Below are 115,343 nucleotides of genomic sequence, written 5' to 3'. Positions count from 1 at the left end.
CCCGGCCCGGGCGGCCCACCGAGATCCCCGCCGCCGACTACGAGGTCGCCGTCTTCGAGAATCGTTTCCCCTCCCTGGCCGGCGACGCCGGCCGCTGCGAGGTCGTCTGCTTCACCGACGACCACCACACCCGCTTCGCGGACCTCGACGAGGACCGGGCCGCGCTCGTCCTCGCCGCCCTGACCGACCGGACCGCCGAACTGGGCGAGCTGCACGGCGTCGAACAGGTCTTCTGCTTCGAGAACCGCGGCCCGGAGACGGGCGTGACCCTCGGCCACCCGCACGGCCAGATCTACGCCTACCCCTTCGTCACCCCGCGCACCGAGCGCGTCCTCGCCTCGGTCGCCGCCCACCACGCCCGCACCGGCGGGCGGAACCTCTTCGACGACACCGTGGCCGGCGAGCTCGCCGACGGCCGCCGCGTCGTCCTCGCCGGCGAGCACTGGACGGCCTTCGTGCCCTACGCCGCCCGCTGGCCCTACGAGGTCCACCTCCACCCACGCCGCCGGGTGCCCGACCTGCCCGCCCTCGACGACGCGGCGCGCGCCGAGCTCCCCCGGATCCAGCTGGAGCTGCTGCGCCGCTTCGACCGGATCTTCGGCCCCGGAGAGCCCCCCACGCCGTACATCGGCGCCTGGCACCAGGCGCCGTTCCACCACCCCCACAGGAGTGAATTCGCCCTTCACCTCGAGCTTTTCACCATTCGCCGCGCTCCCGGAAAGCTGAAGTTCCTCGCGGGTTCGGAATCCGGCATGAACGTGTTCATCAACGATGTGCCGCCCGAGGCCGCGGCGCTGCGACTGCGAGAGGTAGCGAGCGAATGAACGGCATGAACTGCCTGGTCACGGGTGGTGCGGGCTATATCGGCGGCGTCGTCGCGGCGCGTCTGCTGGAGGCCGGTCACACCGTGACGGTGCTCGACGACCTCTCCACCGGCCACCGGGCCGCCGTTCCCGAGGGCGCGCGCTTCATCGAGGGGCGCGTCCAGGACGCCGCACGCCATCTGGACGGCTCCTACGACGCCGTCCTGCACTTCGCCGCGTTCTCGCAGGTGGGGGAGTCCGTGGCGCGGCCCGAGGAGTACTGGCGCAACAACGTCGGCGGCACGCTCGAGCTGCTCGCCGCCATGCGGGAGGCCGGCGTGCGGGCGCTCGTCTTCTCCTCCACGGCCGCCACCTACGGCGAGCCGGATGCCGTCCCCCTCACCGAGGACGCCCCCGCCCGCCCCACCAACCCCTACGGCGCCACCAAGCTCGCCGTCGACCACATGATCGGCGACCAGTGCGCGGCCCACGGCCTGGCCGCCGTCTCGCTGCGCTACTTCAACGTCGCGGGCGCCTACGGCCGGCACGGCGAGCGGCACGACCCCGAGTCGCACCTGATCCCGATCGTCCTGCAGGTCGCCCTCGGCGAGCGGGAGGCGGTCTCCGTCTACGGCGACGACTACCCCACCCCCGACGGCACCTGCGTACGCGACTACATCCACGTCGCCGACCTCGCCGAGGCCCACCTGCTCGCCCTCGGCGCCGCCCGCCCCGGCGACCACCTGATCTGCAACCTCGGCAACGGCGACGGCTTCTCCGTCCGCGAGGTCATCCGGACCGCCCGCGCGGTCACCGGCCACCCCATCCCCGAGACCCCCGCCCCGCGCCGGGCCGGCGACCCGGCCGTGCTGGTCGCCTCCGCCGAACGGGCCCACACACTCCTGGGCTGGCGGCCCGAGCGCCGGGACCTGTCCGGGATCGTCGCGGACGCCTGGGAGTTCGCCCGGCGGACCCGGGGAGGCCGGTGAGCGCCCGGCGGGCCGCCGAGGCCTTCAGGGCGGTCCACGGCGCCCCGTGCGAGGGCGTGTGGGCGGCGCCCGGCCGGGTCAACCTCATCGGCGAGTACACCGACGTCAGCGACGGCTTCGTGCTGCCCTTCGCGCTGCCGCACCTGACCTGGGTGGCCGCCCGCCGGCGCCGGGACGGCCTGCTGCGGCTGCACTCGGCGGCCGTCGGCGGCGGGGTCGTCGAGCTGCGCGCGGACCGGCTCGCGCCCGGCACGGTGGGCGGCTGGGCCGCCTACCCGGCCGGCGTCCTGTGGGCGCTGCGCGCGGCGGGGCATCCGGCCCGGGGCGCGGACCTGCACGTGGAGAGCGACGTGCCGGCCGGGGCCGGGCTGTCGTCCTCGGCGGCGCTGGAGGTCGCCACGGCCCTCGCGCTGGACGGGCTGTACGGGCCCTTCACGGACCCGCCCGGGCTCGCCCGGCTGGCGCGGCACGCGGAGAACGCCTTCGTGGGCGTCCCCTGCGGCGCCATGGACCAGACGGCCGCCGCGTGCTGCGTCGCGGGCCACGCGCTGCACCTCGACATCCGCCACCTGACATGGCGGCAGATCCCCTTCGACCCGACGGCCCACGGCCTGCGGCTGCTGGTCGTCGACACACGGGTCGCCCACGCCCTCGGCGACGGCGAGTACGCGCGGCGGCGTGCGGGCTGCGAGGCGGCCGCGCGGGCGCTCGGCGTGCGCGCCCTGCGCGATGTGCCGTACGCGCATCTGCCCGCCGCCCTCGACGCGCTGCGCGACGATCCGGGCCTGCGGCCTCTCGTGCGGCACGTGGTGGGCGAGAACCACCGCGTCGGCGCGGTGGCGGCGCTGCTGGAGGCGGGCGACCCGAGGGCGGCCGGGCCGCTGCTGACCGCGGGTCACGCGTCGCTGCGCGACGACTTCGGCGTCTCGTGCCCGGAGCTGGACCTGGTGGTCGCGGCGGCGTGCGGGGCGGGCGCGGTGGGGGCCCGGATGACCGGGGCGGGCTTCGGGGGCTCGGCGCTCGTGCTGGCCGAGGAGGCGGACGACCGGGCGGTCCGGCGGGCCGTCACCGACGCCTTCGCGGCCGCCGGCCACCGCCCGCCGCGGATCTTCGCGGTGGTGCCGGGGAGGGCGCCCGACGGGTGGGCTGATGTTCGACATGCCGTCGTTCCGAGTCGTTCACCGCCCCAATACTGAACATAAAGCTCACGATAAACACCGGGGTCAAGCAGTTTTGCCAATCGCCTTCCGTCGCCGGAACCCGGCCGTACCCTGATGCACAGCGTCGGTGGGGGCCGACGCTGATCAGGGGGCGAGACAGGCAGGTACGACGCCCGGGGCGGGGTGGTTGTCAGGGCACGGCGGCGGCCGTGCGCGCGTTGGCGGCGGCTCCGGATCGGGCGCCGTACCCGCACTGCCCTCGCTTTCCGGGATATGGGGGTGGTTGTGGCACGTATTCGGGTACTGGTGGTCGACGACCACCGCATCTTCGCCGAGTCGCTCGCCGCCGCCCTCGCGGCCGAGCAGGATGTGGACGTCTCGGCGGCCGGCAGCGGGCCGGCGGCCCTGCGCGCGCTCGAGCGCGCGGCGGGCGAAGGGCGGCGCTTCGACGTCCTGCTGATCGACGCCGACCTCGGCACCGTGGGCCCGGACGGCGCACAGCCGCCGGGTCAGCTGAGGGCGCCGGGTGCGGTGGACGGCCCCGGGCAGGCCGAAGGTGTGGTGGACGGCATCTCGCTGGTGGCGCGGGTGCGCTCGGGTCACCCGGGCGTACGCACGGTGGTGCTGGCCGAGCGCGACGACCCCCGCCGCGCGGCGGGAGCGCTGCAGGCGGGCGCCGGGGGCTGGGTCGCGAAGGACTGCTCGCTCTCGCGGCTGCTCGCGGTGATACGGGGCGTGCTGCGGGACGAGACGCATCTGCCGCCCGCCCTGCTGACGGGCGTCCTGCGGGAGCTGACGGCCGCGCGCAAGCACCGCACCGAGAGCGAGCGGCTGGTGGAGTCGCTGACCCCGCGCGAGCGCGAGGTGCTGCGCTGCATGGTGGCGGGCCTGGGCCGCAAGGCCGTCGCCGAGCGTCTCTACCTCTCCCCGCACACCGTGCGTACGCACATGCAGAACGTGCTGGGGAAGCTCGGGGTGCACTCCACGCTGGCCGCCGTCGCGCTGGCGCGGCGGGCCGGGGTGGGGCCGGTGGACCTAGCCGGGGACGTTGTCGAACGGGGCGGTCAACTGGCGTAGCAGACCGGCCAGTTCGCCGCGCTGGGCGGAGGACAGCTCGGCGAGGATCGCCCGCTCCTGGGCGAGCAGCCCGGCGAGCGCCTGATCGGCGCGGTCCTGGCCCTCGGTGGTCAGCCGGACGAGCACGCCGCGCCGGTCGCTGGGGTCGGGCTCGCGCTGGACCAGGCCCTTCTTGGCGAGCCGGTCGATGCGGTTGGTCATGGTGCCGGAGGTGACCAGGGTCTGGGTCAGCAGCTGCCCGGGGGAGAGCTGGTAGGGCGCCCCGGCGCGGCGGAGCGCGGTGAGCACGTCGAACTCCCACGGCTCCAGTTCGTGCTCGGCGAACGCCAGCCGCCGGGCCCGGTCGAGGTGGCGGGCGAGCCTGCTGACCCGGCTGAGCACCTCGAGTGGTTCCACGTCGAGGTCGGGGCGCTCTCGGCGCCACGCCGCGACCAGCCGATCGACCTCGTCCTCCATGGGATCAGTGTAGTTGGTCTGTCGACATGAAGTCTCTTGACGTCAAGACACTGGAGGGGCCGGTGTCATCGCCGAGGCGAGCGCGCGCCCCTGAAGGGCGCGGTGCGCCCTGTCGCGCGCACCGCCCACCTGCGTGACCGCCGTCAGTTCTTGCGGTGTCCCACCAGCCGTGGCTTGGCCTCCAGGCCGTCCAGGCCGTGCCAGGCCAGGTTCACCAGGTGGGCCGCGACCTCCGCCTTCTTCGGCTTGCGGACGTCCAGCCACCACTGGCCCGTCAGCGCCACCATGCCCACCAGCGCCTGCGCGTACAGCGGGGCCAGCTTCGGGTCGAAGCCGCGGGCCTTGAACTCCAGGCCCAGGATGTCCTCGACCTGGGTGGCGATGTCGCTGATCAGGGACGCGAACGTGCCCGTCGACTGCGCCACCGGCGAATCGCGGACCAGGATGCGGAAGCCGTCCGTGGACTTCTCGATGTAGTCCAGCAGCGCGAACGCCGCCTGCTCCAGCAGTTCCCGGGGGTGGCCCGCGGTCAGCGCCCCCGTCACCATGTCGAGCAGCTGCCGCATCTCGCGGTCCACGACCACCGCGTACAGCCCCTCCTTGCCGCCGAAGTGTTCGTAGACCACCGGCTTGGAGACCCCGGCCTTCGCCGCGATCTCCTCCACCGACGTCCCCTCGAACCCCCGCTCGGCGAAGAGCGTGCGACCGATGTCCAGCAGTTGCTCACGGCGCTCCGCGCCGGTCATCCGCACCCGGCGGGGCCGGGCGCGCCGGGGCGCCGGAGCCGCGGGCAGGTCCTTGTCACTGGTGGTATTGCTGTCGATCGCCACGCTGTCAATCATGCCGCGTGAACGGCATCTTCCTTCCCCTGGGAATTCCGCTTCGACTCGATACGGCCCGCGTCCGGCCAGCGCACGTCGTACGCCCAGCCCGCCTTCTCGAACCAGCGGATGATGCGGGCGCTGGAATCCAGCTGCCCCTTGAGCACACCGTGCCGCGCCGACGTGGGGTCGGCGTGGTGCAGGTTGTGCCAGGACTCGCCGCACGAGAGCACGGCCAGCCACCAGACGTTGCCCGAGCGGTCCCGCGACTTGAACGGGCGCTTGCCCACCGCGTGGCAGATCGAGTTGATCGACCACGTCACATGGTGCAGCAGCGCCACCCGGACCAGCGAACCCCAGAAGAACGCCGTCAGCGCCCCCTGCCACGACCAGGTGACCAGGCCGCCCACCAGCGGCGGGGTCAGCAGCGAGACCGTCGTCCACAGCACGAACTGCCGCGAGATCGTCCGAACGACCGGATCCTTGATCAGGTCCGGGGCGTACTTCTGCTGCGGGGTCTGCTCCTGGTCGAACATCCAGCCGACGTGCGCCCACCACAGGCCCTTCATCAGCGCCGGCACGGTCTCGCCGTAGCGCCAGGGGGAGTGCGGGTCGCCCTCGGCGTCGGAGAACTTGTGGTGCCTGCGGTGATCGGCCACCCAGCGCACCACCGGTCCCTCGACCGCCAGCGAGCCCATGACCGCCAGGGCGATCCGCAGCGGCCGCTTCGCCTTGAAGGAGCCGTGGGTGAAGTAGCGGTGGAAGCCGATCGTGATGCCGTGGCAGCCGATGTAGTACATCGCCACCATCAGCCCCAGGTCCAGCCAGCTCACCCCCCAGCCCCAGGCCAGCGGCACTGCGGCGAGCAACGCGACGAACGGAACGACGATGAACGCCAGCAGGGTGATCTGTTCGACCGACCGGCGTTGCTCACCTCCGAGCGTGGCGGACGGCAGTGGACTCTCCTGGGCCTGCGGCGCGTTCTCGATCACGTCGGGGCTTGCAGTCATGGGTTCCCTCAGGGGGTCGGGGCTTGGCCACGGTCTCCGACCGCGATCTCTGACCGCGATCTCTGGCTACGGTTCCGTAACCTACGGCTTCGTAAGTATGGCAGGGCTCGGCGCCGGGGCAAGAGGCCGTGGCCAACCGCGCGTCGTGCGGAGACCTATGCTGGGGGCGTCGGACAGCGCGGTCCGCCACCCCTCCAGACGTGCTCGGAAACACCGCAAGGAGCCGCACCTGTGAGCAGTGCCGACAACACCAACGCCGCCCTGCGCGCCGACATCCGCCGCCTCGGGGATCTTCTGGGCGAAACGCTGGTCCGCCAGGAGGGTGACGAGCTTCTCAACCTCGTCGAACGCGTGCGCGCCCTGACCCGTACGGACGGCGAGTCCGCCGCCGAGCTCCTGAGCGCCACCGACCCGGAGACCGCCGCCAAGCTCGTGCGGGCCTTCTCCACCTACTTCCATCTGGCCAACGTCACCGAGCAGGTGCACCGAGGCCGCGAGCTGCGCGCCCGCCGCGAGGCCGAGGGCTCGATCCTCGCCCGCACCGCCGACCAGCTCAAGGACGCCGACCCCGACCACCTGCGGGCCACCGTCGAGCACCTCGGGGTACGTCCGGTCTTCACCGCACACCCCACCGAGGCCGCCCGGCGCAGCGTCCTCAACAAGCTCCGTCGTATCGCCGAGCTCCTCGACGCCACCGACGCCGGCACCGGCGAGAAGCGCCGCACCGACCTCCGCCTGGCCGAGAACATCGACCTGCTCTGGCAGACCGACGAGCTGCGCGTGGCCCGCCCCGAGCCCACGGACGAGGCCCGCAACGCCATCTACTACCTCGACGAGCTCCACGCGAGCGCCGTCGGCGACGTCCTGGAGGACCTCGCCGCCGAGCTCGACCGGGCCGGCGTCGCCCTGCCCGCCACCACCCGCCCGCTCACCTTCGGCACCTGGATCGGCGGCGACCGCGACGGCAACCCCAACGTCACCCCCGACGTCACCTGGGACGTGCTGATACTGCAGCACGAGCACGGCATCACCGACGCCATCGAGCTCGTCGACGACCTGCGCGGCGCCCTCTCCAACTCCATCCGCAACAGCGGCGCCACCGAGGAGCTCCTCACCTCCCTGCAGCGCGACCTCGAGCTGCTCCCCGAGATCAGCCCCCGCTACAAGCGGCTGAACGCCGAGGAGCCCTACCGGCTCAAGGCCACCTGCGTCCGGCAGAAGCTCGTCAACACCCGCGAGCGCCTCGCCCGCAACACCCCCCACCAGGAGGGCCGCGACTACCTCGGCACCGGCGAGCTCCTCGCCGACCTCCAGCTCATCCAGGGCTCCCTGCGCGCCCACCGCGGCCGGCTCATCGCCGACGGTCGCCTCGAGCGCGCCATCCGCACCCTGGCCGCCTTCGGCCTCCACCTGGCCACCATGGACGTCCGCGAGCACGCCGACGCCCACCACCACGCCCTCGGCCAGCTCTTCGACCGCCTCGGCGAGGAGTCCTGGCGCTACGCCGACATGCCCCGCGACTACCGCCGCAAGCTGCTGGCCAAGGAGCTGCGCTCACGGCGCCCCCTCGCCCCCAGCCCGGCCCCCTCGACGCGGCCGGCGCCAAGACCCTCGGGGTCTTCCACACGGTGCACGAGGCGCTGCAGACGTTCGGCCCCGAGGTCGTCGAGTCGTACATCATCTCGATGTGCCAGGGCGCCGACGACGTCTTCGCCGCCGCCGTCCTGGCCCGCGAGGCCGGACTCGTCGACCTGCACGCCGGCTGGGCGAAGATCGGCATCGTGCCGCTGCTGGAGACCACCGACGAGCTCAAGGAAGCCGACCGCATCCTCGACGAGATGCTCGCCGACCCCTCCTACCGGCGCCTGGTGGCCCTGCGCGGCGACGTGCAGGAGGTCATGCTCGGCTATTCGGACTCCTCCAAGTTCGGCGGCATCACCACCTCCCAGTGGGAGATCCACCGCGCCCAGCGCCGGCTGCGCGACGTCGCCCACCGCTACGGCGTGCGCCTGCGCCTCTTCCACGGCCGCGGCGGCACCGTCGGCCGCGGCGGCGGCCCCACCCACGACGCGATCCTCGCCCAGCCCTGGGGCACCCTCGAGGGCGAGATCAAGGTGACCGAGCAGGGCGAGGTCATCTCCGACAAGTACCTCCTGCCGGCCCTCGCCCGGGAGAACCTCGAGCTGACCGTCGCCGCGACCCTGCAGGCCTCCGCCCTGCACACCGCGCCCCGCCAGTCCGACGAGGCCCTCGCCCGCTGGGACGCGGCCATGGACACCGTCTCCGACGCCGCCCACCGCGCCTACCGGCGCCTGGTCGAGGACCCGGACCTGCCGGCCTACTTCTTCGCCTCCACCCCCGTCGACCAGCTCGCCGAGCTGCACCTGGGCTCCCGCCCCTCCCGCCGCCCCGACTCCGGCGCCGGCCTCGACGGGCTGCGCGCCATCCCGTGGGTCTTCGGCTGGACCCAGTCCCGGCAGATCGTCCCCGGCTGGTTCGGCGTCGGCTCCGGCCTCAAGGCCGCCCGCGAGGCCGGCCTGGACACCGTCCTGGACGAGATGCACGACCACTGGCACTTCTTCCAGAACTTCCTGTCCAACGTCGAGATGACGCTGGCCAAGACGGACCTGCGGGTGGCACAGCACTACGTGGACACGCTGGTGCCGGACGAGCTGAAGCCCGTCTTCGACGTGATCAAGGCCGAGCACGAGCTGACCGTGCGGGAGGTGCTGCGCATCACGGGCGAGGACGAGCTGCTGGCCGCGAGCCCCGTACTGCGCCAGACGTTCCACATCCGCGACGCCTACCTCGACCCCATCTCGTACCTGCAGGTCACCCTCCTCGACCGGCAGCGCCGGGCCGCCGAACGCGGCGAGAGCCCCGACCCGCTCCTCGCCCGGGCCCTGCTGCTGACCGTCAACGGCGTCGCCGCCGGCCTGCGCAACACCGGCTGACCCGGCGGACCCCCGGACACACCGGTGCCCCCCTCGCCGTATGGCGAGGGGGGCACCGGCATCCGGAGTGAGGAGTCGCCCGGGTCAGGAGTTGTACGTGCCCTGCGCGCGCTCCAGACCGTCCACGATCAGCGTCTCCACCGCGTCCGCCGCCCGGTCCACCTCGAACGCCAGCTCCTTGCGCTCGGTGGAGGAGAAGTCCTTCAGCACGAAGTCCGCGACCTGCATACGGCCCGGCGGGCGGCCGATGCCGAACCGCACCCGGCAGTAGTCCGGCCCCATCGTCTTCGTGATCGACTTCAGGCCGTTGTGGCCGTTGTCGCCACCGCCCAGCTTCAGCCGCAGCTGCCCGAAGTCGATGTCCAGCTCGTCGTGCACGGCGACGATCCGCTCCACCGGCACCTTGTAGAAGTCCCGCAGCGCGGCCGTCGGGCCACCCGACAGATTCATGAACGACATCGGCTTGGCGACCACCACCCGGCGGCTCGACGGACCCGGCGCGCCCAGCCGGCCCTCGACCACCTGCGCCCGCGCCTTGTGCGCCTTGAACTTCGCCCCCAGCCGCTCGGCGAGCAGGTCGGCGACCATGAAGCCGACGTTGTGGCGGTTGCCGGCGTACTCCCCGCCGGGGTTGCCCAGGCCCACGATCAGCCAGGGACTCGAGTCGTCCGTCATCTGCATGTCTCCTTCATAGCCAACCGCCGCCCCGCTCCGGTGGAGCGGGACGGCGGTCGAAGAGAAAAATCCCGCGAGCCCGAGGATCAGGCCTTGACGACCAGCAGGTCGACGTGCTCGAGGAAGCCCTTCAGCGGGTCGCGCTGGACCTGCTTGGGGACGACGCGCTCGGTGCGGCCCTCGATGTCCAGGGTCAGCTCGACGCCGGCGTTCTTGAGCGCCATCATCAGCTCGTGGCCCGGCAGGGAGACGTGGACCGGCTCGGCGCCGTGGCCGTAGACGACGGCGGGAACCTGGTCGGCGCGGCGGATACGGCGGGCGGCGCCCTTGCCGAAGTCGGTGCGGACGGCGGCGGTGAGCTGGATCTCAGCCATGGTGCACTCCTCGTGAGCAGTGGTGGTGGACGGTTACCCGGCCCACGAAAGGCCTGCTACGAAGAGCGCGTCGATAACGGACCGCCGGCACCGTGAAAACGGTGCGGCCTCCCTCGCCGAGCAACTCGAGGAGTCTACCCGGCGGGGGAGGCCGTCCAGAAATCGATCAGTGAAAGATCGTTACTCCGCTCAGCCCAGCTCGTCGAAGAGGCTGGTGACCGAGCCGTCCTCGAACACCTCGCGCACCGCGCGGGCGATCGTCGGCGCGATGGAGAGCACCGTGATCTTGTCGAGCTCGAGCTCGTTCGGGGTCGGCAGCGTGTTGGTGAAGACGAACTCGCTCACCTTCGAGTTCTTCAGACGGTCCGCGGCCGGACCCGAGAGCACACCGTGCGTCGCCGTGACGATGACGTCCGCCGCGCCATGGGCGAACAGCGCGTCGGCGGCGGCGCAGATCGTGCCACCGGTGTCGATCATGTCGTCGACGAGCACGCAGACGCGGCCCTTGACGTCACCGACGACCTCGTGGACGGTGACCTGGTTCGCCACGTCCTTGTCGCGCCGCTTGTGCACGATCGCCAGCGGCGCGCCCAGACGGTCGCACCAGCGGTCGGCCACCCGCACACGGCCGGCGTCGGGGGAGACGACGGTCAGCTTGTCGCGGTCGACCTTGGCGCCGACGTAGTCGGCGAGGATCGGCAGCGCGAACAGGTGGTCCACCGGGCCGTCGAAGAAGCCCTGGATCTGGTCGGTGTGGAGGTCGACCGTCAGGATGCGGTCGGCACCGGCCGTCTTCATCAGGTCCGCGATCAGGCGGGCGGAGATGGGCTCGCGACCGCGGTGCTTCTTGTCCTGACGGGCGTAGCCGTAGAAGGGGAGGATCACGGTGATGCTCCGGGCGGAGGCCCGCTTCAGAGCATCGATCATGATCAGCTGCTCCATGACCCACTTGTTGATCGGAGCAGTGTGGCTCTGCATCAGGAAGCAGTCGGCGCCACGAGCCGACTCCTGGAAGCGAACGTAGATCTCGCCGTTGGCGAAGTCGAATGCCTTGGTCGGGACGAGAGAGACGCCCAGCTGGTGCGCGACCTCCTCGGCAAGCTCGGGGTGGGCGCGGCCGGAGAAGAGCATCAGCTTCTTCTCGCCGGTCGTCTTGAACCCGGTCACAGCACATTCTCCTTGGATGTCGCTTTGTGTGCGCTTATCACGGTACGCCCCGCACGGCGTGCCGGTGTCACGGTCACTGCTCGCCGTCGGTCTCCCGGCGAGCTGCGGAAGCGGCCTGAGCGGCTGCGCTTCCCGGGCGCTTACGGGCCACCCAACCCTCGATATTCCGCTGCTGGCCACGTGCGACAGCGAGCGAACCCGGGGGCACATCCTTGGTGATGACGGAGCCGGCGGCGGTGTACGCGCCGTCCCCGATCGTGACCGGAGCCACAAACATGTTGTCCGATCCGGTGCGGCAGTGCGAGCCGATCGTCGTGTGGTGCTTGTTGACACCGTCGTAGTTCACGAAGACGCTCGCCGCGCCGATGTTGCTGTACTCGCCGATCGTGGCGTCACCCACGTACGACAGGTGCGGCACCTTCGTGCCCTCACCGATCTCGGCGTTCTTCATCTCGACGTAGGCGCCGGCCTTCGACTTCGCGCCCAGGCGCGTGCCCGGCCGCAGGTAGGCGAACGGGCCCACGGTGGCGCTCTCGCCGATCACGGCCGAGTCCGCCACGGTGTTGTCCACGCGGGCGCCCGCTCCGACGGTGGTGTCCGTCAGCCTGGTGTTCGGGCCCACCTCGGCGCCGGTCGCCACGTGGGTGGCGCCCAGCAGCTGGGTGCCCGGCTGCACCAGCGCGTCCGGCTCGAACGTCACCGTCACGTCCACCCAGGTCGTCGCCGGGTCCACCACCGTCACACCGCTCATCATCGCGGCGTGCAGCAGTCGGTCGTTGAGCAGCCGGCGGGCTTCCGCCAGCTGGACCCGGTTGTTGATGCCCAGGATCTCCCGGTGGTCGGCGGCCACGGCCGCGCCCACCCGGTGACCCGCCTCGCGCAGGATCCCCAGTACGTCGGTGAGGTACTCCTCGCCCTGGCTGTTGTCCGTACGCACCTTGCCCAGCGCGTCCGCCAGCAGCTGGGCGTCGAACGCGAACACCCCGGAGTTGATCTCGCGGATCGCGCGCTGCGCGTCCGTGGCGTCCTTGTGCTCGACGATCGCGGTCACCGCGCCCGTCGCCTCGTCCCGCACGATGCGCCCGTAGCCGGTGGAGTCCGGCACCTCGGCGGTGAGCACGGTCACGGCGTTGCCGTCGGCGGCGTGGGTGTCCGACAGGCGCCGCAGGGTCTCCCCGGTCAGCAGCGGGGTGTCGCCGCAGACGACGACCACGGTGCCGTCGAGGACGATGCCGTTGCCGGACAGCTCCTCCAGGCCCATGCGCACGGCGTGGCCGGTGCCGTTCTGCTCGTACTGCACGGCGGTGCGGACGTCCGGGTCGATCTCGGCCAGGTGCGCCGAGACCTGCTCGCGGGCGTGCCCGACGATGACGACGAGGTGCTGGGGGTCCAGCTCCCGGGCGGCGGCCACGACGTGCCCGACGAGGGAGCGGCCGCTGATCGCGTGCAGGACCTTGGGGGTCGCCGACTTCATGCGGGTGCCCTCACCCGCTGCGAGGACGACGACGGCTGCCGGGCGGTTGGCGCTCACGGGTGTGCCCTTCGGCTTCGAGGGGGTGGACACCCGCAGGATACCGGGGCGTAAGAGGGGGGAAACGCGCGCGGGTCCTGACCTGCGAGGTCAGGACCCGATATTCGAACTTTGAGCTCCCCCGCCAGGACTCGAACCTGGAAAGACGGCACCAAAAACCGTAGTGTTGCCAATTACACCACAGGGGATGGCAAAGATTGCCAAACCGGACAGATCGTCTAGATCGCCGAGCTGGCCCCCACCACTATGCCGTACCACCAGCCCTCAATGCGACGGTACGGCTCGGCGCTTCTCGGCACGCCGGCGACGAGGCGGCCGCGAGAGCCGCGGCCCCTGTTCCCGCGCCCCCTTTCCGGGACCTCGTCCGGCGCGTCGCATGCCGCCGGATGCCGTGGCACGCCCCGGAAATCCGGTGGCGCCCGCCCGTAGTCTGGGTGGTATGACCACAACGGGGGCAATCGCGGAGGCGGGCGCGCGAGGCGCGCCCGTCGGGCCGTGGTGGTGGGTGCGCCGGCGGAGCCTGGTGCTGGATGCGGTGCTGGCCGTGGTGTCGGCCCTGGAGTGCGCGCTGGAAGGGGTGAGCTTCGCCCAGGAGGCGGGGCTGCCGGGGGTGCTCGGGGGCTGGTCGGGCTGCCGGCGGGGCCACGCTGCTGTTGCGGCGGCGGTGGCCGGTCGCGGTGGTGCTGGTGTCGATAGCGATCCTGCCCGCCGAGATGGGCGTGCTGCTGGGCATCGTGTCGATGTACACGCTGGCGGCCTCCGAGGTGCCGCGGCGGATCATCGCGGTGCTGGCCGGGGCGTCCCTGGTGGGGACGCTGATCGTGACCTTCGCGCGGTTCCACCGGGACATGGCCCAGGACGGTTACCAGCCGGGTTACTGGCTGACGTTGGTGTTCTCACTGGTGATGGCGCTGGGGCTGACGGCGCCGCCGGTGCTGCTGGGGCTGTATGTGGGGGCCAGACGCCGGCTGGTGGAGAGCCTGCGGGAGCGCGCGGACGGGCTGGAGCGGGAGCTGTCGCTGCTGGCGGAGCGGGCCGAGGAACGCGCGGTGTGGGCCCGCAACGAGGAGCGGACGCGGATCGCGCGCGAGATGCACGACGTGGTGGCGCACCGGGTTTCGCTGATGGTGGTGCACGCGGCGGCGCTGCAGGCGGTGGCGCTCAAGGACCCGGAGAAGGCGTCGCGGAACGCGGCGCTGGTCGGGGACATGGGCCGGCAGGCGCTGACGGAGCTGCGCGAGATGCTGGGCGTGCTGCGTTCGGGTTCGGACGGGGCGGCGCGGCCGCAGGGCGCGGTGGACTCGGAGCGGCTGGCCGCGGTGGCCACGGCGGCGTCGGCCCGGGTGCGGGTCGCGGCGGGTGCCGCGGCCGGCGACGCGGGGGACGCCGGGGACGGCGGGCCGTGCCTGGACGGGCTGGAGGACCTGGTCGGGCAGTCGCGGGACGCCGGCATGGCCGTGGAGCTGTCGGTGATGGGGGACGAGCGCGCGTACGCGCCGCGGGTGGAGCAGACGGCGTACCGGGTGGTGCAGGAGGCGCTGACGAACGTCCACAAGCACGCTCCGGGCGCCAAGGCGCTGGTGCGGCTGGCGCACCGGGAGGCCGAGGTGGCGCTGCAGGTGGAGAACGGCCCCTCGGACGCCGGCGCCGACGCCGGCCCGGGGCTGCCGAGCGGCGGGAACGGGCTGGTCGGGATGCGGGAGCGGGTGGTCGCGCTCGGCGGTGTGTTCGTGTCGGGCCCGACGGACGCGGGGGGCTTCCGGGTCTCCGCGGTGATACCGGACACTCCCTAGCCGGGCGGGGCCGGCCGGGGTCTAGGCGGGGCCGGGGGCGGTGAGGCGGGAGGGCCGGGTTCCGGTGACCAGGGCGCCGATGGCGTGGTCGATGTCGGAACCGAGGTACCAGTCCCCGGTGTGGTCCAGGCTGTAGACGCGGCCGTGCGCGTCGATGGCGAGGAGGGCCTGGCCGTCCATCTCCTGGCCGAGGGGGCACATCTCGGTGCCCAGCGCGCGGCCGAGGTCGGCGACGGTACGGGCGAGGTGGAGGCCGTGCAGGGGGTCGATGTGGAACGGCGTGGGGCGATGTGCCGGCCCGGTCCGGGCGGGGTGATGTGGAGCCCGCCGAACTCGGCCCAGGCCTCGACGGCGGCGGGGAAGACGGTGTGCCGGTGGCCTGCGGGGCTGGTGTGGGCGCGCAGGGCGTCGGCCCAGCGTTCGGCGGCCTTGATGTCCCAGCGGCCGGGTTGCCAGCCGGCCTCGCGCAGGGCGGCGTCGACGGCGACGGGGAAACGGGTGGCGGCGGTGCGGTCGAATGCGCGCATCGGTGGTCGTCAGTTCCTGCCGTGGGACGGGGCGCCGGGGTCGACGGGCCGTACGCCGAAGTGGTCGAGGAGGGCCGTACAGGAGCGGCAGGGCGGGGCGTACGCGCCGTGGCGGGGTCGCCGTCCTCGCGGATGTGGCGGGCGGTCAGTTTGGATCCCTTGAGGGCGCGGCGGGCGTCGCCGTGGGTGAGGGGTTTGCGGGCGGCGCGTTTGCTGCGGGCGGGTTCGTGGGCGGTCAGGTAGCGGGTGAGGAGGACGGCTTCGGGGCAGCGGCCGGTGAAGCGTTCGCGCCGTTCGATGGTGAGGGTGTCCAGGAAGTCCTGGACGAGGGGATGCAGTCTGGGGGGCTGGCCGGACTTGCCGGCGGTGCAGGTGAGCGTCTCGCCGCGGACGGACAGGGCGGCGGCGACGGTCGGCAGGATGCCGTCGCGGCGGCGCAGCAGGGCGGGCGGCCGGTCGGCCTCGTCGGCGGAGCTCCAGGTGAGCCGGGGGTCGCCGGGTGTGCCGCTGTCGGTGTGCCGGTCCTGAGTGGTGTGCATGACGCTTCTTCCCTCCCGTGCAATCCCCCTGTTGCGGGGATCAGACTGCCAAATGGGGTGGCCACTGTGAAAGCCAGGTCTGTTTTGCGTGGTGCTCCTGCGGTGAATGATCACTGTGGGGTTACGAGTTGTCGCGGGGCGGCGCGTGACAGGGCAGGGGCTGGTGGGGGTTCGTACGCATCTGCAAGCGTGTGCACGGGCTGTGCGGAGGCGGGGCCGGGCGGCGGCCGGGACCCTCGCCCGCGACACCGCATAGGCTGTCGCCCACGAGTGTTCCCGGCGTCCGCCGCATGTCCGGGTCTTCAGTAGTCCTGTAGGAGACACAGTCAGCAGGGGGCTTCCGCCATGACGACAGGTCGGCTCGGGCAGCAAGCCGCGCCACCGAACGCGGCCTATGCCGGGCAGGTCGTGCACTTCCCGGACCCGGTCCGGCGCGGCCGTTATCCCAAGGGCGTGCGCGTGGACGACCGGGGTTTCCCGGACTTCTCGCCGTACGCCCGGGCGGCCGCGGAGATCGCGGAGCCGCCGGAGGGCTTCGGCGTCGACGAGCTGCGGCTGACCGACTACGTGTCGGCCAACGCGGCCCAGCACGCGGCCGGCCACGAGCTGTGGGCGAGCCTGTCGCCGGTGGCGACGCCGCACGGCTGGACCTGGCACCACGTCGCGGGGACGCGCCGGCTGGAGCTGGTCCCGGCCGAGGTGAAGGCGCTGCTGCGGCACCACGGCGGCCTGGCGACCGCCGCCGTCGACCAGGACAAGCGCGGCACGCGCCCGCTGCAGGAGACCCGTCCGGTGCACTTCGCGCTGCCGCACCGGGACCTGCCGGTGACGGAGGAGCAGGTGCAGGGCGTCGAGGAGGACCTCGGCTACCGCCTGCCGGGCGCCTACCGCGCGTTCCTGAAGGCGGCCGGCGGCTGCGCTCCGGTGGGCGCCGCGCTGGACGCGGACCTGGGGCTGCTGCTCGACCAGCCGTTCTTCACGGTGCGCGACGACGCCGCGGTCAACGACCTCGTCTACATCAACAAGTGCCTGCGCGACCACTTCACCAAGGACTATCTGGGCGTGGCCTTCGTGCAGGGCGGCGTCCTGGCGGTGAAGGTCAAGGGCGAGGCGATCGGCTCGGTGTGGTTCTGCCCCTACGACGACGCCCGGGACCGTGACGGCTGGGCCGTGCAGGAGCGGGTGGAGCGGCTGCTGCTGCCCTGCGGCGAGGACTTCGACGCGTTCCTGTCGCGTCTGGCGGGTGGACCGCCGGAGCTGGAGACGGTGGCCAACCTGATGGTGGACGGCGGTTTCGCGTACGCCGTCCCGGTGGAGGAGTGAGCGGCGCCATGGTGACATTCGCGCAGGCGCAGGAGCGAGCGGAGCGCTGGGTCAACGGAGACGTGCCGGCCTATCTCCAGCGTGAGGTGTGCGTAAGGGAGTTCGACCTGGGCTTCGTGGTCTGGGCCGAGGACCGCGAGGACGGCCCGACGGGCGACGGCGGCCGGCTGCGGCTGGTCATCGCGCGCGACAGCGGCGAGACCACGCTGTGGCCCGCCCTGCCGGTCGGCGAGGTGATCCGGCGGTACGAGGAGGAGTACGGGGCGGTGGAGGAACCGGTGAACGAGACGCCGGAGCCGCCGAAGCGGGTGGACCTGAACGCGACGTCGTTCCTGCTGAGCCCGCCGGAGTGGCTGCAGGAGGCGGCGGACGCGATGGGCATCCCGGACCGGCGGTCCTCGTCCGGGTCCTCGTCGTCCGGGTCCTCGTCCGGCTCTTCCCCGGCCGAGGCCCCGGCGGATGCCGCCGCGGCGTCCGGTGCGGACGACGCGGCTGCCGGTCCGGCGGCTGCGCCTGAGCCCGAGCCTGTGCTTGTGCCCGAGCCCGCGCCGGTTTCCGAGGTGTCGGAGCGGGAGGCGTCCGCCGTCGCGACCGACGCGGACCACGCGGAATCGTCGGACGATCCGGCCGGCACGCCTGACGACGTGCTGGAAGCCGGGGCGCCCGCCGACGCGGTGGTCCCGGACCCGCAGGAGCCTGCCGATATGTTCGCCAAGCCGTCTGCCGACGTGTCGGCCGACGCACCGGCGAGCCCGGAAGCCGCGCAGGCCCCGGTGGAGTGGCCCTCGGGCGGTGACGCGTCGGAGGCGCCGGCCGGTGCCGAGCCGTGGGCGGGTGCCGACGTGTCCGGGGACGACGGCGACGACCACGTGGTGGGGCTGCCCGCCACGGTTCTGACGCCCGCGCTGTCGGGCGTGGACGTCGACGACACCCCGCCGCCGAGCGTCCGGCCGGAGGCGAAGACGGCGCTGATGCCGCAGGGCAGCGCCCTGCCGCGCACGACGATCGCCCCGGCGGTCGGCGGCCCGGCCGCTCCGGCGACCCCGCCCGTGGCCCCCGCCGCTCCGGTCGCTCCTGCGACGCCTGCCGCTCCCGCCGCACCGAACGCCGTACCGAACGCCGCTCCGGCCGCCGCGCCCGGCGCTCCGGCCGGTGGGTACGTACGGACGCAGATGGTCGCGCAGCTGGACGAGTCGGGTCAGCCCGTCATGGCCGCCCCGGCGGCTCCCGCGACCCCGCAGGCGCCCCCGCGCCGCCCGCGACCGGTGGCGCGCACGCCGCGGCCACCATGCTGGCGAGCCCCGGCGGTCCCGTGCCGCCCGGCGCACCCGCGGCTCCGGGCCGGCCTCCGGCCGCCCCGCACGCCCCGCATGCCCCTCAGGCCCCGGGCGTACCCGGTGTCCCGGCCGCGCCGCAGGGCGCCCGCCCCGTGCACGCGGCGGCGACGATGCTCGCGAGCCCCGGCGGCCCGGGTGCCCCGCAGGCCCCCGGCGTGCCCGCCGCACCCCAGGTCCCGCAGCCGCCGCAGGCCCCGGCACCCGCGTACGGCTACCCCCAGGCCCCCACGGGCCTGCCCACCGTGGGGCCCGGCTACATGGCCGTGCTGCGCTACCGCGCCCACGACGGGTCCGAGCAGCAGATCATCCGCCGCAGCGCGCCCGGCACCCCGCACCCCGAGTGGCAGATCCTGCACGAGCTGCGGGCGATGAACGTGCCGCCGCAGCAGGTGCTGGAGCTGCACACCGAGCTGGAGTCGTGCGACCTGCCCGGCGGCTACTGCGCGCGGATGATCCGCGAGACGTGGCCGCAGGTGAGGATCAGTCACACGGCCGCCTACGGGCGCGACCACGCCACCCGCCAGCAGGGTGTGCGTCACCTCGTGGAGCACCAGGGCGAGCTGCACCAGGTGGCGGACGGGCCCGCGCGGCCCGCGCCGAACCGGGTGCCGCTGCCGCACCCGCAGCAGATCCAGATGGCGCCGCCGGTGGGGCCGGACGTGATCGGGCGGGAGCTCGCCGAGGCCTTCGGGCCGCAGGTGTTCCGCTTCGACCAGCGGGCCGTCTCCCGTCAGGGCGTGCCGGACATCGTCGCGCAGACGCTGGTCTGGGCGGGGCTTCCCGCCGACTTCGGACCGTTCTTCTGGGGCCAGGCCCAGCCCGGCCGCCCGGTGCCGACGCTGGCGGAGCTCGCGGCCGAGCGCGGGGTGCGGGCGGCGGCGGACGCCGGTTCGTACCTCGTCATGGGCAGCGACTACGGCCGTCAGCTGTGCGTCCAGTACGGGACGGCCCACATCGTGGCCGTGCCGATGGAGTCGCCCGACGGTCAGCCGGCGCCGCCGCAGTTCGTCAACACGAGCCTTCCTCAGTTCGTGCGCTCTTTGGCGCTGCTCGGCAAGATGTGGCGGTGGCGCTACGGGCTGACGCCGGAGCAGGCCGGGCGCTGGACCGTGGACTTTCAGGACCAGCTGGCCGCGCTGGACCCGGCGGCGCTGTCGTCGCCGGAGAACTGGTGGGCGGTGCTGCTGGAGCAGATGTGGGACGGTCTCTTCTAGCGGCCGGCCGAGACGTGCGCGGACGGCGCGGGGCGCCCACCCCGGGACGGGGGGCGGGCACCCCGCGCCGCGGAGTGTCGCGGCAAGGGCACTTCGCTCGTACGGGAATGATGTACGCCGGACCTGTCGCATACCGGATTTCCGGATATAAGGGGCTACAAGGATGAGTTCATCGCTGTCTCCTGACGGTTTCGCTGTCGTACGAGGCCGCGGTTACCGGCCTGAGCAGGTCGACCGCACGCTGGCGGAGTTCGCCCGTCAGCGCGACTCCGCCTGGGAGCGGGCGGCGCGGCTGACCGTCCTCGCCCGCGAGATGGAGGACGAGGTCCGGCGCCTGGAGCAGGTCGTCGCGAAGATGCCTCCGCAGACGTACGAGTCCCTCGGCCCGCGCGCCCAGGGCCTGGTGACGACGGCCGAACTGGAGGCCGCGGGCCTGCGGGAGCGTGCGGAGGCCGAGGCGGCGGAGGTGCAGGAGAGCTCCCAGGCCCACGCCCGGAGCCTGCGCGACGCGGCGCACGAGTACGCCGTGGCGGTACGGGCGGAGGCGGAGGAGTGGGCGCGGCAGGCGCTGCTCGCCGCGGAGACCGTCGCCGACGACGTGTGCACGACCGTGACCCAGGAGGTCACGAAGCGCCGTGAGGAGTCGCTGGCGGCGCTGACGGAGATGCGGCAGCGCACGACGCACGTCCTGGCCGAGCAGGAGAAGGAGCACACCGAGCGCTGGGACGCGGCGGGCCGTGAGATCGCCGAGCGCGAGGCGGCGATGGACGCGCGCGTGGCGGCGCTCGAGGAGTACGCGCGTACGGCGCTGGGCGACGCGCGCCGCCGGTACGCCGACACCGAGGAGGCGGCGCGGCACGGGCAGGAGGACGCCGAGGCGCAGGCTGCCGCGGTGATCGCGCAGGCCCGGGTGCGGGAGGAGCGGATCGCGCGGGACACCGAGCGGGTGCTGCGCGAGCACGAGGAGCGGCGCGAGGAGCTGAAGTCGCACATGGCGCATGTGCGGCACAGCCTGGCGGCGCTGACGGGCAAGCCGGTGGTCGAGGACGCGGGCGCCGCGGACTGACCCGGCTGATCCGGAAGCCGCCGGGAGACACGTGGTCCCGCCCGCCGGGGGCGGGCGGGACGTCCGTGACCTACTGGGCCGGCGTGGGCGTGCCCGCCGGCTTCGACGGCTCGGGCTTCTCCGGCGCGGGGGCCGCGACGGTCAGCTCCAGCACGAGGACCGTTCCGTCGCCGGTGGCCAGGCGCAGGGTGTAGGTGCCGGTCCGCTCGTCGGTGAACAGCTCCGGCAGCGTGACCAGACCGTCCTTGTCCGTCTTGGGCAGGGCGAGCGTGCGGGTGGGCTTGCCGTCCTTGTCCTTGAAGTAGGGGCCGGCCTTCGTGAGGGGCTTGCCGTCGGCGTCGAGCACGGTGGCCGTGATCGCGGTGTCGGACACCGGCTTGTCCTTGCCGAGCGCCTTGACCTGGATCTTCTGCGTGAACGTGGCCTTCGGCGCGGCCTTGAGGTCTCCCTCGCCGACGCGCTGGAGCTTGTCGGCACGCGGCGCGGGGGCGTTCTTGACGGTCGCGTCGAAGTCGACGGGGGCGACGTCGCGGCCCACGACGGTGGCGCGGACGGTGAACTGCCCGGGCCAGTCGCCGGCGTGGAGCGTCGGCGCGGTGGCGGTGCCGTCCGCCTTGGCGCGGACGGTGGCCTCCTTGGTCTTGCCGGGGAAGCGGGCCTCGGTGCTGCCGATGATCTCGAAGCGGACGCGGGTGCCGTCCGGGGCGGCCTTTCCGGCGCCGGTCAGGGCCCGTACGCGCGGCTGCGCGGTGAAGTCCTCGCCCGCCGTGGCCTCCAGCTTGCGCTCGCTCACCCGGTCGAGGCGGGTGACCGGGGCGGGCGCGGGCGGGGTGGGCTTGTCGGTGCCGCCACCGCCGGGCTTCTCGCCGCCGCCACCGGGCTTCTCGGGAGCCGGCTTGTCGCTGCCGCCGTTGTTACCGGTGCTGCCGCCCGGCTTGTGGGGCGTGGTGGAACCGCCGCCGGGGGTGGCGGGCGGGGACGGGGGACGACGGGGACGAGGGGGCGGGCTGGGTGCCCGAGGGGGAGGGCGGCAGGCCGGGGCCGTCCGGCATCACGCCGACCTGGCCGTCGGAGTACTTCCGCATCCAGGCGAGGACCGCGTTCACGTACTCGCGGGAGTTGTTGTAGCTCAGCACCGCCTTGTCGAGGTCGGCGGCGCGGGTCATGTCCTTGTTGCCGGAGCACAGGTAGCGCGCTGTCGCGGCGGCGGCGTCGAAGATGTTGTTGGGGTCCTGGACGCCGTCGTTGTTGCCGTCGGCGCCGAAGTCGGTCCACGTGGAGGGGATGAACTGGGTCGGGCCGACGGCCCGGTCGTAGAGCTTGTCGCCGTCCCAGCGGCCGCCGTCGGTGTCGGTGATCTTCGCGAACTCGCCGCCCGTCAGCCGGGGGCCCAGGATCGGTCTCTCCGTCGTCCCGTCCGCGTTCAGCCGGCCGCCCATGGCCGCGTGCTGCGACTCCACCTTGCCGATGCCCGCGACGAGCTGCCAGGGGATGTGGCAGCTCGGGTACTTCTCCTTGGCGATGGCCTCGGCGTTCTTGTAGGCGGCCAGCGCGGTCGCCGGGATGCCGGAGTTCTCGCCGCCGGACGGCAGCGCGGACTCGCCGGGCTTGCCCGTGGCGCCGGGCTTCGGACGGAGGTCGGGGAGGGTGAGGTTGGGGGTGCCGTGCGGGCGGCTCTGCGGGCTGTCGTTGCCGGGGGAGGGGTCGCCGTCGGCGGCGTTGTGCGGAGTGGCTCCGACGGCGGCCGTGGTAAGGCTGGCGACGAGCAGAGCAGCGCACAGTCCCTGACGGGAGACGCTGGCAGCGCGTGTACCACGTATCTTCACGGAGACTGCTTCCTCGGGAGACCGGCGGCCGTTCCCAGCAGGGGGTCGCACGTCAGCCCCCCACGGCCATAGACCCGAACACTAATTCTCTCCGGCCCCAATTGTCTTGTCAGGGGACCGGCTTCACGGTTTCTTCGCCGTTCGTTACCCCTCAAGGGTCGGTTTCTCCATCGATGTACGTACCCGACCCTGAGAAGTCATCGTGCTGAGGGAGGTCTTCCCCTAGGGGACGCTCCTTACGTTCTCCTCCTCGCGGTTCGTACCGCAGCAGGACGAGTGGCCGGAAAGCAGCGTCTAGATTCATGGGGGCGGCCGGGGGGCGCCGGGTGGGGCTGGCCCCACCCCCAGAACACGGACGAGCACCATCGCGTCCGCCACCAGGTCTGCCACAGGCTTGGACCCGTTCCCGCCACTGAGGCGGACCTCGCACGATCACTAGGAGAAAACCCACCGTGACAACGGCTGTATCGATTCCCAGGACCGGGGGCAGTGGAGGGCATGCGGCCGTCGCGGCGAGGGCCCGTCAGGTCCTGAAGGCGTACGGGTCCGGGGAGACCCGCGTCGTCGCGCTCGACCACGTGGACGTGGACATCGCCCGTGGGCAGTTCACGGCCATCATGGGCCCCTCCGGCTCCGGCAAGTCGACCCTGATGCACTGCCTGGCCGGCCTCGACAGCGTCTCCTCGGGGCAGATATTCATCGACGAGACCGAGATCACCGGGCTCAAGGACAAGCACCTGACCCGGCTGCGCCGGGACCGCATCGGCTTCATCTTCCAGGCGTTCAACCTGCTGCCGACGCTCAACGCCCTGGAGAACATCACGCTCCCCATGGACATCGCCGGCCGCAAGCCCGACAAGCAGTGGCTGGACCAGGTCGTGGAGACCGTGGGCCTGGCCGGGCGTCTGAAGCACCGCCCCAACCAGCTCTCCGGCGGCCAGCAGCAGCGCGTGGCCGTCGCCCGCGCCCTGGCCGCCCGCCCCGAGATCATCTTCGGTGACGAGCCGACCGGAAACCTGGACTCGCGGGCCGGCGCCGAGGTGCTCGGCTTCCTGCGGCGCTCGGTGGACGAACTGGGGCAGACCATCGTCATGGTGACGCATGACGCGGTCGCCGCCTCCTACGCGGACCGCGTGCTCTACCTCGCGGACGGCCGGATCGTCGACGAGATGCACTCCCCGACCGCCGAGGCCGTCTTCGAGCGGATGAAGAACTTCGACGCCCGGGGCCGGGTGTCGTGACCGTTCTCAAGACCTCGTTGCGCAACTTCCTCGCGCACAAGGGCCGCATGGCGCTGTCCGCCACCGCGGTCCTGCTGTCGGTGGCGTTCGTCTGCGGCACGCTCGTCTTCACCGACACCATGAACGCCACGTTCGACAAGCTCTTCGCCAACGTCGCGTCGGACGTCTCCGTCGGCCCGAAGGAGAACGACGACGCGCAGCAGACCGGCAGGCCGGCGACGGTTCCGGCCTCGCTGCGGGAGAAGCTCGCCAGGATCGACGGCGTCGCCAAGGTCGAGCCGTCGGCCGACAGCCGGCAACTGACCGTCGTCGACGGCAGGAAGAAGAGCCTCAGCCCCACCTCCGGCGCGCCCACCGTGGGCGCCAACTGGGACGAGGGTGCGAAGAAGTCCGTCGAGATCACCAGCGGCCACGAGCCGCACGGCCCGGCCGAGGTCGTCCTCGACTCCGACACCGCCGACAAGCACGGCGTGAAGACGGGCGACACCCTCCGGGTGATCGCCGCCCCAGGCGACTTCACCGTCAAGGTCGTCGGCATCGCCACGTACAAGACCACCAACCCCGGCGCGGCCGTCTTCTACTTCGACACCCCGACCGCCCAGGCCAAGCTCCTCGGCAGCACCGACGAGTTCAGCGGCTACGGGCTGACCGCCGCCTCCGGTGTCAGCGACGAGCAGCTCAAGGAGCGGGTCTCCGCCGCGCTCGGCTCCTCCGCCGGCGACTACGCCCTGCGGACCGCCGCCGAGAGCAAGGAGGAGAACAAGAAGGACATCGGCTCCTTCCTGGACGTCATGAAGTACGCGTTGCTCGGCTTCGCCGGCATCGCCGTCCTCGTGGGCATCTTCCTCATCGTCAACACCTTCTCCATGCTGGTCGCCCAGCGCACCCGTGAGATCGGCCTGATGCGGGCCATCGGCTCCAGCCGCCGGCAGATCCTGCGCTCGGTGCTGGTGGAGGCCGTGCTGCTCGGCGTCGTCGGCTCGGTGCTGGGCATCGGCGGCGGCGTGGCACTGGCCGTCGGGCTGATGGAGCTCATGGGCTCCATGGGCATGAAGCTCGACACCTCCGAGCTGACCATCAAGGCCGCGACGCCGATCGTGGGCCTGGCCATCGGCGTGCTCGTCACCGTGCTCGCCGCCTTCCTGCCGGCCTTCAAGGCCACCAAGATCTCCCCGATGGCCGCCCTGCGCGACGCGGGCACCCCGGCCGACGGCAAGGCCGGCAAGGTGCGCGCCGCCATCGGCCTGGTGCTGACCGCCGCGGGCGGGCTGGCGCTGGCCGCCGCCGCCCGGTCCGACGACGCCGCGGCGGGCTCGGGGATGCTCGGGCTCGGCGTCTTCCTCACGCTCGTCGGCTTCGTGGTCGTCGGCCCGCTGCTCGCCGGGTTCGTCGTCCGCGTGATCAGCGCGGTCGTGCTGCGGGTCTTCGGGCCCGTCGGCCGGCTCGCCGAGCGCAACGCGCTGCGCAACCCGCGCCGCACGGGCGCCACGGCCTCGGCGCTGATGATCGGCCTCGCGCTGGTCGCCGCCCTGTCGGTGGTGGGCTCCTCCATGGTCGCCTCGGCCACCGAGCAGCTCGACAAGTCGGTGGGCGCGGACTTCATCGTCCAGTCCGAGAACCAGCAGCCGCTGAGCCCGGCCGTGGTCAAGGCGCTCAAGTCCGCCGGTCACGTCGAGCACGTCACGGAATACACGGTCGTCAACGCGAAGATCACCACCCCGGACGGCAGGAGCGGCACCCAGCGGCTGTCCGCGGTGACGCCCACCTACGCCGACGACGTGCGCGCCGAGACGGTCGAGGGCGATCTCAAGGACGCCTACGCCAAGGACGCCATGTCCGTGCCGGAGGGCTTCGCCAAGGACCACGGCGTCAAGCTCGGCGACCGGCTGACGGTCGCCATGGTCGACGGCCGGACGGCCAAGCTGACGGTCAAGGCCGTCACCTCGGACGACACCAGCATCGACAAGGGCGCGATGTACACCGACATCGCCACCGCGCGCAGCTACCTCCCGGCCGGGAAGATGCCGCTGGACCTCATGGTCCTGGCCAAGGCCGCCGACGGGCAGACGAAGCAGGCCGCCGCCGCGCTCAAGGCGTCGGTCGAGGACTACCCGCAGGTCAAGGTCCGTGACCAGTCCGACTACAAGAAGCTCATCCAGGACCAGGTCGGCCAGCTGCTCAACATGATCTACGGCCTGCTGGCCCTTGCGATCATCGTCGCGGTCCTGGGCGTGGTGAACACGCTCGCCCTGTCGGTGGTCGAGCGCACCCGGGAGATCGGCCTGCTGCGGGCGATCGGCCTCTCGCGCCGCCAGATGCGCCGCATGATCCGCCTGGAATCGGTGGTCATCGCCCTCTTCGGCGCCCTGCTGGGCCTCGGCCTCGGCATGGCCTGGGGCACCACGGCCCAGAAGCTGCTGGCCCTCCAGGGCCTCGGCGTCCTGGACATCCCCTGGCCGACGATCATCGCGGTCTTCGTCGGCTCCGCGGTGGTGGGCCTGCTCGCCGCCCTGATCCCGGCGTTCCGGGCGGGCCGGATGAACGTCCTGAACGCCATCGCGACCGACTAGCGGGGCCGCCGCCCGAAGGCTCGGACGGCCCGGACGCGACACGGGGGTGCGCGTCCGGGCCGTCCGGCGTTTCCCGGGCCCGCCCCACGTGACCGACGGTGGCGAACGGAGCCCGCCCCGCTACGCACCGGCGGGCGTCAGCCCACCGTCGTAGTCTGGAGACCCCCGGCTCGGCCCGTACGGCACGCGCCGGGCCGTTCGCGTTGTCCACCCCCGGGACGGGAAAGCCTTCATGAGCCTGCACGGTCTGCTCGACGCCGTCGTCAATGATCCGGCGCTCGCCGAAGCGGTGAAGGCCGCGGGCGACGGCGATCGGCCGCACATCGACCTCGTGGGGCCGGCCGCCGCACGGCCCTTCGCCGTCGCCGCGCTCGCGCGCGACGCCAAGCGGCCCGTGCTCGCCGTGACCGCCACCGGCCGGGAGGCGGAGGACCTGGCCGCCGCCCTGCGCTCCCTGCTGCCCGCCGACCGCGTCGTCGAGTACCCCTCCTGGGAGACGCTGCCGCACGAGCGGCTCTCCCCGCGCTCGGACACCGTCGGCCGCCGCCTGGCCGTGCTGCGCCGGCTGGCGCACCCCAGCACGGACGACCCCGCGGCGGGCCCGGTCAGCGTCGTCGTCGCGCCCGTACGGTCCGTGCTGCAGCCCCAGGTCAAGGGCCTGGGCGACCTGGAGCCGGTGAGCCTGCGCAGCGGGCGGAGCGCGGACCTCGGCGAGGTCACCGAGGCGCTGGCCGCGGCCGCCTACGCCCGGGTCGAACTGGTCGAGAAGCGCGGCGAGTTCGCGGTGCGCGGCGGCATTCTCGACGTCTTCCCGCCGACCGAGGAACACCCGCTGCGGGTCGAGTTCTGGGGCGACGACGTCGAGGAGATCCGCTACTTCAAGGTGGCCGACCAGCGGTCGCTGGAGATCGCCGAGCACGGCCTGTGGGCGCCGCCGTGCCGTGAGCTGCTGCTGACCGACGCGGTCCGGGAGCGGGCCGCGGCGCTGGCCGAGGAGCACCCCGAGCTCGGCGAGCTGCTCGGGAAGATCGCCGAGGGCATCGCGGTGGAGGGCATGGAGTCCCTCGCCCCGGTCCTGGTGGACGACATGGAGCTGCTGCTGGACGTGCTGCCGGCCGGGGCGATGGCCGTGGTCTGCGACCCGGAGCGGGTCCGTACCCGGGCCGCCGACCTGGTGGCGACCTCGCAGGAGTTCCTGCAGGCGTCCTGGGCCGCCACGGCCGGCGGCGGCGAGGCGCCCATCGACGTGGACGCCGCCTCCCTGCGGGGCATCGCCGACGTCCGCGACCGCGCCCGCGAGCTGGGCATGATGTGGTGGTCCATCAGCCCCTTCGCGGCGGACGAGGAGACGGACGGCGACACCCTCAAGCTCGGCATGCACGCCCCGGAGACGTACCGCGGCGACACCGCCCGCGCGCTGGCCGACACCAAGGGCTGGGTCTCCGGCGGCTGGCGCACGGTCTTCCTCACCGAGGGCCACGGCCCGGCCGCCCGTACCGTCGAGGTGCTCGGCGGCGAGGGCATCCCGGCCCGCCTCGACGCGGACCTGGCGGAGCTGTCCCCGTCCCTCGTGCACGTCTCGTGCGCCGGGATCGACACCGGCTTCGTCGACCCGGGCCTGAGGATCGCCGTGCTGACGGAGGCCGACCTGACCGGTCAGAAGTCCGCCAGCAAGGACCTGGGCCGGATGCCGGTGCGCCGCCGCAAGACCATCGACCCGCTGACCCTGCAGGCCGGCGACTACATCGTCCACGAGCAGCACGGCGTCGGCCGCTACCTCGAGATGATCCAGCGCACGGTCCAGGGCGCCACCCGCGAGTACCTCCTCGTCGAGTACGCGCCCGCCAAGCGCGGCCAGCCCGGCGACCGCCTCTACATCCCCACCGACCAGCTCGAGCAGGTCACCAAGTACGTCGGCGGCGAGGCGCCCACCCTGCACCGGCTCGGCGGCGCGGACTGGACGAAGACCAAGGCGCGCGCCAAGAAGGCCGTCAAGGAGATCGCCGCCGACCTGATCAAGCTCTACTCCGCCCGCATGGCCGCCCCCGGCCATGTCTTCGGCCCCGACACCCCCTGGCAGCGGGAGCTGGAGGACGCCTTCCCCTACGCGGAGACGCCCGACCAGCTCACCACCATCGCCGAGGTCAAGGAGGACATGGAGAAGTCCGTCCCCATGGACCGCCTGGTGTGCGGCGACGTCGGCTACGGCAAGACGGAGATCGCGGTCCGCGCGGCCTTCAAGGCGGTGCAGGACGGCAAGCAGGTGGCGGTGCTGGTGCCCACCACGCTGCTGGTGCAGCAGCACTTCGGTACGTTCTCCGAGCGGTACTCGCAGTTCCCGGTCGTGGTGAAGGCCCTGTCGCGCTTCCAGACGGACGCCGAGGCGAAGGCCGTCCTGGAGGGGCTGCGCGAGGGCTCGGTCGACGTCGTCATCGGCACCCACCGCCTCTTCTCCTCCGAGACGAAGTTCAAGGACCTGGGCCTGGTCATCGTCGACGAGGAGCAGCGCTTCGGCGTCGAGCACAAGGAGCAGCTGAAGAAGCTGCGCGCCAACGTGGACGTGCTGACGATGTCGGCCACGCCCATTCCGCGCACCCTGGAGATGGCGGTGACCGGCATCCGCGAGATGTCGACGATCACCACCCCGCCGGAGGAGCGGCACCCGGTGCTGACCTTCGTGGGCCCCTACGAGCAGAAGCAGATCGGCGCGGCCATCCGCCGCGAGCTGCTGCGCGAGGGCCAGGTCTTCTACATCCACAACCGGGTCGAGTCCATCGACCGGGCGGCCGCCAAGCTGCGCGAGATCGTGCCCGAGGCGCGCATCGCCACGGCGCACGGCCAGATGTCGGAGTCGGCCCTGGAGCAGGTCGTGGTCGACTTCTGGGAGAAGAAGTTCGACGTGCTGGTCTCGACGACGATCGTCGAGTCCGGCATCGACATCTCCAACGCCAACACCCTGATCGTCGAGCGCGGCGACAACTTCGGCCTCTCCCAGCTGCACCAGCTGCGCGGCCGCGTGGGCCGCAGCCGCGAGCGCGGCTACGCCTACTTCCTCTACCCGCCGGAGAAGCCGCTGACCGAGACCGCCCACGAGCGGCTGGCCACCATCGCCCAGCACACGGAGATGGGCGCGGGCATGTACGTGGCGATGAAGGACCTGGAGATCCGCGGCGCGGGCAATCTGCTGGGCGGCGAGCAGTCCGGGCACATCGCGGGCGTCGGCTTCGACCTCTACATCCGCATGGTGGGCGAGGCGGTGGCGGACTACCGGGCCTCGCTGGAGGGCGGCGTGGAGGAGGAGCCGCCGCTCGAGGTCAAGATCGAGCTGCCGGTCGACGCGCACGTCCCGCACGACTACGCCCCCGGCGAGCGGCTGCGCCTGCAGGCCTACCGCGCCATCGCCTCGGCGACCAGCGAGGAAGACATCAAGGCCGTCCGCGAGGAGCTCACCGACCGCTACGGCAAGCTGCCCGAGCCGGTGGAGAACCTCCTGCTGGTGGCCGGCCTGCGGATGCTCGCCCGCTCCTGCGGGGTCTCCGACATCACGCTGCAGGGCGCCAACGTGCGCTTCGGCCCGGTGGACCTGCGCGAGTCGCAGGAGCTGCGGCTCAAGCGGCTCCACCCGCGTACGGTCATGAAGCCGGCCACCCAGCAGATCCTGGTGCCGCGCCCGGCGACCCGCCCCATCGGCGGCAAGCCGCTGGTCGGCCGGGAGCTGCTGGCGTGGACGGGCGAGTTCCTGACCACGATCCTGGGCTGAGCCACCTCCCTCCCGGGGGCCGGCGGCGGCTAGGCCGTGCGCTGGAGCACGACGATGCCGCCGTCGCCGCCCAGGAGGGCGTAGCGGGCGCCGGGGTGCATCCGCTGCGCGTCGGCGACGAGGTCCTGCGGGCTCCTGCCGTCGGCGACGCGCAGGGCGACGTAGTCGGGGTCGATGCCGCGGGTGTCGCCTATCCAGAAGACCCGGCAGCGGCTGACGAGCCGGCTTATCGGGGCGACGTCGGCCTCGACGGTGGCGTCGTCGGGGATGCGGGCGAGGAGGCGTTCGGCGTCCTTGACGCTCTGCGGCACGCGGTAGGTGTCGGGCTGGGTGAGGCTGTAGACGGGCAGCGAGGCGCTCAGCGCGAGGGCGGCGGCGACCACGGCGGCCGGCAGCTGGTGGGCGTAGCGGCGCAGCCAGGGGCGCCGGCTGTGCCGGGCGGTGGCGAGCGCGTCGGTGAGAGCGATGAGGACGACGGGCATGAGGACCGCGCTGTAGTGCCAGTCGGTGCCCCAGTAGTGCTCCTCGTGGGAGGCGAACCGCCAGCCGAGGGTGGGCAGGGCGACGATCAGCACCGGTGAGCGCAGGGCCAGCAGGCCGGTGGTGGGCAGCAGCACCCACAGCAGGGTGCGGACGGCGGTCTCGGCCGGGATGACGGGGGCGGGCCCGTCCCCGCCGCCGATCTTGTTCCAGTAGTCGTAGGAGCCGCCGCTGTTGAAGCCGGGGATGATCAGGCCGAGGGCGATCGCGGTGGCGGCGAACCCGAAGACGACCAGCGCGGCGGCGAGCGCCGTGGCCCCCTTCTCGCGGCGGCCCCCGCGCAGGCGGATCAGCATCAGCACGCCGATGGCGGCGACCGTGACCCCGAGGTCCTCCTTGACCAGCACCAGCGGAGCCGCCCACAGCGCGGCGGCGCGCCAGCGGCGGGTCACCACGGCCTCCAGCGAGAAGGCCAGCAGCGGCATGGCGAAGGCGATCTCGTGGAAGTCGAAGTCGACCGCCCGCTGCACTCCCCACGACAGCCCGTAGGCGACGCCGATCGCGAGGCCGCGGCCCCGGCCGAGGAGGCGGGCGGCGAGGCGGGTGACGGGCACGGCGGACAGGGCGAACAGCGCGGCCTGGACGACGAGCAGCGTCACCGGGCCGGGGAAGAGCCGGTAGAACGGAGCTATCAGCGCGGTGACGGGGCTGAAGTGGTCGCCGAGGATGTTGGTGCCGGGCCCCTTGAGGTCGGCCATGGGCGCCCGGAGCCGGGAGTAGGCCTGTATCGCCTGCTCGAAGATGCCCAGGTCCCAGGACATGGTGAGCATCCGCAGATGGCGGCTGAGGGACAGCGCGGTATAGAGGACGAACAGGACGCCGCCCACCCAGTACGGGTCGAGCCCCGGCGCACGCAGGCGCGAGCGGCGGGTGGGCCTCTCGGGCGTGGCCTCGTCCGTGCCGCGGCCGGGAGCCGGAGCGGCGGCGGTGGCCGAGTCCATGATCGGTGTCCTCCGGTGTGGTGCGGGTCCGCGGCCCCTGTCGGGCCGGCGAGACGAACGATATGCGGAGGCCGGTGCGGGTTCGGCCTCCCCTTCGAAGACGAGCGGCCGGACCGTCCGGTTCAGCCGCTTTTCTTCCCGCCCGGCGCGTCGGCCGGTCTTGCAGTATGCGGCGTCGCCGGGCCGTGGCCGGCGGTCGGCACGGTGGCCGGCCCGGGGAGCGAGTGGGCCACGTGCCCCGACATCCGCGGGCTCGTTGGCCGAATCAGTGGCCCGGGTCACGTCGAGTGCCTAACATCGATCACCGCCCCGCCCCTGTTTGTTCGTGATCTCTGCCGGGAGGCTTCATGATCCGCCGCAGGACAGCGCTCTCCGTATCCGCCGCCGCTCTGCTCGCCGCGGCCCCGCTGCTCACCGCGTGCGGGTCGGCACCGCACCCGGGGGCCGCGGCCGTCGTGGGCAAGGACCGCATCACCGTCTCCCAGCTGCAGCGGGAGGTCGAGGACGTGCGCGAGGCGCAGCGCTCCTCGCCGCAGGGCCCGCAGCTGCTGGCCGCCGGCGCCCGGCTCGGCCAGGACACCCTCGTCCGCCTGGTGCAGTACCGGATCGTGGAGCGGGCCGGGCAGGACAACGGCGTGGACGTCACCCGCCGGGAGCTGCAGGAACGCCGCCAGCAGGTCGAGCGGATGCTCGGCGGCCCCGAGGCGGTCGAGGGCCGCTTCCTCGCGGTCGGCATCGCCCCCGGCCAGGTCGACCAGGAGCTGCGGACCGGTCTGGTCCGCTCCAAGCTGGAGCGCAAGCTGGGCCAGGCCCGCACCAACGAGGTCCTGAGGCGGACCTCCGACGCCCTGCGGGTGGACGTCAACCCCCGCTACGGCACCTGGGACTCCCGGCGCGGCACCGCCCGGTCCGCGCTCGAGCCCTGGCTGCGCCCGGCGGAGCCGCCCGCCCCGGGGCAGCCGGCGTGAGCTGCCGCCCGGCCTCTCGCCTAGGCTCGGCCGTGTGAACGACCTGAACGACTCCCGCGGCCGCATCGTCCTGCTCACCACCAGCCACCGGGTCGCCCCCGGAATGCTGTCGTGGCCCGCCTGGCGGACGCTGCGCGAGGCCGACCGGGTCCTGTGCGCCGACGCCGGCCACCCGCAGCTGCCGTATCTGCGGGAGGCCGGCGTGACGGTCGAGCACACGGCCGCCACCGCCCGCGAGCTGGTCGACTACTGCGCGGACGGCCGGCGCACGGCCGTGGTCCTCACCTCCGCCGAGGGCGAGTCGGCGCTCACCGACGGCCTGGCCCGGCTGGCCGGCTCCGGCCGGGAGTCGATGCCGGCGCTGGAGCTGCTGCCCGGCTCCTACGACCTGCCCGGCGCCCGGCTGCTGGACCTGGTCCAGGTCATGGACCAGGTCCGCCTCTCCTGCCCGTGGACCGGCATCCGCACCCACGAGGACCTGGCGAAGTACGGCCTGGAGGAGATGTACGAGCTCCTGGAGGCCATCGAGACCGGCGACCGCGAGGCGCTGCGCGAGGAACTGGGCGACGTGCTGCTCCAGGTCGTCTTCCACGCCCGCATCGCCCAGGACGACCCGGACGAGCCGTTCTCCGTCGACGACGTCGCGGGCGGCATCGTCGACAAGCTCATCCACCGCCACCCGCACGTCTTCGGCGACGAGAGCGCCGAGACGCCCGAGGACGTTCACGAGCACTGGACGCGGACCAAGGCGGCGGAGAAGGGCCGCGAGTCCGTCACCGAGGGCGTGCCGCTGGGCCAGCCCGCCCTGGCCCTCGCCGCCAAGCTCGCCTCCCGGGTGCGCTCGGAGGGCCTGCCCGTGGACCTCCCGGCCGGCGAGGGGATCGGCTACGAGCTGCTGGCCCTGGCCGCGCGGGCCGAGGAGGCCGGCACCGACCCGGAGACCGCCCTGCGGGCCGCGGCCCGGACGTACCGCGACGCGATCCTCGAGGCCGAGGCGGCGGCCCGCGCGAGCGAGTGACGGACGCCCGTTCGGCCCAGTGACGGTCTTGACGGGGGCGCGCGCGGGTACCCGCATCCCATGCGTACTGAGCACACGGACCTCGCCCTGCCCCACTGGGTCGGCGGCATCGCCCCGTTCATCGTGGGGCTGTGCGTCGTCGGCCTGCTGCTCGCGGCCTTCGTCTACGGGCAGCGCTGGCGCGACCGGGAGCCCCCGCCGCCGAGCCAGCCGCAGCGCCGCCAGGGGGCCTGGCAGACGCGCGCGGAACACGACACCGGTCCCACCTCGCCCGACCACGGCCCGGGGCACGCCGACGACAACGGCAAGATCGACTACGTCACCGAGCACCGCGAGTCGGACCCCCTGCAGACGGAGGCCGACGGGGAACGCGTGCTGCCGCACGAGATCCACAACCCCGGCAGCCACCCCGAGGAGCCGACCGAGGAGCGCAAGAAGTGGAGCCCCGGCAGCAGCGGCTCCTTCGGCAGCGGCGGCAGCAGTCACACCTAGGTAGCGTCGGGGCGTGCACGAGAACCGTACGCCCCCCGCCCCGCCCCTGTTCACCTGGGAATTCGCCGCCGATCCGTACCCCGCGTACGCCTGGCTGCGCGAGCACGCCCCCGTCCACCGCACCGCGCTCCCCAGCGGGGTGGAGGCCTGGCTGGTGACGCGGTACGCCGACGCCCGGCAGGCGCTGGCCGACCAGCGGCTGTCGAAGAACCCCGTGCACCACTCCGAGAGCGCCCACGGCAAGGGCAAGGTCGGCATCCCCGGCGAGCGCAGCGCCAACCTGATGACGCACCTGCTCAACATCGACCCGCCGGACCACACCCGGCTGCGCCGGCTGGTCTCGAAGGCGTTCACCCCGGGCCGGGTCGCCCAGTTCGCGCCCCGCGTCCAGGAGCTGACCGACCAGCTGATCGACGGCTTCGCCGGGACGGGGGAGGCGGACCTCATCCACGAGTTCGCCTTTCCCCTGCCCATCTACGCCATCTGCGACATGCTGGGCGTCCCGCGCGAGGACCAGGACGACTTCCGGGACTGGGCGGGCATGATGATCCGCCACGGCGGCGGGCCGCGCGGCGGAGTGGCCCGTTCGGTGAAGAAGATGCGGGGCTATCTCACGGAACTGATCCACCGGAAGCGGGAGGATCTCGGCGAGGACCTCATCTCGGGACTGATCAGGGCGAGTGACCACGGCGAGCACCTCACCGAGGACGAGGCCGCGGCCATGGCTTTCATCCTGCTCTTCGCCGGTTTCGAGACCACCGTCAATCTGATCGGCAACGGGGTCTACGCCCTGCTGCGCAACCCCGGGCAGCGCGAGCGCCTCCAGCGCGCTCTCGCCGCCGGCGACGAGGGCCTGCTCGCCACGGGAGTGGAGGAACTCCTGCGCTACGACGGCCCGGTGGAGCTCGCCACCTGGCGGTTCGCCACCCGGGACCTGACCATCGGCGGACAGCGCATCGCCGAGGGCGACCCCGTGCTCGTGGTGCTCGCCGCGGCGGACCGCGACCCCGAGCGGTTCGCCGACCCCGACACCCTCGACCTCTCCCGGCGCGACAACCAGCACCTGGGCTACGGGCACGGCATCCACTACTGTCTCGGCGCACCGCTCGCCCGCCTCGAGGGACAGACGGCGCTGGCCACCCTGCTGCGCCGCCTGCCCGACCTGCGACTGGCCGCCGACCCGGACGACCTGCGGTGGCGCGGAGGCCTGATCATGCGCGGATTGCGCACTTTGCCCGTGGAATTCACTCCCGAGGGAACCGAACACGCATAACCCCGGCTCTTACCCCGTGACGCGGTATCAAACCACGTGATCTGAACGTGACCTGCGCTACACCGGCTTGTGACTCATCGGCGCCGTCGCTATGTTCGACGACCACATCAGCCGCCACACGAGAGGCCAGCACATGCGCTCAGGGTCCGGTAGACATCGCCGCCCCCGCCAGGTACCCGCCATCGTGGTCGCGGCGGGGGTGACGGGAGCGAGCATCGCCATGCCGCTGCTCGCCGCCTCCGGCGCCTCCGCGGCCGACACCGACACCTGGGACAAGGTCGCCCAGTGCGAGAGCGGCGGAACCTGGAGCGCCAACTCCGGCAACGGCTACTCCGGTGGGCTCCAGCTCACCCAGGAGATGTGGGAGCAGAACGGCGGCACCACCTACGCCCCGCGCCCCGACCTCGCCAGCCGCTCGCAGCAGATAGCCGTGGCCGAGCAGATCCTCCGGTCCAAGGGCCCCGACGCGTGGCCGAGCTGCGCCGTGAGCTCCGGCCTGCAGAAGGACGCCCCGGCGCCCGAGGTGAACCCCGGCAGCGGCAGCGACGGCACCACCCGGGCCCCCGAGCCGGAGCCCACGCGCGGGTCCGCGAAGGAGCGCCCGACGCCCTCCACGCCGGCGCACGAGTCCGACAAGCCGTCCGACAAGCCCTCCGGCACCACCGAGCCCACGCCCGGCACGTCGCAGACGCCCGGCACGCCCACCCCGTCCGGCAGCTCCGGCACCGGTGAGGGCGGCAAGCACCGCAAGGACCCGTCCACGGAGCCCTCCGGCGGCACGGCGACCCCCTCGGGCACGCCCTCCGGCACGCCCTCGGAGACCCCGTCGCAGACGCCCGGGACCTCCCCGGCGCCATCCGGCTCCCAGACGCCCGGCACCCCGTCCGACAGCGCCACCCCCGGTGCGGACGCGGGCACGGAGACGGGCACCGGCAAGCACCGTGCCGAGCCGTCGCGTTCGGGCGACGAGGCCCAGCGCTCCTCGCGCGGCGACGCGCGGACGGACCCGGCGGGCCCGTCCGACTACACCGTGCGTCCGGGTGACAATCTGTCAGCCATCGCATCGGAGCACGCCGTCGACGGCGGATGGAAGACGATCTATCAGAAGAACGAAAAGACGGTCGGATCCGATCCGGACCTCATCCAGCCCGGTCAGCGCCTCGACATCCGTAAGTAGCGGGCCGGTTCGGGCCGAATGTCCGTTCCAGTCGAAAGTGAGACATGGGTCTCGTCCCCCGACGCCCGGAGTGTCCCCGTCCGTTGCTCTTGTACCCGCTCCCACCTGCGAGAATGATCGTTCTCGGTAGGCCGTAACCAGCAACTGTGGCCGAAAAGTGGGGTTTGAACCTGTCGGCCGCCTGTGTTTAACGTCGTTTCCGCTCGCTACCGCGGGCACCTCGACCGCCACGCCGAATCCTGCCGGCGGTCGGGGGAGTCGTCGCGCAAGCGCCGTTGGCAGGAGCGGGGGAACCAGGTAGGGCGCCGGCACGCACCGACGGTCAACGACCGACGGGACGGGACGGCTTGGGGTGAAGCCCGGTGCGCGCGAGCGGACCGGGCCGGGCGAACTCACTAGCCCGAACCCGACAGCTCACCTCGTAGGCGTCGGTGAGGAAACCGACTTATGTCCAAGGGCAAGCACCGTCGTCCGTCCAAGGCCGTCCGCATCGTCACCCTCGCCGGTGTCACCGGCGCGGCTGTCGCCGCCCCTCTGATGGTCGCGACCTCCGCCAACGCCGCCTCCGTCCAGGCCTGGGACAAGGTCGCCCAGTGTGAGGCCGGGGGCAACTGGTCCATCAACACCCAAAACGGCTTCTACGGCGGCCTGCAGTTCTCGAAGTCCTCGTGGGACGCCGCGGGCGGCGGCAAGTACGCCTCCTACCCGCACCAGGCCACCAAGGCCCAGCAGATCCTCGTCGCCGAGCGGCTCCTCGCCCTGCAGGGCCCGGGCGCCTGGCCCAACTGTGGCGGTGGCCTGACCCGTGGCGGCCCGGCGCCCGACGTCGACGGCGGCTCCTCGAAGTCCAAGCCGTCCAAGCCGTCCAAGTCCACCGGCGACCGCGACACCTCCACCAAGACCCACGCCGACCGCGGCGAGCGCCCCTCGGGCAAGCACGCCAAGCCGGGTTCGGGCACCGAGACGCCTGCGCAGAAGCAGACCCCGGGCAAGCACGCCAAGACCCCGACCTTCAAGAAGGGTGACGGCGAGTACGAGGTCAAGCAGGGCGACACCCTGTCCACGATCGCGACGGCCAAGAAGGTCAAGGGCGGCTGGGCGAAGCTCTACGACCTCAACAAGAAGATCATCGACGACGCCGACGTCATCTACCCCGGGCAGATGCTGCACCTCGGCTGACCGCCGCCGGACCCCGTCCGCACGCCCGGACGGTCCCACCGCCAGGACGAGCCTTGCGCTCATCCGACGGACCGCCCCGCTCCGATGCGCCTACCCCCCGAGCCGCATCGGAGCGGGGCTCCGTCGTTTGCGCCCCCGGAACCCCGTGCCGGCCGTCCCCGTTGAGCGAACACACCGGCGATTCATCCGCTGATCTCGGCTTTTGTGCCAATTTTCGGTCCGCTGATCGATCCAAGGGCGGGCGCAGCCTCCGGCGCCCGTTAGGCTCGTGCTGCAGAACTCCAGCACACACGAAGGAGACCCTCGTGCCGTCCATCGACGTCGTCGTAGCTCGCGAGATCCTCGACTCGCGAGGCAACCCCACGGTCGAGGTCGAGGTCGGCCTCGACGACGGCTCCACGGGCCGTGCCGCCGTGCCGTCCGGCGCCTCCACCGGCGCCTTCGAGGCCATCGAGCTCCGTGACGGCGACCCCAAGCGCTACCTCGGCAAGGGTGTCGAGAAGGCCGTCCTGGCCGTCATCGAGCAGATCGGCCCGGAGCTCGTCGGCTACGACGCCACCGAGCAGCGCCTGATCGACCAGGCCATGTTCGACCTGGACGCCACCGACAACAAGGCCTCGCTCGGCGCCAACGCCATCCTGGGCGTCTCCCTGGCCGTCGCGCACGCCGCCTCCGAGGCGTCCGACCTCCCCCTCTTCCGCTACCTCGGCGGCCCGAACGCGCACCTGCTGCCCGTTCCGATGATGAACATCCTGAACGGCGGCTCGCACGCCGACTCCAACGTGGACATCCAGGAGTTCATGATCGCGCCGATCGGCGCGGAGTCCTTCTCCGAGGCCCTGCGCTGGGGCACCGAGGTCTACCACACCCTCAAGTCGGTCCTGAAGGCCAAGGGCCTGTCCACCGGCCTCGGCGACGAGGGCGGCTTCGCCCCGAACCTGGGCTCCAACCGCGAGGCCCTCGACCTCATCCTCGAGGCCATCAAGCAGGCCGGCTACACCCCCGGCCAGGACGTCGCGCTCGCCCTGGACGTGGCCGCCTCCGAGTTCTACAAGGACGGCGTCTACAAGTTCGAGGGCAAGGACCGCTCCGCCGCCGAGATGACGGAGTACTACGCCGAGCTCGTCGAGGCGTACCCGCTGGTCTCCATCGAGGACCCGCTGTTCGAGGACGACTGGGCCGGCTGGAACACCATCACCGAGAAGCTCGGCGACAAGGTCCAGCTCGTCGGCGACGACCTGTTCGTCACCAACCCCGAGCGCCTCGCCCGTGGCATCGAGGAGAACTCCGCCAACGCCCTGCTGGTCAAGGTCAACCAGATCGGTTCGCTGACCGAGACCCTGGACGCCGTCGAGCTGGCCCAGCGCAACGGCTTCAAGTGCATGATGTCCCACCGCTCCGGCGAGACCGAGGACGTCACCATCGCCGACCTGGCCGTCGCCACCAACTGCGGCCAGATCAAGACCGGTGCCCCGGCCCGCTCCGAGCGCGTCGCCAAGTACAACCAGCTGCTGCGCATCGAGGAGATCCTCGACGACGCCGCGGTGTACGCGGGCCGCTCGGCGTTCCCGCGCTTCAAGGGCTGAGCTCCACACGGGCTGAGCCTTAAGGGCTGAGCTCTCGCCAGTCTCCGTACGTCCCCGGCCGCGGTCCCGTACCGTGTCCGGGGACGTACGTTCGTAGAGGACTCCGAGCACTCACTGGGGAGGCGACGTGGGCGCGGACCGGTTCTCCACCGCGACCAGGCTCAAGGCGCTCGGCACGGCGCTCGTGCAGGGGCCCGCCGTCGCGCGGGTCTACCGGGCGCGGCCGCAGCGGCGCAGCCGGCTCACGGGACGCGCCGCGCTGCTCGCGCTCGTCGTCTGCTCCCTCGTCGTCGCCCTCGCCTATCCGATGCGCCAGTGGGTCACCCAGCGCTCGGACATCGCCGACCAGCGGCGCCGGACCGAGCACGCCCGCGAGCAGGTGAAGCTGCTGCGCGACGAGAAGGCCCGGCTGGAGGACCCCGCGTACGTCGAGCAGCAGGCGCGCGAGCACCTGCACTACCTCCGCCCGGGGGAGACCGGCTACAGCGTGGTGGGCGGCGGTGGTCCCACCAAGCCGCCCAGGGACCGGGGCGCGGCCGACCGCCCCTGGTACAGCAACCTCTGGGAAGACATCGACTCCTCCGACGGGCAGCAGCGCCGAGCGCTTCCCTGACGCCCCCCCGCGCACCGCATCCGAACCAGACCGAGCATCAACGAGCACGAGCGAGCACATGGACACGCCTCCTCCGAAGACCGAGCCCACCGAGCCGACCGACGCGGACATCGCCGCGTTCAAGGAGCAGCTGGGGCGCCCGCCGCGCGGCCTGCGCGCCATCGCGCACCGCTGCCCGTGCGGCAACCCCGACGTCGTCGAGACCGCGCCGCGGCTGGAGGACGGCACGCCGTTCCCGACGCTGTACTACCTGACGTGCCCGCGCGCCGCCGGCGCCATCGGCACGCTCGAGGGCTCCGGCCTGATGAAGGAGATGCAGGACCGGCTGGCGACCGACCCCGAACTGGCGGCCGCCTACCGGGCCGCGCACGAGGACTACATCGCGCGCCGCGACGCGATCGAGGTCCTGGAGGGCTTCCCGAGCGCCGGCGGCATGCCGGACCGGGTCAAGTGCCTGCACGTGCTCGTCGGGCACTCCCTGGCCGCGGGCCCGGGGGTGAACCCCTTCGGCGACGAGGCGCTCGCGCTGCTGCCGGAGTGGTGGAGCAAGGGTCCGTGCGTCACCCCCTGCGGCGGCGCCGGCGAATGCGGCGAGGAGCGGGCATGACGCGGGTCGCCGCCGTCGACTGCGGCACGAACTCCATCCGGCTGCTCGTCGCCGACGCCGACCCGGCGACCGGTGAACTCAAGGAGCTCGACCGGCGGATGACGATCGTGCGGCTCGGCCAGGGCGTCGACCGTACGGGCCGCTTCGCGCCGGAGGCGCTCGAGCGGACGTTCGCCGCCTGCCGGGAGTACGCCGAGGTCATCCGGGCGCTCAACGCGGAGCGGGTGCGGTTCGTCGCGACGTCCGCGTCCCGCGACGTGTCCAACCGCGAGGAGTTCGTGCGCGGCGTCGTGGACATCCTCGGCGTGGAGCCCGAGGTGATCACCGGTGACCAGGAGGCGGAGTTCTCCTTCACCGGCGCCACCAAGGAGCTGACGGGAGGAGAAGGCGCAGGCGCGAAGCGCCTTCCTGCGAAGGGTGGTGGTGGGCGACGGGCGGGCGACCTGGCGAAGCCGTATCTGGTCGTGGACATCGGCGGCGGCTCCACGGAGTTCGTGGTCGGCGACGACCACGTGCGGGCGGCGCGCAGCGTCGACGTGGGCTGCGTCCGGATGACGGAACGTCACCTCGTGGTGGACGGCGAGGTCACCGACCCGCCGACGCCGGAGCAGATCGCCGCGATACGCGCCGACGTCGAGGCCGCGCTGGACCTGGCCGAGGAGAGCGTCCCGCTCACCGAGGCCCGTACCCTCGTGGGCCTTGCCGGCTCGGTCACCACGGTCGCGGCGATCGCGCTCGGCCTGGACGCGTACGACTCCGAGGCCATCCACCACTGCCGCGTCTCCCTCGAGCGGGTCCGCGAGATCACGGCCATGCTGCTGGAGTCGACGCACGAGCAGCGCGCGGCGTTCTCCGTGATGCACCCCGGCCGGGTCGACGTCATCGCCGCCGGAGCGCTCGTTCTGCAGTGCGTGATGGAGCGTTCCGGGGCCCGGGAGGTCGTGGTCAGCGAGCACGACATCCTCGACGGGATCGGCTGGAGCATCGCCTGAGGGCGACAGAGAAGCACCGCTGACTGGCGGTGCTCGGCGTCGACGGCAAAAGACCCCGTCCGCACGCTTTCGGGGAAGCGCGCGGACGGGGCCACGTGATCAGACGAGGTCGACTCCGGCCTGAGCCTTGATGGTGTCCACGGCATCATCGGTGAGCCACCGCAGAGGAACCACGGTCCACCTGTCACGCTTGCGCATGACCACAGCCTTGCCGTCCGGGGTGGTCTCGCACCGCATGAAGCCCTGTTCCCTCAGGTCGCGAATCAGGTCCTCGCCCAGCTTCACTAGTCCTCCCGGTCCTTGTCGTCAGCGTGCGAGCTGTGAACGTCGCCGTTTCCAGAGACCCGAGTGTCGGGGTCGGTGACCTGACCCTGGTTGGCCTGAGGGGCCCAGGCTTCGCCCGCTTCCTCGAAGTCCTTCCTACCCATTTTTGCGTCTCCTTCCTGCCCAGGCCTTGCCGACACAGGGGACCGTCCCCCATGCCGTCGTGCGGTGGTGCCACCTGCCGGCCCTCTGTCTGCCACAAGGGCGACCAGGCGGGTTCCTGCTCCTCCGAGCGGGGAAAACGCCGACGAAGGGGCGGGGTCTGTGTGGGCGCATTCGCTCAGGCGCCGCGCCCGCTCCCGCAGGTGCACACGAGGGGTGCGTAGTAGGCGCGGATGGCGGCGGGCTGGTCGGGCTGGGGCATGTGGGGCACCCGGTAGAAGGGGGACACTGACTCGGCCCACGTGCGCCGTACAGGTGCCGCCGGTACCGCTACGTTCTCGGGAGTCTCGCCCACGGTGAGCCACGACCGGTACAGCCGGTAGAGGCAGTGCCCTAGGCGTTTCATGGGCGAGCCCCCTCTCGGCGCGCGATCCGGTCCAGCCGTCCGAGCCGGCAGGACGGGGGGTGAGGTGTCGTGGCTCATGGGTGCATCACCCGCATGTGCCGACCCAGGGCGAGAGTGAAGCCGTGAACGGTGGCGTGGCGTCCTGTCTTGTGCGCTTTGCTGCGTTCGGCCTTGATCCTGTCGCAGAAGTCGCACCGCTCCGGTACGACGATCTCGAGGGTGTCGGGGCCGGCCTCCCACTCCCGTCCGCCGGTGAGAGGGCGCAGCTGGTAGTTGGGCCCGACCTTGTCCATCACCTTCCCCAGTAGGTCTCGGGCGATGTCCCGGGCCACCTTGCCGATCAGCGGATCAAGCTCGGACCTGGTGTCGGTACTGCTCGTGGTGGTGCACAAGGGAAGCCCCCGGCGTCGTCGGTCGTCTGTCAGGTGACCGTAGGACCGCCGGGGGCGCGTAGCAGGTGGGGTCCGTACCCCCTCGGTAAGGGGTACGGAATGTACCTATGCCACTGCGGGCAGGTTCATCCTTTGGCGCAGGTACTCGGCGTCTCGCCTGATCAGGGCGTTGCCCCTCGTGGAAAGCTCGGAGACCGCCGAGCGGGCAAAGAGGTTGAATCGCACGGTCTCCGGGGATTCCTCATGAGCCTTCTTGAGAAGGGTCACGACCGCGATGTCCTCCCCTTGGATTCCGTATGCCCTTGCCGACTCGACAAGGTGGAAGCTGCGGCGCGTGGCGCTGGGGATGGTCTCGAGATTGATGTTGGCCGCGTGGACGGCGTCGCTGCCGTGCAGCAAGTCCGCCTGCATGGTGATGGCGTAGGCATCGACTACGCCGCGGCCAAAGATCAGGAAGGGGTGGCTGTAGCCCTCCCCCAGCGCTTTGGCGGCCCTGTCGGCCTGGTCCCAATGGCGCCACGCGTTGCCGGACTTTCCCACCTTCGCGTAGGAGAGGGCAGCGGCGAGGTGAAGCAGGCCCCAGCGTGCGCGGTCCTCGACTCCCCTCTCGGGGTTCAGGAGGTCGGCTGCTTGCATGGCGAGGTCGACGCGCGCTTCGGAACGTTCTCCGGCATCACGGAAGACGTGGTTCAGGTACCACGCAGCCACGGCAATGGCGTGGGGGTCGTCGGCCTCCTGGGCTGCCATCATGGCTCGGTCTCCGGTGAGCATCACGGATTCCGGGGACGGCTGGAAGCTGAGAAACAGCTGCGCAAGGTGGTATGCCTGGGCAAGGGCGGCCAATGCGCGGCGTCGCTCCTTCCCTTCGTATGCGCGGGTCGCGTGCTGGAGATTCGCGAGTAGGCCCGGTAGGACAGGTGCGATGCTCGACCGGTGATCACCTGCGTTGTGCCACAAGCACCATGCTCGGGTGACGCCCTTCTCCAGCTCCGGGACCGGCAGTGGTTCCTCGCTGTTGTTCGCGAAGTGATACGTGGTCAGAGCTGCCTTGATCGCGGGAAGGTCCTTGTGAGCGGCCTTGGTGTACGTCGCTGCTGCGAGACGTTCATCGCCGGTGAGCTCGGCGAGGTCGTCCACCCCCAGCTCTTCGGCCAGCCGCAGAAGCAGGGGAAGGCGGGGCATCTTGAGGCGGCCTGTCTCGATCGCCTTGACCCACTCTGCCGAACGGCCCACCAGGCCGCCGAGGGTGGCCCGCGTCTTCCCGCTGCGTTCACGGGCCCGCTGTACGCGCTGACCGAAGGTGCTGGGACTTGGGTAGGTGCAACCGGGCATGGCGGACTCCGTTCTGACCTAGACACTCAGAACGGTACCCACGGAAACGGGGGCGCATCAGGCGATCGTCACAGCCCCCGGCAGGGGCGGATCTTCGTCGGCTGTGACGACTGCCTCCGGTTGTCTCGGGACGCGCGGCGTCACCGGTAACGAACGGATGACCACCTGGCTCGGGGTGTGCGCTCTGCCTACCTGTCCTTCGGCCTGGCCGCCCGGAGACTTGTGGTCCCGGCGAGCTTGATCGGGGATCACGAGGCGACCGCTGGGGGGCGAGCTCCAGCCCTTTCGTGAGACATCGGACCCGTGCGACGACGCTCGAAGGTGAGTCGCGCTTCGTCCGTGATGGCCCGAACAACATCGCCTGGAAGCGGTATTGGGGCGGCTGACCGCACCGGCGAGGGTGTCCGGCCGGGGGTCCGGGGGGTTGTCCCCCGGTGTGGGCAGTCTTGATGGGATCGGCTGGAGCATCGCCTGAGGGCGTCCGCCGGAGAATGTTCGTGAAATCCTTCACATGAAATAGCGGTCCTAGGACCCCGGAGGGAGGCCTTCTGGCCTCCTTCCGGGGTCCGTCGGCCCCTGGCGGCCGGAAACCGTGTGGTTTTCGCCGTCTTAAAGAAACGCTTATGCGGAAGCCCCGGGCGGAGTGGTCCAGTCCACCTCGAGGCCGCAAGGCCAGTTCAGCAGGGGTGATCAACGCCCGGCGGGACGGCCTGGTTCCCTCATGGGGCTATGGCGTCGGTCACGGGGGCGGCGGAGTGTAGCAGACCCCCCTCGGGCTCTTGTGAAGGGGCTCACGAGCACCCCTGCGGGGAGTGCTGGATACTCGAATCATGAGCACCACGGAGCGTCCACGGATCCTCGTAGTAGGCGGTGGGTACGTCGGCCTGTACGCGGCACGTCGCATTCTGAAGAAGATGCGCTACGGCGAGGCGACCGTCACGGTCGTCGACCCGCGCTCGTACATGACGTACCAGCCCTTCCTCCCTGAAGCAGCCGCCGGCAGCATCTCGCCGCGCCACGTCGTGGTGCCGCTGCGCCGCGTCCTGCCCAAGGCGGAGGTTCTCACCGGCCGTGTCACCACGATCGACCAGGACCGCAAGGTCGCCACGATCGCGCCGCTCGTCGGCGAGGCGTACGAGCTGCCTTTCGACTACCTGGTGATCGCGCTCGGCGCCGTCTCCCGTACCTTCCCGATCCCCGGCCTTGCCGAGAACGGCATCGGCATGAAGGGCATCGAGGAGTCCATCGGCCTGCGCAACCACGTTCTCGAGCAGCTGGACAAGGCCGACTCGACGAAGGACGAGGAGATCCGCCGCAAGGCGCTGACCTTCGTCTTCATCGGTGGCGGCTTCGCCGGCGCCGAGACGATCGGCGAGGTCGAGGACATGGCGCGGGACGCCGCCAAGTACTACCCGAACGTGAAGCGCGAGGACATGCGCTTCATCCTCGTCGACGCCGCGGACAAGATCCTCCCCGAGGTCGGTCCGAAGCTCGGCGAGTACGGCAAGAAGCACCTGGAGAGCCGCGGCGTCGAGATCTACCTCTCGACCTCCATGGACTCCTGCGTCGACGGCCACGTCGTGCTGAAGAACGGCCTCGAGGTCGACTCCAACACGATCGTGTGGACCGCGGGCGTCAAGCCCAACCCGGCGCTGTCCCGCTTCGGCCTGCCGCTGGGCCCGCGCGGCCACGTCGACACCTCCGAGACCCTCCAGGTCCAGGGCACCGACTACATCTGGGCCGCGGGCGACAACGCCCAGGTCCCGGACATGGTCGGCCGCAAGGCGGGCAACGAGAACGCCTGGTGCCCGCCGAACGCCCAGCACGCGCTGCGCCAGGCCAAGGTCCTCGGCGACAACGTCCTGTCCGGCATGCGCGGCTTCCCGCAGAAGACGTACTCGCACGCCAACAAGGGCGCGGTGGCGGGCCTCGGCCTCCACAAGGGCGTCGCGATGATCGTCATGGGCAAGACCAAGATCAAGCTCAAGGGCCGGCTGGCCTGGTACATGCACCGTGGCTACCACGGCATGGCCATGCCGACCTGGAACCGCAAGATCCGCATCTTCGCGGACTGGACCCTGGCCATGTTCCTCAAGCGCGAGGTCGTCTCCCTGCGCGCCATGGAGAACCCGCGCGAGGAGTTCTACGAGGCCGCCAAGCCGGCCCCGCAGCCGGCCGCCAAGGCCGACGCGAACCAGGGCCAGAAGGCGAAGGCCTCCTAAGCACGGCATCGACCGGAAGGGCGTCCACCAAATCCGTGGGGTGGGCGCCCTTCGGCGTACCCGGAACGCGAAGTTGACCTAATCTGGATCGGCAGAAGGACTACAGCACGGCCTGTTGGTGTTCAGGTGTCAGATGAAACTATCTCCTGACACTTCATCATGGAGGTGTGCGACATGGCCGAGGCCGCCTCGCGGCTCACCACGCTCGCCGAGCAGGTACTGGGGAGGCCCTTCCCCGTCCGCCTGCGCGCCTGGGACCGCAGCGAGTCGGGACCGCCCGGCACTCCCGTCCTGATCATCAATCACCGCCGCGCCCTGCGCCGCCTGCTGTGGAAGCCGGGCGAGCTCGGCCTGGCGCGCGCCTGGGTCGCCGGCGACCTCGACGTCGAGGGCGACCTCTACGAAGCCCTCGACCTGCTCGCCGGCTCCCTGTGGGAGCGCGCCGAGGACGCCGCCCGGCCCGCCGGCCCCGCCGCCCTCCTCGGCGCCCTGCGCGACCCGGCGCTGCGCGCCGCGGGCCGCGAGCTGATCGCCCTCGCCGGACCCTGGGCGCCGCCCGCGCCACCGCCCGAGGAGGCCCGCCGCACCGGCGGCCCGCTGCACACCCTGCGCCGCGACAGGCAGGCCATCAGCCACCACTACGACGTCGGCAACGCCTTCTACGAGCGGGTCCTCGGCCCCTCCATGGTCTACTCCTGCGCCTATTGGGAGAGTCCCGGCTCCACCCTCGAGGACGCCCAGCGCGCCAAGCTCGACCTCATCTGCCGCAAGCTGGACCTCGGGCCGGGCCGGCGCCTGCTGGACGTCGGCTGCGGCTGGGGCTCGATGGTGCTGCACGCCGCCCGCGAGTACGGGGTGAGCGCCGTCGGCATCACCCTCTCCGAGGAACAGGCCGCCTACGCCCGCAAGCGCGTCGCCGAGGCCGGCCTGACGGACCGTATCGAGATCCGCGTCCAGGACTACCGGCTGGTCTCCGACGGGCCCTACGACGCCATCTCCTCCGTCGGCATGGCCGAGCACGTCGGCTCCGCCCGCTACGCCGAGTACGCCGCCGACCTCTACGCCCTGCTCCGGCCCGGCGGCAGGCTGCTGAACCACCAGATCGCCCGCCGCCCCCTGAAGGACGAGGAGGCCTACCGCGTCGACGAGTTCATAGACCGCTACGTCTTCCCCGACGGCGAGCTCGCCCCCGTCGGGCGGACCGTCGCCCAGCTGGAGGAGGCCGGGTTCGAGGTCCGGGACGTGGAGGCCCTGCGCGAGCACTACGCCCTGACGCTGCGCCAGTGGGTGGCCAACCTGGAGACCCACTGGGACGAGGCCGTACGGCTCACCTCCCCGGGCCGGGCCCGCGTCTGGCGGCTGTACATGGCCGCCTCGGCCCTGTCCTTCGAGCGCAACCGCATCGGCGTGAACCAGGTACTGGCGGTGCGCACGCCGGAGTCCGGCGAGCCGGGCCTGTCCCTGCGCACCCGCGACTGGCGCGGCTAGCGTCGGGACGCGCGAAGGGGCCCGGTCCGCATGGACCGGGCCCCTTCTCCGCATTTCCGCTTGCGCGTGCGGGCTACTCCGCCTTGATGGCGTCGAGCATGTTCAGCTTGGCCGCCCGGCGGGCGGGCCACAGCGCGGCCAGCACGCCCACCAGGGCGGACAGCAGCAGGAAGATGCCCATGCGCTCCCAGGGCAGCACCAGCTCGTAGGTGCTGATGCCCTTCTTGATGAGGTCGCCCGCGGCCCAGCCGAAGAAGACGCCCAGCCCGACACCCATCACACCGCCGAAGACCGAGATGATCAGGGACTCCAGCCGCACCATGCGCTTGATGCCCTTGCGGTCCAGGCCGATGGCGCGCAGCATGCCGATCTCCTGCCGGCGCTCGAAGACCGACATCGCCAGGGTGTTGACGACGCCGAGGACGGCGACGACCACGGCCATGGCCAGCAGGCCGTAGAGCATGTTGAGCAGCAGGCTGATGCCCTTGGAGATGCCGTCGGAGATGTCCTGCTTGGTTTGGATCCGGATGGCGGGGTTGTCGCCGAGGGCCTTGCCCAGCGCGTCCTTGGTGGCCTCGCTGGTGCCGGCCTTGGTCTTGACCAGCACCTGGCGGTCGTCGATCTGGCTCTGGTGCGGGGCCAGCGTCCTGGTGTCGACCATGATGCCGCGCATCAGGTCGTTGCCCTTGTAGACGCCGGAGACCGTCAGCCTGGCCTTCTTGCCGTCCTCGAAGGTGACGTCGAGGGACGAGCCGGTCTTCCAGTGGTTGGTGCGGGACGTGGCGTCGTCGATGACGACGTGGCCGCCCGAGAGGCCGGCGAAGGAGCCCGACGTGAACTCGAGGTTCATCAGCTTGCCGATGGCGGCGCCGTTGACGCCCATGAGCTCCCTGTGCTCGCCGGCGACCATGGACCAGGAGCTGCGCAGCGGGCTGGTGGCGGCGACGTCCGGGTGCGCGGAGAGCTTCTTCTCCACGTCGGTGGACAGCGGGGTCATGCTGGCCATGGAGACGACGTAGTCGGCCTTCATGGAGCCGGTGGCCATCTTGTCGATGGCCTGCTGCACGCTGCCGGCGATCACCGTCAGGCCGGTGATCAGGGTGAGGCCGATCATCAGCGCGGAGGCGGTGGCGGCGGTGCGGCGCGGGTTGCGGACCGCGTTCTGCCGGGCCAGCTTGCCGGTCATGCCGAACGGGCGCAGGATCGGGGCCGCGGCGGCGATCACCGGGCGGGACAGCAGCGGCGTCAGCACGAACACGCCGATGAGGACCAGGCCCGCGCCCAGACCCATCATGGTCGAGCTGGTGGCGGTCAGGACGATCGCGGCACCGATGGCGGTGATGACGCCGCCGATGGAGTTGCGGACCACCAGGGACTTGGTGGTGGCCACCGCGTGCACGCTGTTCATCGCGGCGACCGGCGGGATCTTCGCGGCGCGGCGGCCGGGCAGCCACGCGGCGAGCATGGTGACGACGACGCCGACGACCATGGACACCAGGACCGTGCTCGGGGCGATCACCAGCGGGCCGTCCGGGATGGTGGCGCCGGTGCCGCCGATCAGCGCCCGCAGGCCGGCGCCGATGCCGATGCCCGCGAGCAGACCGGTGACGCCCGCGACCGAGCCCACGACGAACGCCTCGATGAGCACCGAGCGGGTGACCTGGCGGCGGCTCGCGCCGACCGCGCGCAGCAGCGCCAGCTCCTTGGTGCGCTGGGAGACCAGCATGGTGAAGGTGTTGGCGATGATGAAGACGCCGACGAAGAGGGCTATGCCCGCGAAGACCAGCAGGCTGGTGCGCATGCCGTCCATGCCCTGGGCGATCACCCGGCTCTGCTCGTCGGCGAGCTCCTTGGCCGTGGTGGCCTTGGCGTCCTTGGGCAGGATCTTCTCGACGGACGCCTTCAGCGCGGCCTGGGAGGTGCCGGCCGCCGCCTTCACGTCGATCCGGTCGAACTCGCCGGGCTGTGCGTAGAGCTTCTGGGCGGTGGGCGTGTCGAAGAGGGCGAGGCTGCCGCCGGCGGAGACGTTGCCGTCGTCGGTGGTGAAGACGCCGGTGAGCTTCTGTCGCAGGACCGGTCCGTCGACGGAGACCCGGACGGTGTCGCCGACCTTGTAGCCGGCGCGCTCGGCGGTCTTGGCGTCGAGGGCGATCTCGCCGGCGCCCTGCGGCGCGCGGCCGCTCTTCATGGGGTAGCGGGGGTCCTTGCCGCCGCCGCCCGCGTAGTAGTTGGCGCCGGAGGAGTTGAAGCCCTCGCCGACGAGCTTGCCGTTCTTGTCGGCGACGGCGGCGAAGCCGCTGACCGAGCCGGTGGCGGAGGCGGCGCCGGGGACCTTGCCGGCCTGGTCGAGCAGCCGCCGGCCGAGCTTGGGGGTCCGGCCGGGCTTGTCCTCGTCGCCGGACGCCCGGTGGGGCTCGACGGCGACGTCGACGCCCGTGAAGCCCTTCTCGGAGCTCTTCTGGTACGCGGCGGAGATGGTCGAGGTGAAGACGAGGGTGCCGGAGACGAAGGCCACGCCGAGCATCACGGCGAGCACCGTCATCATCAGCCGGGCCTTGTGCGCGAGCACGTTGCGCAGGGCGGTACGGAACATTTCGGGGTCAGTCCTGGAGATCGAGTCCGGCGGTGATCAGCTCGTACGGCCCTTGGCGTCGAACCGCTTCATGCGGTCCAGGACGGCGTCGGCGGTGGGGTCGCGCATTTCGTCGACGATGCTGCCGTCGGCGAGGAAGACGACGCGGTCGGCGTAGGAGGCGGCGACGGGGTCGTGGGTGACCATGACGACGGTCTGGCCGAGTTCGCGCACGGAGTTGCGCAGGAAGCCGAGGACCTCGGCGCCGGAGCGGGAGTCGAGGTTTCCGGTGGGCTCGTCGGCGAACATGATCTCGGGGCGGCCGGCCAGGGCGCGGGCGACGGCCACGCGCTGCTGCTGGCCGCCGGAGAGCTGGTTCGGGCGGTGCTTGAGCCGTCCGGACAGGCCGACGGTGTCGACGACCATGTCGAGCCACTGCTTGTCGGGCTTGCGACCGGCGATGTCCATGGGGAGCGTGATGTTCTCCAGGGCGGTCAGCGTCGGCAGCAGGTTGAAGGCCTGGAAGATGAAGCCGATCTTGTCGCGGCGCAGCCGGGTCAGCTTCTTGTCGTTGAGGGTGGTCAGCTCGGTGTCGCCGATGCGGGCGGAGCCGCCGGAGACGGAGTCGAGGCCGGCCATGCAGTGCATGAGGGTCGACTTGCCGGAGCCGGACGGGCCCATGATCGCGGTGAACTCGGCCTGCCGGAACTCCACGGAGACCGCGTCCAGCGCGACCACCTGCGTCTCGCCCTGTCCGTAGACCTTGGTGAGATCCGTGGCGCGGGCTGCGACCGCGGTGCTGCGGACGGCGGTCGGGGCGCCGAAGGGGGTGGTGGTCACGGTGGAGCGCTCCTGTCGGGACGGCATGTCAGGGGACGTACTCCATGGTCCTGTGCGGACACGGGGCGCGGATCAGCCGGAGCTCCGGTTCTCGGGGCAGTCTCGGGAGGTACGCGAGGGCGGCCCCGTCATCCCTGGGTAGGAGACGGGTGCTTACCGAGAGCGACGAGATTGCGACAATTCCGCTTCCTCCCGGGGGTGGGGTGATGAACGGGGGAGATGGGCCTCTGGCATGTGCCAAAGGCGTCATCCCTGCACTGATGGGGGCTCAGTTGCCATTAAAATAAGACAACCTCGGGTCATCGTTCCGCTGATTGGGGGGCGCTGCCCGGCTAGGCTCGTCCTGCTCTCCTCGCGGTGGAGGTTCGCGCACCTCTCCGCCCGCTCCTGCCCGAGAGCCCACGCCCGGATGGTGGAATGCAGACACGGCGAGCTTAAACCTCGCTGGCCCTTCGGGCCGTGCCGGTTCAAGTCCGGCTCCGGGCACTTCCTGCTCCGCTTCCCTGCAGCTTCACCCGTCGCCTCGGCGCCCTTCCGTATCGTGCGGACCGGGCGCCACGCGGGAATACCCGCTTTCCCGCGTTCTTCGCGGAACCGATCGTCGCCCGTTCGCGTTGTCCGGTACGTATCCGCAGGCATCCAGCAGACATCCGGTGGGCATCCGGTAGGCATCCGGTACGGAGTGCGGTAAGAAAAGATCGTCCCGAAGCAGGAGAGTCGTTCTTTTGCCTACCTATTACCCTTGAGCCCAAGGCCGCGCCGTGTGGCCATGGAGGAGTGAGATGAGGAGCAGGAACCCGGTCTTCTCGCGACGGGGGTTCAGCGGCGGTCACGCGGGCTTCGACGCGGGCCCGCAGGCCGGGACCGCGCAGGCCCAGGGCAACCCGTACGCGGCCAACCCGTACGCCGGAAACCCCTACGGCCAGCCCGCCAACCCCTACGCGGCCAACCCGTACGCCCAGGGCGGTCCGGACCTTCAGCAGGGCTACCCCCCGCAGGCGCCCGCGCGCGCCGCCGACCGCATGACGATCGACGACGTCGTCGCGCGGACCTCCATCACGCTGGGCCTCGTGGTCCTCGCCGCCGGCGCCGCCTGGGCGCTGCGGCTGCCCGTGGGCGTCGGCTTCGCGGCCGGCCTCGTGGCCATGGTGCTCGGCTTCGTCCAGTCCTTCCGGCGCACGGTCTCCCCGGCGCTCATCCTGGGCTACGCCGTCTTCGAGGGCCTGTTCCTCGGCGTCATCAGCCAGGTCTACAACGAGGTCGCCAAGGGCGCCCCGATGCAGGCCGTGCTCGGCACGATGGCCGTCTTCGCCGGTGTGCTGATCGCCTACCGGGCCAAGATCATCAGGGTCAACGCCCGCTTCATGCGGTTCGTGATCGGCGCCGCCATCGGCTTCGCGCTGCTGTCGCTGGTCAACGTCCTGGTCGCCGTCTTCGTCGGCGGTGACGGGCTCGGCCTGCGCACCGGCGGCCTGGGCATCGTCTTCGGCGTCATCGGCGTCGTGATCGGTGCGGCGTTCCTGGCGCTTGACTTCAAGCAGGTCGAGGACGGCGTGCGGTACGGCGCTCCGCGCGAGGAGTCGTGGCTGGCGGCGTTCGGTCTGACGATGACGCTGGTGTGGATCTACACCGAGATCCTCCGGCTCATCGCGATCCTGAATAACGACTAGCGCGCATAAATGCGTAACCGGTGACGGGGGATCCCCGGCCGGCGACGGGGCCCGGGAGGACTTTGTCCTCCCGGGCCCCGTCGTGTTTGCGGCGCCCGCTACCGGAGCTTCCGCGCGGCCCGTCGCAGGTCGTACTCGTGGACGATCGCCTTTGCGTGGCCGTAAGCGAGATTGTGCTCTCCGCGCAGCCAGCTGACCTTCTCCTCGAAGCGGAAGAGAGAGGGTCCTTCTTCGACCGTGCGCAGCCAGTCGGCTACTTCGCGGCCGGTGCAGTGGGGGATTCGGGAGAGCAGGTTCCGGTGGGTCTCGTCGGAGAAGACGTGGGACATCGGCGCCTCCGGACGCGTGGAATGATGGTCCTTCATGTCACCGTGCCCGAGTGTTCAAGCGTTGGCAACAGTCGGTGGGCGGCGCATAGGCTCGTGGCGTGGATGATGTGACGCCTCTCCTGGCCGCCGTGGACAGCTTCGCCGACCGGCTGCGGACCCTTCCCCAGTCCCGACTCAGCCGCGGGGCGGCGGCGGAAGCGCTGGCCCTGGCGCGAGAGTTGGCCGCCTGGACCCAGCGGATCGAGGAGCCGGGGGCCGTCGAGCTGAGGGAAATGCCGGACGCCGGGATGTTCGCGGTCGCCGACCAAGTGGCGGTGGCCGGCCATGATTTGGCCGAAGCGCTCATCGCCTCCGGCGGGGTGGCCGAGGGTGCGGCGGAGGCCGTGTCGCTTGTGCGGGCCGCCGAGCGGCGGTGCGGGCTGTAGGGGGCGGGGTCGTCGGTGGGGCGGGGCCGGGGCGGGACGGGCCGGGCCCTTCCGGGGCTGGATTATTTACGCCCCCCTCTGGCGTGAGGGTGCTCCGCGTGTCGCCGCAAATAACCCTTACGCCCCTGCCAGGGCCCGGCCCGTCCGCCCCGGCCCCTCCGGTCGGTCCTCGGGTGCGGCTCCTTACGGCGACGCTCTGGCCGCCCCGGCCCCTCGGGTGCGGCTTCTTACAGCGACGCTATGACCCTGTCCGCCAGGACGTAGACGCTGCCCGTCCGGCAGCGGAAGGTCAGGGCGTAGGCGCCCGAGACGCCCGAGCCGCCCAGCAGTACGGGTGCGTCGCCCGCGCGCAGGGCCTCGGCCAGGCGCTCGGCGGTCTCGCGGTGGCCGGGGGTCATACAGACCGTGGTGCCGTCGGCGAAGACGTAGACGTCGAGCGTGCCCAGCGGGCCCGGGCGGACGTCCGCCAGCGGGATCTCCGCCTCCGCCAGCTCCTCGAGGAGCTCGACCGTGTGCTCGTGGTCGGTCGCGGCCGCCGCCACCGGCGAGAAGTCCGGGTGCGAGGGGTGCCGGCGGCGCGCGGCGGCCAGCTCGGGGGAGTCCGCGGCCTCCGCCTCGTCGGCCGGGTCGACCTGGCGGGGCAGGTAGAAGCCGCCGTACGGGCTCTCCAGGAGCGGCTCGTCGCCCAGGCCCGGCAGCCCGCCCAGCAGGGAGGGGGCGTCGGCCGCGTTCGTCAGGTCGCGCGCCTCCTGCGCCGCCCAGAACGCGCGGGCCTCGGCCAGCTCCCGCTCGCGCTCCTCGGCCAGGGCGTCGGCCACCGCCGCCCGTATCTCGGAGAGCTCGGCGACCGGCGCGCTGCGGGCGGGAGGCACCGTCGCGGTGCGCGTCTCGCGCTCCGCCGTCGCGGCCGCCAGGTCGGCGCGCAGCTCGGTGAGCTGGCGGCGCAGGCCGCGCGTACCGAGCAGGGCGGCGACGCCCGCGGCCGTGGCGGCGGCAGCGGCCAGCAGCAGGGCAAGAGACATGGCGCTCACTGGCGAACTCCCGGTTGCTATGGATCCCCCGAATTCCTACCTCAGCTTCGCGCACGTCCTGGGAGTCCCGCAGTGCGAAACGTCATGAACCGGACGGGACTTGGGTCCCGGACGTTGTACCTTCAACCACTCTGACCTGCGGAAACGAATCTCCCCCGGGATGTTCGTCACATCCTGGGGGAGATTCGGTCACGTTTTGGCAAGGTCCGTGCCTGGTGCTGCTGGCAGTTGCCCGGCGGTCACGATGGCCGGTGTCAGCTCAGGCGCTCGATCACCATTGCCATGCCCTGGCCTCCACCGACGCACATCGTCTCCAGGCCGAACTGCTTGTCGTGGAACTGGAGGGAGTTGATCAGCGTGGTGGTGATGCGGGCGCCCGTCATGCCGAAGGGGTGGCCGACCGCGATGCCGCCGCCGTTGACGTTGAGCCTGTCGATGTCGATGCCCAGGTCGCGGTAGGAGGGGATGACCTGCGCGGCGAACGCCTCGTTGATCTCGACCAGGTCGATGTCGCCGATCGACAGGCCGGCCCGCTTCAGGGCCTGCTTGCTGGCCTCGACCGGGCCGTAGCCCATGATCTCGGGCGACAGCGCCGAGACGCCGGTGGAGACGATGCGGGCGAGCGGGGTCAGGCCCAGCTCGCGGGCCTTGGTGTCGGACATGATCACCAGGGCGGCGGCGCCGTCGTTGAGCGGGCAGCAGTTGGCGGCCGTGATCATGCCGTCCGGGCGGAACGCGGGCTTGAGGCCCGCCACGCCCTCGAGGGTGACGCCCGCGCGGGGGCCGTCGTCCTGGGAGACGACCGTGCCGTCGGGGAGCGTCACCGGGGTGATCTCGCGCTGCCAGAAGCCCTTGGCGAGCGCCTGCTCGGCGAGGTTCTGCGAGCGGACGCCGAACTCGTCCATCTCCTCGCGGGTGATGCCCTTGAGGCGGGCGAGGTTCTCGGCGGTCTGGCCCATCGCGATGTACGCGTCGGGGACCAGGCCGTCCTCGCGCGGGTCGCGCCAGCCCTCGCCGCCCTGTTCGGCGCGGGCGGCCGTGCGGGCCTCGGCGTCGGCGAAGAGGGGGTTGTGGGTGCCGGGCATGCCGTCGGAGGAGCCGTTGACCGAGCGGGAGACCGTCTCGACGCCCGCCGAGATGAAGACGTCGCCCTCGCCCGCCTTGATGGCGTGCAGCGCCATCCGCGAGGTCTGCAGCGAGGAGGCGCAGTAGCGGGTGATCGTGGTGGCGGGCAGGTGGTCCATGCCCATCTGCACGGCCACGATCCGGCCGAGGTTGTGGCCCTGCTCGCCGCCGGGCAGGCCGCAGCCGAGCATCAGGTCGTCGATCTCGCGCGGGTCGAGGCCGGGCACCTTCTCGAGCGCCGCCTGGATGATCGTGGCGGTGAGGTCGTCGGGCCGCATGTCCTTCAGCGAGCCCTTGAAGGCGCGGCCGATGGGGGAGCGGGCGGTTGAGACGATCACGGCTTCGGGCATCACACGGCTCCAAGTGACGAGGGACGACTTCCCGGAAGTTACCCGCCCGTAGCCTCTTGGTCACGATCTGCGGGCTGTGATGCGGGCCTCTTTTCTAAGCGCTTGCTCACTCGTCGTGCTCACAGCGTACGCCCGGGGGCGGGCCGGGCGGGGTGGGTCTCGGCCGCCTCGGTGTGGGCGGGCAGCCGGCGCCGCTTGCGGTGCTTGAGCAGCGCCCAGCGGCCGCGGGCCGTCGCCGTGACCTCCGTGCCGCCCTCCGCGGCGGCCTGGGCCGCGGCCGTGGCCACCGGAAGGATGCCCTCGCGGCGGGCGGCGTCCGGCCGCTCGTCCTCGGGCCACAGGCCCAGCGCCGCGCAGAGGGTGGGCAGCAGGGCCATGGCCGCCGTGGCGTAGCCCTCGGCGGACGGGTGGTAGTTGTCCGGGCCGAACAGCTCGCGCGGGTTCGACGCGAACTCCGGGCCCAGCAGGTCGCCCAGCGAGACCGTGCGCCCGCCGGCCTCCAGCACCCCTATCGTCTGCGCCGCCGCCAGCTGGCGGCTCAGCCGCCGGGCCAGCCAGCGCAGCGGCTGGTAGACCGGCTCGATCGTGCCCAGGTCGGGGCAGGTGCCCACGACGACCTCGCAGCCCGCGTCGCGCAGCCGGTGCACCGCCTCCGACAGCAGCCGCACGGAGCGGGCGTAGGGCACCCGGTGGGTCACGTCGTTGGCGCCGATCATGATCACGCAGACGTCGGGGATGCGGTCGGGGAGCGAGAGGATCTGGGTGACCTGGCGCTCGAGGTCGTAGGACTGGGCGCCGGACAGCGCCACGGTGCGCAGTTCCACCGGGCGTTCCGCCACCGCCGCCAGGCCCGAGGCCAGCAGGGCGCCGGGGGTCTGCCGGGGGCGGTGGACGCCCTGGCCGGCGGCCGTGGAGTCGCCCAGGACGCCCAGCAGCAGGGGTTCGCGTCCCAGGCGGTGGACGAAGGCGGAGCCGTAGCGGCCGTCCGCGTGCGGCGGGCTGTCGTTGTGGCCGCCGACCACGCGCCGGGCCAGGGCCACCTCGGTGAGCAGGACGCCGAGCACGGCGCCGCCCAGCAGGCCCGCGCCGCCTCCCCCGTATGCCGCCGCCGCCGCGATCCGCCGCGCGACCCTCGCCCTCTGCATGGACATCGGCAGGCCTCCTTCGCGCCACGAAAACCCGATCACAAGCCGTTTTACAAACGCTTCATAAAAGCTTCACGAACCGCGCGGGCCCTTTGCCGGAGCGCGTTACCAGCAGGTTGCCCCGTGAGCGGCCGCGTGCAACCGCCACTGGTGCAGTCGGACGCGCAATAGGCTGGCGGTATGGGCACGCGACGACCGCTAGTGCCCCCGACCGCGGAGATCACCGTGCAGTATCGCGATTCGATGATTGAGCTCGTTGGCAACACCCCGCTCGTGAAGCTCAACAGCGTGACCGAAGGCATTCAGGCGACCGTGCTGGCCAAGGTCGAGTACTTCAATCCCGGCGGCTCGGTCAAGGACCGCATCGCCCTGCGCATGATCGAGGCCGCCGAGAAGTCCGGGGAGCTCAAGCCCGGTGGCACGATCGTCGAGCCGACGTCCGGCAACACCGGCGTGGGTCTGGCCATCGTGGCCCAGCAGAAGGGCTACAAGTGCATCTTCGTCTGCCCGGACAAGGTCTCCACTGACAAGATCAACGTGCTGCGGGCCTACGGCGCCGAGGTCGTGGTCTGCCCGACCGCGGTCGACCCCGAGCACCCGGACTCGTACTACAACGTCTCCGACCGTCTGGTGCGCGAGACCCCCAACGCCTGGAAGCCCGACCAGTACAGCAACCCCAACAACCCGCTCTCGCACTACTACTCCACCGGTCCGGAGCTGTGGGAGCAGACCGAGGGGAAGATCACCCACTTCGTGGCGGGCGTCGGCACCGGCGGCACCATCAGCGGCACCGGCCGCTACCTCAAGGAGGTCAGCGACGGCCGGGTGAAGGTCATCGGCTCCGACCCCGAGGGCTCGGTCTACAGCGGCGGTTCCGGCCGTCCGTACCTCATCGAGGGCGTCGGTGAGGACTTCTGGCCGTCCGCCTACGACGGCACGGTCACCGACGAGATCATCGCGGTCTCCGACAAGGACGCCTTCCAGATGACCCGCCGCCTGGCCAAGGAGGAGGGCCTGCTCGTCGGCGGTTCCTGCGGCATGGCGGTCGTCAGCGCGCTGGAGGTCGCCAAGCGGCTCGGCCCGGACGACGTGGTCGTCGTCCTGCTGCCCGACAGCGGCCGCGGCTACCTGAGCAAGATCTTCAACGACGAGTGGATGGCCGACTACGGCTTCCTGGAGGAGCCCGGCGACGCCGCCCGCGTCGGCGACGTGCTGCGCCGCAAGGACGGCGGCATCCCCTCGCTGGTGCACATGCACCCCGAGGAGACCGTGGGCGAGGCCATCGAGGTGCTGCGCGAGTACGGCGTCTCGCAGATGCCGATCGTCAAGCCGGGCGCCGGCCACCCCGACGTGATGGCCGCCGAGGTCATCGGCTCGGTCGTCGAACGCGACCTGCTGGACGCGCTGTTCACCCAGCGCGCCTCGCTCGGCGACCCGCTGGAGAAGCACATGAGCACCCCGCTGCCGCAGGTCGGCTCCGGTGAGCCGGTCGCGGACCTGATGGCCGTGCTCGGCGACGCGGACGCGGCCATCGTGCTGGTCGAGGGCAAGCCGACCGGCGTGGTGAGCCGTCAGGACCTGCTGGCCTTCCTGGCCGAGGGCCACAACGGCGCGGCGAAGCAGGCCGCGCCGCACGTCGCCTGACGGGCCGTGACGCGTCGCGGGGCGGGTTTCCCGGCGCGTCGCCGGACGGCTCGCGAAAGGCACGCGTGCGTCATGCGCGCGCAGCGTGGGCTTAACACGCGCCCGGCATAGTGAGGGACGTCGGCGAGGGCGGCACCCCGCCCGGGCCGGCGTCCCGATCGCGACGGCCGGGCCTTCGGAGCGGCTCCCGGACCCGGCCGTCGGACGCGGGGTCAGGCCTTCGGGTCCGGACCGCGCCCCACGTGGGACCGCCGTCGTCCCGACCCCGGCTCCGGCCGGGGTGCGGCGGTCCCGCGTCGATCGGCCCGCGGCGCGGCGCTCACCGGCGCCGCGTCGGCTCCACTCCTCAGCTCCACTCCTCGGGCCGGTCCTCGCGGGCGCGGCGCGACCAGGGCGGTCCGCCCGCCGCCTGGGCGACGTTGACGCCCACGATGCCCGCCCAGGTCACCAGCAGGCCGGGCAGTCCGGCGTTGACCGCGCCGATCGCCGACAGCGGTACGGCCAGCACCAGCGAGAGCGTCGCGAAGCCGAAGCGTTCGCCGAAGGTGCCGGTGCCCGGGCCGTCGGCCGTCCGCCCCCGGGCGACGGCCATCCGGTGCTCCGCCAGGTGCCGGCGCACCTGCCGGTCGGCGGTCGCGTCCAGCTTTCGCTCGATGTGCTGCTCGACCCTCTCCAGGAACGAGTCGAGGAGCTCCTGTTCGTACTCCGGCCCCAGCTCCTTGCGGGTCTGCAGGGTCGCGTCGAGGTCCTTCTTCAGGTCGGTGTCGCGAGCCATCATGCCTACGACGGTACGGTCGCCTCGGGCCCCGGGTCGCTGGGGCCAGCACCCGTATCCGCGGAGGGGGTGCCCCCCGAGCGGGGCGAGCCCCCGGGGAAGGAGCAGACCGTGAGCGACGCACCCGAGGCCATGGGGCCGGGGACGAGGGCGCAGGGCGCGCCCGCCGGTGGGAACGTGGTGCCCCCGCCCCTGCTGACGTCCCTCCTCGCGCCGGACGCCGGCGACCGGGCGGACGCCCTGACCGTGGCCGGGCGGTCCCTGTCCCGGGAGGAACTCCTGGGCGCGGCGGGCGCGGTGGCCTCGCGGATCGCCGGGGCCGCGTCCGTGGCGGTACGCGCCGAGGCGACGCCCGAGACGGTCGTGGCCGTCGTCGGCGGCCTGCTCGCCGGGGTGCCTGTGGTGCCGCTGCCGCCGGACGCGGGGCCCGCCGAGCGCGACCACATCCTGCGCGACTCCGGCGCCGAGCTGGTCCTCGGCGAGGACGTGCCGGTGGACACGGCCGAGCGGGGCTCGTGGTCGGGTCCCGAGGCGGACCCGGAGGCGACCGCCTTCGTGCTCTACACCTCCGGCACGACCGGGGCGCCCAAGGGCGCGCTCATCCCGCGCGGCGCCGTCGCGGCGGGCCTGGACGGGCTCGCCGAGGCGTGGCGGTGGACGGCCGAGGACACCCTCGTGCACGGGCTGCCGCTCTTCCACGTCCACGGCCTGGTGCTCGGCGTGCTGGGCGCGCTGCGCACCGGCTGCCGCCTGGTGCACACCGGCCGGCCGACCCCCGAGGCGTACGCGGCGGCGGGCGGCAGCCTGTACTTCGGCGTGCCGACCGTGTGGTCGCGCGTCGTGCGGGACCACGCCGCCGCGCGGGCGCTCGCCGGCGCCCGGCTGCTGGTGTCGGGCAGCGCCGCCCTGCCCGCACCGGTCTTCCGGGACCTCGAGGCGCTCACCGGGCAGCGGCCCGTCGAGCGCTACGGCATGACCGAGACCCTGATCACCGTCTCGACGCGGGCGGACGGCGAGCGCCGCCAGGGCTCGGTCGGGGTGCCGATCCGGGGCGTACGGACCCGGGTGGTGGCCACGGGCGAGGAGGGCGGCATCGGGGAGCTGGAGGTGGCCGGGCCGACGCTGTTCTCCGGCTACCTCGGCCGGCCGGAGGCGACGGCGGCCTCGTACACCGCCGACGGCTTCTTCCGTACGGGCGACATCGCCGCCCTCGACGAGGACGGCTCCCACCGCATCGTGGGGCGCGCCTCCACCGACCTGATCAAGTCCGGCGGCTACCGCGTCGGCGCGGGCGAGGTCGAGAACGCCCTGCTGGACCACCCGGCGGTCAGCGAGGCGGCGGTCGTCGGGCTGCCGCACGAGGACCTGGGGCAGGAGATCGTGGCGTACGTGGTGGCCGACGGGGTGAGCGAGCGGGCGCTGATCGACTTCGTGGCGGGGCACCTCTCCGTCCACAAGCGCCCGCGCCGCATCCGTTTCCTGGACGCGCTGCCGCGCAACGCGATGGGCAAGCCGCAGAAGAAGTTGCTGCCGCCCCTGTGAGGGGCGGCCGGCCTCCCGTACCCTGCATACTTTCATGCAGGGTACGGGTGGACTGAATGGCCAAGGAGGGTCATGAGCGAGACCGGGAGCGAACCGGAAGCCATCGCACGGCTGCAGAAGCTCTTCGAGGGGCACCGGCTGACGCCCACCCAGCGCCGCATCGCCCACTGCATGGTGCGCCGCGCCGCCGACGCGCCGTTCCTCTCCAGCGTGGAGCTGGCCGACCTCGCCGGCGTCAGCCAGCCGTCCGTGACCCGCTTCGCGGTCGCCCTCGGCTTCGACGGCTACCCGGCGCTGCGCCGGCACCTGCGGGACGTGGTCCCCGCCGTCGAGGCGCCGGCCGAGAGCTCGTTCAACGAGTACCAGCAGGCGGTCCACGCCGAGATCGACAACCTCCGCCACCTCGCCTCCCTGCTCGCCGACCCGGCCCCGGTCTCGCGCGCCGGCCGGCTGCTGGCCGCCTCCCGCCCACTGCCCGTCCTCGGACTGCGCGCGGCCGGCGCCCAGGCGGCCGGCTTCGCCTACTTCGCCCGCAAGGTCCACCCCGACGTGCGGCTCCTCGACGAGGGCGGCACGCTGCTCGTCGACCGCGTCGACGCCGCCGTGCGGGCGGGCGCCAGCGCGCTGCTGTGCTTCGCGCTGCCCCGCCACCCGCGCGAGGTCGTCGACGCCCTGGAGTACGCGCGGAGCGCCGGCCTGACCGTCGTCACGGTCGCCGACTCCACGTTCGCCCCCGTCGCCCGGCACAGCGACCTCCTGCTGCCCGCCGCCGTCGGCACCGGCCTCGCCTTCGACACCGCCTGCGCCCCCATGCTGCTGGGCAGGGTGCTGCTGGAGGCCATGTGCGACGCGCTGCCCGAGGCCCAGGCCCGCCTGGAGGAGTTCGACGCCAAGGCGGCGACCCGGGGGCTGTTCGTCGAGTGAGGGCCGCCCGGCCGCCTCAGCGGGCGTACCGCATCTCCGGGAAGCGCGCGGACGGCCCGTCCAGCAGGTGGTCGTCCGTGCCGCGCAGGAAGCGGTCCAGGAACGACGCCACATAGGCCCGCGTGGCGGCGGTCGCCCGCTGGGCAGGGACCGTCCCGATGTCCTTGCGCACCGTCTCCCACGGCACCGCCCCCTGCCGCGCGAGCTGCGGCAGCAGCGGCGAGGCGTCGGTGTACGAGCCGTGCTGAGAACCCGTCAGCGTGACGTCGCCGCGCCAGCCGCGCGCGTGCTGCCACAGCGCCTTCCACGAGGGCTGCCGGCCGTACTCGCCGGAGTCCTCGGCGTCCGTCCCCATGAGCAGGAACGGCCGGTCCACGCCGTCGCGCGCCGCGGCGCCCAGCCGGTCGGCGAGGTCACCCTCCCCGGGGTACTCCATCGTGCCGTCCATGTTGACGGCGGCCGAGATGCGCCGGTCGGCGTGGAGGGCCTCCAGGGCGGTGAAGCCGCCCGCCGAGTGACCCACCATGCCCACGTGCCGCAGGTCCATCGCGTCCGCCAGGCCGCGCGGCAGCACCGGCCGGTGCGCCCGGCCGCCCAGGGTGTCCAGCACGAAGCGGGTGTCGTCCACCCGCGCCTTCATCGCCGTGCGCAGCACCGCCGCGGCGTCGGTACCGGGCTGCTCCGCGAGCGCCGGCAGGACCGACGTCGCGAGCCGCCCGCCGGGCAGGGCCACCTCGGAGGCGTCGTGGGTGTGGTCCACCGTGACGACCACGTAGCCACGCGAGGCCAGGTCCTCCACCAGGGAGGTGTTCCAGGTGCGCGGGTCGCCCAGGCCGGCCGAGTACAGCACGACCGGGTGCGCCCCGCCGTCCCGCACGGCGGGAGCGTCCACGCGGGCGTGGGTGCGCGTGCCGGCCCAGTCGGCCGCCCCGGCCGGCACGCCGTACCCCCGGTGGCCCGCGCCGTCCGAGGAGCCGAAGTGGGTGGCCGCCCGTTCCTCCATGTGGGGTGCGGTGGGCCGTCCGGCGTGCGCTTCCGCACGGTCGGCCGGGTACCAGAAGCTCACCATCACCTCGCGGGGGCCGCGCTCCGGGCGCCAGGGGTCCTTGCGCGCGGTGTCGACCAGGTGCCGGGTCGTGGTGCCCACGGCGTACGGGCCGGTGGGGGCCGGCAGCCCGGCGAGGGCGCCCTCGGCTCCGACGGCGTCGGCCCGGGGCGCGAAGGCGCTCATCAGGCCCGTCAGCGCCAGCGCCCCCGCCGCCAGCAGCGCCCGTCGCCTCAGTCCCCGCTCGTCGACCCGCATTCCGGCTCCTCCCGTCGCTCGGCCGATGGTGCGATGACCTTAGGGGCCACTCATGCGCGGATACGACATACGCAGGGGCCAACTCGCGCCTGATACCGGGGTATGACACCGAGGGCGGGTGACGGCCGGACGGTTCTCAGGCCGCACTCAGATTCGTTGGCTAGCGTGCCGGACGAGACACGAAACGAGGAGGTCCGACGTGGGGCGCGGAGCATATGCGGTGGCGCGGGTGGCCGTGATCGTACGGGCCCCCGCTCGCAGGCTGTGGGCGCTGGGCGTGCTGGGCGCGGGCGTCGGGGCGCTGGTGCCGGGGCTGACCGGCCGCCGGATCGGCTTGATGGCGGGCGCGGTGCTGTTCGCCGGCGCGGCGGCCGCCGCCTTCCTGGCGCGGCGCGGGCGCTACGCCGAGCTGGCGGGCGGCGCGTCGCGCGCCGGCCGGTCGGTCTTCCTGCAGGACCGCGCCGTGACCGTGCGCAACTGGAGCCGGGCCCGCCGCTGGTGGCTGGCGGCCGGCTTCCTCGCCGCCGTCGGCTCCTCCTTCGCGGTGCCCGCCGCGGCCGGCCTGGCGCTGGCGGGCGCGGGTACGGGCCTGTGGGCCAAGGCCCTGTGGCTGGGCGGCCTGGAGCGCCGGGCGGACGCCCTGCTGTGGGTGCGTACGGACTGGGTGCGGGGCGGCCCCGCCGGCAAGGGCGTGCCCGGCTACCTCACCACCGGCATCGGCGCGGGCGACGCCCTGCCGGGCGGCGCGCGCCGCCGGGGCAGGGCGGCGCCGGGCGGGGCCGCGGTCAGCGCAGCGCGCTGAGGTCCCCGGCGTGGGCGGCGCCGCCCTCGGCCACGAGCTCGTCGAGGGTCTGGGGCGGCCGTACGATCGCGAAGCGCACGCCCGGTGAGCCGTCCGCCTGTTGGTCGTCGACGCAGCCGTAAACCCCCGGGCGGGGGAGCGTGTTGTACGCGTAGTGGTTCGAGAAGTAGTACGCGCCGGTGTCGAGCAGCGCCACATGGTCCCCCGCCTCGACGCGGGGCAGCATCCGGTCCACGGCGACCAGGTCGCCCGCGAAGCAGCACGGCCCCGCCACGTCCTGCGGCACCGGCTCCGCGCTCTTCGGCAGCCCCCGCGCGTCGTACACCGCCACGCGCAGCGGCCAGGACGCGGGCGCGAAGACGGTGCGCACGGCCACCTGGGCGCCGGCGTGCGCGATCGCGATCCGGCGGCCCCCGGCCGACTTGGTGTACTCCACCCGGGCCAGGATCAGCCCGCTCTTGGCCAGCAGCGACCGGCCGAACTCGGTCACCAGGCGGTAGCGGCCGTCGAACAGGCCCGGCGCCCGGGCGGCCAGCAGCCGCGCGTAGTCGTGGTGGGTGGGTGTGACGTCGTCGGACGCGAAGTTCACCGGAAGGCCGCCGCCGATGTCGACCGTGCGGATCCGCCGGCCGCCCACGGCGCGGTTGACCTCCTCCGCCAGCTCGTAGGTGTCCCGCACGCCCGCCGCCATCAGCTCCAACGGGCAGCCCTGCGAGCCGACGTGGGCGTGGATCCGGGTGAGCCACGGCCGCTCGGCGTAGGCCCGCACGAGCCAGCGCCGCGCGCCCTCGTCGCGCAGCGGCACACCGAACTTCGACGTCTCGGTGGCGGTGCTGAGCGCCCCGATGCTGCCGCCGCCGACCTGCGGGTTGACGCGGATGCCGACGGCCGGGGCCTCCGGCGCCCCGGGGGCGGCGAGCAGGGCGTCCAGCCGTGCCAGCTCCTCGCGGCTGTCGGCGTTGACGGCGAGGCCGAGGGCGAGGGCCTCGCGCAGCTCGGCGGCGGTCTTGGCGGGGGAGTCCAGCACGATCCGTTCCGCCGGCACCCCCGCCGCCCGGGCCAGCGCCAGCTCGCCGGGGCTGGCGACCTCGGCGCCGAGCCCCTCGTCGGCCAGCAGCCGCAGCACCGGCACCAGCGGCGCGGCCTTCACGGCGAAGGCGTGCAGCACCTCGCCGCCGCCGAACGCCGCCCGCAGCCCGGCGGCCGCCGCGCGGACGCCACGCACGTCCAGCAGCCCCGCGACGGGCCGTTCCGCCGTGACCAGGCCCTGCCGCACCGTCTCCCGCACCGCCGCGTCCCGCCAGGCGCCGTTCGCGCTCTCACCGAGGCCCATGGGCCCACTCCACCACCGCGGGGCGGCCCGTGCCATGCCCCGGACGTGTCCGGTTCGCCTGTTGACTAGCGCTATTCAGCGACACACACTGTGCAGTGTTCTATTCAGAACGCGCCAGAGAGCCAGGGAGGCAGCGCCCATGTCAGGACCGCGACCCGTGCGAGCAGCGCGAGGCACCGAGCTCAGCACCCGGGGATGGCAGCAGGAAGCCGCACTGCGGATGCTGCAGAACAACCTCGACCCCGAGGTCGCCGAGCACCCCGACAAGCTCGTCGTCTACGGCGGCACGGGCAAGGCCGCCCGCGACTGGCGCTCGTACGACGCCATGGTGCGCACCCTGCAGACGCTCAAGCAGGACGAGACGATGCTCGTCCAGTCCGGCCGCCCCGTCGGCGTCATGCAGACCCACGAGTGGGCCCCGCGCGTCCTGATCGCCAACTCCAACCTCGTCGGCGACTGGGCCAACTGGGAGGAGTTCCGCCGCCTCGAGGCCCTCGGCCTGACCATGTACGGCCAGATGACGGCCGGCTCCTGGATCTACATCGGCACCCAGGGCATCCTCCAGGGCACCTACGAGACCTTCTCCGCCGTCGCCGCGAAGAAGTTCGGCGGCACCCTCGCCGGCACGATCACCCTGACCGCCGGCCTCGGCGGCATGGGCGGCGCCCAGCCGCTCGCCGTCACCATGAACGACGGCGTCGCCCTCTGCATCGACTGCGACCCGCGCGCCATCGACCGCCGCATCGAGCACCGCTACCTGGACGTCAAGGCCGACTCGCTCGACCACGCCCTGCAGCTGGCCGTCGAGGCGCGCGACGCCCGCCGCCCGCTGTCCATCGGCGTCCTCGGCAACGCCGCCGAGCTCGTGCCGCAGCTGCTCGCCATGAACGCCCCCATCGACATCGTGACGGACCAGACCTCCGCCCACGACCCCCTGGCCTACCTCCCGGTCGGCATCGACTTCGACGACATGGCCGACTACGCCGCCGAGAAGCCCGCCGACTTCACCACCCGCGCCCGGGAGTCCATGGCCCGCCACGTCGAGGCCATGGTCGGCTTCCAGGACGCGGGCGCCGAGGTCTTCGACTACGGCAACTCCATCCGCGGCGAGGCCCAGCTCGCGGGCTACACCCGCGCCTTCGACTTCCCCGGCTTCGTGCCCGCCTACATCCGCCCCCTCTTCTGCGAGGGCAAGGGCCCCTTCCGCTGGGCGGCCCTCTCCGGCGACCCCAAGGACATCGCGGCCACCGACAAGGCCATGCTCGACCTCTTCCCCGAGAACGAGTCGCTGGCCCGCTGGATCAAGATGGCCGGCGAGCGCGTCCACTTCCAGGGCCTGCCCGCGCGCATCTGCTGGCTCGGCTACGGCGAGCGGGACAAGGCCGGCGAGCGCTTCAACGAGATGGTCGCCGACGGCACCCTGCAGGCCCCCCTCGCCATCGGCCGCGACCACCTCGACTGCGGCTCCGTGGCCTCCCCCTACCGCGAGACCGAGGCCATGCTCGACGGCTCCGACGCGATCGCCGACTGGCCGCTGCTCAACGCCATGGTCAACGTCGCCTCCGGCGCCTCCTGGGTCTCCCTCCACCACGGCGGCGGCGTCGGCATGGGCCGCTCCATCCACGCCGGCCAGGTCACCGTCGCCGACGGCACCGCCCTGGCAGGCGAGAAGATCCGCCGAGTCCTGACCAACGACCCCGGCATGGGCGTCATCCGCCACGTCGACGCCGGCTACGACATCGCCGAGTCGGTCGCCGAGGACCGCGGGGTCCGCGTCCCGATGCGGGAGGAAGCGTGAGCGAGGGTGTGGGCAATCGTTCCGCAGGGCGGAACGGGTGGGCACAACCGGACCACGGGCCCGCACCCGAAGCGGGTACCCCCGGCGCGGGGAACGCGCCGTCGCCGGCCGCGGGTCCGGGCGTGCCCACCCGTTCCGCCCCAGCGGAACGACTGCCCACACCCTCCTCTTTCCATGAGATGTGGCGCGATCTCGCGCCCATCGGCCGCAACGCGGAAAGCGGCGGATACCGCCGCTTCGCCTGGACCGGCGCCGACGCCGACTGCAGGTCGTGGTTCCGGGCCCAGACGGAGTCCCGGGGCCTGGTCTACGAGCTCGACCGCAACGGCAACCAGTGGGCCTGGCTCGGCGACCCCACCGCGGGTGACGCCGTCGTGACCGGCTCCCACCTGGACTCCGTCCCCGACGGCGGGGCCTTCGACGGCCCCCTCGGCGTCGTGTCGTCGTTCGCGGCCCTCGACGAGCTCCGCGGGCGCGGCGTGCGCCCGGACCGCCCCCTGGCCATCGTCAACTTCGGTGACGAGGAGGGCGCCCGCTTCGGCCTCGCCTGCGTCGGCTCGCGCCTGACCGCCGGGCAGCTCACGGCCGAGAAGGCGCACGCGCTGCGGGACGCCGAGGGGATCTCCCTCGCCCAGGCCATGGAGCGCGCCGGATACGACCCCGAGGCCATCGGGCCCGACCCCGAACGCCTCGCCCGCATCGGCGCCTTCGTGGAGCTCCACGTCGAGCAGGGCCGCGCGCTGGCGGAGACCCCGCACGCCGTGGGTGTGGCCTCCGCGATCTGGCCGCACGGCCGCTGGCGGTTCGACTTCCACGGCGAGGCCAACCACGCCGGCACCACCCGCATCGAGGACCGCCGCGACCCGATGCTGACCTACGCCAACACCGTGCTGGCCGCCCGCAAGAAGGCCCGCCTGGCGGGGGCCCTGGCCACCTTCGGGAAGGTCGGCGTCGAGCCGAACGGCGTGAACGCCATCGCCTCCCTCGTGCGCGGCTGGCTGGACTCCCGCGCCGCCGACGAGGAGACCCTCGCCGACGTCGTGGCCGAGATCGAGCGGGCCGCCGTCGAGCGCGGCACCCGTGACGGCGTGGACGTCCGGGTGACCCGGGAGTCCTTCACCCCGGTCGTGGAGTTCGCCCACGACCTGCGCGACGAGCTCGCCAAGCTGCTGGGCGGCGTGCCCGTGCTGCCCACGGGCGCGGGGCACGACGCGGGTATTTTGTCCGGCGTGATCCCCACCGCCATGCTGTTCGTGCGCAACCCCACCGGCGTCTCCCACTCCCCGGCCGAGACGGCGGCGGAGGACGACTGCGTGGCCGGCGTGACCGCACTCGCCGATGTTCTGGAGGGCCTCGCGTGCAGGTGACCTACTGGGCCGAGCACGCCTGGCTCGGCACCCACGTCGAGCCCGGCGTGGCCATCGAGACGACGGACGGCCGGATCACGGCCGTCCGCACCGAGGTCCCCTTCCCGCCGCCCGGGGCGGTGGCGCTGCGCGGGCTGACCCTGCCGGGAATGGCGAACAGCCACTCCCACGCGTTCCACCGTGCCCTGCGCGGCCGCACCCAGGTGGGCAGCGGCACGTTCTGGACCTGGCGCGACGTGATGTACGGCGTCGCCGACCGGCTCACCCCCGACAGCTACTTCGCGCTCGCCCGGGCCACGTACGCCGAGATGGCCCTCGCCGGCATCACCTGCGTCGGGGAGTTCCACTACGTCCACCACGCCCCCGGCGGCACCCCCTACGCCGACCCCAACGCCATGGGCGAGGCCCTGATCGCGGCCGCCGCCGAGGCCGGCATCCGCATCACCCTCCTCGACACCGCCTATCTCTCCGCCGGCTTCGGCCAGGCCCCCAACCACCACCAGCTCCGCTTCTCCGACGGCACGGCCGACGCGTGGGCCGAGCGCGCGGCCGCCCTGAAGCCCGCCGGTCACGCCCGGATCGGCGCGGCCGTCCACTCCGTGCGCGCCGTGCCCGCCGACCAGCTGGCGACCGTCGCCGGCTGGGCGAAGGACCGCGAGGCCCCCCTCCACGTCCACCTCTCCGAGCAGACCGCCGAGAACGACGCCTGCCAGGCGGCCCACGGCCGTACGCCCACGCAGCTGCTCGCCGACCACGGCGTGCTGGGGCCGCGCACGTCCGCCGTGCACGCCACGCACCTCACCGACGAGGACATCAGCCTCCTCGGCGGCGCGGGCTCGACCATCTGCATGTGCCCCACGACCGAACGCGACCTCGCCGACGGCATCGGCCCGGCCGTCCGCCTCCAGCGAGCCGGCAGCCCGCTGTCCCTGGGCAGCGACAGCCACGCCGTGATCGACCTGCTGGAGGAGGCGCGCGCCATGGAGCTCGACGAGCGGCTGCGCAGCCGCACGCGGGGCCACTGGACCGCCGCCGCGCTGCTGCGCGCGGCCACCGAGGACGGCCACGCCTCCCTCGGCTGGGGCGACGCGGGCCGTATCGAGCCGGGCGCCCTCGCCGACCTCACCACGGTCGCGCTGGACTCCGTCCGGACCGCGGGGCCGTCCCCCCGGCACGGAGCCGAGACGGCCGTATTCGCCGCGACGGGCGCGGACGTCCGCCATACGGTCGTGGGTGGCCGGCACGTCGTACGCGACGGGGTCCACCAGCTCGTACCGGACGTGCCGCGGGCACTGGCCGACTCCATCGCCGCCCTGAGCGGCTGACGCCGAGGACCGGAGCAAGCATGAGCACGGCAATCATCAACATCAGCAGTCTGGTCACCAACGACCCCTCCCTCGGCGAAGGCCCCCTCGGTCTGGTCCAGGACGCGGCCGTCGTCATCGACGGCGACCGCGTCGCCTGGATCGGTGAGACCAGCAAAGCACCCGCCACTGACAACGCCGTCGACGCCGCCGGACGGGCGGTCGTTCCCGGCTTCGTCGACTCCCACTCGCACCTGGTCTTCGCGGGCGACCGGACGGCCGAGTTCAACGCGCGGATGTCCGGCCGGAGTTACAGCGCGGGCGGCATCCGCACCACGGTGGCGGCGACCCGCGCGGCCACCGACGCCGAGCTCGAGGCCAACCTCACCCGCTATCTCGGCGAGGCCCTGCGCCAGGGCACCACGACCTTCGAGACCAAGTCCGGCTACGGCCTGACCACGCACGACGAGGCCCGCGCCCTGCGCATCGCCGCCGCCCACACCGACGAGGTCACCTACCTCGGCGCGCACGTGGTCGCCCCGGAGTTCGCCGACGACCCCGCGGCCTACGTCGAGCTCGTCACCGGCGAGATGCTCGAGGCCTGTGCCCCGCACGCCCGCTGGGTCGACGTGTTCTGCGAGCGGGGCGCCTTCGACGGCGACCAGGCCCGGGCGGTCCTCGAGGCCGGAATGCGGCACGGCCTGGTCCCCCGCGTGCACGCCAACCAGCTGGGCCACGGGCCCGGCGTCCAGCTGGCCGTCGAGGTCGGCGCCGCCTCGGCCGACCACTGCACCCACCTGAGCGACGCGGACGTGGCCGCCCTGGCCGACGGCGACACCGTCGCCACGCTCCTGCCCGGCGCCGAGTTCTCCACCCGGGCCCAGTGGCCCGACGCCCGCCGGCTGCTGGACGCCGGCGTCACCGTCGCGCTGTCCACGGACTGCAACCCCGGTTCGTCCTTCACCAGTTCGATGCCGTTCTGCGTCGCCCTGGCCGTCCGCGACATGGGGATGACCCCCGACGAGGCCCTCTGGGCCGCCACGGCGGGCGGCGCGGCCGCCCTGCGCCGCACCGACGTCGGCCGTCTGACCCCGGGCGCCCGGGCGGACCTCGCCCTGCTGGACGCGCCCAGCCACGTCCACCTCGCCTACCGCCCCGGCGTCCCGCTCGTCTCGGCGGTCTGGCGGCGCGGGGTGCGCGAGGTCTGAGACCCGGCGGGCATGCCGCGCGCGCCGTACGGGATTCCGTGCGGCGCGCGCGGCATAGAGGGAGGGGTCACCCGGCCCGGGCCCGCTACTCCTCGCTCAGCAGGCCCCTGCGCAGCCGCACGAGGGTGCGGGAGAGCAGGCGGGAGACGTGCATCTGGGAGATGCCCAGCTCGTCGCCGATCTCGGACTGGGTCATGTTGGCGACGAAGCGCAGCGAGAGGATGCGGCGGTCGCGCGGCCCCAGTTCGGCGATCAGCGGCTTGAGGGACTCGACGTACTCGACGCCCTCGAGGCTGTGGTCCTCGTAGCCGATCCGGTCCGAGAGCGAGCCCTCGGTCTCGTCCTCCTCCGCCTGGGCGTCCAGCGAGCTCGCGGTGTACGCGTTGCTCGCGGCCATGCCCTCCAGGACCTCGTCCTCCGTCAGCCCCAGGGCTTCGGCGAGTTCGCCGACGGTGGGGGAGCGGTCCAGGCGCTGGGAGAGCTCGTCGCCGGCCTTGGCCAGGTCGAGCCGCAGCTCCTGCAGGCGGCGCGGTACGCGCACGGACCAGCTGGTGTCGCGGAAGAAGCGCTTGATCTCGCCGATGATCGTCGGCATGGCGAAGGTGGGGAACTCGACACCGCGGCTCAGCTCGAAGCGGTCGATGGCCTTGATCAGGCCGATCGTGCCCACCTGGATGATGTCCTCCATCGGCTCGCTGCGGGAGCGGAACCGCGAGGCGGCGAACTTCACCAGTGCCAGGTTCAGTTCGACCAGGGTGTTGCGGACGTACGCGTACTCGTGGGTGCCCTCCTCGAGCGACGCGAGGCGCGCGAAGAGAGTCTTGGACAGAGCACGCGCGTCGACCGCTCCCACCTCGTCGTACGGGGGGATCTCCGGAAGGCCGGGCAGGCCGGGATCGGTGTGCTCGGGCGGGATTGCCGACGAGGCGGTCTCGTGGGCCTCGAGAGAGGTGCGGGAACGCTTTTCGTCGAGCCGGGGTGACATGGTCTCCTCCATCATTCTCGGCGCATGGCCGCCGATGCCGTGACCCTTTGCTGCGGTTTGCGGCGCCTCCGAAGCCGTCCGTGGCGGATGTGTCCCTACTAGCCCTACCCGGCTTTGCCGTATCAAGGCAAGTCCAATTTGTCCCTGTACGTCCTTGATTGGCGGAGGTTCGGCTTCCAGACGGCCGTAAGGAAGGCGTAGGGTTTCGCGTGCGCCACGTGGGCACAACTACGAAGGGCACGAAGGGAAGCGCATGGATCGCGGGATGGTCGGCAACGCGAGTACGGGCCGGCTGCAGGTGGAGGTCCGGCGCCACGGTGTGAGTTCCGTCGTATCGCCGGCGGGTGAGCTCGATCACCACACGGCGGAATTGCTGCGCGAGCCGCTCGAGGCATGTGTCCGGGAGGGCGACGCGCGCGTGGTCGTCGACTGCTCCAGGCTGGAGTTCTGCGACTCCACGGGCCTGAACGTCCTCCTCGGCGCGCGGCTGAAGGCGGACGCGGTGGGTGGCGCGATTCACCTTGCCGCGATGACCCCCGTCGTCGCCCGTGTCTTCGAGATCACAGGGGCGGGAGCGGTCTTCACCGTGCACGACACCCTCGAATCGGCCCTGGCCGACTGACCTGTCCGAACGGCCTCCGTTGCCCGTGTCACAGGACTCGGGGTGAATCCGTGGGTGTTCTCACGATTTCGCCGGGCAGGAGTCTGCTTAATCCGTGGAAGATGTTCGTGTACGAATCGGTGAATCGGTGAGGTGAAGCGCTGATGAGCACCACCCGGGCCTTCCCTCCGCCGGACGGCCCCGGTCCGGAGGCGGAGGGCGCCGCCTCGGCCGGCTCACCGCCGCCGGGCGCCCAGAGCCGCCGGCTGCGTCTGGTGGGGGTCAGCGGCGCCGTGCCGCTCTCCCGCGACTTCACTCGCCAGGCGCTCCATGACTGGGGCTGGCTGCCCGCCGCGACGGCCGATCACCGTGCCGCCGCCGAGGACGTCCTGCTGGTCGTCTCCGAGCTGGTCACCAACGCCTGCCTGCACGCCGACGGCCCCGAGGAGCTGCGCGTCAGCCGTTCGGGCAAGGTGCTGCGCCTGGAGGTCGCCGACCTGGGCGCCGGTACGCCCGCGCCCCGCACCCCGCACCGCGCCGGGCGGCCCGGGGGTCACGGCATGTTCATCGTGCAGCGGCTCTGCCTCGACTGGGGGGTCCAGCGGAGCGAGGCCGGGATCGGCAAGACGGTCTGGGCGGAGCTGGCCGGACCGTCGTAAGGCCGGTCCGCCCGCCCGGTCGAGCCGGTCCGCCTGCCCGGAAAGCCGGTCCGCCCGCCTGGTTGGGCCGGTCCGCCTGCCCGGAAAGCCGGTCCGCCCGCCTGGTTGGGCCGGTTCACCGTCTTCCCTCTCCACGGTCCCGGGCGTACCTTCGGCGTCCGATCTGATGTGTCGTCAGTTTTCTTCGGTGGCGGCACCGGATGCGAAGGGAGCCCCAGGTGTCCCCCATGTCACGCCGCTCCGCGCGGCGCGCCGGCGCGCTCACGGTCTCGGCGACCCTGGCCGCGAGCGCGGTCCTGCTGGTCGCGCCGGTCGCGCACGCCGAGGTCGTCGACGTCGACTACGCCTGCAAGACCCCGATCGGCGACAAGAGCGCCGTCTCGCCCATCGACATCAAGGCCGTGGCGAGCGGCGACACGTACAAACTCACCATGTCCTTCCAGAAGGGCGTCTCCTCCAGCCCCGTCGAGCTCGGCAAGGGCGCGATGCGGCCAAGTGCCGTGATCAAGCTCGGCGGCGCGGACTCCGGCACGGTGGCGGTCTCCGGGCCCGCCAACGACGCGCCGATTCCGGCCAACACGCCCATCAAGATCAGTGATCTCTCGGGGACCTACACCCCCAAGAAGGGCGGTCAGGTCACCTTCACCGCGGGCACCCTCACCATCCTCGCCCTGGGCACCACGACCACCTGCAACCCCAGCAACAACCCCAAGCCCTCCCTGACCCTCGACGTCAAGGCGCCGGGAGGCACGACGGGCGGATCCACCAGCGGATCCACGGGCGGTTCGACGGCCGGGTCCACCGGCGGCTCGACCGAGGGCTCGACCGGAGGGTCCACGGGCGGCGGAACGACGACCGGCGGATCCACGACCGGCGGCGGCACCACGGCCGGCTCGACCGGGGGCTCGGCCACCGGCGGCTCCTCGGCCACCGGCGGCGGCCAGCTCCCGCAGACCGGACCCTCCGACTCCGCCATCGCGCTGGGAACCCTCGGCGGCACCGTGCTCCTCGCGGGCGTCGCCGGCACCCTCTGGCTCACCCGGAGGCGGCGCACCGCCGGCTGACCGCCGTCCGCCCACGCCACCGCACAGGGAGCCGCCGATGACGCCCCGCACCCGTGCCGCCGCCCCGCTCCTCGCCGCCCTCGCCGTCCTCGCCGCGCCTCCGGTCCCGGCCGCCGCGGACGCGGCGCCGTGGACGGCGGCGCCCGTAACCGGCGCCAAGGGCGGCGGCGGGGGCGGACGCGGCCCGCAGGAGAGCCGTTCGGCCTTCTACCTCGAGGGCACGCCGGGCACGGTCCTCGAGGACAAGCTGTCGGTGCGCAACCCCGGCGACCGGCCGCACACCGTCGAGCTGCGCGGCACGGGCCCGTGGATCTCCCTGGCCGCCCGCCGGGTGGACGTGCCGCCCCGCACCCGCGCGGACGTCCCCCTCACCGTGACCGTCCCGGCGGGCACCCCGCCCGGTGACCACTCCGCGGCCGTGGTCGTCTCCGGGGGCGGCCGGTGGGTCCGGGTGCCGATGACCGTACGGGTCGGCGGCCCGGCGCTCTCCGCGCTGTCGGTCGAGCACGTACGGGTCAGCGGTACGGGCCGGAGCGCGGTGATCCGCTACGCCCTGGTCAACCGCGGCAACACCGCGCTCGCCCCGCGCCTGACCATCCGCGCCGAGGGCCTGTTCGGGGAGCTGCTGAGCCGGCCGGCGAGCGGGGTGCCCGACCGGCTGCCGCCGGGCGGGAGCGTACGGCTGGAGGAGCGCTGGCCCGGCGCCCCGCGCCTGGACCGGGTGGCGGTCCGCGTCACGGCCACGGCCCCGGACGGCACCCGGGCCGCCGCCTCGGGCTCGTACGCCCCGCTGCCGTGGCTCGGCCCGGCCCTGGCCGGGCTCGGCGTCCTGGCCGCCGCGGTCGTGGCCCGCCGGCTCCTGCGGCGCCGCCGGGGCCCCGCGTGAGCGGCGGCGTACGGGCGTGGCCCGCGGCCGTCCTGGCGGCGCTGCTGCCGGCCCTGCCTCTGGCGGCGCCGGTGGCGGCCGCGCCGCCGTCCGGGGTGCCCACGGCCGCCGTGGACCGCGGTGAGGCGCCCCGGGGCGGCAGCGTCACCGTGACGGGGGCCGGCTGGCGTCCGGGGGCCCTGCTCACGCTCCTGCTGTGCGGGCAGAACATGATCGGAGGGACGAACGCCTGCGCGAACGCCGACGGCCGGGCCGTGACGACCGCCGCCGACGGCACCTTCCGCCGGGACCTTCCGGTCGTGGCCCCGCCCACGCCGTGCCCGTGTGTCGTGCACGTGGCGACCGTCACGGGCGACGCGGCGGCGGCGGACGCGCCGCTGGCCGTCACGGGCCACCCGGTGGCCGCGCTGCCGGAGCAGCCGGGCGGTGAGCGGCTGAGCGTGCTGGACGCGGGCCTGGAGGGCTCGAGCGGGCTGCTGACGTGGTTCGGCGCGCCGGCCGGGCGCCGCCTGGTCGTCACCGTCGCCAATCTGGGCCCCGCCCCCGCCAGGGATCCGGTCTTCCGGGTCGGGGTGGCGCGCGGCGTGCTCGCGCCCTCCTGGGAGGAGCGGCCCTGGCGCGGCACGGTGGCGGCGGGGAGCAGGGAGCGGGTGGCGCTGGAGGTGGAGCTGCCGGCGGGCGCGTACGGCGACTACACCGTCTCGCTGGCGTACGGCGGCAGGACGCTGGTCGAGCAGCCGTGGGCCGTCGGCCGCCCCTGGGGCGTGACGCTCTTCTGGATCCTGCTGGGCGTGGTGGTCCCGCTGGCCGTCTTCCGCGCCGGCATGGCGGTCGTGGACCGGGTCCGGCCGCGTACGCCCGCGGCCGCGCCGGAGGCGGAGGAGGCGCCGGAGGCGGAGAAGAGCACGGGAGCGGCCCCCGCCCTGCCCTGGTTCACCCCGACGGCGGACCCGCGCGCCGGGCCGCCCGAGGGGCGCGAGGGCGCGGGGTAGGGAGTGCGCGGAAACCAGAGAAAACAGAAGTGCCCCCGGCGCGTCCTCGCGCCGGGGGCACTTCTCACGTACGGGCCGATCGGGTCGGCGTCAGCGCACGTCGCCCATCAGGGCCTCGATCTTCTTGCGGTACATCCACACCGCGACACCGGCGAGCGCGGCGAGCGCCGCCTGCAGAAGGATCATGCCGGTGCCGTTGAGGTCCACCTCCGCGATGGAGAGCAGACCCGTGGTGCAGTCACCGGCGGTGACGGCGAGGAACCACACGCCCATCATCTGGCTGGCGTACTTCTGCGGCGCCATCTTCGTGGTGAGCGAGAGGCCGACCGGGGAGAGGCACAGCTCGCCGATGGTCTGGATCATGTAGATCATCAGCAGCCAGGCCGGGCTGACCTTGGTGCCGTCGCCGGCCATCCCCATCGGGACGGCGAAGACGAAGAACGAGGCGCCGATGACGACCATGGCGATCGCGAACTTCACCGTGGTGCTCGGCTCGCGGTCGCGGCGGGCCAGCCACAGCCACAGCCAGGCGAAGACCGGGGCCAGGGCCATGACCCACAGCGGGTTGACCGACTGGAACCAGGTGGAGGGGAAGTTGAAGCCGAAGACGTTGTCCGCGGTCTTCTTCTCGGCGAAGGTCGACATCGTCGAGCCCGCCTGGTCGAAGATCATCCAGAACACGGCGGCGGCGACGAAGAACCAGATGTAGCCGCTGACCTTGGTCTGCTCGGTCGCCGAGAGCTCCTTGTCCCGCTTGATGCGGAAGAGCACGGTGATCGGGATGATCAGACCGGCGAGCGTGATCGGGATCAGCGCCCAGTTCAGGGTGAAGTGGCCGGTGCCGCCCACGATGCCGTAGAAGACCGCCGCGATGGCGAGCCAGACCAGGCCCTTGGTGAGCGTCGACTTCTTCTCGGCGGCCGTCAGCGGCTTGGGGACGACGCTGCTCTTCGGGTTCAGGTGGCGGGTGCCCCACAGGAAGCACGCCAGGCCGATGGCCATACCGGCGGCGGCGATGCTGAAGCCGAGGTGCCAGTTGACCTTCTGGCCGATGGTGCCGATGACCAGCGGCGAGAAGAAGGCACCGAGGTTGATGCCGATGTAGAAGAGCGTGAAGCCGCCGTCCCGGCGCGGGTCCTGGGGACCGTCGTAGAGGTGGCCGACCATCGTGGAGATGTTGGCCTTCAGCAGACCCGAGCCGATCGCCACGAGAGCCAGGCCCGCGAAGAAGGAGGGCTTGCCGGGGATGGCCAGCGCCAGGTGGCCCACCATGATCGTGCTGGCCGCGATGGTGACCGTCTTGCGCGGTCCCCAGACACGGTCGCCGAACCAGCCGCCGGGCATGGCGAGCAGGTACACCATCGCCACATAGACGGAGTAGATCGCGACCGAGCTGGCCTCGGGCATCGCCAGACCGCCGCCCTGGCTGTCGGGCTTGGCGTCCGGGCCGCCGGCGATCAGGTAGACGACGAGAAGGGCGCGCATGCCGTAGTAGCTGAAGCGCTCCCACATCTCCGTCAGGAAGAGGGGGGCCAGGCCGATGGGGTGGCCGAAGAACCTCGTGTCGGAGGCCGGAGAGGTCTTCTCCCGCTCCGCCTCGTCCTTCGTCAGGCTGGACGCCATGGTCAATCCTTGTGTCTCGGGACGCGCGGTGGAGCGAGTGCGCGCCCGGGTGGGGGTTGGCCGGCACCGGCTACGTGCCGTCCGCCCCCACGCCCGAGGGGTTCGGCCCCACGGATTGCGGAGGGCCGGCAGGACGGCCGTAGACCGGGATCCACGCCGCCCGCGCATCTTCGCGCGAAGGGGCCCGGCCGACAGGTCATTCACTGTGAAACAAGACTGGGGGGTCCAGCCCTGCGCACAACAGAGACCTTCGGCGCGTCGGACAAGCCGAAGGTCCCTCGGTAGTGCTACAGACGTCGGGTCACCATACGTCACACCCTGCCCCGGAATGAAAGCCGTTGAGACATGGATCACACGGTTTTCCGGAACCGTTTATGCATATTCGAAGGTGATAGCACTTTCGGTGAAGTGTTGCCCTAGGTAGCCCTCCGCACACCTCTGACGTGCGCCCGAGCGGACTACCATCTCTGCATGACCCGAGTACTGCTCGCCGAGGATGACGCTTCCATCTCGGAGCCGCTCGCACGCGCTTTGCGTCGCGAAGGGTATGAGGTGGAGGTACGCGAAGACGGGCCCACGGCGCTGGACGCCGGCCTTCAGGGAGGCGTGGACCTGCTCGTCCTCGACCTCGGGCTGCCCGGTATGGACGGTCTGGAGGTCTGCCGCAGACTCCGCACGGAGGGTCACGGCTTCCCCGTACTGGTGCTCACGGCCCGCGCCGACGAGGTGGACACCGTGGTCGGCCTGGACGCCGGCGCCGACGACTACGTCACCAAGCCCTTCCGGCTCGCCGAACTCCTCGCCCGCGTACGGGCCCTGCTGCGGCGCGGCACCGCCGACAGCCACCAGCAGCCGCCGGCCACCCACGGCGTGCGCATCGACGTCGAGTCGCACCGCGCCTGGATGGGCGACGAGGAACTGCAGCTGACCGCGAAGGAGTTCGACCTGCTGCGGGTGCTGGTGCGCGACGCCGGCCGGGTCGTCACCCGCGACCAGCTGATGCGCGAGGTCTGGGACACCACCTGGTGGTCCTCCACCAAGACCCTGGACATGCACATCTCCTGGCTGCGCAAGAAGCTCGGGGACGACGCCGCCAACCCGCGCTACATCGCCACCGTCCGGGGCGTCGGCTTCCGCTTCGAGAAGAGCTGAGGCTCTCTCAGGGCCTCGGAAAGAAGAGACAGGCACCGTGCGCCGCCGACTGATCAACTCCACGCTCGCCGTCGTCCTCGTCGTGATCGCCGTCTTCGGCATCTCGCTGGTCATCGTCGAGACCCGCACGATCGAGAGCAGCGCCCAGGAGAGCGTGCAGTCCGAGGCCGTGCGCCTGGTGAGCATCGTCGACAGCCGGCTGGCGGGCGGCGAGCGCGTGGAGTCGGAGGTGCTGCGCGAGCAGATCACCCCCGAGCGGTACGCGCGCATCGACATCCCCGGCCGGCAGTCGATCGAGATCGGCAGCCGGCCCGAGGGCGGGGTCATCACCGCGACCCAGAAGGGCGAGCAGGGCGAGACCGTCCGCGTCGAGGAGTCCCGCTCCACGGTCAGCCGCGAGGTCGGCCGCACCCTGCTGGTGATCCTCGCGGTGGCCCTGCTGGCCGTGGTCGCGGCCGTCTTCCTGGCGGTGCGCCAGGCCAACCGGCTCACCGCCCCGCTCACCGACCTCGCCGAGACCGCCGAGCGGCTCGGCTCCGGCGACCCCCGCCCCCGGCACCGCCGCTACGGCGTGCCGGAGCTGGACCGGGTGGCCGACGTCCTGGACGCCAGCGCCGAACGCATCGCCCGGATGCTCACGGCGGAGCGGCGGCTGGCCGCCGACGCCTCGCACCAGCTGCGGACGCCGCTGACCGCGCTGTCGATGCGGCTGGAGGAGATCACGGTCACCGACGACCTCGACACGGTCAAGGAGGAGGCCGCGATCGCCCTCGCGCAGGTGGAGCGGCTCACCGACGTCGTCCAGCGGCTGCTGACCAACTCCCGCGACCCGCAGACGGGCTCCGCGGTCACCTTCGACCTCGACGAGGTCGTCAAGCAGCAGATCGAGGAGTGGCGGCCCGCCACCCGCACCGCGGGCCGGGCCCTGGTGCGCTCCGGTAAAGAGGGGCTGCGGGCCGTGGGCACCCCCGGCGCGGTCTCGCAGGTGCTGGCGACGCTGATCGAGAACTCGCTGATGCACGGCGACGGCACGGTGGCGATCCGTACCCGCGTCACCGGCAACCAGGCGGTGGTCGAGGTCTCCGACGAGGGGCCGGGCGTGCCGGCCGACCTGGGGGCGCGGGTCTTCGAGCGGACGGTCAGCGGCCGTAACTCCACGGGCCTGGGGCTGGCCGTCGCGCGCGACCTGGCGGAGGCGGACGGGGGCCGGCTGGAGCTGCTGCAGCAGCACCCGCCGGTGTTCGCGCTGTTCCTCAGCAGAGAAGCGGAAGCGGACTTCTAGGGCGTTCGACGGGTCGGAGCGGGCCTTGGCGGGCCTTGGCGGGTCGGAGTGACCCCTACTTACCCGCGTCCACGCGTTGCGGCTTGGCGTCGGCCAGGAACGATTCGGCGGTCTGGACGGCCTCGCGGGCCGGCAGCGACTGGAACACCCAGGTCCGGTAGGACCAGAAGCGGAAGACCGTGCCGATGCCGAGGCCGATCACGTTCTTGGCGATGTTGTCCGCGAGCGAGGAGGTCAGGCCCAGGCCGTAGTGGGAGAGGGCCAGGATGCCGTTCTCGATCACCAGGCCGATGCCGCTGAAGAGCAGGAACAGCGAGAGCTCGCGGCTGCGCCGGCTCTTGTCGGTGTCGCGGTAGGTCCAGTAGCGGTTGCCGACGTAGTTGGTGGCGATGGCGACGGCCGTGGCGATGACGCCGGAGCGCACCACGGCGAGGCCGAAGCCGTGGACACAGATGTTGAAGACGATGAGGTTGACCACGAAGCCGATGGCGCCCACAGCGCCGAACTTCGCGATTTCGCGGGCCAGCCGCTCCAGCCGGGAACGCACTGTGCGCCGTTGAGTCATGACGTTCATGCTAACCAGCGGCTGGGTCGGCCGACCTGGAGAGTCGGTGAACGAACGGCGAAGGCGCGCTTTTCGGTCCTTATCGATACCCCTTCGTCGGCGAATCGTAGGGGGAGCGAAACCCTCCGGACTTGGAGGAACATCCATAGGCGGTAGGGATGGTTCGTGCGTACGGATACCCTGGGGGCGTGACGTTCCCGGTAGTCGGCATGGTCGGCGGCGGCCAGCTCGCCCGTATGACCCACGAGGCGGGCATCCCCCTCGGCATCAGGTTCAAGCTGCTCAGCGATACCCCACAGGACTCGGCGGCCCAGGTGGTCAGCGATGTCGTCATCGGCGACTACCGCGACCTGGACACCCTTCGTGCTTTCGCACGAGGCTGCGATGTGATCACCTTCGATCACGAGCATGTGCCCACCGAGCACCTGAGGGCCCTGGAGGCGGACGGCATCCCCGTCCGGCCCGGGCCCGACGCCCTCGTGCACGCCCAGGACAAGGGCGTGATGCGGGCGAAGCTCATGGAGATCGGGGTGCCCTGCCCCCGGCACCGCATCGTGGCGGACCCCGCCGACGTCGAGCGCTTCGCGGCGGAAGGCGATGGCTTCCCCGTCGTCCTCAAGACCGTGCGCGGCGGCTACGACGGCAAGGGCGTCTGGGTCGTGCGCTCCGCGAAGGAGGCCGAGGAGCCCTTCCGGGCGGGCGTGCCCGTCCTCGCGGAGGAGAAGGTCGACTTCGTCCGCGAGCTCGCCGCCAACGTCGTGCGCTCCCCCCACGGCCAGGCCGTCTCGTACCCCGTCGTCGAGTCCATCCAGGTCGACGGCGTCTGCGACACCGTCATCGCCCCTGCCCCCGGGCTCTCCGAGGAGCAGTCCGCCCACGCCCAGCAGCTCGCCCTCAGGGTGGCCAAGGAACTGGGCGTGGTCGGCCACCTGGCGGTGGAGCTGTTCGAGACCCGCGACGGCCGGGTGCTCGTCAACGAGCTGGCGATGCGCCCGCACAACTCCGGCCACTGGACCCAGGACGGCGCGATCACCTCGCAGTTCGCCAACCACGTCCGGGCCGTGCTGGACCTGCCGCTGGGCGACCCGCGGCCGCGCGCCAAGTGGACCGTGATGGCCAATGTTCTCGGCGGCGACTATCCGGACATGTATTACGCGTACCTCCATTGCATGGCACGCGACCCCGGCCTGAAGATCCATATGTACGGCAAGGACGTCAAGCCCGGCCGCAAGGTCGGACACGTCAACACCTACGGCGACGACCTGGCGGATGTGCGCGAGCGCGCGAGCCACGCCGCCGGATACCTGCGAGGAACGATCACGGAATGACCGCAGCTGCCGGGGCGACCCCCCTCATCGGCATCGTCATGGGCTCGGACTCCGACTGGCCCGTCATGGAAGCCGCCGCCAAGGCCCTGGACGAGTTCGAGATCCCCTACGAGGTCGACGTCGTCTCCGCGCACCGCATGCCGCGCGAGATGGTCGAGTACGGGGAGCGGGCCGCGGGCCGCGGCCTCAAGGCGATCATCGCCGGAGCGGGCGGCGCCGCCCACCTCCCCGGCATGCTCGCCTCCGTCACCCCGCTGCCGGTGATCGGCGTGCCCGTACCGCTGAAGTACCTCGACGGCATGGACTCCCTGCTGTCCATCGTGCAGATGCCGGCCGGGGTGCCCGTCGCCACCGTCTCCGTGGCGGGCGCGCGCAACGCCGGCCTGCTGGCCGTCCGCATGCTCGCCGCGCACGACGAGGACCTGCTCGCGCGCATGCGCCACTTCCAGGACGAGCTCAACGAACAGGCCACCGAGAAGGGCCGGCGACTGCGCGCCAAGGCCCAGGGCGCCGCCGGCTTCGGCTTCGGGAAGTGAGCGCCGTGAGCGGCACGGACGCGACCCTGGCCCGCGCCCGCGAGCTCCTCGCCGACCACCCCGTCGTCGACGGCCACAACGACCTCCCCTGGGCGCTGCGCCAGCACGTCCGCTACGACCTCGACCGCTGCGACATCGCCGTCGACCAGAGCGCCGCGGGCCTGCACACCGACCTGCCCCGGCTGCGCGCCGGCGGCGTCGGCGGCCAGTTCTGGTCCGTCTTCGTACGCGCCGACATGGCCGGCGACGAGGCGGTCAGCGCCACCCTCGAGCAGATCGACGTGGTCCGGCGGCTGGCCGAGCGCCACCCCGCCGACCTGCGCCTGGCGTTCACCGCCGACGACATGGAGGCGGCCCGGGCCGAGGGCCGCATCGCCTCCCTCATGGGCGCCGAGGGCGGCCACAGCATCAACTGCTCGCTCGCCACGCTGCGCGCCCTGCACCGGCTGGGCGTCCGCTATATGACCCTCACCCACAACGACAACATCCCGTGGGCGGACTCGGCGACGGACGTACCGGCGGTGGGCGGGCTCACCCGCTTCGGCGAGGAGGTCGTCCGCGAGATGAACCGCGTCGGCATGCTCGTCGACCTCTCCCACGTCGCCGACGACACCATGCGGGACGCCCTGCGCGTCACCGAGGCGCCGGTGATCTTCTCCCACTCCTCGGCGCGTGGCGTCTGCGACCACCCCCGCAACATCCCGGACGACGTGCTCGGCTCGCTCGCCGCGAACGGCGGCCTGGCCATGGCGACGTTCGTGCCCAAGTTCATCCTGCCGGAGGCCGGGGTCTGGATGCGGGCGGCCGACGAGAACATGCGCGCGCACGGCCTCCACGCCCTCGACACCACCCCCGAGGCGATGGCCGTCCACCACGCCTTCGAGGAGGCCAACCCGCGCCCGCGGGCCACCACCGCCACCGTCGCCGACCACCTCGACCACATGCGCGAGGTCGCCGGCGTCGACCACATCGGCCTCGGCGGCGACTACGACGGCACGGCCTTCACCCCCGACGGCCTGTCGGACGTCTCCGGCTACCCCAACCTGATCGCCGAACTGCTGCGGCGCGGCTGGTCCGAGGCGGACCTGGCGAAGCTGACCTGGCAGAACGCGGTGCGCGTGCTGCGGGCCGCGGAGGACGTGGCACGGGAGCTGTCCGCGACGCGCGGCCCGTCCATCGCCACGATCGACCAGCTGGACGGCACCGGCGCCCGACCTGGCGCCTGACCGGCCCGGCACCCGTCGATCCACCCGGTGACGCCCGCCGCGACGGCCCCGGCCGTCGCGGCGACGGCGGGGACTACGCCCGGGGCCGGCCCATCGCGCGGAAGACCCAGCCGGCCTCCCGCCAGGCGGCGGCGTCCAGGGCGTTACGGCCGTCCAGCACCCGGCGGGCCGCGACGACCTCGCCCAGCTGCGCCGGGTCCAGCTCCCGGAACTCCGACCACTCCGTCAGGTGCAGCACCACCTCCGCCCCGCGGCACGCCTCCAGGGCGCTCGGCGCGTAGGCCAGGGTGGGGAAGAGGCGGCGGGCGTTGTCCATGCCCTTGGGGTCGTACACCGTCACCTGGCCGCCCTGCAGGTGGATCTGACCGGCGACGTTGAGCGCGGGGGAGTCGCGGACGTCGTCCGAGTCCGGCTTGAACGTCGCGCCGAGCACGGCCACGCGCCGGCCGAGGAAGCTGCCGCCCACGCTCTCGCGGGCCAGCTCGATCATGTGGCTGCGGCGCCGCATGTTGATGGAGTCGACCTCGCGCAGGAACGTCAGCGCCTGGTCCGCCCCGAGCTCCCCGGCGCGGGCCATGAAGGCCCGGATGTCCTTCGGCAGGCAGCCGCCGCCGAAGCCGATGCCGGCCCGCAGGAACTTCTTGCCGATGCGCTCGTCGTGCCCGATGGCCTCCGCCAGCTTCACCACGTCGCCGTCCGCGGCCTCGCAGACCTCGGCCATGGCGTTGATGAAGGAGATCTTCGTGGCGAGGAAGGAGTTGGCGGCGGTCTTGACCAGCTCGGCCGTCGGATAGTCGGCCACCACGAACGGGGAGCCCTCGCCGACCGGCGTGGCGTACACCTCGCGCAGCAGCTTCTCGGCGCGCTCGCCCGCCACGCCCACGACGATGCGGTCGGGGTGCAGCGTGTCCTGGACGGCGAAGCCCTCCCGCAGGAACTCCGGGTTCCAGGCCAGCTCGACGTCCGCGCCCGCGGGCGCCAGCCGCGTCAGCAGGTCCGCGAGGTGCGCCGCGCTGCCCACCGGGACGGTCGACTTGCCGACGACCAGCGCCGGGCGGCGCAGCTGCGGGGCCAGGGAGGCGAACGCGCTCTCGACGTACGACATGTCGCAGGCGTACTCGCCGTGCTTCTGCGGGGTGTTCACACAGACGAAGTGCACATCGCCGAACTCGCCGACCTCCTCCCAGGAGGTGGTGAAGCGCAGCCGCCCGGTGGAGCCCTCGATGCCGGCGACGTGCTTGCGCAGCAGCTCCTCCAGCCCCGGCTCGTACATCGGGACCTCGCCGCGCGAGAGCGTCTCGATCTTCTCGGGCACCACGTCCAGGCCCAGCACCTCGAACCCGAGCTCGGCCATGGCCGCGGCGTGGGTGGCGCCGAGGTAACCGGTGCCGATCACGGTGATCTTGAGGGCCATGCGGTGCTCCAGGTGCTGACGGGGTGGCCGGCGGTTCTCGAGGACCTTCTGCCTTTATAAGGCCGCCGGGCCGGATTGCGTTGCCCGAGCATAGTCGGGGCCCGGCCGGGAAGGATCCCGGGTGATCACCCGTTGTCGGCAAGCTCACGTATCCCCCGCCGGGGCCGCGACCCTAGAATCGTGGTTACTAAACAGTAGTTAACTCTCTGGGGAGTACGCCTTGGCGGGAAACAAGGACTTCGACCTGTACCGGCCGTCCGAGGAGCACGACGAGCTCCGAAAGGTCGTGCGCTCGCTCGCCGAGGCGAAGATCGCGCCGTTCGCCGCCGAGGTGGACGAGGAGGGCCGCTTCCCGCAGGAGGCGCTCGACGCGCTCGCCGCGGCCGACCTGCACGCGGTGCACGTACCGGAGGCCTTCGGCGGCGCCGGTGCGGACGCCCTCGCCACGGTCATCGTGATCGAGGAGGTCGCCCGCGTGTGCGCCTCCTCCTCGCTGATCCCGGCGGTCAACAAGCTCGGCTCGCTGCCGGTCGTGCTCTCCGGCTCCGAGGAGCTGAAGAAGAAGTACCTGAGCCCGCTCGCCAAGGGCGACTCGATGTTCTCGTACTGCCTCAGCGAGCCCGACGCGGGCTCCGACGCGGCCGGCATGAAGACCAAGGCCGTCCGCGACGGCGACTTCTGGGTCCTCAACGGCGTCAAGCGCTGGATCACCAACGCCGGCGTCAGCGACTTCTACACGGTCATGGCCGTCACCGACCCGGAGAAGCGCTCCAAGGGCATCTCCGCCTTCGTCGTCGAGAAGGCCGACGAGGGCGTCTCCTTCGGCGCCCCGGAGAAGAAGCTCGGCATCAAGGGCTCGCCGACCCGCGAGGTCTACCTCGACAACGTCCGCATCCCCGCCGACCGCATGATCGGCGCGGAGGGCACGGGCTTCGCCACCGCGATGAAGACCCTGGACCACACCCGCATCACCATCGCCGCCCAGGCGCTGGGCATCGCCCAGGGCGCCCTGGACTACGCCAAGGGTTACGTCCAGGAGCGCAAGCAGTTCGGCAAGCCGATCGGCGACTTCCAGGGCGTCCAGTTCATGCTCGCCGACATGGCCATGAAGATCTCCGCGGCCCGCGCCCTGACCTACCAGGCCGCCGCCGCCTCGGAGCGCCTCGACGCCGACCTCACCTACCTGGGCGCCGCCGCCAAGTGTTTCGCGTCGGACGTCGCGATGGAGGTCACCACGGACGCCGTCCAGCTCCTCGGCGGCTACGGCTACACCCGTGACTACCCGGTGGAGCGCATGATGCGCGACGCCAAGATCACGCAAATTTATGAAGGCACGAACCAGGTCCAGCGGATCGTCATGGCCCGCAACCTCCCGTAAGTCGTTCTCGCAGGTCAGAGGACACAGCCCCCGGCGTGGCGCCGGGGGCTGTGTCACTGGACGCTCACACGAGGCTGATCCCGGCCTGGGTCTTGATGGTGTCTACAGCCTCTTCGGTGAGCCAGCGGAGGGGGACCACGGTCCACCTCTCGCCCTTGCGCATGACCACGGCGCTACCGTCCCCGGTGCGTCCGACGTGAACGAAGCCGTGATCACGCCGCAGGTCCTTCGCCAGGTGCTCGCCGTGGATCACGGGCGTTACTTCCCTTCGCGGTCGACCTGTCCAGGGTTTCCGCAGCCGGGGCGAGGGGCTTTACTCGGCGCGGACCACCATCGCGAACGATGTACGGATGCGCCGAAAACCAGCGTGACCAGCCCGGCCCGTGTGGCTCATGCACTCCACGTCGACAGCCGCCGAGTCATCGGCAGGCGTCGCCCCGCAAACGGTCCGGTGCCTGACGACGAGGCCATCGTCAGGATTCCGCCCGCATGATTCCGATGATCAGGGAGGCGTGTGATGCCGTCGAGCGTGCCCAGCTTCGCTGAGCTGCCTGGCCACTGCCAGCGATCCGCCGTCCACCTGGAACTTCGTGACTCATACGCTGCCACGGACCGGTACGAGGCGTGGAAGCGTGGCGAGCGGATCAATTGGGAGCATCGCGAGTCCTGGTGGCATCCCTACGACCAGCTGATCGCGGACACAGTGTCCAGGGGCGTGGTGATCCGCAGGGCTCGGGTGATCTTCGAGCCGGTATCGGACTACATCCGGTGGGAGCACTACGTCACTCATGCCAACGTCACGGCCGGTGAGGAAGTCCGCTGGCTGCCACGGCGGCTGGCCACGGCCATCGCCCTGCCGGGGAACGACTTCTGGCTGTTCGACGATGCGCTGCTCCGGGTGCACCACTTCTCAGGTGACGGCGGGGTGGTGGAGGACGAGATCACGGCGGACGCGGAAGCCGTGAAGCTGTGCTCCGCTGCCTTCGAAGCGGTTTGGGAGCGAGCGACCCCGCACCACCGGTACCAGGTCTGAGGAAAGCCGGCTCCATGCCCCCGCACCCCTCTTCACGCGTTCAGAAGGCCCGCGAGGATCTTGCAGGGCGTCTGCGCGAGATCCGGAAGGACGCGGGGATCAGCGGGCGGGAGCTGGCCGTCAGGTGCGGTTGGTCGGAGTCGAAGTCGTCCCGGATCGAGAACGCCAAGACGCCTCCCTCCGATACGGACATCCGAGCATGGTGCCGGGCCTGCGCCTCTGGCGATCAGGCACCTGACCTGATCGCGGCAAACAGGCAGTCCGCAGATGCTCAGGTGCAGTGGAAGCGCCTCCAGCGGACCGGCCTTCGGCACCTGCAGGAGTCCGCCGGGGACCTGTACCAACAAACCAAGACCTTCAGGGTCTACGTCTCCGACGTGATCCCCGGTTTTCTCCAGACCTCCGGATACGCCGCTGCTCTGCTGTCGTCCATCGCGGGCTTCCGGGGCACTCCGGATGATGTGGGCGATGCCGTGGAGGCACGCATGAGGCGTAACGCGGTGCTGACCAGTGGTGCACACCGGTTCTCATTCGTGCTGGAGGAGTCGGTCTTGCGGTACCGGCTGTGCAGCGCTGAAACCATGGCGGCACAGCTCGGCCATTTGCTCGGGGTCATGGACCTTCAGAACGTCGCCGTGGGCATCGTCCCGTTCTCGACGCAACGGACCGTGTGGCCCATGCCGACCTTCACGATCTTCGATGGAGGCAGGGTGCACGCGGACACGCTGGATGCTGCTTCCACGCTCACACAGCCCAGCCAGGTCGAGCTGTACGCCCGTGCCTTCGAAGGTCTCTCGCAGCAGGCCGCAAGGGGAGCGGCGGCCCGCGCCCTCATCGCGGAAGCGGTGGCATCCCTGGGCTGACCAGCGATGGCGGCGCCGCTGCTGCAGGTGATCATGGGGAAATGCCGGGGAGGCGCACTCCGCGGCACGGACCACGCGATGAAACGGCCCCCGGCGACGACCGCCGGGGGCCGTTCGCCGCTTCCGGTGGCGGGCCGTCGTGGGGCGGGTGAAGGTGGTCGGGGGTAAGTCCGTACTGCCAGGGAGGCCCGCGTCATGCCCGAGGTAACCAAGCCCTACACCCCCGGCACGCCCTGCTGGGTGGATCTGGTGGTTCCCGACCAGCGGGAGGCGCTCGACTTCTACCGGGACCTCTTCGGCTGGCAGGGCGAGCCCGGGCCGCCGGAGACCGGCGGGTACGCGGTCTGCAGCCTGGGCGGCAAGGCCGTGGCCGGGATCATGACGTCGATGGCGCAGGAGGGCGGCTCCAAGCCGCCGCCGGCGTGGACCACGTATCTGGCGGTCGCCGACGCCGACGCCACCCTGCAGAAGATCAAGGACAGCGGCGGCACGTCGCTGATGGACCCGACGGACGTGCTCACGCTGGGGCGGATGGCGGTGGTGGCCGACTCCACGGGCGCGGTGTTCGGGACCTGGCAGGCCGGGGACTTCATCGGCTCGCAGGTGGTCAACGAGCCGGGCTCGGTGGTGTGGAACGAGCTGAACACCGCCGACCCCGACACGGCGGCCGCCTTCTACGCGGCGGCCCTGGACATGACGGCCGACCCGATGGAGGAGGCTCCCGGCTACTTCGCCCTCAAGGCCAAGGGCCGGGTGGTCGGCGGCATGCAGGACCTCGAGAAGTCCCCGCCCGGGTCGCCGTCCCACTGGCTGACGTACTTCTGCGTCGACGACACCGACAGCACCGTGGACGCGCTGGTCAGGGCCGGCGGCAACGTCCTCAAGCCGCCGTTCGACATGGTGGCGGGCCGCATGGCGGTCGTGCAGGACCCGCAGGGCGCGGTGTTCGCCCTCATCAACGCCACGGGGCCGTCGCCCGAGGCCGGCTGACGGCCGGCCCCGCGCGGTGTCACCGGCGGGTCACTGCGACCCGCCGGTGACGGTGACCTTCTTGTCGTCGCGCAGCTGGCCGAAGAGCTGCTTCGCCTTGGTCATGTCCCACTTCACGGCCACCCCGTCGGTGCGGGTGGGGAGGTTGGGGTTGGCGATCGGCACGGTGGTCTGCTGCCCGTCCCCGCCGGTGACGCCCTTCATCGCCCAGAACATGTCCATCAGGTCCCACAGCCCCATGTCCTTGTCGACGATGAGGGTGTCGAGGCCGGAGCCGATGACGGGGTAGAGACGGAAGGGGTTGAGGACCGTGGTGGGCGAGGCGGCCTGCTTGGCGAGGGTGTTCAGGAACTTCTGCTGGTTGCGCATCCGGCCCAGGTCCTGGTCGGCCTCCTGGTGGCGCTGGCGGACGAACGCCAGCGACTGGGCGCCGTTGAGCTCCTGGCAGCCCGCCTTGAAATCCGCGCCCGAGTCCCGGTCCTTCAGCGGCTTGTCCAGGCACATCTCCACCCCGCCGAGCGCGTCGACGAGGTTGCGGAAGCCGCCGAAGCCGATCTCGGCGTAGTGGTCGATGCGCAGGCCGGTGTTGTACTCGATGGTCTGCGTCAGCAGCTCGGGGCCGCCGTCCGCGTAGGCCTGGTTGAGCTTGTGGGTGGCGGCCGGGAAGTGTTTGCCGGACTCCTTGCCGGTGAAGGCGGGGATCGTCACATAGGAGTCGCGCGGCAGGCTGAGCATCGTGGTGCCGTTGTCGCCGGTGTGCAGGATCATCATCGAGTCGGTGCGCTTGCCCTCGGCCGACCCGGTGTGGAGGTCCTTCTTGTCCTGGTCCGACAGGCCTTCGCGGCTGTCGGAGCCGACGATCAGGTAGTTCGTGCCCTCGCCGGCCTTCGGGCGGTCCTTGACCTGACCCAGGTCGACCTCGCGGCGCATCTTTCCGTCGGCCCAGAAGTACGTGCCGCCGCCGACGGCCAGCAGCGTGGCGACGAGGGCGATCGCCCCGATCTTGACGCGCTTGCGCCAGTCCGGTGCGCCCGCGCGCGGCGCCCGGCCGCGTCCGGCGGGCCCGCCGGTGCCGCCGGAGGCGCCGCCTCCGTGCCCGTAGACCTGTCCGGTGTTGTATCCGTCACCGCTTGCGTCGTTCCGCAGGGCGCCGGGGGAGTCGTAGCCCTGGGGCGGCCGGTACTGCGGCGGGGGGCCGTCGCGCCGGACGTGCGGCAGGGGACGGGCGCTCTCCGGCTCGGCACTGGTGCTGCCGGCGCCGTACCGGTCTCGGCGGCCGGGGGTCCGCCCTTCGGGCCAATCGTTCATGTCATCGAGTGTGCCTTGTGGGCGCGGCAGACCCGCGGGGTGCGGACGGGACCGTGGCGGTGCTGTTGCAGAGCTGATGCAAACCCGGCCCTCGCTCCGGGCCCCGCATACAGTGGTGGGCATGACCAATCAGGACCGGAGCCCGGAGCCGGACATATCCGGCAAGCCCACCTCGGCTTCCCGTACGACGCTCTCCCACATCATGACCGCCCATGACACCAATCTGCTGGGGACCGTGCACGGCGGTGTGATCATGAAGCTGGTGGACGACGTCGCGGGCGCCGTGGCCGGCCGGCACTCCGGCGGCCCGGCGGTCACCGCCTCGATGGACGAGATGGCCTTCCTCGAGCCGGTCCGCGTCGGTGACCTCGTCCATGTGAAGGCGCAGGTCAACTGGACCGGGCGGTCCTCGATGGAGATCGGCGTGCGGGTGCTCGCCGAGCGCTGGAACGAGTCCACGCCCGCCGTCCAGGTCGGCAGCGCCTATCTCGTCTTCGCCGCTGTCGACGAGGAGGGCAAACCCCGGCGCGTCCCCGAGGTGCTGCCCGAGACCGAGCGCGACCGCCGGCGCTACCAGGAGGCGCAGATCCGGCGTACGCACCGGCTCGCCCGGCGGCGCGCGATCATGGAGCTGCGCGAGCGGCGGGCCGCCGAGGGCATCGAGGACTGAGGTCGCTCTCCGCCACCCTCTACCCCTGCTCCGGGCAGACCACCTGGTCCCCGGTGACCACCGGGATGCCACCGGCCCCCTGCGGCGGGGTCTCGGCGCGCACCGGGAGCACCTCGGTGAAGTCCTTCCCCAGGATCACCTTCATCACCGGCCCCTGGCCGGGGACGGGCCGCAGCTCGGCGTTCGGCAGCGCGGCCGCCACCGAGCGGACCGAGCGGTCCCAGCGCGGGTCGTAGGTGATCACGGTGTGCCGCACCACGCGCGGGGCGTCGACGGGAGAGCCGGTGGTGACGAAGCCGGTGGCGCGCAGCGCCAGGTCGGTCGAGCGGGCGAGGCCGTCACGTCCGCTGCCGTTGAGGACCTGCACCTTGACCTGCTCGGGCGCCACGTCCACCGTCCTCGCCCGCGGGCCGGGCCCGCCGGGCGGCTTGGCGTCCTGCGCCCGGTGCGGGGCGCGCGGGGCGGTGTTGACCGGGCGGTCCTCGCGCAGGGCCTGGAAGAGCTTGCCGGCGGCCGGCTCGTCCCACTTCACGGTCGAGCCGAGGCCGGGGACGGGGAAGTTCGCGGTGGCGATCGGCACGGAGGTGAACTCGGCGGACGCGGGGGTCAGGTTCCGCAGCGCCCGGCCGAGCTCGACGAGGTCGTCGCTGCCGAAGCCCCGGTCGGCGCGGACCGAGCCGACCACGGCCGAGGACACCTCCTGGAACTTCACCGGGTTGAGCAGCACCCCGCCGTCGGCCACCTTGTGGATGAGCGAGGCGAGGAACCGTTGCTGCCGCTGCATCCGGCCCAGGTCGGCGGCGCCGTCCAGGTGCCGGGAGCGGACGTACTGCAGGGCCTTGCCGCCGTCGAGGGTGCTGGTGCCGGCCGGGAGGTTCAGGCCGGTGTAGGCGTCCCTGAGCGGCCGCACGGTGCACACCTGCACCCCGCCCACCGCGTCGACGGTCTCCATGAAGCTGCTGAAGTCGACCTCCATGTAGTGGTCGACGTGCACGCCGGTCAGGCGTTCGACGGAGCGTACGGTCAGGCTGGGGCCGCCCTCGGCGTAGGCGGCGTTGAGCTTGAGGGGGTGCGCGGGGCGGGTGCGGCCCGTGCCGTCGGGGTGCTCGGGGATCTCGGTGTAGGTGTCCCGGGGCAGGCCGACCACGGTGGCCCGGTCGCGGTCGGCGGACAGGTGCACCAGCATCATCGTGTCGGTGCAGTGACAGGGGGCGCCGCCGAGGTGGTAGCGGTCGCGGTCCCGTTTGGTGATCTTGTCGCGGCCGTCCGTGCCGACGAGCAGGACGTTCATGCCCCGCCCGCTGCCGGGCCGGTTCGACAGGCCCTCGAAGGGGTCCACCCGGCCGATGTTGCCCTCGATGCCGTGGACCACCGCGTGCCCGATGCCGCCCGCGCCCAGCACCGCCACGGCGGCGCCCGTGGCCAGTCGCATGCCCAGCGGGGCGGCCGGCGGGGAGGGGCGCGGGTTCGGGCGGGGCCGGGGGAACGGGTCGGTGCGGTCACTGCGAGACCTCCGCGACGATCGGGTCCCTGACGGGGAGAGACCGGGAACACGGTAGGCCCATACGATGATCTGTCTGCGGCCCCACGCCGTCGCCGGCGGCCCCGCCACCCGGCCGGGTCGGAAGCGTGTCCCCCATTGGCGGTAACGTGGCCGGGGAGACCGACGAACCAGCCGTCCGCCGCGGGGTGACCCCGACCCCCGTACCCCCGAGGAACCATGCACGATCAGCAGCCGCCAGCCGTTTCCGTGATCATGCCGGTGCTCAATGAAGAGCGGCATCTGCGCACCTCCGTGCGGCACATCCTGGAGCAGGAGTATGCCGGTGAACTGGAGGTGGTCATCGCCCTCGGTCCGTCCACGGACCGTACGGACGAGATCGCCGCGGAGCTCGTCCGGGAGGACTCCAGGGTCCATACCGTGCCGAATCCCACCGGTCGCACCCCTGCCGCGCTCAATGCCGCGATCAAGGCATCACGTCACCCGATCGTGGTACGCGTCGACGGCCACGGGATGCTCTCGCCGAACTACATCGCGACGGCGGTGCGGCTGCTGGAGGAGACCGGCGCCCAGAACGTGGGCGGCATCATGCACGCCGAGGGCGAGAACTCCTGGGAGCGGGCCGTGGCCGCCGCCATGACGTCCAAGGTCGGCGTGGGCAACGCGGCTTTCCACACCGGCGGCGCGGCCGGCCCGGCCGAGACCGTCTACCTGGGCGTCTTCCGCCGTGAGGCGCTGGAGACGCAGGGCGGCTACAACGAGGAGTTCATCCGCGCCCAGGACTGGGAGCTGAACTTCCGCATCCGGGAGGCCGGCGGGCTGATCTGGTTCTCGCCCGAGCTGCTGGTCTCCTACCGGCCGCGCCCGAACGTCAAGGCGCTCGCCAAGCAGTACAAGGACTACGGCCGCTGGCGGCACGTCGTCGCCCGCTACCACCAGGGCTCGATCAACCTGCGCTACCTCGCCGCCCCCACCGCCGTGGTCGCGATCGCGGCCGGCCTGGTGGCCGGCGCCACGGTCACCCCGTGGGGCCTGATCGTTCCGGCCGGCTATCTGGCGGCCATCACGGCCGGCTCGGTGCCCGCCGGCAAGGGCCTGCCCCTCGCGGCCCGGGCGCGCATCCCGGTGGCGCTGGCCACGATGCACATGTCGTGGGGCTTCGGCTTCCTGACCAGCCCCCGCTCGCTGGCGAAGAAGGTCATCGCCAGCCGCCGCCCGGCGGTCCGGACGAGCTGACGGGCGTACGACGCCCATCGGGGCCCGTGGCCATGCCGGCCACGGGCCCCGACGCGTTCGCGGGCGCCGCTCGGAAGCGGCCCCGCTCAGAAGCGGTTGAGCGGGTTGACCTTCATGCAGGCCGTCCTGTCGTCGCCGTTGAGCGGGTCCGAGCTCTCGGGGGCCTTGTTGTCGTCGGGCTTCTTCGTGCCCTTGCCGTCGTCCTTCTGCCCGTCCTTGCCGGCCTTGCCGTCCTGTCCGGTCTTCTCGTCCCCGGCGCCCTTGCCGTCCTTCGCGGAGGGCGTGGAGGCGGGGTCCGCGCTCTCGTCCTCGCCGCCGTCCTTGGGGTAGGACGTGCCGCCCTTCCAGTCGCCGCCGATGACCAGGGTGATCTGCTGGACCTCGGGGGAGTGCCGCACCGCCGTCTCCGGCAGGCCCAGGGCCTTGGCCACGGCGAGGGCGTCGCCGCGCTGGGTCGCCCGCGGGTAGGTGAGCGTGGTGTCCGCCTGGGCGCGCGGCGTGGAGTCGGAGGTGACCTTGGCGAAGCCCTGCTTGACCAGGAACGAGGCGATGTCCGAGCCACGGCCGGTGACCGGCGGCTCCACGACGGTGCCCGTGCCGTTGAACACGGTGACCGCGATGTCCTTCTTCGGGGCGGCCGGGGGCGCGGAGGGCAGGGACTTCGGGTCCTTCTTCTTGTCCTTGCCGTCCAGCGCGATGTCGTTGCGGACCAGGGAGAAGAGCTTTTCGGCGTCGCCGGGCTTGGGGATCACATGCGCGTCCGGGTTCTGCGGGTCGGAGACCCAGGGCATGGTCGTCATGGTGATCCGGCCGGAGGGCACGCGCTTGATGTCGTCGGCGAGGTTGTAGAGCTTCTTGACCGAGCCGAGGTCCTTGTCGACCGTGAGCGCCTTGGTGGCGGCCTCGGCGAGGTCGGTGAGCTGGCCGGGGTCGGAGAGCTTGGTGCCGGACTTCAGCTGACGGACCATCGCGTTCATGTACATGTGCTGGGCGTGGGTACGGCCGATGTCGCTGCCGTCCTCGAAGCCGTGCCGGGTGCGCAGCCACTGCAGGGCCTGCTCGCCCTTGACCGTGCGGCTGCCCTTGAGCAGGCGCAGACCGGACTTGTCGTCGTAGATGTTGCTGTCGACGCAGACGGGCACGCCGCCGACGGCGTCGGCCATGCTCACCACGCCCGCGAAGTCGATCATCATGAAGTGGTCGACGGGGATGCCGGTGAGCTCTTCCCAGGTGGCCACGGTGCAGCCGGGGCCGCCGTTGCCCAGGCTGGTGTTGATGATCTGGCCGTTGGTCCCGCGGTAGACCTTGCCGTTCTCGGGGTCGGTGCACTTGGGGATCGTCACCCGGGTGTCGCGGGGGACGCTGATGACCGACATGTTGCTGCGGTCGGCCGAGACGTGCACCAGCATCTGCACATCGGCCAGCGGGGGCCGGTCGGCGTCGTCGCGGGCGCCGCCGAGGTCCTGGTTCGCCTTGCTGTTGCGGCTGTCGGAGCCCAGCAGCAGGATGTTGAGGGGACGCTGGCCGTCGGCGTTGGCGGCGCTGCGGTCGAGCTGCTTGTCGCCGAGGTTGAGCTTGTTCTTCCTGATGTTCCCGTTGAGGTGCTCGTAGTAGAAGTACCCAGCGGCGGAGACGCCGAGGACGAGCACGGCCAGGCCGAGCGCCGCCCAGCGGGCTATTCGCCCGATGCGGCGGCGCCGGCCGCCGGCTATGGATCCGTCGGCGTCCTTCGTGTCCTCGGACTCCTCGGCCCCGGGCGTGTCGCCCTTGGCCTTGCCGTCCTTGGACTGCGCGGCCTGCTCTTCCCGCACGCCGCTGCTCTGCCGCATCGGGCCTCCCCTGAATGGTGCGTCCGGCCCGATGGGCAGGCATGTCGTACCTGATGAGTATTACTGCGTAATGAGATGCGAAAGCCCGGCAGGGGGGTTCACTTGGCGCAGATGTTCTTGTCGTCCGCTTCGACCTTCTGAATGCCCTCCGGGGCCTTCTTGGGGGCGGAGACCGGGGTTCCGGCGCCCTTGAAGTCCTCGCCGAGGATCAGCGTCATCTCCGCGGTGGGCGCCGCGTTGCTCGAGCCCTGCTTCAGGGCGTCGACGGGCAGGCCCATCTCGTCGGCCAGCCGGCGGGCCTGGTCGGCCTGGTTGGGGGCGAACTCCAGGACCGTCTTGTCCTTCTTGCCGCCGGAGGCGTTGCCGCCGTTGCTGGTGCGGGGCATGCCCTTGGAGTTCTGCATCCAGGCGACGGTCTCCCCGGCGGCGCCCATCCGCCCGCTGCCGTTGAGCACCTTGACGCGTACGGTCGCGGGCGCGGCGCGCGTCCCCTTGAGCAGGGCCGCCTGCTTGGCGTCCGCCTCCTCCTGGGCCTTCTCCTCCTTCTCCTTCACCTCGGTGAGGGAGACGTCCTGACGGACCATGGCGAAGAGGGGCTCGGCCTTCGACTTGTCCAGAATGACCGTCTTGTGGTCCTTGCCCTCGGCCGGGTTGTCGAGGACGGGCACGGTGGCGAAGGTGATGTTCTTGGTGTTGACCTTGCTGAGCTCCTTGGCCAGCGAGGTCAGCTTGGTGATGGAGCCTATGCCGGTGTCGACGGTGAGGGAGTTCGTCGCGGCGTCGCTGAGCTCGTAGAGCTTCTTGGGGTTGGTGAGGGTGTCACCGGACTTCATCTTCCGGATCATGGAGCTGAGGAACTGCTGCTGCAGCTCGATCCGGCTGAGGTCGCCGCCGAAGCCCACCGAGTGCCGCGTGCGCACGAACGCCAGCGCGTCCTCGCCCTCGACGGTGTGCCGGCCCTTGCTCATCTTCAGGTGCGAGTCGGCGTCGTTGATGTCCTTGGCCACACAGACCTCGACGCCGCCGACGGCCGAGGACAGCTCCTTGACGGCGTTGAAGTCGGCCATCATGAAGTGAGTGACCTTCAGCTTCGTCAGCTGCTCCACGGTCCGCCAGGTGCAGCCGGGGTCGCGGTCCTCCTGGCCCAGGCTCTCGTTGAAGCGGACGCCCTTGGAGCCGGGGATGGTCTTGGTGGAGCCGTTCTTCTGCTTGGTCGGGCAGTCCGGGATGTTCGTGATCATGTCGCGCGGGATCGACAGCGCGGTGGCGTTCGTACGGTCCTCGGAGACATGGAAGAGCAGAGTGGTGTCGGCGTGTCCGACGCTGCCGGCGTCGCCGTAGCCGGTGTTGCCCTTGCCGGAGCGCTTGTCGGTGCCGATGACCAGGATGTTCACCGGGCCCTTGGTGACGGCTCCGTTGTTGATGCCGACGTCGACCTTGTCGATGTTGTCGTTCAGGTGCTGGTAGAGCAGGTAGCCGCCCACCGTGGCGACGACCAGCACCACGCCCACCGTGCCGCCGGTCCACATCAGGGCCTTCTTCTTGCCCGACTTCTTCGGCTTGGGTTTACGGCGTCCCGTCGCCGCGGCCTTGGCCGCGGCCCGGCGGCCGCCGCCGGTGCCCCGCTGTCCGGGCACGGCCCGGCCCCCGCCCCCGCCGGCGCCCGGCTTGGGCTTCGGCTTGGGCCGGGGCGCGGCCGACGCGGCGGCCCGCTTCCCGGGCCCGGGCGACGGTGTCGCGGCAGGGGTGTGTCCGGCCGGTGTCACCGGCTCCCCGGCATGGTCCAGGCGCAGCTCGTAGCTGCCGGTTTTGGGGTCGAACACCCACTGGTCGGCGGGGTCGATATCGCCCGCTCGCCCACGGCCTTGCGCGTCCACGGTCGCTTGAATCCTCCGTCGGTGCCACGCGGCGCCTACCCCCCCGAGGCGCTCGATCATGTCAACTTGCAGTGCGCGGTCAGCCCGGCCGTGCGCACCGGATCGCTCACACTATCCGCCCAGTTCAGCGTCAAGCGACGCCCGTGACAAATTGCACTCCCCTACAACTGGGCAATCTGCCCAATCCCTTCGCGGAGAAGGGCGTCGGAGCGAACATCGGTACGGAATGATGATCGTACCGTTTGGCGGGGTTGTAGCGGGTTTCCCACGAGTTCCCGGCTGGTTCCCGACTGCTTCCCGGCGAGCCGCCGGTGTCAGCCGCAGACGCCCCGCGCGGCGGTGGTGCCCTCGTAGGTCGGCGGCGTCGTGGGCAGCGGCGACGGCGACACGGACGGCGACACGGATGATGGCACGGACGGCGGCGGCGCGGATTCCGGCACACCGGGCACAACGGACCGCTCCGGCCCCTCCGTGCCGCCGGACTCCTCCGGCCCCGGCCCCGGCTCCCGCCACGAGCGCGGCTTGTCGTCCGCCGGGCGCACATGGGCGCTCACGGCCACCGGCCGGTCCAGGCGCAGCTGCTGGAAGAGCTGGTCCGCGTCCGGCTGGACGAGCTCGTCGCGGGCGCTGTTGTACGGGTACGGCCGGCGCGGCACCGTCAGGAACTGGACCCGGTCGGTGGGGATGCCCCGCACGGTGCGCACCAGGTCGTACATCTTCCTGATCGAGTCCAGCCCGGAGTCCGTGGTGAGCGACCGCGTGGCGGCGTCCAGGACGGGGTAGAGCCGCGTCGGGTTGAGCATCACCCCGTCGCTCTGCATCTCGCGCACCAGGGAGCCCAGGAACTGCTGCTGACGCCCCATCCGCTCGGTGTCGCTGCCGTCCCCGATGCTGTAGCGGGCCCGGACGTAGCCCAGCGCCTGCTCCCCGTGCAGCACCTGACGGCCCGCGGGCAGCTTCAGCCGCGCCTCGCGGTCGTCCACCGGCCGCTTCAGGCACACCTCCACGCCGTCGATCGCGTCCACCAGGCCCTTGAACCCGTTGAAGTCCAGCACGATGTGATGGTCGATCCGGATCCGGGTGATGTTCTCGACGGTGCGGATGGTGCAGGCGGTGCCGGCGAGCTCGTACGCCCAGTTGAACTGCGCGAAGCGCTCACGGGTGTACGTGCCGTCCGGCCGGCGGCAGGTGGGGATCGTCGCCATCAGGTCGCGCGGCAGGCTCACGGCCGTCGCGCGGCTGCGGTCGGCGGCCACGTGCAGCAGGATCGTGGTGTCCGAGCGCTGGGTGCCGCTGTCCCCGCCGTACCGGCCGTTGCCCGAGCCGCTGCGCGTGTCCGAGCCGATGACCAGGATGTTCTGGGCGCCCGCCACCAGCGCGCTGGGGCGCTCCTTCTCCCAGCGGCGCAGCTCCTCCTCCGTCTCGGTGTCGGTGGTGATGTTGTCGTTGAGCCGCTCGTAGAGCACCCAGCCGACCCCGGCCAGCACCAGCACCAGCAGCGCCATGACCAGCGCCAGCCGGCGCGCCCAGCGTCGCCGCCGGGGCGCGGGTGGCGGGCCGGGCGGCTCCGGGGCGAAGAAGTCGTCCGGCCACGGGGGTGGGCCAGGGCTGTGGGTCACGGCTGCGCTGCGTCCCTCCTCGGCGGTTGCCGGCGTACTCGCCGATCATCGCCCGGGACGCGCGCGGCGGCAGCGTCAGAGGGCCGTCACGGTGACGCGCTCACTCTCGCGGCGCTTCTCCAGGCCGCCGCCGGAGAGCCGGTCGAGGTGGCGGCACAGCACCACCGAGCCGCCCGCGGCCAGCGGCGCGAAGAGGCCGGCCGACAGGCCCTCCCAGTGGTCGTACGGCAGCCCCGACAGCAGCCGGGAGCCCGGGCCCAGGCCGTGCTGGAGGGCGTCCGTGCGCGCTTGCTCGACCAGCTGCGCGCCCGTCAGCTCCCGGCCGCCCACGACCAGCGCCGGGGCGTTCGGGTCCACGGGGGCGAACGGGGCGAACCGGTCGCCCTGCGAGGGCACCTCGACGGCGTAGTCGGCGAAGCCGGCCGGAGGCTGGGGGAAGCGGCCGCCCAGGGGACGCAGCGCCAGCGCCATCCGCTCGCCGGAGCAGGCCGCCGCCTCCTCGAGGGTGTCCGGACCGCTGACGACCAGGTCGGCGGCGGCCGGGTCGCCGCCCACCTCGGCGACGACGCCGACGGAGGAGCACGCGATCAGCCAGACGGCGGTCTGCCAGTGCGCGGGCAGCAGCAGCGCGAGACGGTCGCCGGGGCCGGCGGCGAGATCGCCCTGGAGCAGATTGGCGGTCTTCGCCACCCAATTGGCGAAGGTCGCCACGGACAGTTCCACGCGTTCGCCGGTGGCGTCGTCGTAGAAGGTCACGAGCGGGCGGGCCGGGTCCGCGGCGAGCGCGGAACGCAGCAGGTCGGCGGGGGTGCGATCGGTGGAGTTCATCGCCGTCAGCGTACGCGGGGAAGGGCCTGACGGGCAGTTCGCCCAGGGCCCGGGAGGGCCCGTCGGGACCGACTCGCCGTCAGCTCGCGAATGGACAGATATGGCTAAATATGCCCAGGATTTCAGGTATGCGTGGAATCCTCGTCTCCTCGGCCGTCGTCGCCTGCGCCGCCGCCCTGACCCTGCCCTTCCTCGCCACCCCCTCCGGAGCCCTCGCTCCCGTTCCCGCGCCGACCGCCGCCCCGACCGCCGTCCCGGGCTCCACCCACTCGCTGCCGCTCGTGCCGCTCGCGCCGCTCGGCCCCCGCAGCCGCGCCGGCGGCCGGCCCGAGCGGGGCCTGCCGCCCCGGAAGGTGGATCCCTTCTCCCTCGTCGGCATCGTCTGGGACGACGCCGGCAAGGAGCTGAGGGCCCGGGCCCAGGTGCGCACCCGCCCGGTGGGCGGCAAGGAGTGGTCGGGCTGGCAGGACGTCGAGACCCACGACGACGACCGCCCCGACCTGCGCTCGCCCGAGGCCCGCGGCGGCACCCTGCGAGGATCCACCGCCCCCTGTGGGTCGGCGCCTGCGACGCCGTCGAGGTCAGGGTCCGTCAGGAGGCGGCCACCGGGCGGGCGCCCGCGCCGCCGCTGCCCGCGGGCCTGCGCGTGGAACTCGTCGACCCCGGCAAGGACCCGGCCGCGTCCCGCCCCGCCCGCCGCGCCGCCCCGCTCCCCGCCGAGGAGGACAACGCCGCCTCCGCGGCCAACCTCCCGCTGGCCCCGCTGGGCGCCACGGAGATCCCCGCCCTGGCCCGGCCGGAGTCGGCCCGCGACGTCCTGGCCACCCGGGTGGACCCCGACCACTCGAGCACGGCCGTCAAGGACGCCAAGCACACGGACCCCGACGGCCACGGCGAGACCGACCCCGAGGGGGAAGGGCAGTCCGAGGCGCCGGCCGCGCCCCCGGGCCCGCCCGGACCGCCCGCGCCGCCCGACCCGTCCGACTCGCCCGAGGACATCGACGACGAGGCCGGCGTCGAGCCCGGCTACTACGTCGGGCCGCGCCCGCGCATCGTCACCCGGGCCGGCTGGGGCGCCGACGAGTCGATCCGCGAGAAGGGCTTCCCGTACGACAAGACCGTGCGGGCCGCGTTCGTGCACCACACCGCCTCCGGCAACGGCGCCACCTGCGCACAGTCGGCCTCCGTCATCCGGGGGATCTACCGCTACCACGTGGTGAGCAGCGGCTGGCGGGACATCGGCTACAACTTCCTCGTCGACAAATGCGGCACGGTGTACGAAGGCCGGGCAGGCGGTGTGGCGAAACCCGTCAGAGGCGCCCATACTCTCGGTTTCAACACCAACAGCATGGGGATCGCGGTGCTCGGATCCTTCGGGAAGGCCAACCCGTCCGCGGCCGCGGTGGACGCCGTGGCCGCCATCACCGCATGGAAGCTCGGCCTCTACGACATCAACCCCGCCGGCAGCACCACCCTGGTCTCCGGCGGCGGCAACCTCTTCAAGAAGGGGACCTCCGTCAGGCTCAAGGTGATCTCCGGGCACCGCGACGGCTACTCCACCGAATGCCCCGGCGACCGCCTCTACAAGCGGCTCGGCGCCGCCCGCTCCGAAGCGGCCCGGCTCCAGGGCCGCTGACCGGGCGCGGCCGGAGCCGCACGTTCTGCATACACTGGCCGCCGATCACGGCCCGGCCCCAGCAGGAAGCAGAGACGACAAGGTGACAGAAGCGATCCTCCTGGTCGGTGGCAAGGGCACCCGGCTGCGCCCGCTGACGATGCACACACCCAAGCCGATGGTCCCGGCGGCGGGCGTGCCGTTCCTGACCCACCAGCTGGCCCGGGCCCGGGCGGCGGGCGTCGAGCACATCGTGCTCGCCACCTCCTACCTGGCCGAGGTCTTCGAGCCGTACTTCGGCGACGGCTCGTCCCTGGGCCTGCACCTGGAGTACGTGACCGAGGTGGAGCCCCTGGGCACCGGCGGCGCCATCCGCAACGTGGCCTCGCGCCTGCACTCCGCCCCCGACGAGCCGGTGCTGATCTTCAACGGCGACATCCTCACGGGCCTGGACATCGAGGCGCTGGTCGGCACCCACCGCACCACCGGCGCCGACGTCTCCCTCCACCTGACCCGGGTGGCGGACCCCCGGGCCTTCGGCCTGGTCCCCACGGACGCCACGGGCAGGGTGCAGGCCTTCCTCGAGAAGCCGCAGACGCCCGAGGAGATCGTCACCGACCAGATCAACGCGGGCGCCTACGTCTTCAACCGCTCGGTCATCGACGAGATCCCCGCCGGCCGCCCGGTCTCCGTGGAGCGCGAGACGTTCCCCGGCCTCCTCGCCGCCGGCGCCCACCTGCAGGGCATGGTCGACTCGACGTACTGGCTCGACCTGGGCACCCCGCAGGCCTTCGTGCGCGGCTCGGCCGACCTGGTCCTGGGCCGGGCCCCGTCCCCGGCCGTCCCCGGCCGCTGCGGCGACCGGCTCGTCCTCGACGGCGCCGAGGTGGCCCCGGACGCCAAGCTCACCGGCGGCACCGTCGTCGGCACGGGCGCCCGCGTCGAGCCGGGCGCGATGGTGGACGGCAGCACCGTCCTGGACGGCGCGGTGATCGAGGCGGGCGCCGTCGTCCGTGACTCCCTCGTCGGCGCCGGGGCCCGCATCGGCGCCCGTACGGTCCTGGACGGCGCGGTCATCGGCGACCGGGCGCAGATCGGCCCGGACAACGAGCTGCGCGCCGGGGCCCGGATCTGGTGCGACGCGCGGATCCCCCAGGGCGCGATCCGCTTCTCCTCCGACCAGTAGGACGACGCGTACGACCCGTAGGGCGACGTAGGACCGGCAGGACGACGTACCCTGGCCCGATGGCCACCCGCACGTGGGCCCCGCCCGGTGGCGGCCCGTACGACCTGGAACGCACCCTGTGCGTCCTGGCGCGCGGCCCCGGCGACCCCGCCTACCGGGTGGCCCCGGACGGCTCCCTCTGGCGGGCGAGCCGTACCCCGCAGGGCCCCGGCACGCTGCGGCTGACGTACGACGGCGGCACGGTCCACGGCGAGGCCTGGGGACCGGGCGCGGACTGGCTCCTGGACCGCCTGCCCACCCTCCTCGGCGCGAGCGACGACCCGACGGGGTTCACCCCCCGCCACCGCCTCGTCCACGCTTCCCACCGCCGTAACCCCGGCCTCAGGCTGGCCCGCACCGGTCTGGTCCTGGAGTCGCTGATCCCCTCGATCCTCGAGCAGAAGGTCACCAGCGACGAGGCGTACCGCGCGTGGCGCCTGCTGCTCCAGCGCCACGGTGAGCCCGCGCCGGGCCCCGGCCCCGGCCTGCGGGTGATGCCGGACCCCCGGGCATGGGCCCTGATCCCCTCCTGGGAGTGGCACCGGGCCGGCGTGGACGGCCGGCGGTCGGCGACCATCGTGCGGGCGGCCCGCGCCGCCGCGCGCCTGGAGGAGGCCGCGTCGATGGACGAGGCCGACGCCTCGGCCCGCCTCCAGGCGGTCCCCGGCATCGGCCCCTGGACGGCGGCCGAGACGCTGCAGCGCACCAACGGCGCCGCCGACGCGGTCACGACGGGCGACCTGCACCTGCCGAAGATCGTCGGCTACGCCCTGACGGGCCTGCGCGGCACGGACGACGACGGCATGCTCGACCTGCTGGCCCCCTACGCCGGCCAGCGCCACCGGGCGTGCCGCCTCATCCTGCTGAGCGGCGTGGTGCCCCCACGGCGCGCCCCGCGCTTCTCGGCGCGGGACTTCTCCCGGATCTGACCGGATCCGGGGGCACTCTCGGCCTACCGCACCACCACGAACGCGTCGGCGTCCCGCGCGCCCCGGGCCCGCGGCGCGGCCGCCGGCCGGCCCACGGCCACGGCGCCCATGGGATGCCAGTCCTCCGGCAGTTCCAGCACCTCGCGCACCACGTCCGGACAGAACATCGTCGAGGACACCCACGCCGACCCCAGCCGCTCACTGGCCAGCGTCACCAGGAAGTTCTGCACCGCGGCCCCCATCGCGACCACGAACATCTCCCGCTCCGCCGCCGAGCGCCGCGCGTCGGGATAGTCGTGCGAGCCGTCCATGACCAGGCACGGCACCACCAGGTAGGGCGCGTTCCGCAGCACGTCACCGCGCCGCACCCGCTTGGCGATGCTCGCCTCCGAGCGCCCGTCCGCCCGCAGGTCCGCGACCCACGCGTCCCGCATGGCGTCCAGCAGCCGGGTCCGCGACTCCGCCGACTCCAGCAGCACGAACCGCCAGGGCGTCGTGTGGTGCGGCGCCGGCGCCGTCACGGCCGCGGCCACGGCCCGCCGCACCGCGCCCGGGTCCACGGGGTCGTCCGTGAACTCCCGGACGGTGCGCCGCAGCGACACCGCCTCCCGTACGGCCTCCGAGGTGCCCAGCCGGAACATGTCGTCCTCGGCCGGCCGCACCAGCCACCGGGCGCCCTCGTGCTCCGGCGCTTCGGTCACGACGTGCGCCAGCCCGCGCACCACGGCGACGGGCAGCCCGCCGGCCTTCCCCTTGACCAGGTCGCCGGCCGCGGCCAGCTCGTCGACGGTCGCCACGACGGTGGCGACCAGCGGATTGCCGTACGCGTCCACACCGCCGCGCAGGTCGTCCGCGACCCGCACTCCGGCCGCGCCGATCGCGAAGTCCGTGACGCCCTTGCGCCAGGGCCGCCCGGCCGTGTCGGTCACCACGACGCCCACGTCGACCCGCAGCGCGTCCCGCAGCCCGTCGCGGATGCGCCGGGCGGAGGCGTCCGGGTCCTCGGGCAGCAGCAGCACGGTGCCCGCCTCCGTGTTGGAGGCGTCGACGCCTGCCGCGGCCATGACCAGGCCCAGCCGGTTCTCGACGACGCGCAGCGTGCCGCGCCGGGCCACCAGCCGTACCGTCTCCGCGTCGATCGCGGCCTCACGGTCCGCGGCCGCCTGGATCCGTCCCTCCGCCTTGCTGACGATCTTGGAGGTGACGACGAGGACGTCCCCGTCGGCGAGCCCCGGCCGTCCCTCGGCCGTCACGGCGGCGGCGATGAGCTTGACGAGGTCGTCCCCGGGGCGCACCTCGGGAATCCCGGGCACGGCCCAGACGCGGAAGCCGGGGGCCGGCGTCTCGTCGGCGCTCATCCGCGCACCTCCTCGGCCAGGGCCAGCGCCTCACGGGCCATGGCGGCCGTGGCGTCGAGGTCGGTCATCATCAGCGGTACGGCCCGGCAGCGGATGCCCGCCTCCTCGACCTCGGCCACGGCGTCCGCGTCCACGGAGTCCACGAGCCAGCCGTCGATCAGCCCGGAGCCGTAGTGCCGCGCGACGGCCGCCGCGGTGGCCTCGACGCCGACGGCCTCGAGCACCTTGTCGGCCATGCCCCGCACGGGCGCGCCGCCGACGATGGGGGAGAGGCCGACCACGGGAGCGGAGGACGCGGCGACGGCCTCCCGGATCCCGGGCACTCCCAGGATCGTTCCGACGCTCACCACGGGGTTGGACGGCGGAAAGAGTATGACGTCCGCGGCGGCGACGGCCTCCAGCACGCCCGGCGCCGGCTTGGCCGTCTCCGCGCCCACCGGAACGATGGCGTGGGCGGTCACCGAGGCGTGCAGCCGCACCCAGTACTCCTGGAAGTGCACGGCCTTACGGGCGCCCTCGCCGCCCTCGGGGTCGTCGATCATGACGTGCGTCTCGACGCGGTCGTCGCTCATCGGCAGCAGCCGCACCCCCGGCCGCCACCGCGCGCACAGCGCCTCGGTGACGGCGCTGAGCGGGTACCCGGCGCCGAGCATCTGCGTCCGCACGATGTGCGTGGCGAAGTCGCGGTCGCCGAGCCCGAACCACTCGGGCCCGACGCCGTAGGCGGCCAGTTCCTCCTTCACCGCGAAGGTCTCGCCGGCCCGGCCCCACCCCTGCTCCTCGTGGATGCCGCCGCCGAGCGTGTACATCACCGTGTCGAGGTCCGGACAGACCTTCAGCCCGAACAAATGAATGTCGTCGCCCGTGTTCCCGATGACGGTGATCTCGGCGTCGGGGACTGCTGACTTGAGGCCACGAAGGAAGCGGGCGCCCCCGATCCCGCCGGCCAGAACCACAATGCGCATGGTGGCAGTCTGTCAGCAGAGGAACACGCGCTCGCAGAAGGGCGGCCCTACGACGCCGCGACCGGGGAGGCGGAGGCGGCCAGCGCGCCGCAGTGCGCCTGCCGCGCCGGGTGCATCGGCATCTCCGTGAGCCCCGGGAAGTACACGTGCAGGCTCACCGCCGGCTCGAGCGAGTCGTTGACGACCTCGTGGGCGTAGCCGGGGGCGAAGACCCGCTGCGCCCCGGCCTCCAGCACGCGGTGCGCGTCCCCGGAGCGCTCCGACAGCTCGCCCTGGAGCACGGTCATCACCCCGGAGGAGGGGCCGTGGTCGTGCGGCCCGCTGCCCTGGCCGGGCACCCAGCTCAGCAGCCAGACCTCGTATCCGGGGCCGGTGCGCAGCCGGTGGTACCAGCGGGTGACGGCGTCGTAGCGCACCAGCGGGGCCCAGGAGGCGGCGTCGGCGGCGATGGTGCGGGCGAGGCCGGCGAACTCGGCGACGGTGGCCGGGTGGGCGGCGGGCGCGGGCATCAGGTGGGGGAGGGCGAGCGGGTCGCCGGCGATCTGGACGTCGCTGTTCATTGCGGGATTCCTCGACGGATGTGCTGTGCGGCGGCACGAGTCGGACGATCGGACGATCAGACGGGTGGCGTCGACGGCCGACGACATGCACCCGAAGGGGCGCGGGCCGAAGGCGTGACGACGGCGGCGAGCCGGTGAAGGGATCACCGGAAGGCCGGAGCGATCAGAAAGAGCCCGAAAGGCTCGGAAAGATCAGCTGGAGCGAAGGCGAGAAGGCATCAACAGCTGGAACAGCGACAGCGCGCGTGCACAGCACAGCGGGACCCGTAGGCACGGGTCAGGCTGAGGGTCCCCGGGGCGGTGGCCACGGGAGCGTAGGTCGCTGGCATGCGAACAAGGAGACCGGCTCGACCGCCCGCCTGTCAACCGCATGTCCCTTTTGGTGGCCTCTTTCACTCTTCCGGTTACAGAGTGAGGTCAAAGGTTTGTGTCGCGGTGTGTGCGGACAGTCGGGCGGCAGGGGGAGTCGTAAACATCGTTCCGTGCCTCGTTGGGACGGTCCTGCAACGGCTTCGCCGCGTGCCGCGTCCTCTTCATATAAGTGGGGAGAGCGGGACGCTTGTGACGACTGAGGGAAGTGTCCACTCTTGTGGTGGTTTGGCAACTTTCCGCTCAGCCTTGGTTCCGCAGAGTGAATAAGGGGCCCAATAGCAGATCCCGGCTTGACTGGCCCGGATCGGCGCACTTGTAATTTCACTCGTGTCGTTCTGCCGCACCTGACGCGCGGCAGCACACGGGGACGCAATCAGACGAGGGGCGCACATGACCGAGCTGTTCCAGCAACTGCTGGTCGAGGAGGCGGACGAGGAGCTCGGCTGGCAGGAGCGCGCGTTGTGCGCTCAGACCGACCCCGAGTCCTTCTTCCCCGAAAAGGGCGGTTCCACCCGCGAGGCCAAGAAGGTCTGCCTGGCGTGCGAAGTCCGCTCGGAATGCCTTGAATACGCACTGGCGAACGACGAACGCTTCGGCATCTGGGGCGGTCTGTCGGAGCGTGAGCGCCGCCGCCTCAAGAAGGCCGCGGTCTGACGTCCGCGGTCCGACGGCCGGCGTCGCGACCTGACGAGATGTCTTGTCCAAGGCAGTACACGGGGACTGAGGGCCTGTCCGCTCCACCCTCCACCACCACCCGCCTCATACCGCACGGTCCGCCTCTCGCACCCCGCACGCGAGAGGCGGACCGCTGTGTTGACGGGCACGCCCGGCGCCGCGAGCACCGCCGCGTACCACCACTAGGGTGAGGCCCCTCCGGAGTCGCACCACCGCCCTCTCCGGGGCCGATACCCTCCGGGGCCCGACGTCACCGCACTCCGAACCGGGGCCCGCAGCTGCCATGTTCGACCCCACCCTCCCCGCGTTGTTCGACCCCGCCATCCCGCCCGCGTTCCCCCGTCACGTCGTCACCGCCGTACTCGTCGCCCACGACGGCGCCCGCTGGCTCCCCGACGCCCTCTCCGGCCTGCTCGGCCAGGAACGGCCGGTGCAGCACACCGTGGCCGCCGACACCGGAAGCACCGACGACTCCCGCCGCCTGCTCGCCGACGCCCTGGGCGCCGACCACGTCCTGCACCTCGCCCGCCGCTCCGGCTTCGGAACGGCCGTCGAAGAGGCCGTCCGTACCGCCCCCGAACACACCGCGGACGACCTGCCCTACCTCAGGCGCTCCAGCGGCTGGGACCCCGTCAGCCGCGGCTGGACCGAGGACGCCCCCGGCACCGACCGCGCCGACCTCGAACCCGTCCACTGGCTGTGGCTGCTCCACGACGACTGCGCCCCCGAACCCGCCGCCCTGCACGAACTGCTGCGCGTGGCCGAGGCCGAGCCCGAAGCGGCCGTCATCGGCCCCAAGATCCGCGGCTGGTACGACCGCCGGCAGCTGCTCGAGGCCGGCGTCTCCATCGCCCGCAGCGGCCGCCGCTGGACCGGCCTGGAGCGCCGCGAACAGGACCAGGGCCAGCACGACCGGGTACGGCCCGTCCTGTCGGTCTCCACGGCGGGCATGCTCGTCCGCCGCGACGTCTTCCACGCGCTCGGCGGCTTCGACCCCCGCCTGCCGCTGATGCGCGACGACGTCGACCTGTGCTGGCGCGCCCACGCCGCCGGCCACCGGGTGCTCGTCGCCCCCGACGCCGTGCTGCGGCACGCCGAGGCCGCCGCCCGCGAGCGCCGCCCCGTCGACTGCGTCGGCCGCGGCAGGGTCGACCCCCACCGCGTCGACAAGGCGGGCTCCGCCTACACCCTCCTCGCCAACACCCGCGGCCCGCTCCTGCCGTACGTCCTGCTGCGGCTCGTCCTCGGCACCCTGCTGCGCGCCCTCGGCTACCTCGTCGGCAAGGCCCCCGGGCAGGCGCTCGCCGAAGCCGCGGGGCTCGCCGGCGTGCTGATGCGCCCCGGGCGCATCAGCACGGCCCGCAAGCGGCGCGCCCCCGCCAAGGCCGCACCGGACGCGCTGCGGCCGCTCTTCCCGCCGCCCGGCGCGACCGTCCGCGCGGCCGTCGAACAGCTCCTGAGCGACGTCGGCGGCAGGACGGACGACCGGTACTCCGCCACCGGCCGCCACGGCGCCGTCGAGTCGGGCCCCACCGGCGACGAGGCGGACTACCTCGAGGCCGAGCAGTTCGCCCGGCTCAAGCGCCTCGTACGCAGGCCCGCGCCCGCCCTCTTCGCCCTCCTGCTGCTCGTCTCCGCCGTCGCCTGCCGCCACCTGATCGGCGGCGGCGCGCTGTCCGGCGGCGCCCTGCTGCCCGCCCCCGCCCACGCCGCCGGCCTGTGGGCCGCCTACACCGGCGACTGGCACCCGGTCGGCGTGGGCACCACCGCGAGCGCACCGCCCTACCTCGCGATCCTGGCCCTCCTCGCGGCGCTCCTCCCGGGCTCCGCCGACCTCGCCCTCACCCTCCTCCTGATCTGCTCGGTCCCGCTCGCCGGCCTCGCCGCCTACCTCACCGCCCGCCCGCTGACCGCCTCCCGGCCGCTGCGCGCCTGGGCCGCCGTGACGTACGCCCTCCTGCCCGCCGTCACCGGCGCGCTCGCCACGGGCAGGCTGGGCACCGCCGTGCTGGCCGTGCTGCTGCCGCCGACGGCCCGCGCGGCCGTCACGGCGTGGGGGCGGCCGCCGGCCGGCGCTCCCCGGGCGGCCGGCGCCGCCCGGCGCGCGTGCTGGACGTACGCCCTGCTGCTGACCGTCACCACCGCCTTCACGCCCGTGGTGTGGCCGGTGGCCCTCGTGCTGGGCCTGGGCGCGCTGGCGTGGGGCCTGACGCGCGGCGGGACGGCGCAGGTCCGGGCGCTCGGGCCGCGCGTCCTGGCGGTGACCGCCACGCCGGTCCTGGTGCTCGCCCCCTGGTCGCTGGAGCTGTTCGCCCACCCCGGGCGCTTCCTGGCCGAGGCCGGGGCGGCCGGCCACGGGCAGGGCGCGGCCTCGCCGCTGGGACTGCTGACGGGCGACCCCGGCGGGCCCGGCACCTTCGGCGCCGTGCTGTCCGGCGGCCTCGTCCTGGCCGCGCTCGCCGCGCTGCTGCGCGAGGACCGGCGGCTCGCGATCCGTACCGCCTGGGTCGTGGCCCCGGCCGCGCTGCTCTGCGCGGCGCTGACCGGCGGCCGGGCCTGGCCGGGCCCCGCCATGCTCGTCTACGGCCTGGCCCTGATCGCGGCCGCCGTCGTCGGCGCCGAGGGGGCCCGCGAGCGCGTCGCCGCGCACGGCTTCGGCTGGCGGCAGCCGCTCGCCGTCCTGATCGCCCTCGGCGCGGGGGCGGTGCCCGCGGCCGCCGCCCTGACGTGGATGGCCGTCGGGGCCGACGGGCCGTTGCAGCGGCGCGATCCGGTGCAGGTACCGGCGTTCGTCGCCGAGGAGGCCGGCACCCGTGACCAGGCCCGCACGCTCGTGCTCGGCGGCCACGGCGACCGCGTCGCCTACACGCTCGTCCGCGGCTCGGGCGCCCGGACGGGCGACGCCGAACCGGCGGCCGCGGCGGGCCGCGACCCCCGCCTCGACTCCGTCGTCGCCCACCTCGTGGCGGGCTCCGGCGCCGACCAGGCGGACCGCCTCGGCGACTACGCCGTGGGCTACGTGCTCGTCCACGACGACGCGCCCGCCCTCGCGTCCCCCGGCGGCGGCCGCCGCCCCACGGCCCGCGTGCTGGACGCCACCCCCGGCCTGACCCGCCTCAGCCGGCAGGACCACCGCGCGCTGTGGCGGGTCGACCGGCAGGTCGCCCGCGTCACCGTCGTCGGCGGCGCCCGGCGGCAGGAGACCACGGAGAGGAGCGCCCCGGTGCCGGTCGCGGCGGGCCCCGTCGAGGCCCGCGCCACCATCCCGGCCGGACCCGCCGGCCGGGTGCTGCGCGTCGCGGACCGGGCCGCCCCCGGCTGGCGGGCCACGCTCGACGGCCGGCCGCTCGTACGCCGCACGGCCGACGGCTGGGCCCAGGGCTTCGTCCTGCCGGCCGGAGGCGGGCGGCTCGCCCTGACCTATGAGCCGTCGGCCGCCCGCACCGCGTGGCTGTGGGCGCAGGGGCTGCTCGCGGCCGTCCTGGTCGTCCTCGCGCTGCCGGGACGCCGCCGCCAGGTCGACGACGACCTGCCCGAGCGGGCGTCGGCGGCCGTTCCGGCGCAGGCCGGGGCGGGCGAGGGCCGCCGGGCGCGCAGGCTGCGGGCCGCGGCGGGGGCGGCGTCCGGGTCCGCCACGACCGCCGCCGCGGTAGCGGAGCGGACCGAACCGGCCCCCGCCGCCGATCCGTACGCCGCCGTCCCGCACCCGCAGTACCCCGCATGGGACGCCGACGCGGGCTACGAGCAGCCGTACGGCGACGACGGCTACGGCCCGGCCACGGGCGCCTGGCCCGAGCGCGACGAGCGGCCCGGGCACGACGAGCACGAGCCGCCGGACGCGGCCCAGGGGCGGTATCCGGCGGACCCCTACGCGGGCGGCGCCTACGACCCGTACGGCCATGACGGGAGCGAGCAGCGGTGAAGCGCACCACCTTGTCCTTGTTCGCCGCCACGGCCTCGCTCGCCGTCGTCACCGGAGTGGCCGCACTCGACCCGGCGTCCGGCGGCGCCGGCACGGGCGCCCGGACGAGCTCCGCGCGCCTGCCCGTCCAGCGGTCGACGCTGCTGTGCCCGGCGCCGGTGAGCTCGGACGCGAGCGAGACGACGTACGCCGCGTTCACGCCGCCGGGCACGGACGGGCCGCGGACGTCCTCGGCGGACCTGCTGCCGGCGGCGGGCCCGGCGCGGACCGAGGCCGCGAAGGACGCGCGCAAGGACGCGAGGCGCAAGGCAGCGGGAGCTCGGGGCGCGAACGGCCCCGTCCTGTCCGTGAAGGAACCCGGCCGGCCCGTCACCGTCACCACGGACCGCGCCGACGCCCCCGCCCTCCTCGGCACGGCCGACGGGCCGCTCGCCCCCGGCTGGAGTGCCCAGCAGACCACGACCGTCGCGTCGGGCGCCGGGCGCGGGCTGCACGGGGTGGCCTGCGCGGCGCCCGACACCTCCTTCTGGTTCCCCGGCGCGAGCACCGCCAAGGGCCGCCAGGACTATGTGCACCTCACCAATCCGGACGGCGCGGCGGCCGTCGTCGACGTCGAGCTCCACGGCAAGGACGGCCGGGTCGGCACCCCCGCCGAGGACGGCGTCAACGTCCCGCCCCGCTCGACCGTCGCGGTGCTGCTGTCGTCGCTGACGGACGCCGCCCACGAGGACCTCACCGTGCACGTCGCCGCCCGCTCCGGGCGGGTCGGCGCGGCGGTGCAGACGACGGACGAGGCGCTGGGCGGCGACTGGCTGCCGCCGTCCGCCGACGCGTCACCGGCCGTGGTGCTGCCCGGCATTCCGGCGGACGCCACGTCGGTGCGGCTCGTCGCGTTCGCTCCGGGCGCGCGGGACGCCGACCTGGTGCTGCGGCTGGCCGGTCCGGACGGCTCGATCAGCCCGGCGGGGCACGAGTCGCTGCACCTCAGGAGCGGCCTGACCGAGGCCGTGGACCTGGGCGACGTCACCCGGGGTGAGGCGGGCTCCCTGCTGCTGACCGCCGAGCGCGGCAGCGCCCCGGTCGTCGCCGCGCTGCGCGTCACGCGCGGCACGGGCAGCGCGCGGGAGACGGCCTTCATCCCGGCCACACCCGCCGTCGAGGCGCGCGGCACCGTCGCCGACAACCGTGGCAGGGGCGGCGTCCTGTCGCTCACCGCTCCGGGGGAGGAGGCCCGGGTGCGGGTGACGGCGTCGGCGGGCAGCGGGGGAGGCGCCCCTCTCGCCCGGACCTACACCGTCCGGGCGGGCAGCACGCTGGCGGTGGAGCCGCCGCGGCCGCGCGGCGGCAGGGGCGTGTACGCGCTGACCGTGGAGAAGCTCTCCGGCGGACCGGTGCACGCCTCGCGGATGCTGACGCTGGTGCAGGACGGTGTGCCGATGTTCACGATCCAGCCGGTCGCGGACGACCGCTCCACGGTGGTGGTGCCGGAGGTGGAGCAGGACCTGTCGGTGCTGAACGACTGACCGGACGGCTGACCGCTGCGAGGCGGGGCGGGGCGTCAGTCCTGCCCGTAGCGCGGGTCCACCGACTCGGGGGCGAGCCCCAGGAGTTCGGCGACCTGTTCGACCACGACCTCGTGCACGAGCAGCGCGCGCTCGTCGCGCGCCTTGGTGCGGATCTCCACCGGACGGCGGTAGACGATGATCCGGTCGGGTGCGTCGCCGCGTGCGGCGATGTACCGGCCGAGCGGGACGGAGTCGCCCTGGAGGAGGTCCAGGACGCCGGGCCCCTCCGGGCCGCCGCCTCCGGTGGGGACGGGCACCTCGAGGACCAGGAACTCCACCGCCGACAGCTGCGGCCAGCGCCTTTCCAGCCGTTCGGCGGAATCCTGGACGAGATCCACGAACGCCTCGGCCCGGCTGGCCGACAACGGCACCTGTGGGGGCGCGATGGGTCCGCGCATGCCGCGTCCATGGCGGTCGCGGTGGCGTGGTCGCGGTCCGTGCGGTCGGGGGGATACGGGGTTGTCCATCACTTCCGAGGGTATCCGCCGGGCGGCGGTACGCACGCGGGAGTCGCCCATCTCCTGGCATGTCGCCCGATGAGCGTTCCGGCCATCTATGCGATCAATTAAGGCCACCTCCGGTATAGGCGCTCGCACGCCGAATGACACTATGTGTGCCTGGTGGTGACCGATTTCTCGTCGCCGGACGCCCCTGAGTTCCGCCTGTCGCACGGGCCGACCAGGCCGTTCGGCAACGGCGTCCACGGGACGAAGCGGGACGACACGGAGGGGTGAGCCGGGGGTGAGTCGTCGCGGCCCGCTCAAGAGTGCGGTACCGTCCCACCTCGTGAGCTCTGTACGTCGCTGTTCGCGCACCGCGTGCGGCCGCCCGGCCGTCGCGACGCTGACGTACGTCTACGCCGATTCGACCGCCGTCCTCGGCCCGCTCGCCACCTACGCCGAACCCCACTGCTACGACCTGTGCGCCGTGCACTCCGAGCGGCTGACCGCCCCCCGGGGCTGGGAAGTCGTCCGTCTCGCCGTGGACACCGGCCCGAGCCGTCCCAGCGGTGACGACCTCGAAGCCCTGGCCAACGCCGTGCGCGAGGCCGCCCGCCGAGGCCACCTCAGGGTCCTGCGTTCCCCCGACTCCTGACGAGCCGTACGTCCGTGCGGCGCTCCGCACGGTCGGCGGCACCGGTGACGGCAGGTAGGTTTGTTGTCCCGTATTGGCACTCCAGGAGGGGATGGCTGTGGCTGATCTGTCGCAGATCGTGAAGGCGTACGACGTGCGCGGCGTCGTGCCCGACCAGTGGGACGAGTCGCTGGCCGAGCTGTTCGGTGCCGCCTTCGCCCGGGTCACCGACGCGAGCGCGATCGTGGTCGGTCACGACATGCGCCCCTCCTCTCCCGGCCTGACC

General features: G+C 72.6%; 92 protein-coding genes, 2 tRNA genes, 8 pseudogenes and 1 riboswitch (2 of these 103 running past the window's edge). Of the genes and pseudogenes, 60 read left to right on the top strand and 42 right to left on the bottom strand.

All coding sequences use genetic code 11. The annotated features are described in order from the left end of the window. From galT to J1792_RS02905, 4 genes are all read left to right on the top strand, one after another. Positions 1-824, top strand: partial view of a galactose-1-phosphate uridylyltransferase gene (gene galT / locus J1792_RS02920; RefSeq protein ID WP_207246620.1) — the 3' portion only. Its footprint begins 223 nt before the window's first position; only the last 824 of its 1,047 coding nucleotides appear in the window; its start codon lies beyond the left edge, outside the window; the stop codon is at positions 822-824. Next, a complete protein-coding gene (gene galE / locus J1792_RS02915; protein WP_207246619.1) occupies positions 821-1,792 on the top strand; it encodes a UDP-glucose 4-epimerase GalE in 972 nt (323 codons plus the stop codon). Before galT ends, galE begins: the two co-directional genes overlap by 4 nt. Continuing rightward, the gene (gene galK, locus J1792_RS02910; RefSeq protein ID WP_307842890.1) at positions 1,789-2,988 is read left to right on the top strand and encodes a galactokinase; all 1,200 of its coding nucleotides are present in this window, start codon (positions 1,789-1,791) and stop codon (positions 2,986-2,988) included. The genes galE and galK overlap by 4 nt, the downstream gene beginning before the upstream one ends. Before the next feature lie 249 nt (positions 2,989-3,237). Further along, the gene (locus tag J1792_RS02905; protein WP_086572746.1) at positions 3,238-4,029 is read left to right on the top strand and encodes a response regulator transcription factor; all 792 of its coding nucleotides are present in this window, start codon (positions 3,238-3,240) and stop codon (positions 4,027-4,029) included. Here the strand turns inward: J1792_RS02905 and J1792_RS02900 are convergent. The 3 genes from J1792_RS02900 to J1792_RS02890 form a co-directional block, all read right to left on the bottom strand. Next, positions 3,988-4,485 carry a MarR family winged helix-turn-helix transcriptional regulator gene (locus tag J1792_RS02900; RefSeq protein ID WP_086572747.1) on the bottom strand — a complete coding sequence of 166 codons (498 nt, stop codon included), beginning with the start codon at positions 4,483-4,485 and terminating at the stop codon, positions 3,988-3,990. The two genes, J1792_RS02905 and J1792_RS02900, sit on opposite strands and share 42 nt — an antisense overlap. Before the next feature lie 143 nt (positions 4,486-4,628). Next, the gene (locus J1792_RS02895) at positions 4,629-5,327 is read right to left on the bottom strand and encodes a TetR/AcrR family transcriptional regulator (RefSeq protein ID WP_086572749.1); all 699 of its coding nucleotides are present in this window, start codon (positions 5,325-5,327) and stop codon (positions 4,629-4,631) included. Continuing rightward, entirely contained in the window at positions 5,324-6,316 is a 993-nt protein-coding gene (locus J1792_RS02890) for an acyl-CoA desaturase (RefSeq protein ID WP_086572751.1), read from the bottom strand. Before J1792_RS02890 ends, J1792_RS02895 begins: the two co-directional genes overlap by 4 nt. A 231-nt stretch (positions 6,317-6,547) precedes the next feature. Here J1792_RS02890 and ppc point away from each other — a divergent pair. Next, positions 6,548-9,270, top strand: a pseudogene (gene ppc / locus J1792_RS02885) (phosphoenolpyruvate carboxylase). A gap of 84 nt (positions 9,271-9,354) precedes the next feature. On the opposite strand, the gene pth reads toward ppc, so the two are convergent. The 5 genes and pseudogenes from pth to J1792_RS02860 form a co-directional block, all read right to left on the bottom strand. Further along, complete coding sequence (gene pth, locus J1792_RS02880) at positions 9,355-9,945, bottom strand: aminoacyl-tRNA hydrolase (RefSeq protein ID WP_086572757.1); 591 nt, start codon at positions 9,943-9,945, stop codon at positions 9,355-9,357. A gap of 92 nt (positions 9,946-10,037) precedes the next feature. Beyond that, positions 10,038-10,319, bottom strand: a pseudogene (locus tag J1792_RS02875) (50S ribosomal protein L25); the annotation flags it as partial. Positions 10,320-10,508: 189 nt separating this feature from the next. Further along, entirely contained in the window at positions 10,509-11,486 is a 978-nt protein-coding gene (locus J1792_RS02870) for a ribose-phosphate diphosphokinase (protein ID WP_086572754.1), read from the bottom strand. Between the two features lie 73 nt (positions 11,487-11,559). After that, positions 11,560-13,017, bottom strand: a complete 1,458-nt coding sequence (gene glmU, locus J1792_RS02865) for a bifunctional UDP-N-acetylglucosamine diphosphorylase/glucosamine-1-phosphate N-acetyltransferase GlmU (RefSeq protein ID WP_086572759.1) — start codon at positions 13,015-13,017, stop codon at positions 11,560-11,562. A gap of 116 nt (positions 13,018-13,133) precedes the next feature. Beyond that, positions 13,134-13,205: transfer RNA gene (locus J1792_RS02860), tRNA-Gln, on the bottom strand. A 251-nt stretch (positions 13,206-13,456) separates the two neighbouring features. Between J1792_RS02860 and J1792_RS02855 the strand changes: the two are divergent. Further along, positions 13,457-14,810, top strand: a pseudogene (locus J1792_RS02855) (sensor histidine kinase). A 21-nt stretch (positions 14,811-14,831) separates the two neighbouring features. On the opposite strand, the pseudogene J1792_RS02850 reads toward J1792_RS02855, so the two are convergent. Then, a pseudogene (locus tag J1792_RS02850) lies at positions 14,832-15,337 on the bottom strand (SUKH-3 domain-containing protein). Between the two features lie 9 nt (positions 15,338-15,346). Beyond that, positions 15,347-15,876, bottom strand: a pseudogene (locus J1792_RS02845) (YwqJ-related putative deaminase). A gap of 345 nt (positions 15,877-16,221) precedes the next feature. Here J1792_RS02845 and J1792_RS02840 point away from each other — a divergent pair. The 3 genes and pseudogenes from J1792_RS02840 (at position 16,222) to J1792_RS02830 (ending at position 20,816) form a co-directional block, all read left to right on the top strand. After that, entirely contained in the window at positions 16,222-17,199 is a 978-nt protein-coding gene (locus tag J1792_RS02840; protein ID WP_086574821.1) for an SMI1/KNR4 family protein, read from the top strand. An 8-nt stretch (positions 17,200-17,207) separates the two neighbouring features. Next, positions 17,208-19,750 (top strand): annotated as a pseudogene (locus tag J1792_RS02835) (SUKH-4 family immunity protein). Positions 19,751-19,913: 163 nt separating this feature from the next. Further along, positions 19,914-20,816: a coiled-coil domain-containing protein gene (locus J1792_RS02830; protein WP_179199115.1), complete on the top strand. Its 903-nt coding sequence runs from the start codon at positions 19,914-19,916 to the stop codon at positions 20,814-20,816. Between the two features lie 70 nt (positions 20,817-20,886). On the opposite strand, the gene J1792_RS02825 is transcribed toward J1792_RS02830, so the two are convergent. Together J1792_RS02825 and J1792_RS35305 are read right to left on the bottom strand one after the other, a co-directional pair. Then, positions 20,887-21,609, bottom strand: coding sequence for a hypothetical protein (locus tag J1792_RS02825; protein WP_207246618.1), 723 nt, complete (start codon positions 21,607-21,609; stop codon positions 20,887-20,889). 121 nt (positions 21,610-21,730) lie between these two features. After that, positions 21,731-22,642: a lytic transglycosylase domain-containing protein gene (locus tag J1792_RS35305; protein ID WP_207246617.1), complete on the bottom strand. Its 912-nt coding sequence runs from the start codon at positions 22,640-22,642 to the stop codon at positions 21,731-21,733. 452 nt (positions 22,643-23,094) lie between these two features. Between J1792_RS35305 and J1792_RS02815 the strand changes: the two genes are divergently transcribed. The 3 genes from J1792_RS02815 (at position 23,095) to mfd (ending at position 30,213) form a co-directional block, all read left to right on the top strand. Then, entirely contained in the window at positions 23,095-23,883 is a 789-nt protein-coding gene (locus J1792_RS02815; protein WP_086569964.1) for an ABC transporter ATP-binding protein, read from the top strand. Beyond that, positions 23,880-26,453: an ABC transporter permease gene (locus J1792_RS02810; protein WP_207246616.1), complete on the top strand. Its 2,574-nt coding sequence runs from the start codon at positions 23,880-23,882 to the stop codon at positions 26,451-26,453. The genes J1792_RS02815 and J1792_RS02810 overlap by 4 nt, the downstream gene beginning before the upstream one ends. Positions 26,454-26,685: 232 nt before the next feature. Continuing rightward, positions 26,686-30,213 carry a transcription-repair coupling factor gene (mfd, locus tag J1792_RS02805; RefSeq protein ID WP_207246615.1) on the top strand — a complete coding sequence of 1,176 codons (3,528 nt, stop codon included), beginning with the start codon at positions 26,686-26,688 and terminating at the stop codon, positions 30,211-30,213. 29 nt (positions 30,214-30,242) lie between these two features. On the opposite strand, the gene J1792_RS02800 is transcribed toward mfd, so the two are convergent. Next, positions 30,243-31,694: a DUF2079 domain-containing protein gene (locus tag J1792_RS02800; RefSeq protein WP_086569958.1), complete on the bottom strand. Its 1,452-nt coding sequence runs from the start codon at positions 31,692-31,694 to the stop codon at positions 30,243-30,245. A gap of 347 nt (positions 31,695-32,041) precedes the next feature. Between J1792_RS02800 and J1792_RS02795 the strand changes: the two genes are divergently transcribed. From J1792_RS02795 to J1792_RS02750, 10 genes are all read left to right on the top strand, one after another. Then, complete coding sequence (locus J1792_RS02795) at positions 32,042-32,662, top strand: SurA N-terminal domain-containing protein (protein ID WP_086569956.1); 621 nt, start codon at positions 32,042-32,044, stop codon at positions 32,660-32,662. 34 nt (positions 32,663-32,696) lie between these two features. Next, positions 32,697-33,680 (top strand): nucleoside triphosphate pyrophosphohydrolase, encoded by a 984-nt coding sequence (locus J1792_RS02790; RefSeq protein ID WP_086569954.1) that lies wholly within the window; start codon positions 32,697-32,699, stop codon positions 33,678-33,680. 60 nt (positions 33,681-33,740) lie between these two features. Next, the gene (locus J1792_RS02785; protein WP_086569953.1) at positions 33,741-34,172 is read left to right on the top strand and encodes a DUF6479 family protein; all 432 of its coding nucleotides are present in this window, start codon (positions 33,741-33,743) and stop codon (positions 34,170-34,172) included. A gap of 13 nt (positions 34,173-34,185) precedes the next feature. Next, positions 34,186-35,445: a cytochrome P450 family protein gene (locus J1792_RS02780; RefSeq protein ID WP_086569951.1), complete on the top strand. Its 1,260-nt coding sequence runs from the start codon at positions 34,186-34,188 to the stop codon at positions 35,443-35,445. A gap of 199 nt (positions 35,446-35,644) precedes the next feature. Then, the gene (locus J1792_RS02775; protein WP_307842889.1) at positions 35,645-36,622 is read left to right on the top strand and encodes a transglycosylase family protein; all 978 of its coding nucleotides are present in this window, start codon (positions 35,645-35,647) and stop codon (positions 36,620-36,622) included. Positions 36,623-36,882: 260 nt separating this feature from the next. Continuing rightward, positions 36,883-37,065, top strand: a riboswitch (cyclic di-AMP (ydaO/yuaA leader). A 4-nt stretch (positions 37,066-37,069) separates the two neighbouring features. Then, a complete protein-coding gene (locus tag J1792_RS02770; protein ID WP_086569949.1) occupies positions 37,070-37,801 on the top strand; it encodes a LysM peptidoglycan-binding domain-containing protein in 732 nt (243 codons plus the stop codon). A 305-nt stretch (positions 37,802-38,106) separates the two neighbouring features. Next, on the top strand, positions 38,107-39,387 hold the full coding sequence (gene eno, locus J1792_RS02765; RefSeq protein ID WP_086569947.1) for a phosphopyruvate hydratase: 1,281 nt from the start codon (positions 38,107-38,109) through the stop codon (positions 39,385-39,387). Positions 39,388-39,514: 127 nt separating this feature from the next. Then, a complete protein-coding gene (locus J1792_RS02760; RefSeq protein WP_086569945.1) occupies positions 39,515-40,000 on the top strand; it encodes an FtsB family cell division protein in 486 nt (161 codons plus the stop codon). 58 nt (positions 40,001-40,058) lie between these two features. Continuing rightward, entirely contained in the window at positions 40,059-40,607 is a 549-nt protein-coding gene (locus J1792_RS02755; protein WP_086569943.1) for a DUF501 domain-containing protein, read from the top strand. Continuing rightward, a complete protein-coding gene (locus tag J1792_RS02750) occupies positions 40,604-41,599 on the top strand; it encodes a Ppx/GppA phosphatase family protein (protein ID WP_086569941.1) in 996 nt (331 codons plus the stop codon). The genes J1792_RS02755 and J1792_RS02750 overlap by 4 nt, the downstream gene beginning before the upstream one ends. 99 nt (positions 41,600-41,698) lie before the next feature. Here the strand turns inward: J1792_RS02750 and J1792_RS02745 are convergent, their stop codons facing one another. The 4 genes from J1792_RS02745 to J1792_RS02730 all read right to left on the bottom strand — a co-directional run bounded on the left by J1792_RS02745 (position 41,699) and on the right by J1792_RS02730 (position 44,155). Next, on the bottom strand, positions 41,699-41,884 hold the full coding sequence (locus J1792_RS02745) for a hypothetical protein (RefSeq protein WP_086569939.1): 186 nt from the start codon (positions 41,882-41,884) through the stop codon (positions 41,699-41,701). Then, a complete protein-coding gene (locus J1792_RS02740) occupies positions 41,884-42,027 on the bottom strand; it encodes a hypothetical protein (protein WP_207246614.1) in 144 nt (47 codons plus the stop codon). Before J1792_RS02740 ends, J1792_RS02745 begins: the two co-directional genes overlap by 1 nt. 478 nt (positions 42,028-42,505) lie before the next feature. Further along, positions 42,506-42,823 (bottom strand): hypothetical protein, encoded by a 318-nt coding sequence (locus J1792_RS02735; protein WP_086569937.1) that lies wholly within the window; start codon positions 42,821-42,823, stop codon positions 42,506-42,508. A 105-nt stretch (positions 42,824-42,928) separates the two neighbouring features. Next, positions 42,929-44,155, bottom strand: a complete 1,227-nt coding sequence (locus J1792_RS02730) for a helix-turn-helix domain-containing protein (protein WP_086569935.1) — start codon at positions 44,153-44,155, stop codon at positions 42,929-42,931. A gap of 830 nt (positions 44,156-44,985) precedes the next feature. Here J1792_RS02730 and J1792_RS02725 point away from each other — a divergent pair. Both J1792_RS02725 and J1792_RS02720 read left to right on the top strand, forming a co-directional pair. Then, positions 44,986-46,377, top strand: a complete 1,392-nt coding sequence (locus J1792_RS02725) for an NAD(P)/FAD-dependent oxidoreductase (protein ID WP_086569933.1) — start codon at positions 44,986-44,988, stop codon at positions 46,375-46,377. A 174-nt stretch (positions 46,378-46,551) separates the two neighbouring features. After that, a complete protein-coding gene (locus tag J1792_RS02720) occupies positions 46,552-47,865 on the top strand; it encodes an SAM-dependent methyltransferase (protein WP_086569966.1) in 1,314 nt (437 codons plus the stop codon). A 73-nt stretch (positions 47,866-47,938) separates the two neighbouring features. On the opposite strand, the gene J1792_RS02715 is transcribed toward J1792_RS02720, so the two are convergent. Together J1792_RS02715 and J1792_RS02710 are read right to left on the bottom strand one after the other, a co-directional pair. Then, on the bottom strand, positions 47,939-50,458 hold the full coding sequence (locus tag J1792_RS02715) for an ABC transporter permease (protein ID WP_086569931.1): 2,520 nt from the start codon (positions 50,456-50,458) through the stop codon (positions 47,939-47,941). Between the two features lie 36 nt (positions 50,459-50,494). Next, on the bottom strand, positions 50,495-51,304 hold the full coding sequence (locus tag J1792_RS02710) for an ABC transporter ATP-binding protein (protein WP_086569929.1): 810 nt from the start codon (positions 51,302-51,304) through the stop codon (positions 50,495-50,497). A 376-nt stretch (positions 51,305-51,680) separates the two neighbouring features. Between J1792_RS02710 and J1792_RS02705 the strand changes: the two genes are divergently transcribed. Together J1792_RS02705 and J1792_RS02700 are read left to right on the top strand one after the other, a co-directional pair. Beyond that, positions 51,681-51,763: transfer RNA gene (locus tag J1792_RS02705), tRNA-Leu, on the top strand. A 296-nt stretch (positions 51,764-52,059) separates the two neighbouring features. Beyond that, positions 52,060-52,947, top strand: coding sequence for a Bax inhibitor-1/YccA family protein (locus tag J1792_RS02700; protein WP_086569927.1), 888 nt, complete (start codon positions 52,060-52,062; stop codon positions 52,945-52,947). Positions 52,948-53,045: 98 nt separating this feature from the next. On the opposite strand, the gene J1792_RS02695 is transcribed toward J1792_RS02700, so the two are convergent. After that, on the bottom strand, positions 53,046-53,276 hold the full coding sequence (locus tag J1792_RS02695; protein ID WP_071965358.1) for a DUF4287 domain-containing protein: 231 nt from the start codon (positions 53,274-53,276) through the stop codon (positions 53,046-53,048). Between the two features lie 98 nt (positions 53,277-53,374). Between J1792_RS02695 and J1792_RS02690 the strand changes: the two genes are divergently transcribed. Continuing rightward, on the top strand, positions 53,375-53,701 hold the full coding sequence (locus tag J1792_RS02690) for a hypothetical protein (protein ID WP_207246613.1): 327 nt from the start codon (positions 53,375-53,377) through the stop codon (positions 53,699-53,701). Between the two features lie 227 nt (positions 53,702-53,928). Here J1792_RS02690 and J1792_RS02685 read toward each other — a convergent pair whose 3' ends face one another. The 3 genes from J1792_RS02685 to J1792_RS02675 form a co-directional block, all read right to left on the bottom strand. Beyond that, a complete protein-coding gene (locus J1792_RS02685; protein WP_242645426.1) occupies positions 53,929-54,723 on the bottom strand; it encodes a hypothetical protein in 795 nt (264 codons plus the stop codon). Positions 54,724-54,986: 263 nt separating this feature from the next. After that, positions 54,987-56,207, bottom strand: a complete 1,221-nt coding sequence (locus J1792_RS02680; RefSeq protein ID WP_207246611.1) for an acetyl-CoA C-acetyltransferase — start codon at positions 56,205-56,207, stop codon at positions 54,987-54,989. A 119-nt stretch (positions 56,208-56,326) separates the two neighbouring features. After that, the gene (locus J1792_RS02675; protein WP_207246610.1) at positions 56,327-57,358 is read right to left on the bottom strand and encodes an SGNH/GDSL hydrolase family protein; all 1,032 of its coding nucleotides are present in this window, start codon (positions 57,356-57,358) and stop codon (positions 56,327-56,329) included. 219 nt (positions 57,359-57,577) lie between these two features. Between J1792_RS02675 and J1792_RS02670 the strand changes: the two genes are divergently transcribed. Then, positions 57,578-58,996 (top strand): cystathionine beta-synthase, encoded by a 1,419-nt coding sequence (locus tag J1792_RS02670; RefSeq protein ID WP_207246609.1) that lies wholly within the window; start codon positions 57,578-57,580, stop codon positions 58,994-58,996. 346 nt (positions 58,997-59,342) lie between these two features. Here J1792_RS02670 and J1792_RS02665 read toward each other — a convergent pair whose 3' ends face one another. Further along, complete coding sequence (locus J1792_RS02665) at positions 59,343-59,774, bottom strand: hypothetical protein (protein ID WP_207246608.1); 432 nt, start codon at positions 59,772-59,774, stop codon at positions 59,343-59,345. Positions 59,775-59,903: 129 nt separating this feature from the next. Here J1792_RS02665 and J1792_RS02660 point away from each other — a divergent pair, with 129 nt between their 5' ends. Further along, positions 59,904-61,313: an acyl-CoA synthetase gene (locus J1792_RS02660; protein WP_207247072.1), complete on the top strand. Its 1,410-nt coding sequence runs from the start codon at positions 59,904-59,906 to the stop codon at positions 61,311-61,313. A 72-nt stretch (positions 61,314-61,385) separates the two neighbouring features. Continuing rightward, a complete protein-coding gene (locus J1792_RS02655) occupies positions 61,386-62,237 on the top strand; it encodes a MurR/RpiR family transcriptional regulator (protein WP_207246607.1) in 852 nt (283 codons plus the stop codon). Positions 62,238-62,253: 16 nt separating this feature from the next. Here the strand turns inward: J1792_RS02655 and J1792_RS02650 are convergent, their stop codons facing one another. After that, complete coding sequence (locus J1792_RS02650) at positions 62,254-63,540, bottom strand: alpha/beta hydrolase family protein (RefSeq protein ID WP_207246606.1); 1,287 nt, start codon at positions 63,538-63,540, stop codon at positions 62,254-62,256. Between the two features lie 199 nt (positions 63,541-63,739). Between J1792_RS02650 and J1792_RS02645 the strand changes: the two genes are divergently transcribed. Next, on the top strand, positions 63,740-64,342 hold the full coding sequence (locus tag J1792_RS02645; RefSeq protein ID WP_207246605.1) for a hypothetical protein: 603 nt from the start codon (positions 63,740-63,742) through the stop codon (positions 64,340-64,342). On the opposite strand, the gene J1792_RS02640 is transcribed toward J1792_RS02645, so the two are convergent. Next, complete coding sequence (locus J1792_RS02640) at positions 64,326-65,675, bottom strand: type III PLP-dependent enzyme domain-containing protein (RefSeq protein WP_207246604.1); 1,350 nt, start codon at positions 65,673-65,675, stop codon at positions 64,326-64,328. The two genes, J1792_RS02645 and J1792_RS02640, sit on opposite strands and share 17 nt — an antisense overlap. Before the next feature lie 139 nt (positions 65,676-65,814). On the opposite strand from J1792_RS02640, the gene hutU reads away from it, so the two are divergent. From hutU to hutI, 4 genes are all read left to right on the top strand, one after another. After that, entirely contained in the window at positions 65,815-67,473 is a 1,659-nt protein-coding gene (hutU, locus tag J1792_RS02635; protein ID WP_207246603.1) for a urocanate hydratase, read from the top strand. A gap of 179 nt (positions 67,474-67,652) precedes the next feature. Next, positions 67,653-68,840 (top strand): allantoate amidohydrolase, encoded by a 1,188-nt coding sequence (locus J1792_RS02630; RefSeq protein WP_086568217.1) that lies wholly within the window; start codon positions 67,653-67,655, stop codon positions 68,838-68,840. Further along, on the top strand, positions 68,831-70,165 hold the full coding sequence (locus tag J1792_RS02625; RefSeq protein ID WP_086568219.1) for a formimidoylglutamate deiminase: 1,335 nt from the start codon (positions 68,831-68,833) through the stop codon (positions 70,163-70,165). Before J1792_RS02630 ends, J1792_RS02625 begins: the two co-directional genes overlap by 10 nt. A gap of 20 nt (positions 70,166-70,185) precedes the next feature. After that, positions 70,186-71,352 carry an imidazolonepropionase gene (hutI, locus tag J1792_RS02620; RefSeq protein ID WP_086568221.1) on the top strand — a complete coding sequence of 389 codons (1,167 nt, stop codon included), beginning with the start codon at positions 70,186-70,188 and terminating at the stop codon, positions 71,350-71,352. An 85-nt stretch (positions 71,353-71,437) separates the two neighbouring features. Here the strand turns inward: hutI and J1792_RS02615 are convergent, their stop codons facing one another. Continuing rightward, a complete protein-coding gene (locus J1792_RS02615; RefSeq protein ID WP_086568223.1) occupies positions 71,438-72,349 on the bottom strand; it encodes an RNA polymerase sigma factor SigF in 912 nt (303 codons plus the stop codon). Between the two features lie 241 nt (positions 72,350-72,590). Here J1792_RS02615 and J1792_RS02610 point away from each other — a divergent pair, with 241 nt between their 5' ends. The 5 genes from J1792_RS02610 (at position 72,591) to J1792_RS02590 (ending at position 76,539) form a co-directional block, all read left to right on the top strand. Next, positions 72,591-72,959 carry an STAS domain-containing protein gene (locus J1792_RS02610; protein ID WP_086568225.1) on the top strand — a complete coding sequence of 123 codons (369 nt, stop codon included), beginning with the start codon at positions 72,591-72,593 and terminating at the stop codon, positions 72,957-72,959. Between the two features lie 143 nt (positions 72,960-73,102). Then, on the top strand, positions 73,103-73,597 hold the full coding sequence (locus J1792_RS02605) for an ATP-binding protein (protein ID WP_086568227.1): 495 nt from the start codon (positions 73,103-73,105) through the stop codon (positions 73,595-73,597). 227 nt (positions 73,598-73,824) lie between these two features. Beyond that, the gene (locus J1792_RS02600; RefSeq protein WP_086568229.1) at positions 73,825-74,661 is read left to right on the top strand and encodes an LPXTG cell wall anchor domain-containing protein; all 837 of its coding nucleotides are present in this window, start codon (positions 73,825-73,827) and stop codon (positions 74,659-74,661) included. A 37-nt stretch (positions 74,662-74,698) separates the two neighbouring features. Further along, on the top strand, positions 74,699-75,547 hold the full coding sequence (locus J1792_RS02595; protein ID WP_207246602.1) for a COG1470 family protein: 849 nt from the start codon (positions 74,699-74,701) through the stop codon (positions 75,545-75,547). Next, complete coding sequence (locus tag J1792_RS02590; RefSeq protein ID WP_307842888.1) at positions 75,544-76,539, top strand: hypothetical protein; 996 nt, start codon at positions 75,544-75,546, stop codon at positions 76,537-76,539. Before J1792_RS02595 ends, J1792_RS02590 begins: the two co-directional genes overlap by 4 nt. Positions 76,540-76,629: 90 nt before the next feature. Here the strand turns inward: J1792_RS02590 and J1792_RS02585 are convergent, their stop codons facing one another. After that, positions 76,630-78,162 (bottom strand): peptide MFS transporter, encoded by a 1,533-nt coding sequence (locus J1792_RS02585; RefSeq protein WP_086568232.1) that lies wholly within the window; start codon positions 78,160-78,162, stop codon positions 76,630-76,632. 471 nt (positions 78,163-78,633) lie between these two features. On the opposite strand from J1792_RS02585, the gene J1792_RS02580 reads away from it, so the two are divergent. Together J1792_RS02580 and J1792_RS02575 are read left to right on the top strand one after the other, a co-directional pair. After that, on the top strand, positions 78,634-79,314 hold the full coding sequence (locus J1792_RS02580) for a response regulator transcription factor (RefSeq protein WP_086568235.1): 681 nt from the start codon (positions 78,634-78,636) through the stop codon (positions 79,312-79,314). 37 nt (positions 79,315-79,351) lie between these two features. Continuing rightward, positions 79,352-80,596, top strand: a complete 1,245-nt coding sequence (locus J1792_RS02575; RefSeq protein ID WP_086568237.1) for a sensor histidine kinase — start codon at positions 79,352-79,354, stop codon at positions 80,594-80,596. 55 nt (positions 80,597-80,651) lie between these two features. On the opposite strand, the gene J1792_RS02570 is transcribed toward J1792_RS02575, so the two are convergent. Then, positions 80,652-81,161, bottom strand: coding sequence for a GtrA family protein (locus tag J1792_RS02570; RefSeq protein WP_086568239.1), 510 nt, complete (start codon positions 81,159-81,161; stop codon positions 80,652-80,654). A 209-nt stretch (positions 81,162-81,370) separates the two neighbouring features. Here J1792_RS02570 and J1792_RS02565 point away from each other — a divergent pair, with 209 nt between their 5' ends. From J1792_RS02565 to J1792_RS02555, 3 genes are read left to right on the top strand one after another with little or no spacing between them, the layout of a single operon-like run. After that, on the top strand, positions 81,371-82,489 hold the full coding sequence (locus J1792_RS02565) for a 5-(carboxyamino)imidazole ribonucleotide synthase (protein ID WP_307842937.1): 1,119 nt from the start codon (positions 81,371-81,373) through the stop codon (positions 82,487-82,489). Next, positions 82,486-83,025: a 5-(carboxyamino)imidazole ribonucleotide mutase gene (gene purE / locus J1792_RS02560; protein ID WP_086568243.1), complete on the top strand. Its 540-nt coding sequence runs from the start codon at positions 82,486-82,488 to the stop codon at positions 83,023-83,025. Before J1792_RS02565 ends, purE begins: the two co-directional genes overlap by 4 nt. Positions 83,026-83,030: 5 nt before the next feature. Then, positions 83,031-84,251 (top strand): dipeptidase, encoded by a 1,221-nt coding sequence (locus J1792_RS02555; protein WP_086568244.1) that lies wholly within the window; start codon positions 83,031-83,033, stop codon positions 84,249-84,251. A 73-nt stretch (positions 84,252-84,324) separates the two neighbouring features. Here the strand turns inward: J1792_RS02555 and J1792_RS02550 are convergent, their stop codons facing one another. After that, the gene (locus tag J1792_RS02550) at positions 84,325-85,665 is read right to left on the bottom strand and encodes a UDP-glucose dehydrogenase family protein (RefSeq protein WP_086568246.1); all 1,341 of its coding nucleotides are present in this window, start codon (positions 85,663-85,665) and stop codon (positions 84,325-84,327) included. Between the two features lie 220 nt (positions 85,666-85,885). Here J1792_RS02550 and J1792_RS02545 point away from each other — a divergent pair, with 220 nt between their 5' ends. Next, positions 85,886-87,043: an acyl-CoA dehydrogenase family protein gene (locus tag J1792_RS02545; RefSeq protein ID WP_086568248.1), complete on the top strand. Its 1,158-nt coding sequence runs from the start codon at positions 85,886-85,888 to the stop codon at positions 87,041-87,043. A gap of 64 nt (positions 87,044-87,107) precedes the next feature. Here the strand turns inward: J1792_RS02545 and J1792_RS02540 are convergent, their stop codons facing one another. After that, entirely contained in the window at positions 87,108-87,296 is a 189-nt protein-coding gene (locus J1792_RS02540) for a hypothetical protein (RefSeq protein WP_086568249.1), read from the bottom strand. A 60-nt stretch (positions 87,297-87,356) separates the two neighbouring features. After that, on the bottom strand, positions 87,357-87,437 hold the full coding sequence (locus tag J1792_RS36080) for a hypothetical protein (RefSeq protein ID WP_443742774.1): 81 nt from the start codon (positions 87,435-87,437) through the stop codon (positions 87,357-87,359). Between the two features lie 123 nt (positions 87,438-87,560). Between J1792_RS36080 and J1792_RS02535 the strand changes: the two genes are divergently transcribed. From J1792_RS02535 to J1792_RS02525, 3 genes are all read left to right on the top strand, one after another. Continuing rightward, positions 87,561-88,076 (top strand): DUF6879 family protein, encoded by a 516-nt coding sequence (locus J1792_RS02535; protein ID WP_207246601.1) that lies wholly within the window; start codon positions 87,561-87,563, stop codon positions 88,074-88,076. A 14-nt stretch (positions 88,077-88,090) separates the two neighbouring features. Next, entirely contained in the window at positions 88,091-88,939 is an 849-nt protein-coding gene (locus tag J1792_RS02530) for a helix-turn-helix domain-containing protein (protein WP_207246600.1), read from the top strand. Between the two features lie 195 nt (positions 88,940-89,134). After that, positions 89,135-89,929: a VOC family protein gene (locus J1792_RS02525; RefSeq protein WP_086568255.1), complete on the top strand. Its 795-nt coding sequence runs from the start codon at positions 89,135-89,137 to the stop codon at positions 89,927-89,929. 30 nt (positions 89,930-89,959) lie between these two features. Here J1792_RS02525 and J1792_RS02520 read toward each other — a convergent pair whose 3' ends face one another. Further along, positions 89,960-91,237, bottom strand: coding sequence for an LCP family protein (locus tag J1792_RS02520; protein ID WP_086568256.1), 1,278 nt, complete (start codon positions 91,235-91,237; stop codon positions 89,960-89,962). 121 nt (positions 91,238-91,358) lie between these two features. Here J1792_RS02520 and J1792_RS02515 point away from each other — a divergent pair, with 121 nt between their 5' ends. Then, complete coding sequence (locus J1792_RS02515; RefSeq protein ID WP_086568259.1) at positions 91,359-91,907, top strand: acyl-CoA thioesterase; 549 nt, start codon at positions 91,359-91,361, stop codon at positions 91,905-91,907. A gap of 19 nt (positions 91,908-91,926) precedes the next feature. On the opposite strand, the gene J1792_RS02510 is transcribed toward J1792_RS02515, so the two are convergent. Then, positions 91,927-93,339 (bottom strand): LCP family protein, encoded by a 1,413-nt coding sequence (locus tag J1792_RS02510; protein ID WP_207246599.1) that lies wholly within the window; start codon positions 93,337-93,339, stop codon positions 91,927-91,929. 288 nt (positions 93,340-93,627) lie between these two features. On the opposite strand from J1792_RS02510, the gene J1792_RS02505 reads away from it, so the two are divergent. Next, entirely contained in the window at positions 93,628-94,644 is a 1,017-nt protein-coding gene (locus J1792_RS02505; protein WP_086573393.1) for a glycosyltransferase family 2 protein, read from the top strand. Positions 94,645-94,730: 86 nt separating this feature from the next. Here J1792_RS02505 and J1792_RS02500 read toward each other — a convergent pair whose 3' ends face one another. From J1792_RS02500 to J1792_RS02485, 4 genes are all read right to left on the bottom strand, one after another. Next, the gene (locus tag J1792_RS02500; protein WP_207246598.1) at positions 94,731-96,473 is read right to left on the bottom strand and encodes an LCP family protein; all 1,743 of its coding nucleotides are present in this window, start codon (positions 96,471-96,473) and stop codon (positions 94,731-94,733) included. A gap of 98 nt (positions 96,474-96,571) precedes the next feature. After that, on the bottom strand, positions 96,572-98,350 hold the full coding sequence (locus J1792_RS02495) for an LCP family protein (protein WP_086573390.1): 1,779 nt from the start codon (positions 98,348-98,350) through the stop codon (positions 96,572-96,574). Between the two features lie 314 nt (positions 98,351-98,664). Continuing rightward, the gene (locus J1792_RS02490; protein WP_245872201.1) at positions 98,665-99,969 is read right to left on the bottom strand and encodes an LCP family protein; all 1,305 of its coding nucleotides are present in this window, start codon (positions 99,967-99,969) and stop codon (positions 98,665-98,667) included. Between the two features lie 75 nt (positions 99,970-100,044). Beyond that, positions 100,045-100,797: a TIGR03089 family protein gene (locus tag J1792_RS02485; protein ID WP_207246597.1), complete on the bottom strand. Its 753-nt coding sequence runs from the start codon at positions 100,795-100,797 to the stop codon at positions 100,045-100,047. A gap of 110 nt (positions 100,798-100,907) precedes the next feature. Between J1792_RS02485 and J1792_RS36160 the strand changes: the two are divergent. From J1792_RS36160 to J1792_RS02470, 4 genes and pseudogenes are all read left to right on the top strand, one after another. Further along, positions 100,908-101,267 (top strand): annotated as a pseudogene (locus J1792_RS36160) (N-acetylmuramoyl-L-alanine amidase); the annotation flags it as partial. A gap of 77 nt (positions 101,268-101,344) precedes the next feature. After that, a pseudogene (locus tag J1792_RS02480) lies at positions 101,345-102,433 on the top strand (peptidoglycan recognition protein family protein); the annotation flags it as partial. Positions 102,434-102,515: 82 nt separating this feature from the next. Further along, entirely contained in the window at positions 102,516-103,598 is a 1,083-nt protein-coding gene (gene manB, locus J1792_RS02475; RefSeq protein ID WP_086573622.1) for a mannose-1-phosphate guanylyltransferase, read from the top strand. A 59-nt stretch (positions 103,599-103,657) separates the two neighbouring features. After that, positions 103,658-104,566 carry a DNA-3-methyladenine glycosylase family protein gene (locus J1792_RS02470; RefSeq protein ID WP_207246595.1) on the top strand — a complete coding sequence of 303 codons (909 nt, stop codon included), beginning with the start codon at positions 103,658-103,660 and terminating at the stop codon, positions 104,564-104,566. Between the two features lie 23 nt (positions 104,567-104,589). Here the strand turns inward: J1792_RS02470 and J1792_RS02465 are convergent, their stop codons facing one another. Genes J1792_RS02465 through J1792_RS02455 form a run of 3 tightly spaced genes read right to left on the bottom strand, consistent with a single transcriptional unit; the run spans position 104,590 to position 107,449 of the window. After that, positions 104,590-105,924 (bottom strand): coenzyme F420-0:L-glutamate ligase, encoded by a 1,335-nt coding sequence (locus J1792_RS02465; RefSeq protein ID WP_086573625.1) that lies wholly within the window; start codon positions 105,922-105,924, stop codon positions 104,590-104,592. Continuing rightward, the gene (gene cofD, locus J1792_RS02460; protein ID WP_086573627.1) at positions 105,921-106,889 is read right to left on the bottom strand and encodes a 2-phospho-L-lactate transferase; all 969 of its coding nucleotides are present in this window, start codon (positions 106,887-106,889) and stop codon (positions 105,921-105,923) included. The genes J1792_RS02465 and cofD overlap by 4 nt, the downstream gene beginning before the upstream one ends. A gap of 47 nt (positions 106,890-106,936) precedes the next feature. Further along, positions 106,937-107,449 (bottom strand): cysteine dioxygenase, encoded by a 513-nt coding sequence (locus tag J1792_RS02455; RefSeq protein ID WP_086573628.1) that lies wholly within the window; start codon positions 107,447-107,449, stop codon positions 106,937-106,939. Between the two features lie 762 nt (positions 107,450-108,211). Here J1792_RS02455 and J1792_RS02450 point away from each other — a divergent pair. The 3 genes from J1792_RS02450 to J1792_RS02440 all read left to right on the top strand — a co-directional run bounded on the left by J1792_RS02450 (position 108,212) and on the right by J1792_RS02440 (position 113,941). Then, positions 108,212-108,475 (top strand): WhiB family transcriptional regulator, encoded by a 264-nt coding sequence (locus tag J1792_RS02450; RefSeq protein ID WP_004952403.1) that lies wholly within the window; start codon positions 108,212-108,214, stop codon positions 108,473-108,475. A 304-nt stretch (positions 108,476-108,779) separates the two neighbouring features. Further along, complete coding sequence (locus J1792_RS02445) at positions 108,780-112,418, top strand: glycosyltransferase family 2 protein (RefSeq protein ID WP_207246594.1); 3,639 nt, start codon at positions 108,780-108,782, stop codon at positions 112,416-112,418. After that, positions 112,415-113,941 carry a DUF5719 family protein gene (locus J1792_RS02440; RefSeq protein ID WP_207246593.1) on the top strand — a complete coding sequence of 509 codons (1,527 nt, stop codon included), beginning with the start codon at positions 112,415-112,417 and terminating at the stop codon, positions 113,939-113,941. Before J1792_RS02445 ends, J1792_RS02440 begins: the two co-directional genes overlap by 4 nt. A gap of 35 nt (positions 113,942-113,976) precedes the next feature. On the opposite strand, the gene J1792_RS02435 is transcribed toward J1792_RS02440, so the two are convergent. Further along, a complete protein-coding gene (locus J1792_RS02435; protein ID WP_242645423.1) occupies positions 113,977-114,381 on the bottom strand; it encodes a metallopeptidase family protein in 405 nt (134 codons plus the stop codon). Positions 114,382-114,724: 343 nt separating this feature from the next. Here J1792_RS02435 and J1792_RS02430 point away from each other — a divergent pair, with 343 nt between their 5' ends. Together J1792_RS02430 and J1792_RS02425 are read left to right on the top strand one after the other, a co-directional pair. After that, positions 114,725-115,078: a DUF3499 domain-containing protein gene (locus J1792_RS02430; protein ID WP_207246592.1), complete on the top strand. Its 354-nt coding sequence runs from the start codon at positions 114,725-114,727 to the stop codon at positions 115,076-115,078. A 91-nt stretch (positions 115,079-115,169) separates the two neighbouring features. Continuing rightward, on the top strand, positions 115,170-115,343 hold the start of the coding sequence (locus J1792_RS02425) for a phosphomannomutase/phosphoglucomutase (RefSeq protein ID WP_086573448.1). Its footprint extends 1,191 nt past the window's final position; only the first 174 of its 1,365 coding nucleotides appear in the window; it begins with the start codon at positions 115,170-115,172; its stop codon lies off the right edge, out of view.

This window comes from Streptomyces triculaminicus, assembly GCF_017349075.1.
Lineage (GTDB): Bacteria > Actinomycetota > Actinomycetes > Streptomycetales > Streptomycetaceae > Streptomyces > Streptomyces triculaminicus.
This window is presented reverse-complemented; position numbering and strand designations above follow the sequence as displayed.

Excerpts from the sequence above, each read along its gene's own strand:
- J1792_RS02720 (WP_086569966.1), top strand. The coding sequence starts at position 46,552 with ATGGCCGAGGCCGCCTCGCGGCTCACCACGCTCGCCGAGCAGGTACTG.
- J1792_RS02535 (WP_207246601.1), top strand. The coding sequence starts at position 87,561 with ATGCCGTCGAGCGTGCCCAGCTTCGCTGAGCTGCCTGGCCACTGCCAG.
- J1792_RS02655 (WP_207246607.1), top strand. The coding sequence starts at position 61,386 with ATGAGCGAGACCGGGAGCGAACCGGAAGCCATCGCACGGCTGCAGAAG.
- J1792_RS02840 (WP_086574821.1), top strand. The coding sequence starts at position 16,222 with ATGACGACAGGTCGGCTCGGGCAGCAAGCCGCGCCACCGAACGCGGCC.
- J1792_RS02525 (WP_086568255.1), top strand. The coding sequence starts at position 89,135 with ATGCCCGAGGTAACCAAGCCCTACACCCCCGGCACGCCCTGCTGGGTG.
- J1792_RS02700 (WP_086569927.1), top strand. The coding sequence starts at position 52,060 with ATGAGGAGCAGGAACCCGGTCTTCTCGCGACGGGGGTTCAGCGGCGGT.
- J1792_RS02890 (WP_086572751.1), bottom strand. The coding sequence starts at position 6,316 with ATGACTGCAAGCCCCGACGTGATCGAGAACGCGCCGCAGGCCCAGGAG.
- J1792_RS02800 (WP_086569958.1), bottom strand. The coding sequence starts at position 31,694 with ATGGACTCGGCCACCGCCGCCGCTCCGGCTCCCGGCCGCGGCACGGAC.
- J1792_RS02695 (WP_071965358.1), bottom strand. The coding sequence starts at position 53,276 with ATGTCCCACGTCTTCTCCGACGAGACCCACCGGAACCTGCTCTCCCGA.
- J1792_RS02630 (WP_086568217.1), top strand. The coding sequence starts at position 67,653 with ATGTGGCGCGATCTCGCGCCCATCGGCCGCAACGCGGAAAGCGGCGGA.
- galE (WP_207246619.1), top strand. The coding sequence starts at position 821 with ATGAACGGCATGAACTGCCTGGTCACGGGTGGTGCGGGCTATATCGGC.
- J1792_RS02600 (WP_086568229.1), top strand. The coding sequence starts at position 73,825 with ATGTCACGCCGCTCCGCGCGGCGCGCCGGCGCGCTCACGGTCTCGGCG.
- J1792_RS02660 (WP_207247072.1), top strand. The coding sequence starts at position 59,904 with ATGGGGCCGGGGACGAGGGCGCAGGGCGCGCCCGCCGGTGGGAACGTG.
- J1792_RS02900 (WP_086572747.1), bottom strand. The coding sequence starts at position 4,485 with ATGGAGGACGAGGTCGATCGGCTGGTCGCGGCGTGGCGCCGAGAGCGC.
- J1792_RS02515 (WP_086568259.1), top strand. The coding sequence starts at position 91,359 with ATGACCAATCAGGACCGGAGCCCGGAGCCGGACATATCCGGCAAGCCC.
- J1792_RS02740 (WP_207246614.1), bottom strand. The coding sequence starts at position 42,027 with ATGGGTAGGAAGGACTTCGAGGAAGCGGGCGAAGCCTGGGCCCCTCAG.
- J1792_RS02770 (WP_086569949.1), top strand. The coding sequence starts at position 37,070 with ATGTCCAAGGGCAAGCACCGTCGTCCGTCCAAGGCCGTCCGCATCGTC.
- J1792_RS02650 (WP_207246606.1), bottom strand. The coding sequence starts at position 63,540 with ATGCGGGTCGACGAGCGGGGACTGAGGCGACGGGCGCTGCTGGCGGCG.
- J1792_RS02615 (WP_086568223.1), bottom strand. The coding sequence starts at position 72,349 with ATGGAGGAGACCATGTCACCCCGGCTCGACGAAAAGCGTTCCCGCACC.
- J1792_RS02505 (WP_086573393.1), top strand. The coding sequence starts at position 93,628 with ATGCACGATCAGCAGCCGCCAGCCGTTTCCGTGATCATGCCGGTGCTC.
- J1792_RS02715 (WP_086569931.1), bottom strand. The coding sequence starts at position 50,458 with ATGTTCCGTACCGCCCTGCGCAACGTGCTCGCGCACAAGGCCCGGCTG.
- mfd (WP_207246615.1), top strand. The coding sequence starts at position 26,686 with ATGAGCCTGCACGGTCTGCTCGACGCCGTCGTCAATGATCCGGCGCTC.
- pth (WP_086572757.1), bottom strand. The coding sequence starts at position 9,945 with ATGACGGACGACTCGAGTCCCTGGCTGATCGTGGGCCTGGGCAACCCC.
- J1792_RS02605 (WP_086568227.1), top strand. The coding sequence starts at position 73,103 with ATGAGCACCACCCGGGCCTTCCCTCCGCCGGACGGCCCCGGTCCGGAG.
- J1792_RS02785 (WP_086569953.1), top strand. The coding sequence starts at position 33,741 with ATGCGTACTGAGCACACGGACCTCGCCCTGCCCCACTGGGTCGGCGGC.
- J1792_RS02895 (WP_086572749.1), bottom strand. The coding sequence starts at position 5,327 with ATGATTGACAGCGTGGCGATCGACAGCAATACCACCAGTGACAAGGAC.
- J1792_RS02830 (WP_179199115.1), top strand. The coding sequence starts at position 19,914 with ATGAGTTCATCGCTGTCTCCTGACGGTTTCGCTGTCGTACGAGGCCGC.
- J1792_RS02725 (WP_086569933.1), top strand. The coding sequence starts at position 44,986 with ATGAGCACCACGGAGCGTCCACGGATCCTCGTAGTAGGCGGTGGGTAC.
- J1792_RS02445 (WP_207246594.1), top strand. The coding sequence starts at position 108,780 with ATGTTCGACCCCACCCTCCCCGCGTTGTTCGACCCCGCCATCCCGCCC.
- J1792_RS02595 (WP_207246602.1), top strand. The coding sequence starts at position 74,699 with ATGACGCCCCGCACCCGTGCCGCCGCCCCGCTCCTCGCCGCCCTCGCC.
- J1792_RS02570 (WP_086568239.1), bottom strand. The coding sequence starts at position 81,161 with ATGACTCAACGGCGCACAGTGCGTTCCCGGCTGGAGCGGCTGGCCCGC.
- J1792_RS02565 (WP_307842937.1), top strand. The coding sequence starts at position 81,371 with ATGGTCGGCGGCGGCCAGCTCGCCCGTATGACCCACGAGGCGGGCATC.
- J1792_RS02675 (WP_207246610.1), bottom strand. The coding sequence starts at position 57,358 with ATGTCCATGCAGAGGGCGAGGGTCGCGCGGCGGATCGCGGCGGCGGCG.
- hutI (WP_086568221.1), top strand. The coding sequence starts at position 70,186 with ATGAGCACGGCAATCATCAACATCAGCAGTCTGGTCACCAACGACCCC.
- J1792_RS02510 (WP_207246599.1), bottom strand. The coding sequence starts at position 93,339 with ATGCGACTGGCCACGGGCGCCGCCGTGGCGGTGCTGGGCGCGGGCGGC.
- J1792_RS02485 (WP_207246597.1), bottom strand. The coding sequence starts at position 100,797 with ATGAACTCCACCGATCGCACCCCCGCCGACCTGCTGCGTTCCGCGCTC.
- J1792_RS36080 (WP_443742774.1), bottom strand. The coding sequence starts at position 87,437 with ATGAGCCACACGGGCCGGGCTGGTCACGCTGGTTTTCGGCGCATCCGT.
- J1792_RS02685 (WP_242645426.1), bottom strand. The coding sequence starts at position 54,723 with ATGTCTCTTGCCCTGCTGCTGGCCGCTGCCGCCGCCACGGCCGCGGGC.
- hutU (WP_207246603.1), top strand. The coding sequence starts at position 65,815 with ATGTCAGGACCGCGACCCGTGCGAGCAGCGCGAGGCACCGAGCTCAGC.
- J1792_RS02550 (WP_086568246.1), bottom strand. The coding sequence starts at position 85,665 with ATGGCCCTCAAGATCACCGTGATCGGCACCGGTTACCTCGGCGCCACC.
- J1792_RS02520 (WP_086568256.1), bottom strand. The coding sequence starts at position 91,237 with ATGAACGATTGGCCCGAAGGGCGGACCCCCGGCCGCCGAGACCGGTAC.
- cofD (WP_086573627.1), bottom strand. The coding sequence starts at position 106,889 with ATGCGCATTGTGGTTCTGGCCGGCGGGATCGGGGGCGCCCGCTTCCTT.
- J1792_RS02435 (WP_242645423.1), bottom strand. The coding sequence starts at position 114,381 with ATGCGCGGACCCATCGCGCCCCCACAGGTGCCGTTGTCGGCCAGCCGG.
- J1792_RS02450 (WP_004952403.1), top strand. The coding sequence starts at position 108,212 with ATGACCGAGCTGTTCCAGCAACTGCTGGTCGAGGAGGCGGACGAGGAG.
- J1792_RS02500 (WP_207246598.1), bottom strand. The coding sequence starts at position 96,473 with ATGCGGCAGAGCAGCGGCGTGCGGGAAGAGCAGGCCGCGCAGTCCAAG.
- J1792_RS02680 (WP_207246611.1), bottom strand. The coding sequence starts at position 56,207 with ATGCCCGAAGCCGTGATCGTCTCAACCGCCCGCTCCCCCATCGGCCGC.
- J1792_RS02530 (WP_207246600.1), top strand. The coding sequence starts at position 88,091 with ATGCCCCCGCACCCCTCTTCACGCGTTCAGAAGGCCCGCGAGGATCTT.
- purE (WP_086568243.1), top strand. The coding sequence starts at position 82,486 with ATGACCGCAGCTGCCGGGGCGACCCCCCTCATCGGCATCGTCATGGGC.
- J1792_RS02585 (WP_086568232.1), bottom strand. The coding sequence starts at position 78,162 with ATGGCGTCCAGCCTGACGAAGGACGAGGCGGAGCGGGAGAAGACCTCT.
- J1792_RS02665 (WP_207246608.1), bottom strand. The coding sequence starts at position 59,774 with ATGATGGCTCGCGACACCGACCTGAAGAAGGACCTCGACGCGACCCTG.
- J1792_RS02710 (WP_086569929.1), bottom strand. The coding sequence starts at position 51,304 with ATGCCGTCCCGACAGGAGCGCTCCACCGTGACCACCACCCCCTTCGGC.
- J1792_RS02465 (WP_086573625.1), bottom strand. The coding sequence starts at position 105,924 with ATGAGCGCCGACGAGACGCCGGCCCCCGGCTTCCGCGTCTGGGCCGTG.
- J1792_RS02580 (WP_086568235.1), top strand. The coding sequence starts at position 78,634 with ATGACCCGAGTACTGCTCGCCGAGGATGACGCTTCCATCTCGGAGCCG.
- J1792_RS02610 (WP_086568225.1), top strand. The coding sequence starts at position 72,591 with ATGGATCGCGGGATGGTCGGCAACGCGAGTACGGGCCGGCTGCAGGTG.
- J1792_RS02795 (WP_086569956.1), top strand. The coding sequence starts at position 32,042 with ATGATCCGCCGCAGGACAGCGCTCTCCGTATCCGCCGCCGCTCTGCTC.
- J1792_RS02730 (WP_086569935.1), bottom strand. The coding sequence starts at position 44,155 with ATGCCCGGTTGCACCTACCCAAGTCCCAGCACCTTCGGTCAGCGCGTA.
- J1792_RS02470 (WP_207246595.1), top strand. The coding sequence starts at position 103,658 with ATGGCCACCCGCACGTGGGCCCCGCCCGGTGGCGGCCCGTACGACCTG.
- J1792_RS02455 (WP_086573628.1), bottom strand. The coding sequence starts at position 107,449 with ATGAACAGCGACGTCCAGATCGCCGGCGACCCGCTCGCCCTCCCCCAC.
- J1792_RS02750 (WP_086569941.1), top strand. The coding sequence starts at position 40,604 with ATGACGCGGGTCGCCGCCGTCGACTGCGGCACGAACTCCATCCGGCTG.
- J1792_RS02640 (WP_207246604.1), bottom strand. The coding sequence starts at position 65,675 with ATGGGCCTCGGTGAGAGCGCGAACGGCGCCTGGCGGGACGCGGCGGTG.
- J1792_RS02755 (WP_086569943.1), top strand. The coding sequence starts at position 40,059 with ATGGACACGCCTCCTCCGAAGACCGAGCCCACCGAGCCGACCGACGCG.